93 protein-coding genes and 1 rRNA gene are annotated in these 96,983 nt (G+C 61.1%); 46 read left to right on the forward strand and 48 right to left on the reverse strand.

Translation table 11 applies throughout. From position 1 onward, the window contains the following. Positions 1 to 296 precede the first annotated feature (296 nt). Entirely contained in the window at positions 297 to 614 is a 318-nt protein-coding gene (locus tag AB5Y98_RS07820) for a hypothetical protein (RefSeq protein ID WP_005304873.1), read from the forward strand. A gap of 93 nt (positions 615 to 707) precedes the next feature. Here AB5Y98_RS07820 and AB5Y98_RS07825 read toward each other — a convergent pair whose 3' ends face one another. Both AB5Y98_RS07825 and AB5Y98_RS07830 read right to left on the reverse strand, forming a co-directional pair. Beyond that, complete coding sequence (locus tag AB5Y98_RS07825; RefSeq protein WP_005304871.1) at positions 708 to 1,184, reverse strand: Lrp/AsnC family transcriptional regulator; 477 nt, start codon at positions 1,182 to 1,184, stop codon at positions 708 to 710. A 307-nt stretch (positions 1,185 to 1,491) separates the two neighbouring features. Beyond that, positions 1,492 to 2,115 carry a helix-turn-helix transcriptional regulator gene (locus AB5Y98_RS07830; RefSeq protein ID WP_368231667.1) on the reverse strand — a complete coding sequence of 208 codons (624 nt, stop codon included), beginning with the start codon at positions 2,113 to 2,115 and terminating at the stop codon, positions 1,492 to 1,494. A 153-nt stretch (positions 2,116 to 2,268) separates the two neighbouring features. Between AB5Y98_RS07830 and AB5Y98_RS07835 the strand changes: the two genes are divergently transcribed. Next, positions 2,269 to 3,510 carry an MFS transporter gene (locus tag AB5Y98_RS07835; protein ID WP_054543474.1) on the forward strand — a complete coding sequence of 414 codons (1,242 nt, stop codon included), beginning with the start codon at positions 2,269 to 2,271 and terminating at the stop codon, positions 3,508 to 3,510. Positions 3,511 to 3,812: 302 nt separating this feature from the next. Then, a complete protein-coding gene (locus AB5Y98_RS07840; RefSeq protein ID WP_368231668.1) occupies positions 3,813 to 4,634 on the forward strand; it encodes a Cof-type HAD-IIB family hydrolase in 822 nt (273 codons plus the stop codon). 59 nt (positions 4,635 to 4,693) lie between these two features. Here AB5Y98_RS07840 and AB5Y98_RS07845 read toward each other — a convergent pair whose 3' ends face one another. After that, entirely contained in the window at positions 4,694 to 5,257 is a 564-nt protein-coding gene (locus AB5Y98_RS07845; RefSeq protein WP_010636208.1) for a DUF2799 domain-containing protein, read from the reverse strand. A 209-nt stretch (positions 5,258 to 5,466) separates the two neighbouring features. On the opposite strand from AB5Y98_RS07845, the gene AB5Y98_RS07850 reads away from it, so the two are divergent. Both AB5Y98_RS07850 and AB5Y98_RS07855 read left to right on the forward strand, forming a co-directional pair. Then, positions 5,467 to 6,306 (forward strand): isopenicillin N synthase family oxygenase, encoded by an 840-nt coding sequence (locus tag AB5Y98_RS07850; protein WP_010636209.1) that lies wholly within the window; start codon positions 5,467 to 5,469, stop codon positions 6,304 to 6,306. 214 nt (positions 6,307 to 6,520) lie between these two features. Further along, entirely contained in the window at positions 6,521 to 7,834 is a 1,314-nt protein-coding gene (locus AB5Y98_RS07855; protein WP_005304835.1) for a sodium-dependent transporter, read from the forward strand. Positions 7,835 to 7,839: 5 nt separating this feature from the next. On the opposite strand, the gene AB5Y98_RS07860 is transcribed toward AB5Y98_RS07855, so the two are convergent. After that, positions 7,840 to 8,559 carry an ABC transporter substrate-binding protein gene (locus AB5Y98_RS07860; RefSeq protein WP_005304833.1) on the reverse strand — a complete coding sequence of 240 codons (720 nt, stop codon included), beginning with the start codon at positions 8,557 to 8,559 and terminating at the stop codon, positions 7,840 to 7,842. Positions 8,560 to 8,990: 431 nt separating this feature from the next. On the opposite strand from AB5Y98_RS07860, the gene AB5Y98_RS07865 reads away from it, so the two are divergent. Then, on the forward strand, positions 8,991 to 10,304 hold the full coding sequence (locus AB5Y98_RS07865; protein ID WP_043171902.1) for a sodium-dependent transporter: 1,314 nt from the start codon (positions 8,991 to 8,993) through the stop codon (positions 10,302 to 10,304). A gap of 31 nt (positions 10,305 to 10,335) precedes the next feature. On the opposite strand, the gene AB5Y98_RS07870 is transcribed toward AB5Y98_RS07865, so the two are convergent. The 5 genes from AB5Y98_RS07870 to AB5Y98_RS07890 form a co-directional block, all read right to left on the reverse strand. Further along, positions 10,336 to 11,961, reverse strand: a complete 1,626-nt coding sequence (locus tag AB5Y98_RS07870) for a hypothetical protein (RefSeq protein ID WP_258118780.1) — start codon at positions 11,959 to 11,961, stop codon at positions 10,336 to 10,338. A 75-nt stretch (positions 11,962 to 12,036) separates the two neighbouring features. Then, entirely contained in the window at positions 12,037 to 12,816 is a 780-nt protein-coding gene (locus tag AB5Y98_RS07875; RefSeq protein WP_368231670.1) for a DUF3142 domain-containing protein, read from the reverse strand. After that, on the reverse strand, positions 12,786 to 14,852 hold the full coding sequence (locus AB5Y98_RS07880) for a hypothetical protein (protein WP_368231671.1): 2,067 nt from the start codon (positions 14,850 to 14,852) through the stop codon (positions 12,786 to 12,788). Before AB5Y98_RS07880 ends, AB5Y98_RS07875 begins: the two co-directional genes overlap by 31 nt. Positions 14,853 to 14,945: 93 nt before the next feature. Further along, on the reverse strand, positions 14,946 to 15,410 hold the full coding sequence (locus AB5Y98_RS07885) for a hypothetical protein (RefSeq protein ID WP_211030227.1): 465 nt from the start codon (positions 15,408 to 15,410) through the stop codon (positions 14,946 to 14,948). Between the two features lie 42 nt (positions 15,411 to 15,452). Then, positions 15,453 to 16,829, reverse strand: a complete 1,377-nt coding sequence (locus tag AB5Y98_RS07890; RefSeq protein WP_025201183.1) for a PLP-dependent aminotransferase family protein — start codon at positions 16,827 to 16,829, stop codon at positions 15,453 to 15,455. Positions 16,830 to 16,946: 117 nt separating this feature from the next. Here AB5Y98_RS07890 and AB5Y98_RS07895 point away from each other — a divergent pair, with 117 nt between their 5' ends. The 10 genes from AB5Y98_RS07895 (at position 16,947) to putP (ending at position 28,553) form a co-directional block, all read left to right on the forward strand. After that, positions 16,947 to 17,543 (forward strand): LysE family translocator, encoded by a 597-nt coding sequence (locus AB5Y98_RS07895; RefSeq protein WP_010636218.1) that lies wholly within the window; start codon positions 16,947 to 16,949, stop codon positions 17,541 to 17,543. Between the two features lie 124 nt (positions 17,544 to 17,667). After that, positions 17,668 to 18,258, forward strand: coding sequence for a LysE family translocator (locus AB5Y98_RS07900; protein WP_024941670.1), 591 nt, complete (start codon positions 17,668 to 17,670; stop codon positions 18,256 to 18,258). Between the two features lie 156 nt (positions 18,259 to 18,414). Beyond that, positions 18,415 to 19,107, forward strand: a complete 693-nt coding sequence (locus AB5Y98_RS07905) for an aspartate/glutamate racemase family protein (RefSeq protein ID WP_368231673.1) — start codon at positions 18,415 to 18,417, stop codon at positions 19,105 to 19,107. A 126-nt stretch (positions 19,108 to 19,233) separates the two neighbouring features. After that, positions 19,234 to 20,853 carry a multicopper oxidase CueO gene (gene cueO, locus AB5Y98_RS07910; protein ID WP_065018809.1) on the forward strand — a complete coding sequence of 540 codons (1,620 nt, stop codon included), beginning with the start codon at positions 19,234 to 19,236 and terminating at the stop codon, positions 20,851 to 20,853. Positions 20,854 to 21,008: 155 nt separating this feature from the next. Then, positions 21,009 to 22,115 (forward strand): 1-acyl-sn-glycerol-3-phosphate acyltransferase, encoded by a 1,107-nt coding sequence (locus AB5Y98_RS07915; RefSeq protein ID WP_005304801.1) that lies wholly within the window; start codon positions 21,009 to 21,011, stop codon positions 22,113 to 22,115. A gap of 309 nt (positions 22,116 to 22,424) precedes the next feature. Further along, positions 22,425 to 22,895 (forward strand): YhcH/YjgK/YiaL family protein, encoded by a 471-nt coding sequence (locus AB5Y98_RS07920; RefSeq protein WP_368231674.1) that lies wholly within the window; start codon positions 22,425 to 22,427, stop codon positions 22,893 to 22,895. 174 nt (positions 22,896 to 23,069) lie between these two features. Further along, positions 23,070 to 24,269 (forward strand): acetate kinase, encoded by a 1,200-nt coding sequence (locus tag AB5Y98_RS07925; RefSeq protein WP_268009627.1) that lies wholly within the window; start codon positions 23,070 to 23,072, stop codon positions 24,267 to 24,269. Between the two features lie 122 nt (positions 24,270 to 24,391). After that, positions 24,392 to 25,633, forward strand: coding sequence for a mechanosensitive ion channel family protein (locus AB5Y98_RS07930; protein ID WP_368231675.1), 1,242 nt, complete (start codon positions 24,392 to 24,394; stop codon positions 25,631 to 25,633). Between the two features lie 187 nt (positions 25,634 to 25,820). Continuing rightward, complete coding sequence (locus tag AB5Y98_RS07935; RefSeq protein WP_005304791.1) at positions 25,821 to 26,747, forward strand: L,D-transpeptidase family protein; 927 nt, start codon at positions 25,821 to 25,823, stop codon at positions 26,745 to 26,747. Between the two features lie 288 nt (positions 26,748 to 27,035). Next, positions 27,036 to 28,553, forward strand: coding sequence for a sodium/proline symporter PutP (putP, locus tag AB5Y98_RS07940; RefSeq protein WP_017785892.1), 1,518 nt, complete (start codon positions 27,036 to 27,038; stop codon positions 28,551 to 28,553). 909 nt (positions 28,554 to 29,462) lie between these two features. Here the strand turns inward: putP and AB5Y98_RS07945 are convergent. The 5 genes from AB5Y98_RS07945 to AB5Y98_RS07965 form a co-directional block, all read right to left on the reverse strand. After that, positions 29,463 to 30,371 carry a hypothetical protein gene (locus AB5Y98_RS07945; protein WP_368231676.1) on the reverse strand — a complete coding sequence of 303 codons (909 nt, stop codon included), beginning with the start codon at positions 30,369 to 30,371 and terminating at the stop codon, positions 29,463 to 29,465. Then, positions 30,368 to 32,167, reverse strand: a complete 1,800-nt coding sequence (locus AB5Y98_RS07950; protein ID WP_242762283.1) for a hypothetical protein — start codon at positions 32,165 to 32,167, stop codon at positions 30,368 to 30,370. The genes AB5Y98_RS07945 and AB5Y98_RS07950 overlap by 4 nt, the downstream gene beginning before the upstream one ends. Further along, a complete protein-coding gene (locus tag AB5Y98_RS07955; protein ID WP_242762285.1) occupies positions 32,164 to 33,336 on the reverse strand; it encodes a metallophosphoesterase in 1,173 nt (390 codons plus the stop codon). Before AB5Y98_RS07955 ends, AB5Y98_RS07950 begins: the two co-directional genes overlap by 4 nt. Positions 33,337 to 33,728: 392 nt before the next feature. Beyond that, positions 33,729 to 34,331 (reverse strand): MliC family protein, encoded by a 603-nt coding sequence (locus tag AB5Y98_RS07960; RefSeq protein WP_368231677.1) that lies wholly within the window; start codon positions 34,329 to 34,331, stop codon positions 33,729 to 33,731. Between the two features lie 99 nt (positions 34,332 to 34,430). After that, positions 34,431 to 34,793, reverse strand: a complete 363-nt coding sequence (locus AB5Y98_RS07965) for a DUF2061 domain-containing protein (protein WP_368231678.1) — start codon at positions 34,791 to 34,793, stop codon at positions 34,431 to 34,433. Between the two features lie 186 nt (positions 34,794 to 34,979). On the opposite strand from AB5Y98_RS07965, the gene AB5Y98_RS07970 reads away from it, so the two are divergent. After that, on the forward strand, positions 34,980 to 35,198 hold the full coding sequence (locus tag AB5Y98_RS07970) for a hypothetical protein (protein ID WP_019841112.1): 219 nt from the start codon (positions 34,980 to 34,982) through the stop codon (positions 35,196 to 35,198). Positions 35,199 to 35,276: 78 nt separating this feature from the next. Here the strand turns inward: AB5Y98_RS07970 and AB5Y98_RS07975 are convergent, their stop codons facing one another. Genes AB5Y98_RS07975 through AB5Y98_RS07985 form a run of 3 tightly spaced genes read right to left on the reverse strand, consistent with a single transcriptional unit; the run spans position 35,277 to position 38,489 of the window. Next, positions 35,277 to 36,131: a 23S rRNA (adenine(2030)-N(6))-methyltransferase RlmJ gene (locus AB5Y98_RS07975; protein WP_368231679.1), complete on the reverse strand. Its 855-nt coding sequence runs from the start codon at positions 36,129 to 36,131 to the stop codon at positions 35,277 to 35,279. After that, on the reverse strand, positions 36,125 to 36,586 hold the full coding sequence (locus AB5Y98_RS07980; RefSeq protein WP_368231680.1) for a DUF2390 domain-containing protein: 462 nt from the start codon (positions 36,584 to 36,586) through the stop codon (positions 36,125 to 36,127). Before AB5Y98_RS07980 ends, AB5Y98_RS07975 begins: the two co-directional genes overlap by 7 nt. Next, positions 36,579 to 38,489, reverse strand: a complete 1,911-nt coding sequence (locus AB5Y98_RS07985; RefSeq protein WP_054543459.1) for an ABC transporter ATP-binding protein — start codon at positions 38,487 to 38,489, stop codon at positions 36,579 to 36,581. Before AB5Y98_RS07985 ends, AB5Y98_RS07980 begins: the two co-directional genes overlap by 8 nt. 156 nt (positions 38,490 to 38,645) lie before the next feature. Here AB5Y98_RS07985 and AB5Y98_RS07990 point away from each other — a divergent pair, with 156 nt between their 5' ends. Then, positions 38,646 to 39,059: a CBS domain-containing protein gene (locus AB5Y98_RS07990; protein ID WP_005304756.1), complete on the forward strand. Its 414-nt coding sequence runs from the start codon at positions 38,646 to 38,648 to the stop codon at positions 39,057 to 39,059. An 80-nt stretch (positions 39,060 to 39,139) separates the two neighbouring features. Here the strand turns inward: AB5Y98_RS07990 and AB5Y98_RS07995 are convergent, their stop codons facing one another. Both AB5Y98_RS07995 and AB5Y98_RS08000 read right to left on the reverse strand, forming a co-directional pair. Continuing rightward, positions 39,140 to 39,595 carry an NfeD family protein gene (locus tag AB5Y98_RS07995; RefSeq protein WP_010636234.1) on the reverse strand — a complete coding sequence of 152 codons (456 nt, stop codon included), beginning with the start codon at positions 39,593 to 39,595 and terminating at the stop codon, positions 39,140 to 39,142. Further along, positions 39,592 to 40,512: an SPFH domain-containing protein gene (locus AB5Y98_RS08000; RefSeq protein ID WP_005304750.1), complete on the reverse strand. Its 921-nt coding sequence runs from the start codon at positions 40,510 to 40,512 to the stop codon at positions 39,592 to 39,594. Before AB5Y98_RS08000 ends, AB5Y98_RS07995 begins: the two co-directional genes overlap by 4 nt. A 187-nt stretch (positions 40,513 to 40,699) precedes the next feature. Between AB5Y98_RS08000 and cysG the strand changes: the two genes are divergently transcribed. The 5 genes from cysG to cysC all read left to right on the forward strand — a co-directional run bounded on the left by cysG (position 40,700) and on the right by cysC (position 47,054). Continuing rightward, positions 40,700 to 42,124 carry a siroheme synthase CysG gene (gene cysG / locus AB5Y98_RS08005; RefSeq protein WP_368231682.1) on the forward strand — a complete coding sequence of 475 codons (1,425 nt, stop codon included), beginning with the start codon at positions 40,700 to 40,702 and terminating at the stop codon, positions 42,122 to 42,124. A 103-nt stretch (positions 42,125 to 42,227) separates the two neighbouring features. Then, a complete protein-coding gene (cysD, locus tag AB5Y98_RS08010; protein ID WP_005304721.1) occupies positions 42,228 to 43,136 on the forward strand; it encodes a sulfate adenylyltransferase subunit CysD in 909 nt (302 codons plus the stop codon). A gap of 24 nt (positions 43,137 to 43,160) precedes the next feature. Then, entirely contained in the window at positions 43,161 to 44,588 is a 1,428-nt protein-coding gene (gene cysN / locus AB5Y98_RS08015) for a sulfate adenylyltransferase subunit CysN (protein WP_368231683.1), read from the forward strand. Positions 44,589 to 44,592: 4 nt separating this feature from the next. Next, positions 44,593 to 46,317, forward strand: coding sequence for an SLC13 family permease (locus tag AB5Y98_RS08020; protein ID WP_025201190.1), 1,725 nt, complete (start codon positions 44,593 to 44,595; stop codon positions 46,315 to 46,317). 146 nt (positions 46,318 to 46,463) lie between these two features. Then, positions 46,464 to 47,054, forward strand: a complete 591-nt coding sequence (gene cysC, locus AB5Y98_RS08025) for an adenylyl-sulfate kinase (protein WP_368231684.1) — start codon at positions 46,464 to 46,466, stop codon at positions 47,052 to 47,054. A gap of 260 nt (positions 47,055 to 47,314) precedes the next feature. Here the strand turns inward: cysC and AB5Y98_RS08030 are convergent, their stop codons facing one another. The 13 genes from AB5Y98_RS08030 to AB5Y98_RS08090 all read right to left on the reverse strand — a co-directional run bounded on the left by AB5Y98_RS08030 (position 47,315) and on the right by AB5Y98_RS08090 (position 59,505). After that, positions 47,315 to 48,211 carry a hypothetical protein gene (locus AB5Y98_RS08030; protein ID WP_368231685.1) on the reverse strand — a complete coding sequence of 299 codons (897 nt, stop codon included), beginning with the start codon at positions 48,209 to 48,211 and terminating at the stop codon, positions 47,315 to 47,317. A 120-nt stretch (positions 48,212 to 48,331) separates the two neighbouring features. Further along, positions 48,332 to 49,051 (reverse strand): hypothetical protein, encoded by a 720-nt coding sequence (locus AB5Y98_RS08035; RefSeq protein WP_368231686.1) that lies wholly within the window; start codon positions 49,049 to 49,051, stop codon positions 48,332 to 48,334. Positions 49,052 to 49,480: 429 nt separating this feature from the next. Further along, positions 49,481 to 50,353, reverse strand: a complete 873-nt coding sequence (locus AB5Y98_RS08040; RefSeq protein WP_368231687.1) for an alpha/beta hydrolase family protein — start codon at positions 50,351 to 50,353, stop codon at positions 49,481 to 49,483. A gap of 173 nt (positions 50,354 to 50,526) precedes the next feature. Next, positions 50,527 to 50,826: a hypothetical protein gene (locus AB5Y98_RS08045; protein WP_368231688.1), complete on the reverse strand. Its 300-nt coding sequence runs from the start codon at positions 50,824 to 50,826 to the stop codon at positions 50,527 to 50,529. A gap of 686 nt (positions 50,827 to 51,512) precedes the next feature. Next, positions 51,513 to 53,141: a PAS domain-containing methyl-accepting chemotaxis protein gene (locus AB5Y98_RS08050; RefSeq protein ID WP_368231689.1), complete on the reverse strand. Its 1,629-nt coding sequence runs from the start codon at positions 53,139 to 53,141 to the stop codon at positions 51,513 to 51,515. Between the two features lie 263 nt (positions 53,142 to 53,404). Continuing rightward, the gene (locus AB5Y98_RS08055; protein WP_017781524.1) at positions 53,405 to 54,271 is read right to left on the reverse strand and encodes a TIGR03899 family protein; all 867 of its coding nucleotides are present in this window, start codon (positions 54,269 to 54,271) and stop codon (positions 53,405 to 53,407) included. A 137-nt stretch (positions 54,272 to 54,408) separates the two neighbouring features. Continuing rightward, complete coding sequence (locus tag AB5Y98_RS08060; protein ID WP_017787621.1) at positions 54,409 to 54,888, reverse strand: DUF3299 domain-containing protein; 480 nt, start codon at positions 54,886 to 54,888, stop codon at positions 54,409 to 54,411. 30 nt (positions 54,889 to 54,918) lie between these two features. Then, positions 54,919 to 56,166: an ABC transporter permease gene (locus tag AB5Y98_RS08065; protein ID WP_005304686.1), complete on the reverse strand. Its 1,248-nt coding sequence runs from the start codon at positions 56,164 to 56,166 to the stop codon at positions 54,919 to 54,921. Then, the gene (locus AB5Y98_RS08070) at positions 56,160 to 56,849 is read right to left on the reverse strand and encodes an ABC transporter ATP-binding protein (protein ID WP_368231690.1); all 690 of its coding nucleotides are present in this window, start codon (positions 56,847 to 56,849) and stop codon (positions 56,160 to 56,162) included. The genes AB5Y98_RS08065 and AB5Y98_RS08070 overlap by 7 nt, the downstream gene beginning before the upstream one ends. A 4-nt stretch (positions 56,850 to 56,853) precedes the next feature. Continuing rightward, positions 56,854 to 57,456, reverse strand: coding sequence for a DUF2796 domain-containing protein (locus tag AB5Y98_RS08075; protein ID WP_042007052.1), 603 nt, complete (start codon positions 57,454 to 57,456; stop codon positions 56,854 to 56,856). Positions 57,457 to 57,491: 35 nt separating this feature from the next. Then, on the reverse strand, positions 57,492 to 57,782 hold the full coding sequence (locus tag AB5Y98_RS08080) for a hypothetical protein (RefSeq protein ID WP_103858018.1): 291 nt from the start codon (positions 57,780 to 57,782) through the stop codon (positions 57,492 to 57,494). Positions 57,783 to 57,826: 44 nt separating this feature from the next. Next, on the reverse strand, positions 57,827 to 58,369 hold the full coding sequence (locus AB5Y98_RS08085) for a YtfJ family protein (protein ID WP_368231691.1): 543 nt from the start codon (positions 58,367 to 58,369) through the stop codon (positions 57,827 to 57,829). Positions 58,370 to 58,626: 257 nt separating this feature from the next. Then, positions 58,627 to 59,505, reverse strand: a complete 879-nt coding sequence (locus tag AB5Y98_RS08090; protein ID WP_362818169.1) for a hypothetical protein — start codon at positions 59,503 to 59,505, stop codon at positions 58,627 to 58,629. A gap of 124 nt (positions 59,506 to 59,629) precedes the next feature. Between AB5Y98_RS08090 and AB5Y98_RS08095 the strand changes: the two genes are divergently transcribed. Then, positions 59,630 to 59,992, forward strand: coding sequence for a hypothetical protein (locus AB5Y98_RS08095; protein ID WP_017780517.1), 363 nt, complete (start codon positions 59,630 to 59,632; stop codon positions 59,990 to 59,992). A gap of 25 nt (positions 59,993 to 60,017) precedes the next feature. On the opposite strand, the gene ppa is transcribed toward AB5Y98_RS08095, so the two are convergent. Next, positions 60,018 to 60,548 carry an inorganic diphosphatase gene (gene ppa / locus AB5Y98_RS08100; RefSeq protein ID WP_368231692.1) on the reverse strand — a complete coding sequence of 177 codons (531 nt, stop codon included), beginning with the start codon at positions 60,546 to 60,548 and terminating at the stop codon, positions 60,018 to 60,020. 179 nt (positions 60,549 to 60,727) lie between these two features. On the opposite strand from ppa, the gene mpl reads away from it, so the two are divergent. Both mpl and AB5Y98_RS08110 read left to right on the forward strand, forming a co-directional pair. Continuing rightward, positions 60,728 to 62,098 carry a UDP-N-acetylmuramate:L-alanyl-gamma-D-glutamyl-meso-diaminopimelate ligase gene (mpl, locus tag AB5Y98_RS08105; RefSeq protein WP_368231693.1) on the forward strand — a complete coding sequence of 457 codons (1,371 nt, stop codon included), beginning with the start codon at positions 60,728 to 60,730 and terminating at the stop codon, positions 62,096 to 62,098. Continuing rightward, complete coding sequence (locus tag AB5Y98_RS08110; protein WP_368231694.1) at positions 62,095 to 62,706, forward strand: flavin prenyltransferase UbiX; 612 nt, start codon at positions 62,095 to 62,097, stop codon at positions 62,704 to 62,706. The genes mpl and AB5Y98_RS08110 overlap by 4 nt, the downstream gene beginning before the upstream one ends. Before the next feature lie 73 nt (positions 62,707 to 62,779). Here AB5Y98_RS08110 and AB5Y98_RS08115 read toward each other — a convergent pair whose 3' ends face one another. Continuing rightward, positions 62,780 to 63,394: a TetR/AcrR family transcriptional regulator gene (locus AB5Y98_RS08115; protein WP_005304640.1), complete on the reverse strand. Its 615-nt coding sequence runs from the start codon at positions 63,392 to 63,394 to the stop codon at positions 62,780 to 62,782. Positions 63,395 to 63,594: 200 nt separating this feature from the next. Between AB5Y98_RS08115 and hpt the strand changes: the two genes are divergently transcribed. The 6 genes from hpt to AB5Y98_RS08145 all read left to right on the forward strand — a co-directional run bounded on the left by hpt (position 63,595) and on the right by AB5Y98_RS08145 (position 68,354). Further along, a complete protein-coding gene (gene hpt, locus AB5Y98_RS08120) occupies positions 63,595 to 64,125 on the forward strand; it encodes a hypoxanthine phosphoribosyltransferase (RefSeq protein ID WP_005304637.1) in 531 nt (176 codons plus the stop codon). Between the two features lie 111 nt (positions 64,126 to 64,236). Then, positions 64,237 to 65,154, forward strand: a complete 918-nt coding sequence (locus AB5Y98_RS08125) for an ABC transporter ATP-binding protein (protein ID WP_005304633.1) — start codon at positions 64,237 to 64,239, stop codon at positions 65,152 to 65,154. After that, complete coding sequence (locus tag AB5Y98_RS08130) at positions 65,151 to 65,924, forward strand: ABC transporter permease (RefSeq protein WP_005304632.1); 774 nt, start codon at positions 65,151 to 65,153, stop codon at positions 65,922 to 65,924. Before AB5Y98_RS08125 ends, AB5Y98_RS08130 begins: the two co-directional genes overlap by 4 nt. Positions 65,925 to 66,156: 232 nt before the next feature. After that, entirely contained in the window at positions 66,157 to 67,308 is a 1,152-nt protein-coding gene (locus AB5Y98_RS08135; RefSeq protein WP_368231696.1) for a double-cubane-cluster-containing anaerobic reductase, read from the forward strand. 9 nt (positions 67,309 to 67,317) lie between these two features. After that, positions 67,318 to 68,100, forward strand: coding sequence for an acyl-CoA dehydratase activase (locus tag AB5Y98_RS08140; RefSeq protein WP_368231697.1), 783 nt, complete (start codon positions 67,318 to 67,320; stop codon positions 68,098 to 68,100). Then, on the forward strand, positions 68,097 to 68,354 hold the full coding sequence (locus AB5Y98_RS08145) for a DUF3343 domain-containing protein (RefSeq protein ID WP_368231698.1): 258 nt from the start codon (positions 68,097 to 68,099) through the stop codon (positions 68,352 to 68,354). The genes AB5Y98_RS08140 and AB5Y98_RS08145 overlap by 4 nt, the downstream gene beginning before the upstream one ends. 56 nt (positions 68,355 to 68,410) lie before the next feature. Here the strand turns inward: AB5Y98_RS08145 and AB5Y98_RS08150 are convergent, their stop codons facing one another. Continuing rightward, the gene (locus tag AB5Y98_RS08150) at positions 68,411 to 70,522 is read right to left on the reverse strand and encodes a hypothetical protein (RefSeq protein ID WP_368231699.1); all 2,112 of its coding nucleotides are present in this window, start codon (positions 70,520 to 70,522) and stop codon (positions 68,411 to 68,413) included. A gap of 246 nt (positions 70,523 to 70,768) precedes the next feature. On the opposite strand from AB5Y98_RS08150, the gene AB5Y98_RS08155 reads away from it, so the two are divergent. From AB5Y98_RS08155 to AB5Y98_RS08165, 3 genes are all read left to right on the forward strand, one after another. After that, positions 70,769 to 71,176: a hypothetical protein gene (locus AB5Y98_RS08155; protein ID WP_054543439.1), complete on the forward strand. Its 408-nt coding sequence runs from the start codon at positions 70,769 to 70,771 to the stop codon at positions 71,174 to 71,176. Between the two features lie 91 nt (positions 71,177 to 71,267). After that, the gene (locus tag AB5Y98_RS08160; RefSeq protein WP_368231700.1) at positions 71,268 to 71,717 is read left to right on the forward strand and encodes a MauE/DoxX family redox-associated membrane protein; all 450 of its coding nucleotides are present in this window, start codon (positions 71,268 to 71,270) and stop codon (positions 71,715 to 71,717) included. Position 71,718: 1 nt separating this feature from the next. Next, positions 71,719 to 72,246 carry a rhodanese-like domain-containing protein gene (locus AB5Y98_RS08165; protein ID WP_368231701.1) on the forward strand — a complete coding sequence of 176 codons (528 nt, stop codon included), beginning with the start codon at positions 71,719 to 71,721 and terminating at the stop codon, positions 72,244 to 72,246. Positions 72,247 to 72,310: 64 nt separating this feature from the next. Here the strand turns inward: AB5Y98_RS08165 and panC are convergent, their stop codons facing one another. The 8 genes from panC to thpR all read right to left on the reverse strand — a co-directional run bounded on the left by panC (position 72,311) and on the right by thpR (position 79,379). Further along, positions 72,311 to 73,168: a pantoate--beta-alanine ligase gene (gene panC / locus AB5Y98_RS08170; protein ID WP_368231702.1), complete on the reverse strand. Its 858-nt coding sequence runs from the start codon at positions 73,166 to 73,168 to the stop codon at positions 72,311 to 72,313. Positions 73,169 to 73,352: 184 nt separating this feature from the next. Beyond that, positions 73,353 to 74,147 (reverse strand): 3-methyl-2-oxobutanoate hydroxymethyltransferase, encoded by a 795-nt coding sequence (gene panB, locus AB5Y98_RS08175; protein WP_005304470.1) that lies wholly within the window; start codon positions 74,145 to 74,147, stop codon positions 73,353 to 73,355. Then, the gene (gene folK, locus AB5Y98_RS08180; RefSeq protein WP_017785860.1) at positions 74,144 to 74,653 is read right to left on the reverse strand and encodes a 2-amino-4-hydroxy-6-hydroxymethyldihydropteridine diphosphokinase; all 510 of its coding nucleotides are present in this window, start codon (positions 74,651 to 74,653) and stop codon (positions 74,144 to 74,146) included. Before folK ends, panB begins: the two co-directional genes overlap by 4 nt. Before the next feature lie 11 nt (positions 74,654 to 74,664). Further along, a complete protein-coding gene (gene pcnB, locus AB5Y98_RS08185; RefSeq protein WP_368231703.1) occupies positions 74,665 to 76,155 on the reverse strand; it encodes a polynucleotide adenylyltransferase PcnB in 1,491 nt (496 codons plus the stop codon). 319 nt (positions 76,156 to 76,474) lie between these two features. Then, the gene (gluQRS, locus tag AB5Y98_RS08190) at positions 76,475 to 77,383 is read right to left on the reverse strand and encodes a tRNA glutamyl-Q(34) synthetase GluQRS (protein ID WP_368231704.1); all 909 of its coding nucleotides are present in this window, start codon (positions 77,381 to 77,383) and stop codon (positions 76,475 to 76,477) included. Between the two features lie 113 nt (positions 77,384 to 77,496). Further along, positions 77,497 to 77,946: an RNA polymerase-binding protein DksA gene (gene dksA, locus AB5Y98_RS08195; protein WP_005304459.1), complete on the reverse strand. Its 450-nt coding sequence runs from the start codon at positions 77,944 to 77,946 to the stop codon at positions 77,497 to 77,499. Between the two features lie 119 nt (positions 77,947 to 78,065). Then, positions 78,066 to 78,809 carry a DNA/RNA nuclease SfsA gene (gene sfsA, locus AB5Y98_RS08200; RefSeq protein WP_368231705.1) on the reverse strand — a complete coding sequence of 248 codons (744 nt, stop codon included), beginning with the start codon at positions 78,807 to 78,809 and terminating at the stop codon, positions 78,066 to 78,068. A gap of 42 nt (positions 78,810 to 78,851) precedes the next feature. Beyond that, a complete protein-coding gene (thpR, locus tag AB5Y98_RS08205) occupies positions 78,852 to 79,379 on the reverse strand; it encodes an RNA 2',3'-cyclic phosphodiesterase (RefSeq protein ID WP_368231706.1) in 528 nt (175 codons plus the stop codon). 155 nt (positions 79,380 to 79,534) lie between these two features. Between thpR and hrpB the strand changes: the two genes are divergently transcribed. The 3 genes from hrpB to AB5Y98_RS08220 all read left to right on the forward strand — a co-directional run bounded on the left by hrpB (position 79,535) and on the right by AB5Y98_RS08220 (position 85,015). Next, positions 79,535 to 81,982 carry an ATP-dependent helicase HrpB gene (hrpB, locus tag AB5Y98_RS08210; RefSeq protein ID WP_368231707.1) on the forward strand — a complete coding sequence of 816 codons (2,448 nt, stop codon included), beginning with the start codon at positions 79,535 to 79,537 and terminating at the stop codon, positions 81,980 to 81,982. A 270-nt stretch (positions 81,983 to 82,252) separates the two neighbouring features. Further along, complete coding sequence (gene mrcB, locus AB5Y98_RS08215; RefSeq protein WP_019839295.1) at positions 82,253 to 84,574, forward strand: penicillin-binding protein 1B; 2,322 nt, start codon at positions 82,253 to 82,255, stop codon at positions 84,572 to 84,574. A 42-nt stretch (positions 84,575 to 84,616) separates the two neighbouring features. Continuing rightward, a complete protein-coding gene (locus tag AB5Y98_RS08220) occupies positions 84,617 to 85,015 on the forward strand; it encodes a VOC family protein (RefSeq protein ID WP_019839294.1) in 399 nt (132 codons plus the stop codon). Positions 85,016 to 85,104: 89 nt separating this feature from the next. Here the strand turns inward: AB5Y98_RS08220 and AB5Y98_RS08225 are convergent, their stop codons facing one another. Both AB5Y98_RS08225 and AB5Y98_RS08230 read right to left on the reverse strand, forming a co-directional pair. Then, a complete protein-coding gene (locus AB5Y98_RS08225) occupies positions 85,105 to 85,425 on the reverse strand; it encodes an SMR family transporter (RefSeq protein WP_017780532.1) in 321 nt (106 codons plus the stop codon). Continuing rightward, positions 85,413 to 85,811, reverse strand: coding sequence for an SMR family transporter (locus AB5Y98_RS08230; protein WP_005304437.1), 399 nt, complete (start codon positions 85,809 to 85,811; stop codon positions 85,413 to 85,415). Before AB5Y98_RS08230 ends, AB5Y98_RS08225 begins: the two co-directional genes overlap by 13 nt. 157 nt (positions 85,812 to 85,968) lie before the next feature. Here AB5Y98_RS08230 and AB5Y98_RS08235 point away from each other — a divergent pair, with 157 nt between their 5' ends. Next, positions 85,969 to 86,850 (forward strand): LysR family transcriptional regulator, encoded by an 882-nt coding sequence (locus AB5Y98_RS08235; RefSeq protein WP_005304434.1) that lies wholly within the window; start codon positions 85,969 to 85,971, stop codon positions 86,848 to 86,850. A gap of 111 nt (positions 86,851 to 86,961) precedes the next feature. Further along, the gene (locus AB5Y98_RS08240; RefSeq protein WP_017766313.1) at positions 86,962 to 88,542 is read left to right on the forward strand and encodes a response regulator; all 1,581 of its coding nucleotides are present in this window, start codon (positions 86,962 to 86,964) and stop codon (positions 88,540 to 88,542) included. Between the two features lie 65 nt (positions 88,543 to 88,607). Here AB5Y98_RS08240 and AB5Y98_RS08245 read toward each other — a convergent pair whose 3' ends face one another. Further along, the gene (locus AB5Y98_RS08245; protein ID WP_336290103.1) at positions 88,608 to 89,135 is read right to left on the reverse strand and encodes a DUF2937 family protein; all 528 of its coding nucleotides are present in this window, start codon (positions 89,133 to 89,135) and stop codon (positions 88,608 to 88,610) included. A gap of 211 nt (positions 89,136 to 89,346) precedes the next feature. On the opposite strand from AB5Y98_RS08245, the gene AB5Y98_RS08250 reads away from it, so the two are divergent. Both AB5Y98_RS08250 and AB5Y98_RS08255 read left to right on the forward strand, forming a co-directional pair. Next, positions 89,347 to 90,069, forward strand: coding sequence for a phosphatase PAP2 family protein (locus tag AB5Y98_RS08250; RefSeq protein WP_336290102.1), 723 nt, complete (start codon positions 89,347 to 89,349; stop codon positions 90,067 to 90,069). A gap of 256 nt (positions 90,070 to 90,325) precedes the next feature. Further along, positions 90,326 to 91,228, forward strand: coding sequence for a sulfite exporter TauE/SafE family protein (locus AB5Y98_RS08255; RefSeq protein WP_054543429.1), 903 nt, complete (start codon positions 90,326 to 90,328; stop codon positions 91,226 to 91,228). Positions 91,229 to 91,288: 60 nt separating this feature from the next. Here the strand turns inward: AB5Y98_RS08255 and AB5Y98_RS08260 are convergent, their stop codons facing one another. Together AB5Y98_RS08260 and hemL are read right to left on the reverse strand one after the other, a co-directional pair. Beyond that, complete coding sequence (locus AB5Y98_RS08260) at positions 91,289 to 92,092, reverse strand: hypothetical protein (protein ID WP_368231709.1); 804 nt, start codon at positions 92,090 to 92,092, stop codon at positions 91,289 to 91,291. A 200-nt stretch (positions 92,093 to 92,292) separates the two neighbouring features. Then, the gene (hemL, locus tag AB5Y98_RS08265; RefSeq protein ID WP_368231710.1) at positions 92,293 to 93,579 is read right to left on the reverse strand and encodes a glutamate-1-semialdehyde 2,1-aminomutase; all 1,287 of its coding nucleotides are present in this window, start codon (positions 93,577 to 93,579) and stop codon (positions 92,293 to 92,295) included. A 224-nt stretch (positions 93,580 to 93,803) separates the two neighbouring features. Between hemL and clcA the strand changes: the two genes are divergently transcribed. From clcA to AB5Y98_RS08285, 4 genes are all read left to right on the forward strand, one after another. Then, the gene (gene clcA / locus AB5Y98_RS08270; RefSeq protein WP_368231711.1) at positions 93,804 to 95,198 is read left to right on the forward strand and encodes a H(+)/Cl(-) exchange transporter ClcA; all 1,395 of its coding nucleotides are present in this window, start codon (positions 93,804 to 93,806) and stop codon (positions 95,196 to 95,198) included. Positions 95,199 to 95,284: 86 nt separating this feature from the next. Continuing rightward, positions 95,285 to 95,980 carry a DUF6776 family protein gene (locus AB5Y98_RS08275; protein ID WP_368231712.1) on the forward strand — a complete coding sequence of 232 codons (696 nt, stop codon included), beginning with the start codon at positions 95,285 to 95,287 and terminating at the stop codon, positions 95,978 to 95,980. Positions 95,981 to 96,070: 90 nt separating this feature from the next. Then, positions 96,071 to 96,421 (forward strand): iron-sulfur cluster insertion protein ErpA, encoded by a 351-nt coding sequence (gene erpA, locus AB5Y98_RS08280; protein WP_005304404.1) that lies wholly within the window; start codon positions 96,071 to 96,073, stop codon positions 96,419 to 96,421. Positions 96,422 to 96,901: 480 nt separating this feature from the next. Beyond that, positions 96,902 to 96,983 (forward strand): 16S ribosomal RNA (locus AB5Y98_RS08285); the annotation flags it as partial.

Genomic DNA, 96,983 nt, shown 5'->3' on the forward strand with positions numbered 1-96,983 from the left:
CGACGATGCCGATGCCTGGCAGGCGATCTGCAAGGACGGCACCCGGGTGCGGGCCGTGGTGGAGGAGGGGATCTGCGCGGATCATCGCGGTGTTGCCATGTGGACGAATAAGCCAAGGGCCGCACGGATGGCAGAGGAAGCCGCCAAATAGTGTGATCCAGACGCCATAAAATGACACGACCGGCCGATTGGCCGGTTTTTTTCGCGATCCCGTCGGCACTTTGCCACCTTGTTCATGGTGCGCTCAGTTTTCTCTTCCCATACTGGCCCTACAGTTCCAAAAGAGGAGAGACGAGATGCAATCATCGTTGGTTGGGCTCTCCATTCTGTGGGGGCTGGCCAGTTTTGGTGTTCAGGGGGATTTCATCGAGAGCCGTGATTCCGTTGCGCCATCCTGGCAAGCCGAGTCCAGAGTGGAGATGGAAGGTTATCTGATTGAGTCGCTGGGTGAGGATCGCTGGCTGTTCGACAACGGCAGCGAGAGCCTGCTGGTCTCCCTGCCCCAGGGGCAGTGGGTGCCAACCGGCGAGCGGCTGCGGGTCAGCGGCGAGCCCCAGCAGGAGCAGGCCGGCTGGCTCCTGCAGGTGCAGGATGTGAGCCAGGTGGCGGTCTGAGTACCCTGCCAGCACCAGCAGTTTGAACATGTAAAAAGAGGAGGCCCTTGGGCCTCCTCTTTTTTATCTCGCGCTGATCTGGGCGGCCGACGCTCAACCCAGGTGGTTGAGCGGCAACGCCGTCTTGTGCTTGATCCGGCGCAGCACGAAGCTGGATCGCACCCCGGTCACCCCCGGAATGTGAGTCAGCTTGTCCAGCAGGAAGTGCTGATAGTGCTCCATGTCCCGCACCACCACCTTGAGCTGGTAGTCGGCGTCGTTGCCGGTGATGAGGTCGCACTCCAGCACCTCCGGCAGTTCGCTGATGGCCCGATCGAAATTCTCGAACCGCTCCGGGGTGTGGCGGTCCATGGAGATATGAATGTAGGCGGTGAGGGTCAGCCCCAGCTGGCGAGCGTTGAGCAGGGTGACGTGGGTGTCGATGAGGCCAGCATCTTCCAGCGCCTTGACCCGGCGGGAGCAGGGGGAGGGGGAGAGCCCGACCAGCTCGGCCAGCTCCAGGTTGCTGATGCGGCCATTCTCCTGCATCAACTCCAGAATATGCCTGTCAATGCGATCAAGTTTCAGCATTCTCCGTTCCTCGTTGCAATTACTAATTCACTTTTCCTAGATTAAGGGTGAACTATTGCAAAAACAACTGAAAATACATGCTACTTCGCAACCACTCACCGTGCCGGCAGGGGTACCATGGTTACATCTTCCGGTGGCAAGACAGAAACCCAACCCGGTCTCTGTGGTGAAGGACCTTACCGGGTCAAGAGCCCCATCAGCCGTCCCACCTTATCGGGCTACGACGGGCTGGAACGAGGACATCCCCTCCCCGAAGGCAACAAAGCAGGCATCCCGGCGCCTGCTTTGTTGTTTTTGTGCGTGGCGTTCAGCCCTGCTGCGGCCGGATGCGGTAGAGGCAGCGGTGATCCCCCTCCAGCAGATACTGTTCCCGCTCCACCTCGGCCGGCGCCAGCAAGCGGCGAAACAGCGCCTGCTCGCTGCGACAAAAGCCCCGGCAGGCGCTCGCCGCCGCGCAGATGGGGCAGTGACTCTCCCACAGCAGCCAGCTGCCATCCTCCTCCTGACGCAAGTCAGCCATATAGCCTTCCCGGCAGCGCAGCTCCTTGAGCCTGGCCAGCCGGTCGGCCAGCGCCGGCTGGTTCAGCTCGGCCTGATAGCGGGCCAGCTGCTGCTGTTCCCGCTGGTCGATCAGCCGCTCCATGCCTACCGCGCCAAACAGCTGCTGGATGTTGTCGATAAGCTGCAGGGTCAGCTCGCTGTGGCTGTCGGGGAAACGCTGCCAGGCCTGCTCGGTGAGGTGCCACAGCCGCACCGGTCGACCGCGCCCGCGGGCCTCGTCGTTGAAACTCACCCAGCCGTCGGCCTCCATCGTCATCAGGTGCTGGCGGGCGCCCATGGAGGTCATCTGCAGCTGCTCTCCAAGCTCGGCGGCACTCTGGGGGCCTTTGGTCTTCAACAGGTGGAGTATCTTGTCGGTGCTGGCATTCATGGGGCGGCTCTCGTGATCGGCTGGCACGCCAGAGGGGTGGCGCTCAGGTACCCATTATGGGGAGAGGGATTTCTTTAATCAACAATTCGCTTTACTTAATCCCGTTCACTGGCCAACATAAATAAACCAATAACTTTATTTAATGAGGCGAAGATGGAGAGGAGCAAGGGACAGGCCAGCTTGTGGGTATTGGTGATGACGGTGACGCTGGCGGTGGCGGGCTTCAGCCTGCCATCCCCGGTGCTGGCGCCGCTGTTGCTGGATCCGGCCCAGGGCATGCTGACGCCGGAAGCGTCGGACTGGAGTCGCAAGGTGTGGTTGGGGATCATCATGGGGCTCTATCCGTTGTTCCAGCTGGTGGGTTCCCCCTGGCTGGGCAAGCTCTCCGATCGCCATGGCCGCAAGCCGGTGCTGACCCTCTGTCTGGTGGGGGTGCTGGTGGGCTATGCCCTGATGGCGCTGGGGATCGCCTGGCGTTCCTTGCCACTGTTGTTGCTGAGCCGGGTGGTGGAGGGCTTCTTTAACGGTGACATCGCCATCGTGCAGGCCATGGCGGCCGACATGAGCACCGCCAAGACCAAGGCGCGCAGCTTCGCCTGGATCAACATCGGCATGAACCTGGGCTGGGTGGTGGGCCCCATGATCGGCGGCTATGCGGCCGTGGTATCCGGTGATTACAGCCTGGCGGCCTGGCTGGCGGTGGCCATGACCCTGGTCAACCTGCTGCTGGTGCTCTGGCTGCTGCCCAATCGGCCGGCGGTGGCCCGCAGTGAGCAGCCGGCACCGGCCCTCTCTTCCCGTCAACTGTTGCTGCAGCCGGTGCTGCTACCCTACTTCGTGCTGACCCTGCTCAGCTACGGGGCGGTGCAGCTCTATTTCACCTACTTCAACGTCTGGCTGGTGGAGCGGTTGGCCTGGGATCCGGTGCAGCTGGCGCAGGCCGCCGTGCTGGTGAGCGTGCCCATGATCGCGGGATCCTGGCTGGGCTCCCGTCTGGCTCGCCATTGGCGCGGCAGCTCCCTCGGGATCGTCGGTCATCTGGTGATGGCGGCTGGCATGTTGCTCTTCATCCTGCCCAGCCACTGGTGGGGGCTGGCGCTCACCTTTATCCCGGTCGGCATCGGCATGAGCCTGGGGGAGCTGGCCACTTCGGTGGCCGTCTCCAACCGCAGCCACGCCGAGCAGCAGGGGCAGGCGATGGGGCTCTATCGCGGACTGGCGGTGGGCAGCGAGATCCTGGCGGTGGCGGTCGGCAGCCTGGTGCTGCTGGCGGGCACCGAGTGGCCCTTCTATCTGGCGGCGCTGTGTGGTCTGCTCTGCGCAGCCGGCTTCTATGGCCTGCGCCGGGCGGCGGATCGGCGGCAGCGGTTCGACGCCCAGGTCGAAGCCGGCTGACGGGATCACAGAACGAGACGGAGGGGGCTGCCGGCGCTTGCATCGTGGCGCCGACTCTGGGACGGTATGGCTCTTTGCTTCGCTTGCCCGATCGCCCGGTGCTCCCTTGCTTCATCTGTACCTTGCGATGCTCAGCCCTTGGCGGTGGCATGAATCGTTATCAGGCCTTGGCGTTGGAAGCGGGTAGATATGGCGCCGCATTCGTTTCGACACGCCTGGCGGTGATATGAGTTGTTATCAGGCCCTGGCGTTGGAAGCGGGTAGGTATGGCACCGCATTCGTTTCGACATTTTGGAGGTGATATGAGTCGTTTTCAGGCCATTGCACTGGATATGGATGGCACTCTGCTGACCCGGGATCACAAGATCTCGTCCGCCACCCGGGCCGCACTGGCCCAGGCCCGCGCCCACGGCATCAAGGTGCTGCTGGTGACGGGGCGCCACTTCATGACAGCCCGTCCCTTCCATCACGAGCTGGCCCTCGACACCCCCATCATCTGCAGCAACGGCGCCTACCTCTATGATCCGGTGCAGGAGAAGATCCTGAGCGGGGATCCGCTGGCGGTGTCCCCTCTCGGCCGGCTGCTGGCCGAGGTGCAGGCACATCAGATGGGGGCCCTGTTCCACCTCGATGAGGGGATCGGCTACCTCGGCTGTGAGGAGCATGTGACCCGGATGCGCCACTGGTCGGCGGCCCAGCCGGATCATCTCAAGATCTCCCTGCTGCCGGCGGAGGATCTGGCGAGCTGGCTCAGCCGGCCGGTCTGGAAGCTGGAGCTGTTCAACCAGGATCCCGCCCTGCTTCATCACTTCATGGCAGAGGTGGTCGCGCAGCTGCCCCTCACCTGCGACTGGGCGGCGCCCTATGCGGTGGAGCTGGTGCAGCCCGGCTGCAGCAAGGGCAACCGGCTGGCTCAGTGGGCTGCGAGTGAAGGGATCGCGATGGAGAACGTGGTGGCGTTTGGTGACAACAACAACGACATCAGCATGTTCGAGCAGGTGGGGCTGGCGGTGGCCATGGGCAACGCAGCGTCACAGATCCAGGCGCTGGCGGATCGGGTTACCGCCGATCACAACGAAGACGGCATCGCGCTGGCGCTGCAGCGCTGGGTTCTGCCCGCCTGAGGGGCAGAAACAGAGAGGGACAGAAACAGAAAGGGGCCCTGTCGGCCCCTTTTGGTTTGTCAGTTCCCGAAGGTGAACTGGATCACCCGATCCGGGAAGCGGATCCTGTTGTAGTCGCGGCGCAGCCCCTCGTAGTGACGGATGGCGCGCTCGCGCTGGGCGCGGTAGTAGTCGCGCTGCTTGCTGTCGTTCTCGTTGCGGATCTGGCGCTCCAGCGTCTCGATGTCGCGCTCGGTCCGCTCCATCTCGCTCTTGAGATCGCTCAGCTGCTTCTCCACCAGGTACTCCTTGCGGCCGCGATCGTACTGGGTCAGGAAGCTGGCATCGTTGGGGCAGACCCCCAGGTACTCGGCGCCGGACTTGCCCTTGCTGTAGGCGAGCTCGGGAATGCAGTAGAGCTCCAGCCCCTTGGCATAGCCCCGTTTCCACTCCGCCTCATCGACCTTGAGACCGTATTCACCGCAGGTCGAGACGTAGTCGCGGGTGGCGCTCGGGGTCTTGCCCTGCTCACCATCCTGATAACCCAGGTTGTACCAGCTCATGGTGCGGCACTCTTCTTCCGACAGCGAGCTGCAACCGGCGAGCAGGAAGGGCAGGGTCAGCAACAGGATCTTGGGGGACATGGACGACGGGCTCCGAGAGAGATGATGGGGGGCATTCTAGAGAGGATGCCGGGGCAGGACAAGGGATGAAAAGCGGCGTCGGCCGGCGCCGTTTTTTGAGCGGTTTGTCACTATTTGCGCAGGCTGGCGACGTGGCGGCCCGCGCCCTTTCCTTGTCGCCGGTCACGGGGTAAACTGCGCCATCTTTTAACTGGCGCGTAACAAAAACAATGAAAGTCCTGACCGTCGATTACCGCTCGCCCGACGCGGCGCAGCGCTTCACCGAATCCCTGCGGACCACCGGCTTCGGGGTGCTGACCAATCACCCCATCCCGAAAGAGCTGGTGCAGTCCATCTATGACAACTGGTATCGCTTCTTCATGAGCGAGCAGAAGCAGGATTTCCTGTTCAATCGCGAGACTCAGGACGGTTACTTCCCGCCGTCGGTGTCCGAAGTGGCCAAGGGCCACAGCCAGAAGGACATCAAGGAGTACTTCCACATCTACCCCTGGGGCCAGATGCCTGCCGAGCTGAAAGAGCAGGCGATGGAGTACTACCGCCTCGCCAACGACCTGGCGGCCGAGCTGCTGGGCTGGGTCGAGCAGTACACCCCGAGCGACATCGCCGCCCACTACAGCTGCCCGCTCTCCTCCATGATTGAAGAGAGCCAGAAAACCCTGCTGCGGGTGCTGCACTACCCGCCGTTCGACGGCACCGAAGAGCCGGGCGCCATCCGCGCCGCCGCCCACGAAGACATCAACCTGCTGACTATATTGCCCGCCGCCAACGAACCTGGCCTGCAGGTGAAGGGGTCCGACGGCGAGTGGATGGACGTGCCGTGCGATTTCGGCACTCTCATCATCAACATCGGCGACATGCTGCAGGAGGCCTCCCGCGGCTACTACCCCTCCACCACCCACCGCGTCATCAACCCGACCGGCGGCAGCGCCGCCAAGTCACGCATCTCCCTGCCGCTGTTCCTCCATCCGCGGCCGGACGTGGTGCTCTCCGAGCGTCATACCGCCCACAGCTACCTGATGGAGCGGCTGCGGGAGCTGGGGGTGATCTAGTCCCCGAACCGGGCTCACCACAGTGCCAAACCGGAGCAAAATTGCTCCGGTTTTTATTTGTTGGCAGGATTGTGCGCTAAATGGAATTTAATTAGTCAGTGCTGCCAATAACGTGCGTTTTATCCAGATAAGCGGCGTTGTGATTGCGCAGCCCCCCCCGTACTCTGAGCGTCATTTTGGGCCCCTTGTGGCGGGCCCCACGGTTGGAGTTCTTATGAAGCAGTCCCAATGGTCATCCCGGCTCGGTTATATCCTGGCCGCCGCCGGTTCCGCAGTCGGTCTCGGCGCTATCTGGAAGTTCCCCTATGTGACGGCCGCTAACGGCGGCGGCGCCTTCCTGCTGGTGTTTCTGCTGTTCAGTTTCACCCTGGGAGTGGCGGTGCTGATGGGAGAGACGCTGCTCGGCAGCCTGAGCCGGCGCGGGGTGGTGGGAGCCTTCGGTGAGCTGATGGGCAAGCGCTGGCGCTGGGTCGGCGCCATGGGGCTGCTCAGCAGCCTGCTCATCTACAGCTTCTACAGCGTGGTGGGCGGCTGGACCCTGGGCTACACCGGCATGGCGCTGGCGGGCAGCCTGCAGCACGGTGATGGCGCGGCCCTGACCGCCCGCTTCAACGACTATGTGGGGGATCCGCTCTGGCCGGTGCTTACCCACCTGCTGTTTGCCGGGCTCACCTGGTGGTTCGTGCAGGGGGGCGTGCAGAAGGGGGTGGAGCGCACCCTGCGCTGGATGATGCCGGCCCTCTTCATCATGATCCTGATGCTGGTGGCCTTTGGCCTCACCCTGCCCAATGCCATGGCCGGGGTACGCCACTTCCTGATGCCGGACTTCAGCAAGCTCGGCATGTCCGGCGTGCTCGATGCCATGGGGCTGGCGTTTTTCTCCCTCTCCATTGGTCTGGGCATCCACACCACCTATGGCGCCTATCTGCCCTCCAGCGAGGGGGTCGGCCGCTCCAGCCTCTGGGTGGTATTGCTGGCAAGCCTCATCGCCGTGCTGGCGGGCTTGATGATCTTCCCTGTGCTGGCGGCCACCGGCATCGATCCCGCCTCCGGCCCGGGTCTCACCTTCATGACCATGCCGGCGGTGTTCCAGCAGTTGCCGTTCGGCCAGGGGCTGGCGGTGGTGTTCTTCGCCCTGCTGGTGGTGGCGGCACTCTCGTCCGCCATCTCGCTGCTGGAGCACCTGCAGTGCTTCGTCAGCGAGAGTCTGGGCTGGTCACGACGGGCCGCCTGCAGCCTGATCACTGTGCTGGTGATGGCCAACGGCATTCCGGTCAGCCTGTCGTTCGGCCCCTGGGCGGACGTGACCCTGTTTGGCAAGAACATCTTCGAGCTGCTCGACTTCGTCACCTCCAACCTGATGATGCCGATGTTCGGGCTGGCGCTCACCCTGCTGCTGGGCTGGCGGCTCGGTCGCCAGGCGCTGCCCGCCGGCCTGGCCCTGCATTGGCACACCCTGCTGATGGGCTGCTGGCGCTGGCTGGCACCGCTGCTCATCGGCGGCATCCTGGTACGCGGGCTGGTATAACCGGTTCAGGGATGAAGGGGGGCCGGCGTCGCCTGCGGGTGGCGGGCCCGCACCTTGTCGACGGCGGCCTGCCAGCGGGCGATCACGGCGTCATCCTCGCTCTTCGAGAAGACGATGTAGAGCCAGTTCTCCTGCAGCAGCAACCCGGAGTTCACCACGCTGCGGGGGGAGAACTTCATCTTGGCCAGGATGGCCGGCATGATCTGATCCCCCATGGGGAAGGCGTCTATCTTGCCGAGCACCAGGAGCTCGATGGCATCTTCGATGGTCTGGCAGCGCACCAGGTTGGTGTAACCCTCTCGGGTGAGCAGTTCGTCATCGGCGTTGCCGAGCAGCACGCCGACCCGCGGCAGCTTGCGCAGCTGGGCCAGATCGGTCAGCGGCTTGCTGCCTCTGGTCTGGTAGATCACCACCCGGTTCGGAAACAGCGGCCCCACCCACTTGAACTGGGACTCCCGATGGGGCGTGCGCAGGATGACGAACAGGGCGAAGCCGGGTTCGACCCGGGTCAGGGCGAGCGCCCGCTTGAGGGGGTAGATCTTGATGGGGTAGTGAACCCCCATCTCCTGCTGGACTTCCTGCACCAGCTGCACCGCCAGCCCGCCGAGCTTGCCGTTACTGGTGTGGGTAAAGGGGGGCAGCTCGTGGCTGATGAGGGTCAGCGGGGGTTGCGGCGTGGCCAGCGCCAGGGCGGGCAGCAGTAGCCAGGGCAGCAGCCAGTTCATCCAGTATCCGGTCAGGTGCGTCACGTCGGTGCATCCATGTTGCGCAAGGGGGTCGCCACGGGCGGTCGCTGACCGGCCTGCCGAGGCTAACTCTATTATTGCTCAAGGGATTGGGCTGCCTGATGATCTTTGCCGGCCGCGGCAGAGAATCCCTTTTTGAAGGGGGGGATGAAAAAAAGTTGATCGCGTTGTGTCAATTTTTCTTTCCATGGTTTAGGCTGTGATCCCGTTTGGCATTCAGGCCCGCTTATTCATGTCACCCCACTGCGCACTGTTCGGTCGATTTTTTGGCTCGCAAGAGAGGTGACCTTGCACGCACAGCTTGTCTGAATGTTCATTGCAAAGGTCGCCACCAGGCGGCCTTTTTTGTTGCCCGCACCGTGCGGTTATCCATGGAGTATCGATGTGATGTTGTCTTGCCCGGAGGTTGTATGAGCCAGGTTCAGTGGTCTTCCCGTCTCGGTCATGTGCTGGCAGCCGCCGGTTCGGCGATCGGTCTTGGTGCCATCTGGAAGTTTCCCTATGTGACCGCCACCAACGGCGGCGGCGCCTTCCTGCTGGTGTTTCTGCTGTTCAGCTTCACCCTGGGGGTGGCGGTGCAGGTGGGGGAGACCCTGCTCGGCAGCCACAGCCAGCGCGGGGTGCTCGGTGCCTTCCGCAAGCTGGTGGGGCCGAACTGGCGCTGGATGGGTTACATGGGGATCCTGTGCGGCTTCTTCATCTACAGCTTCTACAGCGTGGTGGGGGGTTGGACCGTGGGATACGCGGCCCTGGCCATCGGTGGCGAGCTCAACCTGAGTGAGGCGAGCGCCCTCACCGCCCTCTTCACCGGTTACGTGAGCGATCCTCTCTGGCCGGCCATCACTCACCTCATCTTTGCCGGGCTCACCTGGTGGTTCGTGCAGGGGGGCCTGCAGAAGGGGGTGGAGCGGGCGCTGCGCTGGATGATGCCGGCCCTGTTCGTGATGATGCTGCTGCTGGTGGTGACCGGCCTCTCCATGCCCGGCGCCATGACCGGGGTACGCCAGTTCCTGCTGCCCGACTTCAGCCAGCTTACCGGCCAGGGAGTGCTGGATGCCCTGGGGCTCGCCTTCTTCTCCCTCTCCATTGGCCTGGGGGTACACACCACCTACGGCGCCTACCTGCCCAGCAGTGACGGCGTGCTGCGCTCCGGCGTCTGGGTGGTGACGCTGGCAAGCCTCATTTCGGTGCTGGCAGGGCTGATGATCTTCCCGGTGCTCGCCTCCACCGGCATCGATCCGACCGCCGGCCCCGGCCTCACCTTCATGACCATGCCGGCGGTGTTCAACCACCTGCCGTTCGGCCAGGGGCTGGCAGTGGTCTTCTTCCTGCTGCTCTTGGTGGCGGCGCTCTCCTCCTCCATCTCCATGCTGGAGCACCTGGTGCGCTTCACCACCGAGGAGTGGGGCTGGTCGCGCCGTGGCGCCTGCCGGGTGCTGACCCTGCTGATCATGGCCTGCGGCATTCCGGTGAGCCTGTCGTTCGGCCCCTGGGCCGAGTACACCCTGTTCGGCAAGACCATCTTCGATCTGCTGGACTACCTCACCTCCAACCTGATGATGCCGCTGTTCGGCCTGGTGCTGACCCTGCTGCTGGGCTGGCGACTGGGGGATCGCATGGTGCCGGCGGATCTCTCGCCAGTGTTGCGGTTCTGCCTGCTCTGGTGCTGGCGGCTGGTGGCCCCGCTGCTGATCGGCGGGATCCTGGTGCGGGGCTTGCTGTAAGAGCGGCCCGGTGCTGGCCGGGCCTGAGGGCCTAGTTGGGGGGCGTGGTGGGCAGGCGGGTATTGAGGTGTGAGCGGATCTGCAGCAGCGTCTTCTGGTACTCCTTGGCATGATGCTCCATGAAGGAGGCGCTGTGGTTGAGACGCCGCTCCAGCCGGTCTACCAGCAGCGCCACCCTGGGAGCTGCCATGCCGGCCGGCCAGCACAGTTGCAGCAGCTCCAGCAACTGCCAGGCATCGCCAGGCAGGGCCGGGAACTCCTCCTGCAGGGTCAGCGCATACTGCACAGCTAGCTGATGCTGGCCCGCCGCGCTGGCCCGCTGCCGCTCCTGGCGCAGATAGGTCAGCCGCAGCTCGCGCCGCTCCAGTTGTTTCGTCAAGTCGATGACGACCTGCTTGAACAACTGTTGCAGCAGCGGGGCCGGGGCGACCCTGGCCTGATACTGGCCGAGCTGGGTCAGGTAGCGTTTGGCGTGGTGGGGCAGGCCGCAGAACTGGCTGACGGCGAAGCCGAGCAGCTGGTTGAGGTGGTTGTCCCGCGCGCTCTCCGGCGGGTGCTTGGCCAGCAGCAGCAGGGCCTCGTCGAAGCGGTAGTCCAGACTCAGCATCAGCGCCTTGAGCAGGGCGTCCTCATGAGCTCGCAGGGTGACGGCCTGGTTGAGGTAGCGATACTCCTGCTGCAGTGAGCTGATCCTGGCGGCGCTCGGGTAGTGCCAGAGTACCGCCAGGCTGGCATTGAGGATGAAGTTCTCGATGGATACCCGCAGCTTGTGATCGGCAAAGAAGCGCAGGCTGAGGGCGTTGGCCTGCTCCAGCGCCTTGCCCTCATCCTTGATCAGCAGTGCCAGCAGAATGGCCGCCTGGCGCCACTCCGGTTGCCAGGCATTTTTTTGCAGCAGATGGCCGATCACGTCCCAGGCCGCCTCCCACTGCCCCTCGTGCAGCAGACAGGCCAGCGCCAGCTCCAGCTGCAGGGCCGGCGGCAGCCGTTCCCGGTTGCGGGCCAGATCCTTGCGCGCGCTCTCCAGCCTGCCGAGTCCCAGCAGGGCGTAGATCAATCCCTTGCGCGGCCACCAGGCGTCATATTCCGTGGTACAGACTGCGTAGTGCTGGGAGGCATGGAAGTGATCCTGCCATTGCAGCAGCATGTAGCCCTTGCTCCGGTCCAGCTGTTGTCCCAGCTCCCGATACTTCTGCTGTTCATAGAGCAGGTCCTCGCACAGGGCACAGCTCAGTTGCCACTCCCTGAGCCGCATCGGGGCCGGCAGGGCCCGGGTCAGCCCGGTCAGCTGTACCAGCTCGCGCAGGCGGGTGGTCAGTTGCTCCTGGGTAAAGGGGATGGTCAGCTGCAGGGAAAAGTAGAGATCCGAGGGGGGATAGTGGAGTAGCTCCGGGTCTGCATTGAGCAACAACAGCACGCAGCCCGGCTCCAGTAGCCCCAGATAGTGAGCCTCCTGCAGCATGCGTACTCCCTCCAGGTCCTGGTGATGGCTCTGGTGGCAGATGATGGCGTCGAACGACTGCTGGCGCAGCAGGGTTGGCAGGGTTGCCAGCTCCTTGCAGTGGGTCAGCTGGGTTGATGCTATGCCCTGCTGGCTCAGCCCCTGGGAGAGCGCCGTGCTGAGCATGGTGTCGTCTTCGATCAGGAGGATCTGCATCCTTGGCACTCCTTGGCCGGTTCAGGATCGGAACAAGTATGGCATGTGATGGAGTCAAAAAGAGCTATTACTCTGTTACAGAGGCGCCGTGCCGGTCAACCCCTCACCCGGGCTCACCAGATGGGGAGGGCGAGAGGGCGCCGGATTGACAAGAAACACCACCACGCCGCCATAGGCCGCCGAGTCGGCCAGCCTGCTTTCCCACGTTTGATCCCACTCGCCTCCCTGCACCAGCCCCACCTTGAAGGGGAGGGTCAGCCGCGTCAGCGCTTGCAGGTAGCGCGCGTAGCCGGGCTCGGTGCGGCGGCCGCGATAGGTCTGTACCACCAGCTCGTCGACCACGCCGGCAAGGGCGTTTAGTGTGGCGACGTCGCCGGTGCGGGTCCAGTCCAGCAGGCCGGTGATGCTGATGGCGCAGCCGGCGGGCAGCTGGCTGCGCAGTTTGCGCAGGAAGTCGCCATAGTCCGCCAGCCGGTGGGTGCGGGCATCAAAATCGATCTGGACGCCGCGCACCTCATTGCCTTTGCGCTGCCAGGCCGCCAGCTGGTTGGTCAGGCTCTTGAGCAGGGCCTCATCCCAGTCGAGCCGCTCCACCCGATAGGCGAGCCAGAGCTCCTTTACCGGCAGTTTGCTCGGCGCTATGCCCTGCCCCTGAAAACGCACGGGCTGGCGCGCATCGAGCGGGCCTATCTCCCCCTGATGCAGATAGAGCCGCTCGGCCTGCTGCAGCACCGGCTGGGGCCTGACCCCGGCCCACAGCCAGAACTGGCGGTAGTGGCTCGCCTCGACGGCGGCGCTGGCCTCGGCGCCCAGCAGCGCCAGCATCACCAGTAATATTTGAGCTGCTTGGCCCACTGGCTCGTTCCGTACTGGCGTTTGAGGGTGTTGAACCAGCCCTTGCGCTGGCTGAGGGGGATCTCTTGGCTGCCGCAGCTGTTGTTGCCGCTCGGGGCGTAACAGTTGATGGCGCGGTAGAGGGCGTAGGCCTTCTCCTCCTTGGCGGCCTTGGGGTTGGCGATTACCTGTTGATACCAGTCGAGCCGGCTGCGCTGCTGGCCGGCAAACAGATCCCGGCTGCCCGCCAGGGTGTCGGCTCCCGGCCGCTGCAGGAGCGGATCCCAGTCCAGCCCCTTGTTCAGGAAGAACTCGCCGAGGCAGTTGAGCGCCTTGGGGGATTTGGGGTTGTCCGCCAGGGTGGTGACCACCGCGGTGAGCGCCGGGCACTGATACTCCTGGCTCCCTTGCCAGTCGAACGGGGCGGCCAGCGGAGCAAGCGCCAGATCCTGCAGGAAGCCCCGGTAGTCGCCGTGGGTCAGCTGCTTGTAGCGCAGGGTGTGGCCGGCCCGCTGGCGCAGGGTGTCGGAAGCCTGCTCATCCTGCACCATGCGGCGCAGCAGCGGGGCCGGCGCCACGTACTCCAGCAGCGGAATGCGGTAGTGATCGCTCTGGATGGGGCTCTCCTTGGCAAACACCTGCTCCAGCCGGCCGGCCCGTTCCAGGGTCATGGCCAGCGCCAGTTGCAGCAGCTGATCCTGCAAGGGAGTGGGCTGGCTGGCGAGCAGGGCGCGCCACTGCTGCTCCGCCTCGGGCAACGCCTGGCTGGCCGCCAGCGCCATGCCCTTGAGCACCTGCTGGCTGAATGCCAGGTTGTCGAGTGGCCCCTTGCCAAGGGCGGGAGCGGCGGCGATGACGGCGGCATAATCCTTGGCCAGATAGTAGCGCTCGGCCTGTTGCAAATAGGCGAGCCAGGCCGGGTTGCTGGCAAACTGGGCGCTCTGCTGGGCGAGCTCGCCGCTTTGCAGCGGCAGCCACTCGTCCCAGCTCTCGTGCAGCCGCAGCCGGCGCAGATCCTGCACCAGGGTCAGCTGCGGCATGGCGGCTGAGCCGGTGAAACCGGGCTGCATCAACAGCTTGAGGTCTATTTCGGTGAGCAGCTCCGGGTTGCCCGGCTGGCGGCTCGCCTGCTGGAACAGGCCGGCCAGCGTCGCTTCGTCCCCCTTGAACCAGGCGAGCCGGCGCAGCAGCCCGTTGGCGGAGCCGAGATAGCGCCCCTCTGGGTAGCGGCTGCGATAGTCGGCGATGAACTGCTCGGCGCGCTGCACGGCAGCCTGGTCAATCTGGTTGCGATCCAGGGTGCCCCAGTCATCGAAGGCGCTTTGCTGGGACTGGTTGAGGGCGACCCGGATCCGCATGTAGTCCGCCGTCTCTTTCAGCCAGGGCTGATCCTGCCCGGCGAGGGCGGCAAATTGTGCATCGGCCTGCGCGAACTCCCCCTGATAGAAGAGTCGGCTGGCGGCCAGGTAGTCGGCAAAGCCCTGGCCGGCGGCCGACAGCGGTGCGGCCTTGTCCTCCGGCGCCGTGGCCGTTTCGGCCTGCTGGGCGCACTGGCCCAGCATGGCCAGCCGCTGGCGGGCCAGCTGGCTGCGCTCATCGGCGCCAAGGGCCGGGGTGTCGACCAGCGCCTGCAGGAAGGCTTCGGCCGCGACCGGGTTGTTGCTGATGCAGCGCCCCTCGCTCCAGCCGGCGGCCCGCTCCAGGGCGGCCTGGGTGGTGCTCTGTTCGATGCCAAGACCGGCGGCCAGCGCCAGCAGGGGATCCGGCCCGGCGGGGGCCGGCTCGGCCTGGGTCGGGTTGAGCCGGGCCGGGTTGAGCAGATCCTCGATGGCGAAGGGCAGCGGCAGCGGCGCCTTGGGCAGCGAGAAGGCCTGCTCATCGGCCAGCAGCAGCGCCAGGTTGGTGCGGGTGTCGTTGTCGGGGGAGAGGAACGGCAGCCCGTTCAGGTGGCACTGGGCGGCGGTCAGTTGCAGGGTGAGCGGCGTCTCGCAGCCATCCGGGCCGCAGGCCAGGACGGGCAGGCTGCACAGGGCCAGCCACAGGGGAGTCAGTTTCATGGGCGCTTCCAGCAGGAGTCGGGATGCTGGCACGCTACAAGATGCCTTCGCCCCTTTCAACTGACCATAGGGGCAGGTCGGCCGGCGGCGGGCCTACTGCAGGCCGGGCCCTTTGGCCGAAAAGGGGCAGTCGCGCTGCTGGATCAACTGCTCTCCCGAGCCCGCCGCCCCCTGCCAGTGCAGGGCGAGCTGGCCGAGGCGGCCCAGGTGGCGCAGCTCGAATTCGTAGCGCAGGCAGGGGTCGGTGAGGGGCAGGCTGGCCATGCCGGCCGGCAGCTGGTAGTCGTAGCGCAGCAGGGGACCGTCTGTCAGCGTGCTGCGGCTGGGCAGCAGCCCTTGTGCCGTGGGGACGGGAGCACTCAGCCTGCGGCGCAGGCTGAGGGGGGCATCGATCGCCTTCTGATAGTGCAGGCCGTTCATGGCCGCCAGCTCCTCTTCCAGCCGCTGCAACTCCCCCTCCAGCCCGCTCAGCGCCGCCCCCAGCTGTTGATGAGCGGGGGAGGCGCAGCCCCCCAGCAGCAGGGTGAGAAGCAAAAGCGGGGCGCGGGTCGGGTGCATGGGCTCTCCTTTGAGCCCACGGATGGGCTGGGCCGGGGCTGACTATAGCAGGGTATTGGTGGGCGGCGCGGTGCGCAGCAGGCCGGCAAGCCGCTCCAGCGCCTCGGCGACGCGGGCGTCGGTGGCCGGCTGGCTCAGGCTCAGCCGCACCCCTTGCGGCGCGGCGAACTGGCCGGCGGCGAAGTGTTCCCCGCTCGCCACCCCGACGTCAAGGGCGTTGGCGGCCTCGGCAAACTCCTGGCTGCGCCAGGGTTCCGGCAGCGGCAGCCAGGCGTGCATGGAGCCCGCCTGCCAGCAGGCCTCCGGCAACAGGTGACGCAGCAGCTCGCCGCGACGTGCCAGGATCTGCCGCTGCTGCTCTACAAGAGGCATGATCTGGCGCTGGCTCACCAGCTTGCAGGCCAGCTCGATGAGCAGCGGGCTCACCATCCAGCTCGACAGTCGCATCGCCTGGGCGAAGGCGCCGCGCAAGTGGGGCGGGGTCAGCACGAAGCCGACCCGCAGGCCACCGCAGGCGATCTTGGCCAGGCTGCCCAGATAGATGACCCGCTCCGGCGCCAGGTTGACCAGCGGCGTCACCGGTTGCTGGGGCAGCAGGCCGTTGACGTCATCCTCGATGATCAGCAGATCGTGACGGCGGGCGATGGCGATGATGGCCTCGCGCCGCGCCAGGCTCATGGTGGCGGTGGTGGGATTCTGCAGGGTGGGGGTGAGGTAGAGCAGCTTGGCGCGGCGGGTGCGGCAGGCCGCCTCCAGCGCGTCGGGCAGCAGCCCCTCCTCGTCCATCGCCAGCCCCACCACCTGATTCTTCAGCTGGCGGGCGTTGCCCAGCATGCCGGGGTAGCTGAGCCCTTCGCACAGCAGGGTCTCCCCCACGCAGCCGGTGGCCAGCAGGGAGAGCATGATGCCGTGCTGGGCGCCGTGGCTGAACAGCAGATGCTCCTCGCTGCCCACTACCCCTTGCTCGGTCAGCCAGTCGATAAAGAGCTGGCGCTGGCCGGGCTGGCCCGCCTCCTTGTCGTAACCGAGCAGGGCGTTGAGATCCCCGTCTGCCACTTCCGCCAGCATGGGCCGGATGATGGCGGCTCGATCCAGCTGCACTGGCAGGTTCTGCCACAACTCGATGCGGTGCCCCTCCTCCTTGCGGATCACCCAGGCGTTGGCCGGATCCTCATGCTCCCCCTTGACCCAGGTGCCATGGCCGACCCGGGCGGCCAGCAGCCCGCGCCGCTCCGCCTCGCCATAGGCGCGGGTGACGGTGCCGACGGTGACCCCCAGCCTGTCCGCCAGCGCCCTGTGGGTGGGCAGCCGGGTCTGGGGCGGCAGGGAGCCGTCCTGAATGGCCTGCTCGATGGCCTTCACCAGCTTGAGGTAGAGGGGGCCGGCGAAGGGGGTGAGGTCTGGGGTCCAGATTGTCATGGTGACAATAAATCCATTGATCGAAATGTATCGGCAATATAGCGTGATTTTGAACCCAATGACAATCAAAAACAGCACATTGTATCGATACAATGTGCGCAGTTCAGGAGTACAAAGATGACGATCGAATGGTATGCCACCCTGTTTGGCTTTGCGGTGCTCACCTGTGGCACGCCGGGCCCCAACAACCTCATGCTGACCGCCTCCGGCGCCAACTTCGGGGTGCGCCGCACCCTGCCCCATCTGATCGGGGTGGCGGTGGGCCAGCCGGTGCTGCAGATGGTGCTGGCGCTGGGGCTCTACCCCCTGTTCGAGCGCTGGCCGCTGCTGCGCCTTGGCTTACAGATCTTCGGCAGCCTTTATCTGCTGTGGCTGGCATGGCGCATCGCGGTGGCCGGCGCTCCCGGTGATCCGGCCCGGCGCGCCCGTCCGCTTACTCTGCTGGAGGGGCTGGGCTTTCAGTTCCTCAACCCCAAGGCCTGGATGATGGGGATCTCCGCCATCAGTCTGTTCAGCCTGCCCGGCGCCAGCTACTGGCCGAGCCAGTTCGCGGTGATGGCCATGTTCGTGCTGGTGGCGCTGCCGGTCTGCTTCGTCTGGGTGCTGTTCGGTCATCAGCTCAGCAACTGGATCTGCACGGATCGGGGCTGGCGCCGCCTCAACGGCAGCCTGGGGGCGCTGACTGCGCTCTGCGTGGTGATGCTCTGGTACTGAGCCTTGCCAGAGGCCGCATAAAGATGCGAAGAAAGTGCATTTGCGGCCTTGTCTGACGGGCACCGGCTCTGCATATTAGAAGGCTTGTCGCCGAGTCGGCGCCCTGCATCATCAAGAGGTTGAGATGGATCTGAACTGGTTGCTTCCCCTGGCGGGCTTTGCCCTCATCACTTGCGGCACGCCGGGCCCCAACAACATGCTGCTCACCAGCGCCGGTGCGGCCCAGGGCTTTCGCCGCAGTGTGCCCCTGCTGGTGGGGGTGGTGGGGGGGATCAACCTGATGATCCTGGCCACGGCGCTGGGGCTGGGGGTGATGTTCGAGCAGGTGCCGTTGCTGCACGACGGGCTCAAGCTCATCGGCTCGGCCTACCTGCTCTGGCTGGCCTGGAAGGTGGCGACCGCCAGCGGCCCGGCCGAGGGCAATCGGCCGCTGATCCCGGCCCATCAGGGGGCCATGCTGCAGCTGCTCAACCCCAAGGCGTGGATGATGGCGCTCTCCGCCATCAGCGGTTTCACCCTGGCGGGGGAGGCCTACTGGCCCTCCGCCATCTGGGTGCTCGCCATCTTCTTTATTACCGGCCTCTATACCGGGGCCTTCTGGGTGCTGTTCGGTGCCCAGGTGCGCCGCCTCATTCGCACCGCCAGAGGCTGGCGTCGTTTCAACCTCGGCATGGGGATCGCCACGGCGGCCTGCGTGCTGATGATCTGGATTTAGTTCGGGCCTGCGCCCGGGCCTTTACCGGCTGTCTTGTTGGCCCTGCGGGGCCTTTTTTATTCCTGGGCGGTGCGATGACGCGCGCCGCCCTCTGTCTGGTTTGCACGATCGGTTTACACGATCGGCTTACACGATCGGTTCACAGAAGGAGGTCCCATGAAATGTATCGGTCTGCTGGGTGGCATGAGCTGGGAGTCCACCGTCAGCTACTATCAGGCGCTCAACCGGGGCGTGCGAGCACGGCTCGGCGGCCTGCACTCGGCGCGGGTGCTGCTGAGCAGCGTCGACTTTGCCGAGATAGAGCGGCTGCAGCACGCCGGCGACTGGCCCGCTACCGCCCGCCTGCTGGCGGCCGAGGCGCGGGCCATCCAGGCCGGTGGCGCCGATTTTCTGCTGATCGGCACCAACACCATGCACAAGGTAGCGCCCGAGATTGAGGCCGCCATCGACATCCCGCTGCTCCATATCGCCGATGCCACCGCGCGTCAGCTGCAAGCGGACGGGATCCAGAGGGTCGGCCTGCTCGGCACCCGCTTCACCATGGAGCAGGACTTCTACAAGGGGCGCTTGCAGGAGAAGTTCGGGCTGGAGGTGCTGGTGCCGGGCGAGGCGCAGCGGGAGCGGGTGCACCGCATCATCTATGACGAGCTGTGCCTCGGCGACATTCGCGACGCCTCGCGGGCCGAGTACCTGGCCATCATCAGCGCGCTGGCCGACGCGGGCGCCCAGGCGGTGATCCTGGGCTGCACCGAGATAGCCCTGCTGGTGGGGGACGCCGAGGCAGCGGTGCCGCTCTACGACACCACTTCGATTCACGCCGAGGCGGCAGTCACTCTGGCGCTGGCTTGACGACCATGGCTCTGCTGGCAAGCGGATAAGCCAGAAACTGTCCGGCCGCCGGCTCGGCAGGGCTTGACCTTGCCGCAGGGTTGCTGCTTAGGCTGAAGGTCCGCTTTGGCCAACGAGGAGTGACTTATGCAGCGTCGCGATTTTCTCAAACTCTCCACCGCCGTCGGTGTCGCCGGTGCCCTGCCCTGGTGGGGGCGGGCGCTTGCCGCCGAGCGGCCAGCCCTGCCGATTCCTGCGCTGCTGGAGGCGGACGCCAGCGGTGTGTTTCAGCTCAGGGCCCAGCCGGGCCAGATGCAGTGGCGACGCCAGCCGACCCGCAGCTGGGGCTACAACGGCAACCTGCTTGGCCCCACATTGCGTGCCCGCCAGGGGCAGGCGGTGCGAGTCCGGGTCGCCAACCAGCTGGCGGAGACCACCACGGTGCACTGGCACGGGCTGGAGGTGCCGGGCACTGCCGATGGCGGCCCGCAGGCCAGCATCCCTTCCGGCAAAGAGTGGCAGGCGGCGTTTCGCATCGAGCAGCCGGCGGCCACCTGCTGGTATCACCCCCACACCCACGGACAGACCGGCCATCAGGTGGCCATGGGACTGGCCGGGCTCTTCATCCTCGACGACGAGGAGAGCCTGCGGCTGCCGCTGCCCCAGCGCTGGGGGGTGGACGACATCCCGCTGGTGCTGCAGGACAAGCGGCTCGATGGGCGGGATCAGGTGGACTACCAGCTGGATGTGATGAGCGCAGCGGTCGGCTGGTTTGGCGATCTGATGCTGACCAACGGCGCCGTCTATCCGACCCACGACGCCCCCCGCGGCTGGCTGCGGTTGCGGTTGCTCAACGGCTGCAATGCTCGCTCCCTCAGGCTGGCGACCAGCGATGGCCGCCCCTTGTATGTGATCGGCAGCGATGGCGGCCTGCTGGCGGAGCCGGTGGCGTTGAGCGAGCTGGCGCTGCTGCCGGGGGAGCGCTTCGAGGTGATGGTGGATGCCCGCAATGGCCAGGCGTTCGACCTGCTTACCCTGCCGGTGCGCCAGATGGGGATGACCCTGGCGCCGTTCGATGCGGCCCTGCCGCTGCTGCGGATCCGGCCCTCCCTGATCGAGGGCAAGGGACGCCTGCCGGACAGCCTGGCCCGGCTGCCTGCGCTGCCCGCAACTCAAGAGTTGCCGAGCCGCACCCTGACCCTGTCGATGGATCCCGAGCTGGACCGGCAGGGGATGCAGGCGCTGATGAGCCGCTACGGCCACGGCGCCATGGCGGGCATGAGCATGGAGCACGGCGATACGGGCAGCATGGCCGGGATGAAGATGGACGGTCAAGGCGACGGGATGGCCGGGATGTCGATGGCGGGGATGGATCACGGCGACATGGCCGACATGAAGCAAGCGGGCGGCGCGCTGGACTTGCACGGCGGCAACCGCATCAACGGCCAGGCCTTCGCCATGAACGACCCGCAGTTTGCGGTCAAGCGCGGCCGCACCGAGCGCTGGATCATCTCGGGGGAGGGGGACATGATGCTGCACCCCTTCCACATTCACGGCACCCGTTTCCGGATCCTGAGCGAGAACGGTCAGCCGGTGGCCCCCCATCGCGCCGGCTGGAAGGATATCGTCAAGGTGGAGGGCGGGCGCAGCGAGGTGCTGGTGCGCTTCGATCACACGGCGCCGAAGGAGCGGGCCTACATGGCTCACTGCCATCTGCTGGAGCATGAAGACACCGGCATGATGCTCTCGTTCACGGTGGAAGAGTGAAATGATGGCCCGTTCGGGGCCATTGTTTTTTACTGGTCAGATCTCACTATCTGGCTGCGCCGCATACCCCTCGGCATAAAAGCGTGTAAAATTGCGCCCTGAATTTTCCGGCCGGCGCACGCCGGCCGCGACTCCTTACACGCAAGGCTGACATTGTGACAGAAGTAGATAGATTCGCGGACATTCGCCCCTACCGCGATGAGGAAGTACCGGCAGCCATCGAGCGGCTGATCCGGGATGATGAATTCATCGGCGCCATCGCCAAGTATCGCTTCGGCTCCCTGATGAGCTGGCTGGGCTGGGCCATTCGCCCGCTGATCCGCCAGTTCCTGCGCTACAAGTGGTCCAAGGTGACCACCATCCATCAGGTGCAGATGGGGGTGACCCGCTACATGAGCCGGATGATCGCCACCTCCACCCAGGGGGTGACCTTCTCCGGGCTTGAGCATCTTAAAAAAGAGCAGGGCTACCTGTTCGTCTCCAACCACAGGGACATCGCCATGGATCCGGCGTTCGTCAACTGGGGTCTGCACACCCACGGTTTCGATACCGTGCGCATTGCCATCGGCGACAACCTGCTGCGCAAGCCTTGCGCCACCGAGCTGATGAAGCTCAACAAGAGCTTCATCGTCAAGCGCTCCGCCAAGGGGCCGCGGGAGATGATGAAGGCGCTCGGCGAGCTGTCGGCCTACATCGGCCAGTCGGTGCACGAAGGGCACTCCATCTGGATTGCCCAGAAGGAAGGGCGCGCCAAGAACGGCGATGACAAGACGGACCCGGCCATCCTCAAGATGTTCTACGTGGACGGCAAGAAGCAGAAGATCGAGTTCGTCGACTACATGCGCAGCCTCAATATCGTGCCGGTCAGCATCAGCTACGAGCTGGATCCCACCGACAAGGCCAAGGCGCGCGAGCTGTACGAGAAGTCGGTCAACGGCAGCTACGAGAAGGGCGAGTTCGAGGACATCGAGAGCATAGTCGCCGGCATCGTCGGCCAGAAGGGGCGGGTACACGTCTCCTTCGGCGCCCCCATCACCGAAGGCTTCAGCGATCCGGACGAACTGGCGGCGCTCATCGACAAGGCGATCTGGGGCAACTACCGCCTCTTCCCGGGCAACTACCTGGCTGCGGATGTGGCAGGCCACGCCAATACCATCGAGCAGGCCGCCTTCCTGAGCCGTCAGTCGGAGGTGCCGGAAGAGCACAAGGCCATCTGGCGTGCCATGTACGCCAAACCGGTGGAGAACGCCGCCAAGGCTTGAATGACACCGGTTTTGACCAGGTGATGCGAAAAAAACGGGAGCTGATGCTCCCGTTTTTGCGTCTGGTCAAAGTCGCCGGCAATGGAGTAGTGAATAATATTGTTTCAGCTGGTACGATCACCCGGCGAACGCGCTTGCCCCGCTTGGCAAGCCGAGGATGAGTGTGTAACAGTGCACTCACCACGCCGGAGAGAGCCATGGCTCCATCCCGGTCTGCACGGATAGCAGACGGTGTGACACAAGGACCTTCAACGGGTCCTTTTTCATTTTGCGGCTAAGATGTCGCCTGAATACACCTAAGGAAGCGCCATGATCACCGGCAGTCTGAATACCTTGCAGCGTATGCCGCTGCCCGCCCCGCTCGACCGCATCCTGGTCGAGGTGGTGCAAAGCGTCGACCGGTGGCGGCATGCCCCGCTCGGCAAGCAGGAGGTCGACGGCCTCAAGCTGTTCTGCCTGGTGAGCGAAGAGCTGACCGAGCCGGCGGCGGATCGCCGTGGCGAGTTCCATCAGCAGTACCTGGACATCCAGCTGCTGCTCGCCGGCGAGGAGTGGATCGGGGTCGGCCCGCACACCTACGCGAGCGAAGGGGCGGATCACCCCCATCCCGATCTCTGGTTCGTCGACGACGAACAGACCAGTTATCTGGCGTTGCAGCCCGGCGACTTCGCCATCTTCTGGCCGGGAGAACTGCATCGCCCCCTCTGCACCCCCAACCCGCCGGCCAAGGTGAAGAAGCTGGTGGTCAAGGTGCATCGGGAGCTGCTGGCCGGCCTGTAACCGCTGGCGCAGCCTGACTGAGACGAGTGGCCGGAATCATCCGGATTTGCACTTAACATATTGAAAAATTGGGCGCACTTTCCTGCGACCATAAGCCCCCGGCAGGGGAATCCCATCCATGTTGGATGACACGACACTGTCGGCATAAAGCCGAAGCACAGGAAGATGTAGAACATGAGCAAGTTGGTATTGATCCTTAACTGCGGTAGCTCTTCCCTGAAATTTGCCGTAATGGACGCCGAAACAGGTGAGGACATGCTGTCCGGCCTGGCCGAATGCTTCAATCTGGATGATGCACGTATCAAATGGAAACTCCACGGCGTCAAGGGCGAGGCCATGCTGGGCGCGGGTGCCGCGCACCAGGAAGCACTCGACCACATCGTGGGTCACATCCTGCCGCAGGATCCGACCCTGGCCGAGCAGCTGGTGGCCATCGGCCATCGCATCGTGCACGGCGGCGAGCAGTTCTCCCGTTCCGTTCGCATCGATGATGGCGTGATCGCCGGCATCGAGGCCGCCATTCCGTTCGCTCCCCTGCACAACCCGGCGCACCTCATCGGCATCCGTGCCGCCCTCAAGGTCTTCCCGGCGCTGGCAGAGAAGAACGTGGCCGTGTTCGACACCGCCTTCCACCAGACCCTGCCAGAGGAAGCCTACCTCTACGCGCTGCCCTACAAGCTCTACAAAGAGAACGGCATCCGTCGTTACGGCGCCCACGGCACCTCCCACCGCTTCATTGCAGAAGAGACCGCTAAGGCGCTGGGCAAGCCGCTCGAAGAGCTCAACATCATCAACTGCCACCTGGGTAACGGCGCCTCCGTCTGCGCCATCCGTGGCGGCGAATCCGTCGACACCTCCATGGGCCTGACCCCGCTGGAAGGGCTGGCGATGGGCACCCGCTCCGGCGACATCGACCCCGCTGTAGTCTTCTTCATGCACGACCAGCTCGGTTACAGCGTGGAGCAGATCAACCACACCCTGACCCGCGAGTCCGGTCTGCTGGGCATGACAGAGGCGAGCAGCGACTGCCGCTACGTCACTTCCAACTACGCCACCGACGCCGGTGCCAAGCGTGCGCTGGACGTGTTCACCTACCGGGTGGCCAAGTATGTCGGTGCCTATGCCGCCGCCATGGACGGTCGTCTGGACGCCCTGGTATTCACCGGCGGTATCGGTGAAAACGCCGCCATGGTGCGCGAGATGGTGCTGGATCGTCTGGCCCTGTTCGGCTTCAAGGTCGACAAGGAGGCCAACAACGCCGCCGTGCTGGGCGGCGAGGGCCCCATCACCGCCGAAGGCAGCCGCCTGGCGCTGGTGATGCCCACCAACGAAGAGCTGGTCATCGCCCGCGATGCCCTGAGCCTGGTCGGCTAACGCCCCTCGCTCCCAGACAACGCCCGGCCCCTGCCGGGCGTTGTCGTTTGTGGGCCGGTGCCCATTTGACATGGGGTGGCAGATACGTACCCTGACCGCAGTTTCACGCACAGGAGGATGGGATGAAGGAGACGATTTTTCGCTGGCTGGCCGGGCTAGGACTGGAGGTGACCGGCATGACGGGGCTGGTGATCGCCCTCGGCTTCATCGTGCTCACCTCGCTGGTGCTGCACATGCTGCTGCACCGGGTGTTGCTGGTGCGGCTGGTGGGCGTGCTCGGCAAGACCATGCAGGTGTGGTTGCCGCCCCAACTGCAGCAGCGGCTGTTCTACCGGCTCGCCTTCGTGCTGCAGGGGGCCGTGCTGCTGGGGCAGGCCGAGATCTGGCTGCCGCGCGACTCCGAAAGCCTGCAGCTCATCGAGACGGTGGCCCAGCTCTGGATCCTGCTGTTCCTGCTGCTGGCGCTGTTTGCCCTGCTCGACTGCCTGCTGTCGGTGAGCCGCTACACCCGGCTCGGGCGGGATCTGCCCCTGCGCGGCATCTTCCAGGGGGTGAAGCTGGTGGGCAGCACCCTGGTGGGCATCCTGATGATCGCCCTGCTGCTCGGCAAGTCGCCGCTGTTCCTGTTCAGCGGCCTGGGGGCCATGACCGCGGTGCTGATGCTGGTGTTCAAGGACCCCATCCTCGGCCTGGTGGCCGGCATCCAGCTCTCCGCCAACCGGATGCTGAGCGTCGGTGACTGGCTGCAGATGGACAAGTACGGCGCGGATGGCGAGGTGACCGACATCGGCCTCACCACGGTCAAGGTGTCGAACTGGGACAAGACCATCACCACCATCCCCACCTATGCCCTCATCTCCGACTCCTTCAAGAACTGGCAGGGGATGACAGAGTCGGGCGGGCGGCGCATCAAGCGCAGCGTCAACATCGACATGACCAGCGTGCGCTTCCTGACGGCGGACGAGCAGCTGCAGCTCAAGCAGGCCCAACTGCTGGCGCCCTATCTGAGCCGCAAGGAGCAGGAGCTGAGCGCCTACAACCAGCAGCTGAGCGACGCCATCAGCTGCCCCATCAACGGCCGCCACCTCACCAACCTCGGCACCCTGCGCGCCTATCTGGACGCCTACCTGCGCGCCCACCCCGGCATTCGCAAGGACATGACCCTGATGGTGCGCCAGCTGGCACCGACCACGGACGGCCTGCCGCTGGAGATCTACTGCTTCACGGCGACCACCGCCTGGGCCGATTACGAAGGGATCCAGGCCGACATTTTCGACCACATTTTTGCCATCATCGAGCAATTTCATCTGCGGTTGCACCAATCTCCCACAGGTTACGATATGCGCGCCTGGCAAAAGGGGTGAACGGCCATCAGACAAGGGCTGGCGGCGGATAAAAAAAGCGATATTAATCGCTGACCCGCCGCCACTTGTCAGTTGAAATTTGCCCGGCAGAGGAGAAAAATGGCGGCCTTCTCTTCGCCCCCCGGATCGCCCGCCGCTCCCGGGTCAGCCCAGAGTCTTGAACCACGTCATCCATTACAGGAAAGTTATGAAGCTCCTCCACACTACTGCGGCCGCGCTGTGCTGCAGCCTCCTCTTGGGCGCCGCGCCTGCGCTCGCTGTTGAATACGCCCTGCCTGCGGCCAACAGCCGCCTGGTGGGTGAAAATCTGGAATACGTGGTCCCGGCCGAAGAAAACGGCCAGCCGCTGGAGGCCGCCGCCGCCAAATTCCAGCTGGGGCTGACCAACATGCTGGAGGCCAACCCCAAGGCGGATCCCCTGCTGCTGCAGACCGGCGAGAAGCTGATCGTGCCGCACCAGCTGATCCTGCCGGATGCACCCCGTGAAGGGATCGTGCTGAACGTGGCCGAGATGCGCCTCTACTACTACCCGAAAGGCAAGAAGGTTGTGGAAGTGCTGCCCATCGGGATCGGTCAGCTTGGCACCGACACCCCGGAAAACTGGGTGACCAGCGTGCAGCGCAAGAAGGCGGGCCCGACCTGGACCCCGACCGCCAAGATGCATGCCGAATATGCCGCCCGTGGCGAGACCCTGCCGGCAGTATGGCCGGCCGGCCCGGACAACCCCATGGGGCTGTTCGCGCTCTACATCGGCAAGATGTACGCCATCCACGGCACCAACGCCCAGTTCGGCATCGGCCTGCGGGTGAGCCACGGTTGCGTGCGCCTGCGCAACGACGACATCGAGTACCTGTTCAAGAAGGTGCCGGTCGGTACCCGCGTGCAGTTCGTCAACCAGCCCATCAAGGCCAGTGTCGAGCCGGATGGCCGCCGCTACCTGGAAGTGCATCAGCCGCTCTCCCGCAATCAGGAGGAGTTCAACTCCAGCCTGCCTGCGCCGCTGCCGATGACCCCGGCGGTGACCCGCTTCATCGCCCACGCCGACAGCGACTCCCAGCTGGTCAAGCAGGCGCTGGAGCAGCGCAGCGGCATGCCGATCGCGATCAATCGCTGATTGGCACCTGCCGAGATGGCCCCGACTTCTGGTCGGGGCTTTTTTTTGCCGCCGTGGCGGGATAGAACCCCTGAACATGCCCGGTGGATAAGCAGTTGCTGCGTCAGGATAAAATCTGGTGGAACGGGGCAAAGCTGGTCTGTTGGTTAAAGATGAAACGTTTATATTGTGTTTTCTGTTTGTTAAAAAAGGTTGAGGTCATGGGATCTGCTGATTAAGCTAGGGCGGTTTTTTTAAGGAAGAGTCCGTCGTCAGAACGGGCACACACGTCACATAACGGAGTTTTGAATGACAGCCAGCACACCCATGCTTATCACCTTTCTGGTGTATATCCTCGGGATGGTCCTGATCGGCTTTATCGCCTATCGCGCCACCCGCAACTTTGACGACTACATTCTCGGCGGCCGCCGGATGGGGAGCTGGGTGACCGCCCTCTCCGCCGGTGCCTCCGACATGAGCGGCTGGCTCCTGATGGGCCTGCCGGGCGCCGTCTTTATCGGCGGCATCTCCGAGAGCTGGATCGCCATCGGTCTGACCCTGGGCGCCTACCTCAACTGGCGCTGGGTCGCCGGCCGGCTGCGGGTGCATACCGAGAAGAACCGCAACGCCCTGACCCTGCCGGACTACTTCACCTACCGCTTCGAAGACAAGAGCCGGGTGCTGCGCATCCTCTCCGCCCTAGTGATCCTGCTGTTCTTCACCATCTACTGCGCCTCCGGCGTGGTGGCCGGAGCCCGCCTGTTCGAGAGCACCTTCGGCATGAGCTATGACACCGCCCTCTGGGTCGGTGCCGCGGCCACCATCACCTACACCTTCTTCGGCGGCTTCCTCGCGGTGAGCTGGACCGATACCGTGCAGGCCACCCTGATGATCTTCGCCCTGATCCTTACCCCGGTGTTCGTCATCATCGCGGTGGGCGGCATCGACACCGCCATGGTGCAGGTGGCGGCGCAGAACGCCGGCAACCTCGACATGTTCAAGAACCTGGACTTCATCGCCATCATCTCGCTGATGGCCTGGGGCCTGGGCTACTTCGGCCAGCCCCACATCCTGGCGCGCTTCATGGCGGCGGACTCCCACCACTCCATGACCAATGCCCGTCGCATCAGCATGACCTGGATGGTGCTGTGCCTGGGCGGCGCCGTGGCCATCGGCTTCTTCGGCCTCTCCTACTTCTCCACCTTCACCGAGCAGGCTGGCGGCGTGACTGCCAACCCGGAGCGGGTCTTTATCGAGCTCTCCAAGATCCTGTTCAACCCCTGGATCGCCGGCGTGCTGCTCTCCGCCATCCTGGCGGCGGTGATGAGTACCCTCAGTTGCCAGCTGCTGGTCTGCTCCAGCGCCATCACCGAGGATCTCTACAAGCCGTTCCTGCGCAAGAACGCCTCCCAGCAGGAGCTGGTGTGGGTCGGCCGCGCCATGGTGCTGGTGATCGCACTCATCGCCATCGCCGTCGCCATGAATCCGGAAAACCGGGTGCTGGGGCTGGTGAGCTACGCCTGGGCCGGCTTTGGTGCCGCTTTCGGCCCCGTGGTGCTGCTCTCCGTGCTCTGGTCACGGATGACCCGCAACGGCGCCCTGGCGGGCATGCTGGTGGGCGCCCTGACCGTCATCGTCTGGAAGCAGTTTGGCTGGCTGGGGCTCTATGAAATCATCCCGGGCTTCCTCTTCTCCGGACTCGCCATCCTGGTGTTCAGCCTGCTGGACAAGGCCCCCTCCAAGGCCATGCTGGAGCGCTTCGACGACGCCGAGCGCGAGTTCCAGACCCCGCCGGATGCGCTGGGTCAGCCGGTTACGGTCAACTGAGTCGGCCACTGCCGATAACAAAAAGCCCCGCATCGCGGGGCTTTTTTATGGCAGCCTGGCTGGTTCGGCCTGCACCCAGCGCGGCTGGAGTGCAGATGATCCTGATTGGGCGTGAACGTATCCCTGCTTATCTCTGCGTGGTGAGCCAGCGTTGCAGATGCTGCACAAACAGCGCGGGCTGCTCGATGGCCTGTGTGTGGCACCAGCAGGCGTGTGCTAGCGGGAATAGTGTTGCCAACCGCCTCGCAGACCAGCGCAAACCGTGCTCTGGTATCTGTGCCCTATATGTGCCTTGAAACCCAGCTTTTCAAACAGGACGATAGAGCGGAGGTTATCTGCATCTATATCTGCGGTGAGGCAGGTTACTCCCAGCGTGCCGGCGTGGGCGAACAGCTATCGTAGCGCTTCTGACATAAACCCCTTGCGCCAATAACCCGCATAGAGTAGGCAACCCCCTCGCAGCAGTGGCCCGCCTCACTGAAACTGTGCAGGCCGCAGGAGCATATCAGCTTGCTGCTCTCCCGCTCGACAATCGCCCACTAAAGGGACTCACCCGTATGCTTCGGCCTCAACACGCTTGCCATCATCTGCGCCACTATAGCAGGGGAGGTAAAGCAGGGATCAGAGGCAAACCCCATAGTCAGTGGATTGCCATAAATCTCGAACAGATCGGCAGCATCCTGCGGGCAAATAATGCGCAGCACAATCCGTCTGCTGGTTAAATCAGGTTTAATAAATCTCCTTTGGGAGTGCTATGTCAAATTGCGCTCAGAAATGACACCAGAGAAAATATTAGTGAAGTAAGATGTTTATATTAGAATTATGCCAGTTTTAAAATATAATCATACATGTTGATATCTCTTGTTTCATCTATATGGTTGATTCTTAGCATTAATTAATAATTTCTTGTTATATCTCTAAAGATAATAGGATTTGATTCCCTGATGGTGGTCTATCTTGTGGGGTTTCATTATGTTCTGATGATGCTCTCCATACGGGGAGTTTTGGTGATAATTCATAGCCAATAATGACTGAAATGGCAGATAATATTTTGGGGCCCAATGGGATCAATAATGGCCTAGAATAATCACTAAGGGATAATACCATATGTTTTAAATCTAGATATGTCGTATAAGGTGATTCAACACTATAATAAAAAACTCTATTATTTCCAATGGATTCAATTAAAAACTGATTATTTTTGTACACATACTCTTCAAATCGTATTTCTGAGCTTTTTGGAGAAAACAAAAAAGTATGTTGTACATCTAAATAATTGCATAAACCAAGAGCTTTATCTTTTTCATAACCTAGTCCAAGTATGAGTGATGTTGGTAATGATAGGTCGCCAAGATAACTACCTAAATAATGAGATATATCATCAATGATTTTAATGGGGGATGTTTGTTCTGATGGTGGTATGAACTCTGACGGTGAATAAGAGATGGTTATTTTTGACTTGTTTGGCAATTCTTTAATTAGCATTAAAATAATTGTGGCAAGTCTATGGCGGCTCATTACCGTGATATCCACAAAGACATTTATGGGAGAATTTCCCACGAGAGAGATAACTTTATTCTTGCAGAAGTTGAAAACATCAATATCATCACCTTCACAAATATTTAAGGCATCATGCTCATATAAAGCTTTGTTCTGATTGTAATAAAAGACATCGGTGTGCTTGTTATAGCCAATGACAATAATGTCTTTAAATAATTCTTTTTGCTTTATATATGCCTGAGTGGCTCTGCTTTCATACCCTAACCCTATAATTGCAAGGTCAAAGTTTAATATATATGGTTCTTTACTTACGATCATAATATAAGTTCCATCTGATGTGTGTAAGAGGTAAAAGGCTCTATGACACTAATCTCGTCAGTAGAGTTTAATATGCTCATTAAGTCCTTTTCTTTTTGCTTTATCATCAACAGGCCAAAGTGGTGTGCAAACAAAAATGATAGTCGACATTTTGTCTTCTCGATGTTTATAACATCATGGAATGCGCCTATATCATTTTTCTCTGCGATTAGTGCACCAGCATTGAGGGCATATCCAATTGCCTCTTTATACGATAATATATGAGTGCCTTTCTTAAAATTAATTGATCCACATGGATTTGGTTTGAAATTTGGTCCATAAATTTCATTATGAAACGCTTTGGCAATAACCTCAATCAAATCATAAATAGTATTGTATGCACTATTGTTTGATTTTATAGCAATAGTGCTGAGTAGTGATTGAAATGACTGATAATAATTGTTGAGATATGATAGTTGAGTTGATATAGATATAATTCCTTCTGACTTTGCGATTGGTATGAAGGTATTCATGATTCCAATCAGCATTCTTGGATTATATTCCATAGCCTTACATATATTAATGAAGCCAGCGTAATAATCTGCTGGTCGCCTACGACTCTTTCTATGTCCTTTATATTTTAATGAATAATTTCTAAGCTGTACAATAAACTGGATTTTTCTTATTTGGGCTTTAGTTGTATCGTCATGTGCACTTAAGTTTTTAATGTTAATAGATTTTTTGTCTATGAAGTTTTTAAACGATTCATCTTTATCGTAAAGCTCTTTGAAATCAAGTTCTACATTAGTTTTTTGAGGGTTTTCGAAGTAGCTATCTATATTATTTTTAAGTCCATTCCTTACAAATAAATTACTGCATAGCTCTATAGCAAAGTTTTCAGATTCTTTTTTATTTACTCCGGTTAGATTAATAAATGTTAAATCTTGATCTTTCATTGTACTAGTTGGTGCGTCTGTTATAGATACACCTTTGTGATAAGGTGATAATGCTAGTTTAAAAATAATATTGTCTGGTCCCCCTCTCATCGCGTCAATTAAGGGTTGTATTAATTTGTCTGGGGCTAATTCTAACTCATCAAAAAGAAAGGCCCATTTATCATCACGACAGTTTAAATAAATATTTATGGTTTTTATTGATGTATCTAAAATTCTTATTAAATCACTGTCGATGTATCGAGGAAGGGGAGGTAGTGAAAGTTCTTTTGCTGTTGCTTTAGATATATAATCTGACAGCTCTTGTTTCTTTTCAATAATAGAAATTGTTAAGCCTCTTAGTGATTTTATGCGAACATCAGTTTGCCATAAAGATGATAGGTCCTCTACCATTGCAGACTCTGTATTCTTATCTATCTCGATATGTTTGAAATGGTTCTTACGCTTAACGCTTTTGCTTGCTCTATATGTAATGGTTGAGGCAAGTTTTTCTAAAATATGATATATAAAAATGGATTCAAGAATTTTTTGTAAAGCATTGTTATCTTCAACCATTGTTAATAATTTATCATATTGTGTTTTCCAAAAACGATCTGTAGGAATGAAAACACCAGAGAAATCTATTTTTCTTCTAAATTCATTAGAGATTTCTTTATCCCATAAGTCAAGGGCCTCTACCTCAAGCATTCTTAATAACGTTGTTTTACCACTGCCTCTTGGACCTATCATAATAACATTGTTAGGTGAGCATAGTCGTTCAAAATAGATATTGCTGATAAATGTGTTACAAAGCTCTTGAGTATTGGTTGTCCTCGCATTAAAGGATTCACCAATACTAAGCATATTCTCATATGTAATGATCATTTCCCAATCTCCATAAGTATGTTATCTTCAAAATGAACCGTAAACCCTTGGTTTTGAAGCTTTTTAATTATTGATTTAAAATCAATTGGAGGTAAATGATTTATGGATTTTTGAATTGTGGACAGATCATTGCTATCGAGAAACTTACCTTTTTGGCTGTCAAATAACTCTATGATTTTTTTCGCTATCATAGCTGGAGTATCTTGGCATCCAAATCCTCCTTTTGCAGGAAGATGCTCTGATTTTGATGGTTTCCATCCTGAATCCATAGTCCATTCAAAAGTATTTATAGTGCCAATTAATCTACCATTATTTCTTGTTTCGACAGAGTCAATATCAATAATATAGAACTGATTAGAGGTTCTATGTTCTATTTCTGGATAGAGTCTTGCGGATAGGCTGCCTGCAGATAGAATAACTGGGTGGCAAGTTCCTTTGGATGATGCGTAACTGAGACTTGCAAAGTGTTTATGGCCATGAATTATTAACCAAGGTCCTTTATCTATTTCCTGGAGGCGGTCTATTAATAATTTTCCTCCCTCCATCTCTTCATGATCATAAGAGTTATCAACAAATTCCATTTTTTCTGGATGATGGTGACACAACAATAAATTGAAGTCCTTTTCAATTACTGTGTTGCTGGATAAATGATCTTTAATCTGACTTGCGACTTCAATTGCAACCCTTCCATGGTTATGTTCATCACCAAAACCGTGATATGCGCTAGTGTTTAGTAGGATGGCATGAAAGCTATCTTGTTCAATATGACACCAATTCCACGCCCAGAAATGAGTGTTTTTATCATGGCACTCGAATGGAAAAATTGGGTTTTGAAACTGTAAATTATGCTTTGGTGAGTATTGGGTCTTTAATCTAGAATCGTGATCATGATTTCCTGGAACTGTCAGTAATGTAGGGATTTTTAAGTCATTTCTTATCTTGTTGATGTAATTCCATCCGACATTAAAAGAGTCCTTGCATGCTTTATTTGAGATGTCTCCTGCACATACTAAAACATCAGGCTGTATATCAAGAGACTTCATGTAGCTAATTGCTGCCTCACCATATTCTGACTTGTTTTTATTAAACTCTAGTCTGGAATCATGGCTAAAAGCACTATCTATCACAGCGTGTAAATCAGATATGATAAGTAATCTTAAATTTGACATATTTAATTTTCTTGAAGAGGAATTATCAAAACACCGACCAGCATTATTTAGATAGGCTACCGCCCCTGAATTACAGCCTTCAGTCTGCTGCTCTTAACCTTCGAGTGGGGATGGCATGGCTCATGGGTGACTCCAATGAGATATAGGTTGCCAATTAGGTATGTTAACTACTATGGCCTTAAGAGGAAGGGCTGTATGAGAAATTCCTGAGCAAGATCAACAAATTAATTTTTAAGACTGTTTGATCGCCAGTTGGTGGGATGCGAGAGCACTTGCGTGCGCAGGTGAAGAGGTGGTGGGAATCGGTGTAGAGGGCGCGGCTTGTGTTGCCCGCCGCTGGTTGGCTTTCTGATTTCGAAGATACGGAGCGGCCGTGCCGCTCCGTATCAGACTCAACCCTTGGTCGGATTTTCCATGCAGGAGAGAGTTGGCTGGCCGACACGCTCCAGCCTGGCTTCGCCCCCCTTGGTAAAGAGGGTGAGGTTTTGCCCTTCATAACGGGTACCGCTGGCGCTGGGGGTTTCATAGGCGAGCACCTGCAGCGGGTCAGTACCCTCACCCTCGTCCAGGTTGATCACCGCGGCGGGCCGCTTGGCCTCGTTGTAGAAGTAGGTGGAGAGGGTGATATTATTGTCACACTGGTAGTCCACCGGGCTTGGCACCATCAGCTGGCCGCCCTTGATCTGCAGTTCGGTGATCCGCAGCTGGTAGCTATCTTCCACGCACTGGCGCAGATCGCTCGCCTTCCAGCACTCGTTGCGCCCCTTGATCCAGCCGCGCTGGATGGCGCGCTCGGTTTTCTGCTGCTCGGGTGAGAACGCGGCAATTGCCTTGGGGTAGAGGGCCACCAGCTCGTTGTCCAGCGCCGCCAGCGCGGCATCCTTGCAGAGCAGGGTTTCGGCGGCGCCTTTCGCCTTGGCGCAATCGAAGGAGGGGGTGGCAGCGGTGGCCAATAAAGGGGCAAACAGCAGAGTGGCAAGCAAGGTCTTGTTCATTGAGGGGCTCCAGCAAGGGGGACCCGGCTACTAAAGCACAATGGCGCTGGGCCGCCGAGCATTTTTTGCGCCGGGCGGCCCCAGACAAGGGGAGGGAGATCAGGCCAGCGCCAGGGACTGGCGGGCGCGCCACAGCCGCTCGTGGAAGAAGAACACGACGGTGTTGATGGCAGGCTCGATCATCGCCATCACGCCGCCGGTGAGCAGCTCGCCGCTCAGCAGGTAGGCGACGCCGAAGGCTACCGAGAAGTGCACCAGGGCGAAGCTGCTGGTCTTGGCCTGCAGGCTGTGGTGGGGCTTGAGCTTGTGCCAGCCGAGATCGTGGAAGTAGAAGGCGACCGTGTTGACGGCGGGTTCGATCAGGGCGATCAGGCTGGCGGTGAACAGTTCACCGGTCAGCAGGTAAGCCACGGTGAAGGCCACAGTGAAGTGCAAAACGGCAAAGCTGATGGTCTTTTTCATGATGGCGGCTCCCTCTGGTGATGAGCAGAGTATCCCCCGAAATTGCATTAAATGAAAACCATTCTCATCTAATGATTGGATAGGGAGGGCCTATCAAGTGAGAGCACCCTCACCGGATTGGGAGTTGCCTGGGGCCACAGCGGCGCTAGAGTGAGCCTTTGCCATGAAAAAGGAGCTTTCATGCATATGAATATTAACGCCACCCTGATGGGGCAGTTCATCTTGTTGCTGATGATCATCGTGGGCGTCGTGGCCTGGCGACTGGCCCGCCGCAAGAGCAAGCATCCGGCGCTGATCACAGTGCTGTGCATGCTGCTCAGCCTGGCCCCGCCTTTCGCCCTGCTGGCGCTGCTTATTCTGGCGCTCTGGCGGGATCTCCCCGCAGAGGTTGGCACCCGGCAATAGCAGTCCCTTTAGCCACAACTGCCGCAGTAATAGAAAAGCCCCTCGCGGGGCTTTGTCGTTTTTGTGGCGGATGAACGGTCAGGCCTCGGCCTTGTTCAGCCACTCCACCTTGTACTGGGCGCCGGCGCCTTGGGCCAGCTTGGCGCACAGGGGTTTCAAGAAGGCTTCGATCTGCTCGTCCAGCATCCAGGGAGGGCTCACTATCAGCATGCCTGAGCCGTTCATACCCCAGTCGGCAGTCTGACCAGCCACTTCCAGCTCGGCCACCAGCACGTTGCCGAAGTTTTCCCGCTTGATGGCGCGCAGCATGTCGCGGGACTTGTCCGCCTCTTGCCCGAGGATCGGATACCAGAGGGCGTAGATGCCGGTGGCCCAGCGTTTTTGCGCTTTTTTAAGGGTATCGACTACCGCGAAGTAGTCTTCTTTGAGCTCATAGGGCGGGTCGATCAGTACCAGGCCGCGGCGCGGAGTGGGTGGCAGCAGGGCCACCAGCCCCTCGAAGCCGTCCCTATGGTGCACGGCGACGCGGGGGTCGTATCCCATGTTGGCGCGCAGGTCCTCCACCTCGTTGTTGTGCAGCTCCATCAGTGCCAGCTTGTCCTGCTCGCGGGCGAGGCGGCGGGACAGCTCCGGCGAGCCGGGGTAGTAGCGCAACTGACCATCGCTGTTCATCTCCTCGATGACGCCCAGATAGGGGGCCATGGCAGACCACTGGGCCCGCTCATCCCACAGCCGGCCAATGCCGTCGGCATATTCCGCCTTCTTCTGCGACCAGTCGCCGCGCAGGTCGTAGAGACCGCCGCCGGCATGGGTGTCCAGCACGATGAAGGGTTTCTCCTTCTTCTTGAGGGACTCGATGATCAGGGCCTGAACGGCGTGTTTCAGCACGTCGGCGTGGTTGCCGGCGTGAAAGGCGTGGCGATAACTCAGCATATTAGGTCTCTGAGGGGGCCCTGCTGGGCCCCCAGTAACGATAGATAGTTCAACAGGTTGCGGCTGTCGCCGCGCACTAGGGTGAGGCTGCGCAGGGTCTGCAGCAGCACCCCTTGTTGCAGGCGCTCCAGCTCCAGCTCGTGGGCCAGCATGGCCTGATACTCCTGCTCGCCGAGCCGCGCCTTGGCGCTCGCTCGCAGGGTGCGCCAGGGGCCGAGCACCGCCTCGGTCTGCACCAGCGCCGGTTGCAGGTCGGTGAGATCCACCGGGATGCTGCTCTGATCCAGCCGGTGCAGCAACAGGGCCAGGTTGACGTTGCCCCCCAGCGCCTGCACGCTGAGCCAGTCCTGGCTGCGCGCGCCGTAAACCTCGCCGCTCCAGTGCCAGAAGTCGAGCGGGCCCGGCAGTTCGTGGGCGTCGATCCGCTCGCTCGTTATCAGCTGTTCGTCACGCAAGGAAGGCCTGCTCCATGGTTTCCAGCTCCTCAGAGAGGCTCATCCACTCCAGCTCCACCCCTTCCAGCTCCTCCTTGATGGGGCCCTGGGACTTGAGCAGTTCGGAGAGCTTCTGCTTGGCGCTCTCTTCATAGATGGCGGGGTCGGCCAGCTGCTCTTCCACCGCGGCCAGCTTGGCCTGCAGCTTCTCCATGCTGGTTTCGAGCTTCTCCAGCTTCTGGCGTAGCGGCCGGGTCGCTTGCCGGAACTCCGCCTCGCGCCGCTTCTGATCCTTGCGCGCCACCGCCGAGTTGGCGGAGACGACGCCGTCGTCCTGTTTGGCGTTGGCCTCTTTCTCCTGCTCGCCGAGCCACTTGTGGTAGTCGTCCAGATCGCCGTCGAAGGCCTCGACCCGGCCACCGTGCACCAGATAGAAGTCATCTGTGGTGGTACGCAGCAGGTGGCGGTCGTGAGAGACCACCACCATGGCGCCCTCGAACCCTTGCAGCGCCATGGTCAGGGCGTGGCGCATCTCCAGATCCAGGTGGTTGGTCGGTTCATCCAGCAGCAAGAGGTTGGGTTTTTGCCAGGTGATGAGGGCCAGCACCAGCCGCGCCTTCTCGCCACCGGAGAAGGGGGCCACCTTGTCCAGCGCCTTGTCACCGTGAAAACCAAAGCTGCCCAGATAGTTGCGCAGCTCCTGCTCGGTCTTGTCCGGCGCGAGGCGTACCAGATGATCGAGGGGGGAGTCGTCCAGGCGCAGGGTCTCCAGCTGATGCTGGGCGAAGTAGCCGATGCTCACCCCGGCGCTCACTTCCAGCTTGCCGGAGAGCGGCGGGTTGGAGCCGGCCAGCATCTTGATGAAGGTGGATTTGCCGGCGCCGTTGCGACCGAGCAGGCCGATGCGCGAACCCGGTACCAGGTTGAGTTTGATCTTCTCCAGGATCACCTTGTCGCCGTAACCGGCGCTGAGGTTCTCCATGGCAATCAGCGGGGTCGGCAGGGCCGACGGCTCGCGAAACTCGAAGCTGAACTCGGAGTCGGCGTGGGCGGGCAGGATCTTCTCCATCCGCTCCATGGCCTTCAATCGGCTCTGGGCCTGACGGGCCTTGGAGGCCTTGTAGCGGAAGCGGTCCACATAGGATTGCATGTGGGCCATCTCCCGCTGCTGCTTCTCGTACATGGACTGCTGCTGGGCCAGGTGTTCGGCGCGCTGCAGTTCGAAGTCGGAGTAGCCGCCGCTGTATTCGTTGAGCTTGCCGTTCTCGATATGGATGATGCGAGTCACCACAGAGTCGAGGAAGTCGCGGTCGTGAGAAATCAAGACGAGCGTGCCCTGATAGCCCTTGAGCCACTTCTCCAGCCAGATGACGGCGTCGAGATCCAGGTGGTTGGTCGGTTCATCGAGTAGCAGCAGATCGGAGCGGCAGAGCAGCGCCTGGGCCAGGTTCAGGCGCATGCGCCAGCCACCAGAGAAGCTGCGCACCGGCGAGCCAAGCTGCTCGTCGCCAAAGCCGAGGCCGTGCAACAGCTCGGCGGCGCGGGCGCGGATGCTGTAGGCACCTATGGTGTCGAGCTTGCCGTGCAGCTCGGCCACCAGCAGACCGTTGTCATCCCGCTCGGCCTGGGCCAGCTCGGCCTCCAGCGCGCGGAACTCCTTGTCGCCGTCGATCACGTAGTCGAGGGCGGAGCAGTCCAGCGCCGGGGTCTCCTGTGCCACCCCGGCAATCTGCCAGCCGGCGGGCAGGCTGAAGCTGCCGCTGTCGATGGCCAGCTCGCCCCGTACCAGTGCAAAAAAGGTGGACTTGCCACAGCCGTTCTTGCCCACCAGACCCACTTTGTGGCCGGGGTGAATGGTGGCGGATGCGTTGTCCAGCAGCTTGCGGCCGCCGCGGATCAGTTCGATTTGACTGGCAACTATCATGGATTGGTCTGCTTGGCTCAAATGAAGGAGAAAAACTGGCGCGGATCTTACGTGAAATGGCGCCGGTTTGCACTTTAGGTACGGGCCTGCTACTGGCTGGCACCACAAAAACATGTCATAACAGAACTATCAAACAGTATGACGGTGGAGGCTAGCATGCTGCATATCAGGGACATCATGACGACCCGGGTCGCCACCGTATCCATGGACGACAGGTTGAGCGTCATCAAGGAGATCTTCGAGCAGGCCCACTTTCGCCATCTGCTGGTGCTGGAAGAGGAGGAGCTGGTAGGGGTCATCTCCGATCGCGACCTGTTTCGCGCCATCAGCCCCTATCTCGACTCCGAGGCCGAGATGAGCCGCGACACCGAGACCCTCAACCGGCGCGCTCACCAGATCATGAGCCGCCACCCCATCACCATCGCTCCCCAGCTTACGGTGCGGGAAGGGGTCAAGCTGATGCTGGAGAAGAACGTCTCCTGCCTGCCGGTGCTGGAAAATGGCGCCCTGGTCGGCATCATCAGCTGGAAGGATCTGCTGCGCGCCGCCCTCGACAGCGACGCCTTCTAATCCGCCGGCACGGATTGCAAGAGAATGAAAAAGGGCTCCGCGGAGCCCTTTGTTGTTGGTCACAGGCGCCAGCCCTCGTGTCAGGGCAGCGGCTCCACCAGCAGGATATGGGAGTCATGCCCCGTTACCCGCACCTTGCTGCCGGCGAGCAGTGGCTGGCTGCAGCGCACCGTCCAGGCGGTGTCGTCCAGGTGTACCCGGCTCATCCCCTGAGTCACGTCATCCAGCAGCACCAGCTCGCGCCCCAGATACCCCTGCATCCGCTCGTTGATGGGGGCGGCGGCATCTTGATCGGAGCGATCCCGGCGGTGCTGCCAGCGCCACCAGGCCCAGGTGGTGAGCAGGGATTGGAGGGCGAACAGCAGCAGCTGGGCCTGCCAGCCGAAGGGCCAGACCAGCAGCAGCAGGCCCACCTCCAGCGCGGCGATGCCGGTCCAGAGCAGAAAGCCCACCGAGCCCAGCACCTCGATGGCCAGCAGCACGAAGCCGAGCCCCAGCCAGTGCCAGTGGGTCAGTCCCTCGAACAGGGCTGTCATGACTTGCCGCCCTTGCCATCCTTGAACAGCTCGGCCATGCCGGCCACGGCGCCGATCAGGCTGCCCGCCTCCAGCGGCATCATCACCACCTTGCTGTTGGGGCCTTCACCGATGCGGGCCAGCGCCTCTGTGTATTTCTGGGCCACGAAGTAGTTGATGGCCTGCAGATCCCCTTCGGCGATGGCTTTTGACACCATGTGGGTCGCCTTGGCTTCCGCTTCGGCGGCCCGCTCCCGCGCCTCGGCGGCGAGGAAGGCGGCCTGACGCTCACCCTCGGCTTTGAGGATCTGGGACTGCTTCTCCCCCTCCGCTTTCAGGATCTTGGACTGGCGCACCCCTTCGGCTTCCAGCACCTCGGCCCGTTTCTGACGCTCGGCCTTCATCTGGGCGTTCATGGCTTCGACCAGGGCCAGCGGCGGACGTACATCCTTGATCTCGATCCGGGTTACCTTGATGCCCCAGGGGGCGGTGGCCGCATCCATGGTGCGCAGCAGTTTCTCGTTGATGGTGTCGCGCTGGGAGAGCATCTCGTCCAGCTCCATGGCGCCCAGCACGGTCCGCATATTGGTCATGGTCAGGTTGCGGATGGCGCTGGTGAGATCGTTGACCTCGTAGCCTGCCTTGCGGGCATCCACCACCTGCACGAAGCTGATGGCGTCTATGGTGACGTTGGCGTTGTCGCGGGAGATCACCTCTTGCGCCGGGATGTCCAGCACCTGTTCCATCATGATGATCTTGTGGCCGATGCGATCTATGTAGGGGATCAGCAGGTTGAGGCCGGGGGAGAGGGTGCGGGTGTAGCGGCCGAAGCGCTCCACGGTCCAGTTGTAACCCTGCGGCACTATCTTGATGCCGGCGCTCAGGGTGAGAAGTACCAGAAACACAAAGATCCCCAGCACAATCAATGACTCATTCATCATTTAGCTCCTTATGAAACACTTTCACTAGCCTATGGCCTTGCGTGCGGCACCACAAGCGCCTTTGTCATCATACGGCTTTGTTAATTACTAAAATGCATTAAAAAGCATTTTTTATTATTTTGAGGGATAAGCAGCCCTGCCTATAGTCGCCCCATATTAGTCGTGTTCCGAGGGATGGGCCGAAATGGATTATTTGCCGATGTTTGCCAAGTTGGACGGTCGCCCGGTGCTGTTGGTGGGTGGGGGCGAAGTGGCCCTGCGCAAGGCGCGCCTGCTGCTGGCGGCCGGTGCCAGGCTGACCCTGGTCTCCCCCGAGCTGGAACCCGACTTCCATGAATTTGCCGGTCGCTTCACCCATCTGGCGGAACGCTTCACCCCGGCCCATCTGGCGGGCCAGATCCTGGTGGTGGCCGCTACCGACGACCTCGAGGTGAACGCTCTGGTCTATCAGAGCGCCAACCAGCTCGGCCTGTTCGTCAACGTGGTGGACGACCCCAAGCGCTCCAGCTTTATCTTCCCCTCCATCATCGATCGCAGCCCCATCATGGTGGCGGTCTCCAGCGGCGGCAAGGCGCCTGTGCTGGTGCGCCTGTTGCGCGAGCGGCTGGAGAGCCTGCTGCCCCGCCACCTCGGCGGCCTGGCCGAGCTCTCGGGTCGGGTACGCGACCGGGCCAAGCGGGTGCTCTCTTCCATTTCCGACCGTCGCCGCTTCTGGGAGCGCGCCTTTGCCTCCAACACCCTGGCTGGTCTGATTGAGAAAGCCGATTGGCAAGGGGCCGAGCAGTGGCTGAACGAGGGGCTGGACAAGGCCAAGACCGAGGTGGGCGAGGTAGTGTTGGTTGGAGCGGGCCCCGGCGATCCGGGCCTGCTGACCCTCAAGGCGCTGCAACAAATTCAACAGGCCGAGGTGGTGCTCTATGACCAGCTGGTCTCCGCCGAGATCCTCGATCTGGTGCGCCGCGATGCCACCCTGGTGTCGGTCGGCAAGAAGGCCGGCGCCCACAGCGTACCGCAGGAGGAGACCAATCGCCTGCTGGTGGAATACGCCAGGGCGGGCAACCGGGTGGTGCGGCTCAAGGGGGGCGATCCCTTCATGTTCGGCCGTGGTGGCGAGGAGCTGGAAGTGCTGGCAGAGGAAGGCATTCCCTTCTCCGTGGTGCCCGGCATCACGGCCGCCGCCGGTGCCACCGCCTATGCGGGCATTCCGCTCACTCACCGCGACCATGCCCAGAGCGCCGTCTTTATCACGGGCCACTGCCAGAAGGAGGGCAAGGAGCCCGACTGGCAGCAGCTCGCCGCTACCAGCCAGACCCTGGTCATCTACATGGGGCTGATGCGCTCCGAGCACATCCAGCTGCAGCTTGTGGATCACGGCCGCAGTACTTCAACCCCCATCGCCATCATAGAGCGCGGCACCACGGCGCGGCAGCGAGTGCTGACCGGCACCTTGGCTGAGCTGGCCGAACTGGCCGCCCAGGCGGTGAGCCCCTCCCTTATCGTCATCGGTGAAGTGGTTGCCCTGCGCAAACAACTCGCCTGGTTTGGCGAGACGGCGCAGGGGCAGGGGGCCAACAGCGGCCACGAGCTCAAACTGGTGAGCCTGGCCTGAGGCCGAGACCCGAATCGATTTGACGGTGCGGCCATGGCGGCACCGACCTGAACCAACACCGTGCCCTGACCAGGCGCGTTAGCAATGAACCGAGGACCCAGACATGGACCGTGAAAGACTGACCCACTTGCAGCAGCTGGAAGCCGAGAGCATCCACATCATCCGCGAGGTGGCTGCCGAATTTGAAAACCCGGTGATGATGTACTCCATCGGCAAGGACTCCTCCGTCATGTTGCACCTGGCCCGCAAGGCCTTCTATCCGGGCAAGATCCCCTTCCCCTTGCTGCACGTCGACACCGACTGGAAGTTCAAGGAGATGATCAAGTTCCGTGACGAGACCGCCAAAAAGTACGGGCTGGATCTGATCGTTCACAAGAACCCGGACGGCCTCGCCATGGGCATCAACCCCTTCGTGCACGGCAGCGGCAAGCACACCGACATCATGAAGACCGAGGGGCTCAAGCAGGCGCTCAACAAATACGGCTTCGACGCCGCCTTCGGTGGGGCCCGCCGCGACGAGGAGAAGTCTCGTGCCAAGGAGCGGGTCTACTCCTTCCGTGACAAGTCCCACCGCTGGGATCCGAAGAACCAGCGCCCGGAGCTGTGGCGCGTCTACAACAGTCAGGTCAACAAGGGTGAGAGCATCCGGGTCTTCCCGCTCTCCAACTGGACCGAGCTGGATATCTGGCAATACATCTATCTCGAGAACATCGACATAGTCCCGCTCTACTTCGCCGCTCATCGCCCTGTGGTGGAGCGTAATGGCATCAAGATCATGGTGGATGACGAGCGCATGCCCATCGGCCCGGAAGATGAAGTGAAGCAGGAGCTGGTGCGCTTTCGTACCCTCGGCTGCTACCCGCTGACCGGGGCCATCGAATCCAATGCCACCACCTTGCCGGAGATCATCGAAGAGATGCTGATCACCACCTCGAGCGAGCGGCAAGGGCGGCTCATCGACCACGATCAGGCCGGCTCCATGGAGCAGAAGAAGCGTCAGGGCTATTTCTAAAAAAATGTTCTAAGGAATCGCAACATGAACAACCACATTCAGACCGCCATCAGCGAACAGGGCATTGAAGCCTACCTGCACGCCCAGCAACACAAGAGCCTGCTGCGCTTTCTCACCTGCGGCAGCGTGGACGACGGCAAGAGCACCCTCATCGGCCGCCTGCTGCACGACTCCCAGCAGATCTATGAAGATCAGCTCAAAGCGCTGGAGTCCGACAGCCAGAAGCTTGGCACCACCGGCGAGAAGCTGGATCTGGCGCTGTTGGTGGACGGCCTGCAGGCGGAGCGCGAGCAGGGCATCACCATCGACGTGGCCTACCGCTATTTCTCCACCGCCAAGCGCAAATTTATCATCTCGGATACCCCGGGCCATGAGCAGTACACCCGCAACATGGCCACCGGCGCCTCCACCTGCGATCTGGCCATCATATTGATCGACGCCCGCAAGGGAGTGCTGGATCAGACCCGTCGCCACAGCTTTATCGCCAGTTTGCTGGGGATAAAACAGTTTGTGGTGGCGGTCAACAAGATGGACCTGGTGGAGTTCAGTCAGGAGGTGTTCGAGCGCATCAGCTTGGAGTACCGCGAGTTCGCCAAGAAGCTCAGCGTCGACACCATCCATATCGTGCCGGTCTCGGCGCTGGACGGTGACAACGTGGTCAACCCAAGCGACAAACTGGCCTGGTACGAAGGCGAGACCCTGCTCTCCCTACTGGAGAGCGCGGAAGTGGAGCGCGAGCTGGAGCGTCACCCGGTGCGCCTGCCGGTGCAGTACGTCAACCGCCCGAACCTCGATTTTCGCGGCTTCGCAGGCACTTTGGCCTCCGGCATCCTGCGGGTGGGCGACCGGCTTGCTGTGCTGCCGTCCGGCAAAGAGAGCACTGTGACCCGCATCGTCACCTTCGACGGGGATCTGGAGTACGCCCTGCCGGGTCAGGCCATCACGGTCACCTTCGCGGACGAGATCGACATCAGCCGCGGCGACCTGCTGGTGGACGCGGCGAAAAAGCCCCAGGTGACCCAGAACGTGCTGGCCCACATCGTCTGGATGGGGGAAGAGTCCCTGCAACCGGGCCGGGTCTATGACGTCAAGCTGGCCACCAAGAAGAGCCGCGGCCAGGTGGAGGCCATCCGCCACCGCATCGAGATCAACAAGCTCGACGAGCTGCCCGCCTCCGAGCTCAAGCTCAACGAGATCGGCCTGTGCGAATTCAGCCTGACCGACCCGGTGGCGTTCGACCCCTACCAGGAGATCCGCGACACCGGCAGCTTCATCCTGATCGACCGGCTGACCAACGTCACCGTCGGTGCCGGCATGATAGTGGAAGGGCTGGCGGCCAAGGTTGTGGCAGGGCAATACAGCGAGTTCGAAGTGGAGCTCAACGCCCTGGTGCGCAAGCACTTCCCCCACTGGCAGGCGCTGACCATCAGCAACGATTCCGGCAAGGAGTAAGCCCATGACCTGGCAACAATCCCTGGTGCTGGGTCTGCTGGCTGCCCTCGTCGCCCTGCTGATCCAGGGCAAACTCCGGCCGGCGCTGCTCTTCTCGGGCGCCGTGCTCATCACCTACCTGAGCGGCCTGGCGGACATCAACGCCGTGGTGGCGGGCTACACCAACAGCGCCCTGCTGACCCTGGTGCTGCTGCTGCTGGTCTCCCTGGCGGTGGAAAAGACCCGGGTCATGAGCTGGTTCGCCAACCTGGTGGGCACAGGCTCGTTCAACAAGGTGCTGGTGAAGGTGTGGTTCTCCACCGCCTTCCTGTCGGCGTTCGTCAACAACACCGCCGTGGTGGCCTCCATGCTGGGGGCGGTCAAACGCAACCCCAACCATGCGCCCTCCCGGTTGCTGTTGCCCATGTGCTTCGCGGCGACTTTTGGCGGCGTGCTGACCCTGATCGGCACCTCCACCAACCTCATCGTCAACAGCTTCCTCATCAAGATGGGGGCCAAGCCGCTCGGCATGTTCGACTTCTTCATGGTGGGGGCGGGGACCCTGCTGACTGGCCTCATCGCCGTGTTGCTGTTTGCCCGCCACCTGCCGGAGCAGGACACCGAGATGAGCCGGGAATCCGGCTACTTTCTCGAAGCCAAGGTGGGCCCCGGTTCCCCCATGGCCGGGCGCAGCGTCAAGGAGAACGGCCTGCGCAGCCTGAAAAGCCTCTATCTTGCCGAGATCATCCGGGGCAACCAGGTGATCTGCCCGGTGCAGCCGGAGCACGAGTTGCACGAGGGGGACATGCTGCTGTTTTGCGGCGACGTGGAGAGCGTCGGCGTGTTGCAGGAGCTAAAGGGGCTGGATCTCTACGGCCAGCACCGCCTCAACGGTCAGCACCTGGTGGAGGTGATCGTCAGCCACAGCTCGCGGCTGGTGGGGCAGACCATCAAGGACGCCGAGTTTCGCACCCACTTCGATGCGGTGGTGCTGGCGGTGCGCCGGGGTGAAACCCAGCTCACCGGCGGCCTCGGCCAGATTGAACTGCACGCAGGGGACACCTTGCTGCTGGCCCCCGGCCCCAAGTTTGCGGGCAACAAGTCCCTCTCCCGCGAGTTCGTGGTGGTGAGCGGGCTGGAGGCCTCCACCCGGCTCGATGCCAAACGCAGCGCCGCCGTGGTGGCGGGGTTCCTTGGGGTGCTGACCCTGTCGGTGCTCGATCTGGTGCCGCTGTTCAAGGGGCTGCTGGTGATGCTGGTGGTGCTGCTGTTCTCCCGCATCCTGACGCTGGATGAGATCCGCCGCCGCTTTCCGTTGGATATCTGGCTGGTGGTGGGCGGGGCGCTCGCCATCGCCGATCAGCTGGAGAAGAGCGGGCTGGCCAAGCTCATCGCCGACTGGCTGATGGGGGAGTTCAACGGCGCCAGCCCCATCATCGCCTTTATCGGCATCTACCTGTTTACCTTGGTGTTGACCGAGCTGATGAGCAACAACGCCGCGGCTGCGCTGGCCTTCCCCATGGGTTACCAGCTGGCGCTCAGCATGGATGTCTCCACCATGCCGTTCATTCTGGCGGTGCTGTTCGGGGCGAGCTCCAGCTTTATCCTGCCCTACGGCTACCAGACCAACCTGATGGTCTATGCGGCGGGCAACTACAAGATGCCGGATTATCTCAAGCTGGCCCTGCCGGTCTCCCTGGCCTACAGCATCGGGGTGATCGTCATGGTGCCCCTGCTGTTTCCGTTTTAAGGCGGCGCAACTGGGGGCCTGGTGTCTTGCAGGGAATATACATACACGACGACCATGGCCCCGTCAGTGGCGAGTGGCCGGAGGCTGAGCTCAAGGAGCCAGACCGTTTCAGCATTGAGGCGCGAGCGCCAAGCAAGGAGTTTTGGATGAGCAATATCGTGTGGCATGCCCATGCCGTGGGCAAAGAGTGTAGGGCCGAGCAGAAGGGACAGAAGCCGCTGGTGATCTGGTTTACCGGGCTCTCCGGGGCGGGCAAGTCCACCCTGGCGGGAGCCTTGGAGCAGGCGTTGGCGGCCGAGGGCAAGCACACCTATCTGCTGGATGGGGACAATGTGCGCCACGGCCTCTGTGGCGATCTCGGCTTCGATGATGCCGCCCGTCAGGAGAATATCCGCCGGGTCGGCGAGGTGGCAAAACTCATGGTGGATGCAGGGCTGATCGTACTCACCGCCTTTATCTCGCCATTCCGTGCCGAGCGGGAGCTGGTGCGCCATCTCGTGGGTGAAGGGGAGTTTGTCGAAGTGTTTGTCGATGCGCCCCTTAGCGTGTGTGAAGAGCGAGACCCCAAGGGGCTCTATAAAAAGGCGCGAGCAGGGGAGATCACGAATTTCACCGGTATCGACTCCGCCTACGAGGCACCAGAAAATCCGGAGATCCATCTGCTCAACGCCGGCAAGCCGGTGGAAGCGCTGGTGGATGAACTGCTGACCGCCCTGCGGCAGGGGAACTACCTGTAGTTGGATCGGAAGAACCTATAACAAGCGCCCGGCAGCCGGCCAGTTGGCCATCACAGGCGCTGATGGGCTGGCGGCAGCCACTATAAGAAAAAGTTGGGTCATTATCGGAAAACCCATAAATCCAGCTTATAGTGGCACCGGCGAGCCTTGAGCCGCCCCAAAGTGGTCGATAGCAGCCCCGCAAAAGGCTCTTCCGATCCTTGCTTATATCGCGGCGGGGAGGCTACAAAGAGAGCTGCACCTGATTTTTAATCGCCTTGTTAGCCATTTTTATACACAGATGATCTTAAGGCTTTGGACAATGATGAAGATAACTTTTTATGCCCAAAACTATGTTTAGTAAAGGGTACATAAGAGAACCTATTTATAAAAACTGGAAAGCCATTTTCCTTTCTGAAGAAGGGTACTTTATAATGAAATATTATTCCTATGCAAGCAGGCGTTTCATCTTCGTATAAAGATCGTAGATTATAACTGAAGTCATTAGCAAATATAGCCATGTTTTTTTGGATTTTTTCTATATCCCCGTAACACTCTTGTCCCAGATCTTTTTGGATTTTCCATATCAGCTTTGAAATTGAAATGGCAATTAACCCAAAAGTATTGTTTTCAACAGAACATCTTTTTTTAATCTGTTCAAAAGCCTTTGAAATGAGATTTTCCATATTGCTTTCGCTATTTATTCTTTTGCATTCAACTAATATGCCAGCATCTTCAAATATAAAGTTAATATCTGCATCAGTTACAAATTCAGCTGCAATCCCCGCCCTGATAAATCTAGCAGCTGTATAGAGTTCGAAGGTGAAATTTCGTCCATGAATGGTACCCCCATCATTCTTTTCATCAGAAAGAAGGTAAGGGCCAGAATTCACGTGTTTAAGAGCAGACTTGATTTGATTTTTATCCGCGCTCTCTAAGAATTGATATATTTCCAAAATGTCATGCAATTCAGCCAATGCCCAAAGGACATCTATATCAGTGAGCCCTCTAAATTTATCGCTTAAATACTTGTTAGCTATTATTTTTTTGTATTTTTGGAACCGAGCAGAGGTCACGTTAAGGCCAAATGACTCAAGCCATGATTTAGCTTCTTCAAATTTTTGAAGCATGCGTTGTATATCTTGTATAACCACACCATGTGAGTCAATATTATGCATAAGTTTACACTCCACATTACTAATGTGAGCAGTGCAATAAAAACCTGCATACCACATTAATAACTTAAAGAACGCATGGTAAAAAATAACATGCGTTGCGAATCCATCTTGAATAGTTTCTTAGATATTATCTTGCAACTCTTTGATTGGCTTTAATCTCTGGGCATGATACTTAATTTTTTCAGAAACCCGTCTGACAGCTTCAGGGGTTGTCAGCCAATTAGCACCGCAAGTTCGACCTGACTGATTCATCAGATTTTCAAAGTTAGTAAGCTCAACGCTGTTTGGTGTATGGCCAAAATACATTGTTGCAAGTTCAATTTTGGAACCGCTGTAGCCACCCCACGCGATCAAGGAACTTAATGGAAGCATGTCGACATTAATAACAACCTCTTTCTGTTCATCACCATATCTTCCTAGCCCATGATGATATGAATCGATGCTGTTTTTATGCTTGTCTAAGTATTCACAAAACCCAGCATCATTGAATAAAGCACTAATATTGACAATGACCTCATAATTATTGTTATCTTTTAGTTCTAAAATTATCCCTTGATACTCTGAATCTTTTGGGGGGACTCCACCTTTAAATGACTTTGCAACCTCAAGAGATGTTGTCCACGACGATATACTTTCATTAAGTTGATATTCTGTACCAATAGTCCAAACTGCTCCATGGTTAAGAGCAATTTGTCTATAGCAATTTCCTTTAAAAACTTTGAACACGTCTGGTAAGTTCTGACAAGCTTTTTTTAAAGCATTCGCCCGTTTTAATTTTTGCTCAGGGCTGCCACCTCTTTGCCAATCTGATATAGCTTGTAACAATTCAATACTGTACATATTTACCTCTAATACCTTACATCTATCTCCGCTTCGCCCTGATACAGAGTATGAGAAATGATATTTAAAACCTATGACTTACATGCCGATATTTGATGCTGTTTGCTCTCGTTTGGCTCCCTGTTTTGTGCAACAATTTCCACTATTTAGAAAGAATCTGAAGGCATTGGCCATGGTGAGCGCTATCTCGTATGTTGGGCTAAAAATAGTAGGTTGGTGCTGAACGAAGTAAAGCCCAACGTTTACCGCGAAACGTATCTGCAAATTTGTTTTACCGAACGACCCAATCCATGTTTATCCCGCTCTGGTTTATTTGATCATGCTCGTCCGTTGGACTTCGCTCTGCGCTAACCTACAACAACCACGTGACAGTCCCTGAGTTTCAGTCTCCAGCCTGCTTATCCCCACTTCAATCAATTGACACAGGGTTTATTGGTTTGGGTTATCTAGCTTGGACTTTAACCAAATATTTATATCGCTGACGACCTCATTGCGCAGGTTTTCCCCATCACTGTTTTTCAATCCATGGTCAAGCGCTTCGTAACGCCGATACTCAATATTACTTTTCCCGAGGTCCTTAAGGCGCTGCAACAATTCATCTGTTTTCTGAGGTGATACCGAAGTATCCATTCCCCCCTGCATGATCAGCAAAGGAGACTTTACTTTTTTAAGGGTATCAAGTTGATCGATGGAGAGCATCTGCTGCCACCAATGATAGCCATGTCCGCTCACCTCAAGATCAAATGGTTTGCTGTTAAGAACATGCTGGGCAAACCCTTTAAAACCGTCGATCTCTTTTCTCGCCTCTTCGGGGTTGTTATGTTTTACAGCGATACTGTGTGAGACGTCATCGATAAACCAGCGGCCACCGCCATTAAAGGCGACGGTGGCATCGATATAGTCAACTGCTGCGGTCACCAGGTTGGCGATAACGGCCCCTTCACTGCCGCCCAAGAGAATTAATGTCTTGTATTGCCCATTTTTTCGAACAGTATCGAGCACAGCCTTGATATCCGCGACCCGCTGTGCAGGGCTGTCCTTTTCAAGGTACTGAGCAGGGCAATCCTTGCGTGCCGGATCGGTACTGTATTTTAATTTGCTATCAATGCCATATTTTTCGATTAACAACAGGTCAGCTTCTGGCCAAACATCTTTATAGTCGGAAAGTATCGAATTTATATTAAGCACACTGTTGCAATCAGAGCCTTGCAGAATCAACAGCAAGGTATCTGTATCATGGGTATGTTGGACCAAGTAATAGGGGATGGGCGAGCCATCATCCCTGCTGGCAGTGCGAGTCATGACCTCTTGGGCGCTTGTCGAGCATGTCAAAAAGAGCAAAAGTAAATATATTGTTCGCACTCTCATTTTACCCTTGGCGATCAGAACAAGGCGCAACCATGCAGAGCGCAGAAATCCTGCCGAGTCCATAAAATGCAAGTGGGTCAGGTTGCCATGGTATTATGGTAATGATACTAGCCCCAGCTGTTATTGGTTTTTGCATAACGAACGACCTGATATATCGCTATGTTTTCAGTTGCCAGCAGCCGGATTATTTCTGGTATGCATTGAATGGGGAGCTCCATTTCATAGCCATGGGCCAAGGTTACTATTTTTTCAGCCCGTGCGGGGCCCAGAAAACCAGAGATGATTTCCTTGGCCATACCATCATGATCACGAATCTCGAAATAGACGTGGTACATGTCAGATGTGTAATCCAGTGGTGTGCCTATTTCCTTAGTCTCATATGGCGGTACTGCGTCTGTGTTGTTCATGTTGCCTCTGAACTATTTCATTTGTTAAATGCGCCAAGGAGATATTACACATTGGCGTATCATGTCTGAAGGGAAATGCTGCCTTTTATGGCGAAGCGTTTCCAGTGAAATTAGTAGCCTGGCTGGGTGTGGCGTTTTTTAGTGCTATCACCTGGGCAGTGAAATAATGGTGCCAACAAAATCAGGGCTGTCATCCTTGTTAATAACGCGCAGCCGGTCGCCACCCGCGTGGCTATTCCTCAAGCAAGGCTACCGCCCCTGAATTCCAGCCTCCAGTCTGCTGCGCTTTCCCTGCGATGTGGCTCTGGTCTGGTACATGGCTGCTTCGACGAGAGGTGATCCTGATGGCCATGTTACCGAACGGAGCTGGTTAGGGAAGGGGGAGTGAGTGATTTCTCGGGCAAGATCAATAAATTGAGCTGCCATGGGGGGGGCGGGCGATAGGGGTATCTCAACGCCCTTGCTTGCTCAATGCTCGCTGCGTATTTGGGCGGGGGGAATGAACTGCGGGATGCCACTTTGTGGAATGAGTTGCAGAGCAGATGCCAAGGTAATGACATCAAGGCCGGGCCAGTGATGGCATGGGCATCCCGGCCCAGTCAGATCTGCGTTTCCCACCAGAGATAAATGGGCCCGCTGTCGGTGACGACAGGGGCCTTTTTTGTTGTTAGCGCACGGTCTCGGGATCAGCGGGCCAGCACCACCTGGCCGGCAGGGCTGGGATTGGCGAGTTGTGGAGAGGCGGGTTGTTGCTGGAACTGGCGAACCAGTCGATCCAGGTCGCTCAGTTGCCGCACCAGCTGGTTGATGCCGTGGACGGCATGCTGGCTGCCGACGCTGGAGTCATCGGCCAGGGTCTTGATGCTGAGCACGTTGCGATCGATGTCGGCAGTGACCTGGGACTGCTCCTGCACGGCATGGGCTATCTGGCTGCTGCCGGAGGCGACCTGCTGCAACATGCTGTTGATCTGCTGCAGTATGGTGCCGGTGGCGGAGGCCTTCTGCTGGCAACTGGCGGAGAGATCCCCCCCCTTTTCCATCGCCTGCTCGGCGTTGGCCGCGCTGGTTTGCAGCAGGTTGATCATCTTCTGGATCTCGCCGGTGGAGGCCTGGGTCTTGATGGCCAGGGATCTGATCTCGTCCGCCACCACCGAGAAACCGCGGCCCGCCTCGCCGGCCCGGGCCGCCTCGATGGCCGCATTGAGGGCCAGCAGGTTGGTCTGGTTGGCGATGCTGTTGATGACATCGAGGATGCCGTCGATATCCCGGCATTGGGTCGCCAGGGCGTGGATCACCGTCTTGGAGGTGGCGATCTCGCCGTGCATCCCCTCGACCGCCCCTATGGTCTCCTGCACGCTGCGGTTGCCTTCCCGGAACAGGTCGGCGGTTTCATCCAGCAGGTCGGATGCGGCGGTGGAGCTGTGGGACACCTCGCGGATCGACTCGGCCATCTGGGTGATGGCGGTGGCGACCTGATTGGTCTCGGCCTGTTGTTGCTGCAGGTTGCTGGTGATGGATTCGGCATTGCGCAGATCGCCTTCGGCCGAGTGCAGGATCCGGCTGCAGGTCTGCTGGGTGCGCGCCAGCACGGCGTTGAACTCGGCCTGGTTCATCAGCATGGCGAGCTCGATGGCGGCGATGTTGTCGACCTTGTTGGTGTAGAGCAGCTGCATCAGCGGGTTGTCGAAGCGGCTGCGGGCCAGCTTGTCGAGCTTGCCGAGGCGACGGTTCAGGGCCTGGGTGATCATGGCCGCCAGCAGCAAAGGCAGCACGGCCAGGGCCAGCAGCCAGCCGGAGGCCTGCTCATAGCCCAGCGCCATCATGGCCACCAGGCTCGGCAGCAGGCAGAGGGTGATTGCCAGCGTGTGGGAGAAGGCCGGCAGCCTGAGCGCCAGCGGCGCCTTGTCGGCGCGCAGCCCGGCATAGATGCGCTCGGCCCGCTGCTTGATCTCCTCGCTGGGGGCGGTACGCACCGATTGATACTCCACCACCTTGCCGCTGGCATCCTTGATCGGCGTGACGAAGGCGCTGACCCAGTAGTGATCGCCGTTCTTGCAGCGATTCTTCACCGGCCCCATCCAGCTCTTGCCGGCCCGGATATGGTGCCAGAGGTCGGCGAAGGCCTGCTTGGGCATGTCCGGGTGGCGCACCAGGTTGTGGTGCTCCCCCTGCAGCTCCTCCAGCGTGAAGCCGGCAATCTGGCAGAACTCCTCGTTGGCATAGGTGATGCGGCTCTCCAGATCCGTGGTGGAGATGAGGTGCTGGTGTTCGGGATAGCGACGCTCATGCTGGGTGACAGGCTGATTGACTCTCATGGTGTGCTCCGAAACCGGGTTGTGGGGAAGGCGTCATCACCAATGCAAGGGCTGCACCAGAGGGGGCGAAAATCGTCGATCATGCGGCACTCATGCGGTACGGCGGGGGGCGATGGCCGGTGGCGAGCGGATCTGCGGGCGTGGGGCTGGCGCGTCAGAGAGGGCGGATTTGCATTTCAGGAACCGTTTTGGCAACGGCGGCGCCATTTCGCGAGCGGCGGCGGGAGGCGCAAAACAGCGGAGCCCTGACGGGCTCCGGAGGATCAGGGGGTCGGTTCGGCCGGGGCCGGCTCAGGCCCGGCGGGCGGGGTCAGCATCATGGTCTCGATCTGCAGCCCCTGCACCAGCACGGTTTTCAGATCCTGCAGGTACTCCTCCAGCGGCGGCTCCTGCAGCAGCTGGGCGAGCTCGTTGCCGACCGGGGTCAACCGGTAGTAGAGCAGAGTGATGTTGGTCTGCTTGCGCTGCAGGCGCCAGCGCTGATCGCCGAACTCCAGCTCCACCCCGTCGGCGGGCAGCGGGCCGGACTCCAGCTCTCCCCGGTGCAGCAGGCCGAGTTCGAACAGCTGCAGCAGGGCGTTGTAGGGGATGCGGTACTTGCCAAGGCCGAGCCGAGTCACCCGGGCGCGACTGAGCAGGCTGGCCCCCTTGTGCAACCCCAGCAGCAGCCGTTGCTCGTCGCTGCCCACGTAGTGGCAGGAGAGGGAGCAGATGCGCTGGAACAGCTGGGCCTCGCGCTGGGTCATCTCCTTGAGGGTGGTGAGGGCGCGGATGGAGAAGCGGCCCGGGGTGGCGATCTCGATGGCGAAGATGCGGCCCCACAACTGCTGCATGGGCACCATGCTGATGTCTTCCGCCAGTTGCAGGAAGTGGGTCAGCCAGTCGCTGTCCATCTCGCCGCCGGCGGCGGTCTCCTCGCAGTGGCGGGAGGCCATCACCATGATGGATTCCAGGTTGCGCTGGCGGGCGGCCTGATCCGCCAGCTGGCGAAAGGCGGCGCGCTGCTCGAAGGTGCTGTCGCTGTTGCGGGTGAGCATGCCGTCGATGCCGCGGCTGCGGGCCAGGCGCAGGGTCTGCTCCTGGCTGCTCAGGATGGAACTCTCTTTCTTGGGCGGGGGCAGGTCAGCCATGCTGGCTCCGTGATCGCAAGGTCTAGCCTTGAATGTTACTCCAACCGGGATGGCGGGCAATCCCTCAGGCAGGGGCTGGTCGGGTTCTTGCCATAGCGGATAACAAAACGGCCTCCCGCGGGAGGCCGTGTGCCTGGTTACTGCTCTTCGTAGACGCTGACCTCGACCGCTTCCAGCGAATAGGAGGCGGTGGCCATCTCGTGACTGGAGCTGACCGTACGCATCTTGCCCTTCACCCAGATGGCGTCCCACAGGTCGTCCACCGGCGCTCCCTTGGGGTAGCTCACATAGACCACCTGGTTGGTGGGCGGGGGCGGCACATGGATGCAGGCGCCGAAGTAGGGCACCAGCAGGAAGGCGGTGATCTTCTTGGCATCCCCCTCCAGCGGTACCACGAAGCCCGGGATGCGCACCTCTTGGTTGTCCAGCTTCTTGTTGACCCCGCCCACCGGCTGCGGCACTGAGGCAAGATTGCCATCGTGGCTCACCTGGGGTGGGGGCAGCAGCTTTTCACCTTCCGGAATGAGCACATCCCAGTCGATGGTCTTGTAGTCGGCGGCCATGGCCGGCAGCGTCAGCAGGGCGGCCAGCAGCGCCACGATTTTCCACTTCATCATCTGTCCTTCTCGTTTTTTATGGGCGCCAGGCTAGACGCGAATGCTCATGCCATCGCTCAGGCTGTAGCGATAGGCGCGGGCGGCGGGCAACAGGCCTATCACCATGCCGGCCAGCCAGACCAGCCCCAGCAGTTGCCACTCGTGGGCGCTTGGCAGCCCCAGGCTCAATTGCAGGCCATAGTGACCGAGCAGCCAGGGGGTGGCAAGGGCTTGGCCCAGGTAGAGCGCGGCCACCCCGAGCGCAATGCCGGCGGTGGTGAGGGCCATCGCCTCCAGCGCCAGCAGCAGGAACAGGTGGGAGGGGCCGGCGCCGAGGGAGCGCAAGATGGCGAGCTCCCGGCGCCGCTCGTTGAGGCCGGCCAGCAGGGTGGTCAGCATGCCGATGAGGCCTGCCACCACCACGAAGCCGGCGATCACCGACAGCGCCGTCTCCGCCACGCTCATCAGGCTCCATAGCTCCTGCAGAGCGGCCCCCGGCAGGATCGCCATCAGCGGCTCGCCCCGGTAGGTGTTGACGCTGCGCTGCAGCTGGAACGCCAGGATCCGGTTGCTGAGCCCCACCATGAAGGCGGTGATGGTCTTGGGGGTGAGATCCTGTGCCAGTGCCTGCTCGGCGGTCACGTTCTTGCTGTGACGGCCGGTGTCCCAGCCCAGGTGGATCGCTTCGATACCGGCCAGCGGCACATGGATGGTGCGATCGATGGGGGTGCCGGTCGGTGCCAGGATCCCCACCACCTTGAACGGCAGGTTGTCGTGCTGGCTGAACGAGGTGTTGCCGGCGCCGTGGGCGATGACGATGGACTGCCCCAGGTGATAGCCGAGCTTCTCGGCCACCTGGGCGCCGAGCACCGCCTCAAACGGCGTGTCGAATGCTCGCCCTTCACGCATGACCAGTGCCTGCTGCTGGCCATATTTGAGGTGGGTGAAGTAGTCGCCATTGGTGCCGAGCACTCGAAACCCCTTGTGGGAGTCACCAAGGGAAAGCGGGATGGTCCAGGCGATGCCGGGTTGTTGCTTGATGGCCTGATAGGCATCCCAGCCCACGTTGTTGGTGGGATTGCCGATGCGAAACACCGAGTAGAGCAACAGGTTCACCTGGCCGGAGCGGGCGCCGACGATGAGGTCCGTACCCGACACCGTATTGGCGAAGCTCTCGCGCGCCTGGTTGCGCACTCGCTCCACCCCGAGCAGCAGGGTGACACTGATGGCGACCGCCAGCAGGGTGAGCCCGGCGGTGAGACGGCGGGCCCAGAGGCTTTGCAGGGCGAGTTTCAGCATGTTGCCCTCCTGTTCAGTTGTTGCAGGTTTTCCACCCGCGGAAAGAGCGGTTCGAGGTAGGGGTCGTGGCTGACGAAGATCAGGGTCGAGCCCTGCTTGTCGCACTCCTCGAACAGCAGCTTGATGAAGGCGGCCCGGTTGTCGGTATCGAGCGCCGAGGTGGGCTCGTCGGCGATCACCAGCGGCGGTGAGCCGATCAGCGCGCGGGCGGCGGCCACCCGCTGCTGCTGGCCGATGCTGAGGGCATGGACGGGTCTGTGCAGCGCCTCCTCGGGCAGTTGCAATTCCCGCAGCAGACGGCGCGCCTCCTCGGCCGGGCTGCCCTGCAGCCGGGCCCGCTTCTCGGGGGAGAAGGTGAGGGCGCTGGTGACGTTGTCCTGCACGGATAAAAACGGCAGCAGGTTGAACTGCTGGAAGATGTAACCCAGATTGGCCGCCCGGAAGTGGTCACGGGCACGGCCGGATAGCCGGGCCAGCGGTTGGTCCAGCACCTCCAGGGTGCCGTGGTTGGCGGTCTGGATCCCGGCCAGCAGGCCGAGCAGGGTCGACTTGCCCGAACCGGACGGTCCCTTGATGAACACCCGCTCCCCCTCGCCGATGGTGAGGGCGGGCAGATCGAGTACAACCTCGTGACCCGGCCAGGCAAAGGCCAGATCGCGGATCTCAACCACGGCGTTTTTCATGGCGTTACCAGCTCAGTTTGTTGGCGGAGGGGGTCAGCTCGGCCGCGGTCTGGCCGCTGGGCAGGATGCCCTGCACGCTCAGCTTCTCCAGGCTCGGATAGACGCTGAACAGGGTGGCTTCCAGCCCGGTCAGTTTGGCTGGCTCCGCGCAGGTGTAGGTGTACATGGCACCCATGTCGGCGTGACCGGCATCGTCGTGCTGGTGTTCGTCGTGCTTGCCGTCAGACTTCTGGTGGTCATGGTCATGGTCATGGTCATGGTCATGGTCGTGGTCATGGTCGTGATCTTCCTTGGCGGCCTGCAACGCCTGCTGGGTCAGCGTGCAGCCGGCGGCCGGGTCGAAGCGCAGCAGGGCATCGGGTTGCTTGAGCTGGGCCACGGCCTTGGCGTATTGCGCTTTCTCGTCATCGCTCTTGGCGGCGTGCTCGAAGCCCACCAGATCGGCGGCGGGGGCCTGCAGCTCGATCATCAGCTGGTTGCCGTCGAGCACCAGGTTGAGGTGGCCGTGGCCGTGTTCGTGGGCACCGTGGCCGTGACTGTCGTGTTCATCGTGGTTTGCCTGCACGCCAAATGCGGCGGCCGCCAATAACAGGGTGACTGCTTTCATCGTTAATCCTTTGAAAAGTTTATTGAAAAATGGATTTAGCCGGATAAGCGATGAAGTGGTGGCGGTGCGCGAATGCGGCACTGGCCTGAGGGGGTGGCATGAGGTTTGGGCAAGGCGGCATCAAGGAGCTTGCCGATGACGACCTGTGAAGAGGGGATGACCGGGGTCGGGGTGAGTGCCAGCTTGCCATCCAGATGCAGGGCGCAGAGGACGCAGGCGTGGTTGTGGCCGGGCAGGTCGGCTTCCAGCGGATGTTGTGCCAGCACGGGTTGCAACCACAACCAGCCCAGCAGCAGCAACCAGATTTTCAGCTTGGTACGACCCATAGACCCCTATCAAAGGGGCGCCATCAGCGCCCCTTTTCTCTGGCTTAGAGATGGGACTGGATGAGCCCCATCACGGTAGCGATATTGTTGGCATCGAGCTGTCCGTCCTTGACGAACAGCACCTTGCCCTCTTTGTCCAGCAGGATGATGGCCGAGCTTTCCGGCGCCAGATCCCAGGCGTTGCGGGCCATGCCCTTGGCATCCAGCACCATGGCGGACCAGGGGAATTCCTTCTTGCTGTCTTCGGCACTGCTCTTCACGAAGCCGGAGGTGCCCCAGATGGCGTCATTGCTGTTGATGATGGTGACGGTCTGGTACTTGTCGTGGGGCAGCTTGGCCACCTTGATCGCTTCGATCATGGGGGCGTTGAGCTCCTTGGCGCTGGAGCGACCGGCGATGTGCTGGATCAGAAAGACTTTGCCGGTCAGTACCTTGCTTTGCCAGGGCTGATAGCCGATCTCTTTCTCTTTTAGTACCAGCTCACCCTTGTCGCCGATGTTGACCAGCGGCACCTGGGCCGACTCCTTGATGTTGTGAGCCAGGGCCAGGGTTGGCAGCAGCGCCAGAGTAAGTACGAGATGTTTCATCCTGATGACACTCCTTTTGTTATGTTATAACGATTTTTGCATTGAGGGAATGGGGCCGAACTCATCCTAAACTGATCGGATCTGTTTAAAAAGTGTTAAATAAAAGCCGGCGTTGAGGCGTTTGACTGCCGCCAGCACGGGGGCTGGTGGACAAAGGCGGCTAGGATGGCATGCAGTCGATAAAAATCAATTGCTTATCAACTGGTTTGAGGAGTCTGGCCGCGCTCTGCAGCCAGACTTGAGGAAGGGGATAGGCCTCAGTAGAGCGGTTCGCTCACCAGCGGGATCTTGGCCATGGTCATCTGCTGGGCCAGCAGGGGAGAGCCGGTCAGCAGTATGTGGCGCTGGTTGCCGATCACCACTGTATCCCCTTTCAAACCGCTGTCGGCGGTGATGGCCAGCCAGGCTGGCGAGACGCTGCCAATGCTGATGTTCGGATAGATGATGCTGAGCATGTACTGGGGGGCTAGCTCGGCCAAGAGGCTTGCCATCAGCAGCGCCTTCTCGTCGCTGTCCGCCTTGTTGTTCTGCAAGGCCTGCAGCGGCGGAGCGAAGTGGTCCATCTGTTCGGGCGGAGTGGGAATGCCGCTCAGCCACTCCTGCAGCAGGCCGACGCTGGTGGTGAGATCCTTGGCCAGGAACTGTTTCGCCAGGGGCCTCAGGTCGCCCTTGAACTGGTAGAACAGCTGGGAATAGTTGGGGCGCACGCAGGGTAGCTTGCGGTTGGCGGGGTGAACGCAGGGCACCACCCGCATCTGATAGAAGGCGTCGTCCTGATATTGCTGATAGGCCTGCCAGAACAGGGTCGACTCCATGCTGTCGTCGTGCAGGGTGAAGGCCTGCTCCAGATTGCGAAACTTGGTGGCGGTCTCAGGGCTGGTCTGGTTGATGAGGTTGATGCTGTTGTAGAGCCGCGGGCTGATGTAGGAGTAGAGGGTCTCCAGCGGATAGTTGAGGGAGGCATCGAGCAGGGTCATCTCGTGGCGGCTGGCGGCGATGACCCGTTCGTCCGCGTTCAGCTGCAGGTGCTTCTGCTGACCGTCGCTCGATTGCCATTGCCAGCTCAGGGTGACCTCGTTGGCCCCGGCCATGGACGCGAACACTAGACTCAACAACAGACCTTGTGCCAGTTTCATGATGTGCATCCTGCTCGGGGTGATAATAAACAACTAGGTGAGCTGGCCGATTTTGGATGAGTCTGGCATTTGTGATTTTGATAACAGATTGATCGGGCTTTTAATTTAATTCTGGAAATAAGTCATGCAGGAAACCGTCATGAAGCGAATCACACCCTTGTTGCTGCTGTTGGCCACGCTGCCGGCCGCGGCGGGGCCGGTCATCGTCAACCAGGGAATGTCCAGCGCGGATACCTTTGCCCTGCGCGACAAGCTGGCGAAGGAACATGAGTGGCAGGAGTGGCTGCGCTTTCAGCAGGCCATCAAGTGGCTGGAGGTGCTGCCGGTGAACTGCGAGCTGATGAGCGATGCTGGCGGCAGTTATCGCTGCGGAGGGAATTACTACCGGCCCTATCAGCAGGATGGACGCGACATCTATATACAGGGGGATCCCAGCGGTGTGACGCCGGGTCAGCCCCAGCAACAGCCCACGAAAAAGGCGCCCTGAGGCGCCTTTTTCACGAAGGTTACGCTTACTTGGCAGCGTAACGCTCGGCAGAGTTCTTGATCTCTGCTTCGGCAGCGGCCTTGTCGCCCCAGCCTTCAACCTTGACCCACTTGCCAGCTTCCAGCTCTTTGTAGCGCTCGAAGAAGTGCTGGATCTGGGCGCGCAGCAGCTCAGGCAGATCGTTCACATCCTGGATGTGGTCGTACTGCTTGGTCAGCTTGGAGTGCGGAACGGCCACGATCTTGGCGTCTTCGCCAGATTCGTCGGTCATCTTCAGCACGCCAACCGGGCGGCAGCGAATGACGGAGCCGGCCAGCAGCGGGTAGGGAGTCGGAACCAGCACGTCAACCGGATCACCATCCAGAGACAGGGTGGCGTTCACGTAGCCGTAGTTGCACGGATAGAACATCGGGGTAGACATGAAGCGATCAACGAAGATGGCACCGCTGTCCTTGTCGACTTCGTATTTGATCGGGTCGGCGTTCTGCGGGATTTCGATGATGACGTAGATGTCGTCGGGCAGGCTCTTGCCAGCCGGTACCAGATTCAGGCTCATGACGTTTCCTTTGAGTGTTGGAGTCAAGTTTGCAGGCCGATATTATAGCGATGTCGCGTCAAATGACCATATTTCAGGGCCACTGCGACAGAGTTGGTGGATACCGTGCAGCTTGGGTCTGCCAAATTGCCGTCACCTTGTTAGAATGCGCACTTCCCTTTACTGCGAAAGGAAGCGGTATGCATATTCACATTCTCGGGATCTGCGGCACCTTCATGGGTGGTCTGGCGGTGTTGGCAAAACAGCTTGGTTATCGGGTCACCGGCTCTGACGCCAACGTCTATCCCCCCATGAGTACCCAGCTCGAGCAACAGGGCATCGAACTGACCGAAGGCTACGATCCTTCCCAGCTCGATCCGGCGCCGGATCTGGTGGTGGTCGGCAACGCCATGAGCCGCGGCAACCCCTGTGTGGAGTATGTGCTGGATCGCAATCTGCCCTACATCTCCGGCCCCCAGTGGCTGCTGGAACACGTGCTGCAGGATCGCTGGGTGCTGGCCGTCGCCGGCACCCACGGCAAGACCACCACCGCCAGCATGCTGGCCTGGGTACTGGAATACGCCAAGCTGGAGCCCGGTTTCCTCATCGGCGGCGTGCCCGGCAACTTCCCGGTCTCCGCCCGTCTGGGCTCGGCTCCCTTCTTTGTCATCGAGGCGGACGAGTATGACTGCGCCTTCTTCGACAAGCGCTCCAAGTTCGTTCACTACCACCCGCGTACCCTGGTGATGAACAACCTGGAGTTCGACCACGCGGATATCTTCCCGGATCTCGCCGCCATCCAGCGTCAGTTCCACCACCTGATGCGCACCGTGCCGAGCAACGGTCGAGTGCTCTTCCCCAAGGGGGACGAGAACCTGGCCGCCGTGCGCAAGATGGGCTGCTGGAGCGAGGTGGAGCTGGTGGGTCAGGACGATGCCAAGTGGAAGGCGGTCAAGCTGGCCGACGATGGCTCTGCCTTCGAGGTATGGCTGGACGGTGTGAAACAGGGCGAGGTGCACTGGGAGTGCATCGGCGAGCACAACGTCAACAACGGCCTGATGGCCATCGCCGCCGCCCGCCATGCCGGTGTCATGGTGGGGCACGGCATTGCGGCCCTCTGCCAGTTCAAGTCTCCCAAGCGGCGGATGGAGCTCAAGGGGGAAGTGGCCGGCATCAGCATCTATGACGACTTCGCCCACCACCCCACCGCCATCGAGACCACCCTCGGCGGCCTGCGCGCCAAGGTGGGCAAGGCCCGTATCCTGGCGGTGCTGGAGCCCCGCTCCAACACCATGAAGCTGGGAGTGCACAAGGAAGAGCTGGCAGGCTGCTTCGACGGCGCCGACGAGGTGTTCTTCTTCCAGCCGCCCAACATCGGCTGGGATCTCGGCGAGGTGACCGCCCACATGACCCGACCGGCCAAGGTGTTCAACGATCTGGAGACCCTGATCAACCGGCTGGTGGCCGAGTGCCGCGATGGCGATCATATTCTGATCATGAGCAATGGCGGCTTCGGCGGCATTCATGACAAGCTGATCGCCCGCCTCAAGGACTATCACGGCCAGCTATGAACAAAGCGATCACCCTGGCGCTGACCGGTGCCTCCGGCGCCCCCTATGCCCTGCGCCTGCTGGAATGCCTGGTGCAGGTGGACTATCGGGTTTATCTGCTCGCCTCCTCGGCGGCTCGTGTGGTGCTCAAGACTGAGCAGCAGCAGGAGTGGCCGGGCTCGCCAAAAGAGCTCTCTGCCTACCTCTGTCGCCAATATGGCGCCAAGGAGGGGCAGATCGTCGCCTGTGGCAAGGAGGAGTGGTTCTCGCCGGTGGCTTCGGGCTCGGCAGCGCCCAAGCAGATGGTGGTCTGCCCCTGCTCCATGGGCACCGTCTCGGCCATTGCCAACGGCACCTCCGACAACCTGCTGGAGCGGGCGGCGGACGTGGTGATCAAGGAGCGCGGCCAGCTGATCCTGGTGCCCCGCGAGAGCCCTTTCTCGGCGATCCACCTGGAGAACATGCTGAAACTGGCCCGCCTTGGGGTGACCATCATGCCGGCGGCGCCGGGCTTTTATCATGAGCCGAAAAGCATCGCGGATCTGGTGGACTTCATGGTGGCGCGGATCCTCGATCATCTGGGGATCGAGCACGCACTGACCCGCCGCTGGGGCTACGACAAAGGGTGAGATGAGCGGATAGCGGACAAACAAAAGCGGCGCCGACCTGAACAGTTCGGCGCCGCTTTTTTGCTGGAGCGGATTAGGCTGCCTGGATGGGGGCGGTTACGTACTTGAACAGAAAATCGGTCACCTCTTCCCGGCTCGGGCGTTGTGGCTGATTGATCATCTGCATCATGACGTAGCCGAAGCCGGTCAGGGAGCGGGCCAGATCCTGCGCCGACAGCACACTCTGGATCTCGCCGGCATCCATGGCGCGTTGCAGGTGAGGTGCAATGCGTTCCAGAGCCTTGTCCAGCAGCTTGGCGTAACGGGGCCAGACCTCTTCCCGCACCGATGAGCTCCACTCCAGCCAGATGCTGGCGTGGTCAGGCTGATCGTAGGCGGCGTCAACAAACAGCTTCACGTGGCGGCGAATGCTGTCGCTGACCGGGCCCTGGCCGGAGTAGGCCTGTTCCAGCATTTGATGCACGAAACGTTCGATCTCGGCCAACACTTCATCCACCAGCTCTTCACGGGTGTTGAAATAGTTGAACACGGTAGCAACTGAGACCTTGGCCTGTTCTGCGATTTCGGCGTGACCCGCACGGCCGATGCCGCGACGGGAGAACACCTCGATGGCACATTCCATCAATTGATTGCGTCGGGCCTCCGGCGAAAGCCGGGTTCGACGTCTAATTTCTGCGCGTGGTTCCATAGTTTTTTCATCTAATAGTTATTGATTATGGTGTTTATAGTATTGTCACCGATAATGCCCGAGGGCCTGCTAACTCTATCAATTAAAATAAGCCGATAAAAGCATCACGTATGCCTGACGCCCTTCGGCTTGAATGGTAGAATCATCGGTTTTGACGTTAATGAACGGCCAAATTTGCTTTGGCCATTATGGAGTAAGTGATGAAACACACTGTCGAGGTGATGATCTCCGAGGCTGAAGTCGCCGCCCGGATCGCCAAATTGGGTGAAGAGATCACCGCCCGTTACCAGGGCTCTGATGAAGTGGTCATGATCGGCCTGCTGCGCGGCTCCTGCGTCTTCCTGGCCGACCTGTGCCGCCAGACCCAGCTGCCCATCACCCTGGATTTTATGACCGCCTCCAGCTATGGCTCCGGCATGCACAGCACCCGTGATGTGCGCATCCTGAAAGACCTGGATGACGACATCAAAGGGAAGGACGTGGTGATCGTCGAAGACATCATCGACACCGGCTACACCCTCAACAAGGTGCGCGAGATCCTCTCTCTGCGCGAGCCGAAATCCCTGGCCATCTGCACCCTGCTGGACAAGCCGTCCCGCCGTGAAGTACAGGTGCCGGTGGACTGGATCGGTTTCTCCATTCCCGATGAATTCGTGGTGGGCTGCGGCATCGATTATGCCCAGAAGTACCGCAATCTGCCGTTCATCGGCAAGGTAATACCGCAAGAGTAAGCAAGGTTCAGGAATATGACGGGCAAGGTGGCAGAGCGCCATTTTCTGTCTGCAGGCGGCCTTGGCCGCCTTTTCTGTCTCGAGATGGGATGAGCCATCACAGGGGTTGCAATGAACGCACTGGAAATCAGCGGCCTGAAGAAGACCTATCAGGGGGGCGTCGAAGCCCTTAAAGGCATTGATCTCACTGTCAAACAGGGGGATTTCTTCGCCCTGCTCGGCCCCAACGGGGCGGGCAAGTCCACCACCATCGGCATCATCAGCTCGCTGGTGAACAAGAGTGCCGGCAAGGTGAAGGTGTTCGGCTATGACATCGACACCCACCTGGAAGAGGCCAAGGCCCAGCTCGGGCTGGTGCCGCAGGAGTTCAACTTCAGCCAGTTCGAGAAGGTGATCCAGATCGTCACCCATCAGGCCGGCTTCTATGGCGTGCCGCGAGCCGAGGCCAAGATCCGTGCCGAGAAGTACCTGCGCCAGCTCGACCTGTGGGACAAGCGCGACATGCCGGCTCGCACCCTCTCCGGCGGCATGAAGCGCCGGCTGATGATCGCCCGCGCCCTGATGCATGAGCCCAAGCTGCTGATCCTGGACGAGCCGACCGCCGGGGTGGATATCGAGATCCGTCGCTCCATGTGGAATTTCCTCAAGGATCTCAATGAGCAGGGTGTCACCATCATACTCACCACCCACTATCTGGAAGAGGCGGAGATGCTGTGTCGCAACATCGGCATCATCGACAAGGGCCGCCTCATCGAGAACACCAGCATGAAGAAGCTGCTGGGCAAGCTGGGCCGCGAGACCTTCATGCTGGATCTGGCGCCGGGCTCCGCCGTGCCGAACCTGCCCGAGTTCAACGGCCGCATGCAGGACGAGCGCACCCTGGAGGTGGATCTGGACAAGAGCCAGTCCCTCAACAGCCTGTTCGATCAGCTGTCGAGCCAGCAGGTGCAGGTACTGAGCATGCGCAACAAGGCCAACCGGCTGGAAGAGCTGTTCGTCAGCCTGGTCGAGGAGGGGAGAAAAGCATGAACCTGACCACTTACTACATCGCCTTCAAGAGCATTCTGGCCAAGGAGATCAGCCGCTTCACCCGGATCTGGATCCAGACCCTGGTGCCGCCCGCCATCACCATGAGCCTCTACTTCGTCATCTTCGGCAACCTCATCGGCGGCCGCATCGGTGACATGGGGGGCTTCAGCTACATGGAGTTCATCGTGCCCGGCCTCATCATGATGTCGGTCATCACCAACTCCTACTCCAACGTCGCCTCCTCCTTCTTCAGCGCCAAGTTCCAGCGCAACGTGGAGGAGCTGCTGGTGGCGCCTGTGCCCAACTACGTCATCATCGCCGGTTACGTCGGCGGTGGCGTGGCGCGCGGCCTCTGTGTCGGCCTCATCGTCACCCTGGTGTCGCTGTTCTTTGTGCCGCTGCAGATCCACCACCTGTTCAGCGTCTGCTTCACCGTGCTGCTGACCGCCATCCTCTTCTCGCTGGGCGGCCTCATCAATGCGGTGTTTGCCAAGACCTTCGACGACATCAGCATCATCCCCACCTTCGTGCTGACGCCGCTCACCTACCTGGGCGGGGTCTTCTACTCCATCAGCCTGCTGCCACCCTTCTGGCAGGGGGTCTCCCAGGTGAACCCGATCATCTACATGGTGAACGCATTCCGTTACGGCTTTCTCGGGATTTCCGACGTGCCGCTCGGCACCGCCTACCTCATCATCATCGGCTTCATTGTGGCTCTCTACGGTCTGGCCTGGTGGCTCATCTCACGCGGCACCGGGCTGCGCCACTGATGCAATGCAACGGGCACCTTTCGGTGCCCGTTTCTTTGTTGCCTCTTTTACCTCTCCTGCGCTGGCCCCATCTCGAACAGGGCCAATAACCACCCTCATATCAAGGTTTTATCCGGCACCTTGTGATCCACCGCAATTTTCAGATTACCCCCAAAGGTATAATTCCCGCGGTTGGAAGGTCTGCAAAATGGGCCCTCCGTCTCTTCTTTTTCTCACCAGGGCAGGATCGCCTATGTCACTGATCACCGAGTTGCCAGCCATTTTCGACAGTTTTTCAGATGCCCGCCGGCAGGGCTTTCTGGCCGTGATGGCACTCAAGGAGCGACAGATCCCCCTGGTCGGCACCTACTGCACCTTCATGCCGCAAGAGGTGGCGATGGCCGCCGGTGCCGTGGTGGTCTCGCTCTGCTCCACCAGCGACGAGACCATCGAGGAGGCCGAGAAAGATCTGCCCCGCAACCTCTGCCCGCTGATCAAGAGCAGCTACGGGTTCGGCAAGACCGACAAGTGCCCCTACTTCTACTTCTCCGATCTGGTGGTGGGGGAAACCACCTGCGACGGCAAGAAGAAGATGTACGAGTACATGGCCGAGTTCAAACCGGTGCACGTGATGCAGCTGCCCAACCGCGCCGATGACGAGGCCTCCCGCACCCTGTGGCGCAGCGAAATCGTCCGCTTCAAGGCGTTGCTGGAGCAGCAGTTTGGCCAGCCCATCGGCGAGCAGGCGCTGCGAGAGGCCATCGTGCTGAAGAACCGCGAGCGCCGCGCGCTGGCCGACTTCTACCGGCTGGGTCAGCTCAATCCGCCGGCGCTGAGCGGCACCGACATCCTCAAGGTGGTCTATGGCGCCACCTTCCGCTTCGACAAGGAGCAGCTCATCAGCGAGCTGCAGGAGATGACTCGCCGCATCAAGGCCGAGTACGCCGACGGCAAACGGCTCGATGCCCGCCCGCGCATCCTCATCACCGGCTGCCCCATCGGCGGCGCCGCCGACAAGGTGGTGCGCCTCATCGAGGAGCACGGCGGCTGGGTGGTGGGTTACGAGAACTGCACCGGCGCCAAGGCGACCGAGCAGTGCGTCAGCGAGGAGGGCGATCCGTTCGATGCGCTGACCGACAAGTATCTGGCCATCGGCTGCTCCTGCATCTCCCCGAACCACCAGCGCATGAATCTGCTGAGCCAGATGGTGGAGGAGTATCAGGCGGACGGGGTGATCGACGTCATCCTGCAGGCCTGTCACACCTATGCGGTGGAGTCGCTCGCCATCAAGCGCCACGTGCGTGATCGCCACGGCATCCCCTACATGGCGGTGGAGACCGACTACTCCGGCGCCGACAAGGGACAGCTGGCCACCCGGCTGGCGGCCTTTATCGAGATGCTGTGAGGAGGCGCCGTGTCACTCACCATCGGGATTGACTCCGGCTCCACCGCGACCAAGGGGATCCTGTTCGACCACAAGGATGGCGGGCGCATCGTCCGCCGCTTTCTGGTGCCGACCCCCTTTCGTCCGCTGGCCGCCATCGAGCAAGGCTGGGAGACGCTCTCGGCCGGGCTGCCAGAGCGCCCCCATCTGACCCTGACCGGTTATGGCCGCGACCTGGCGTCGTTCGCCGATCGGCGGGTCACCGAGATCTCCTGCCACGGGCTGGGGGCGCGCCTGCTCTGCCCGTCGGTACACACCGTCATCGACATCGGCGGCCAGGACAGCAAGGTGATCCAGCTCGATGGCGAGGGCAACCTCACCGACTTTCTGATGAACGACAAGTGCGCCGCCGGTACCGGCCGCTTTCTCGAGGTGATCACCCGCACCCTGGGGACGCGGGTCGAACAGCTCGACGAGCTGCTGCAAGGGGCCGAGCCCCACGACATCAGCAGCATGTGCACCGTGTTTGCCGAGTCGGAGGCGATCAGCCTGCGTTCGGCGGGCATTCCCGCCGAGTCGATCCTGGCCGGCATCGTCCGCGCCATGGCCCGGCGCAGTGCCAACTTCATCGGCCGCCTTGGTGCCAGACCCACAGTGCTCTTCACTGGCGGCGTCAGCCACTGCGCCACCTTCCGCCACTATCTGGCGCAAGGATTGGGCTGCGACGTGGCCACCCACCCGGACGCCCAGTTTGCCGGTGCGCTGGGGGCGGCCCTGTTCGGTGCGCGTGCCCGCACGGGAGGCAAGTCATGAACGCAGAGTTCCTCTACCTGTTCCACTCCACCCTCGGCACGGTCAGGCTGCGCAAGCGGCTGGAGCAGCAGCCCCACGCCTTTCGGGTCTGCGACGTACCGCGTCGGCTCAGCGCCGGCTGCGGCCTCGCCATCCGCCTGCACTGCCCGCCCGAGGAGTGGCAGCAGTGGTGCCAGAGTGGTGAAACCGCCGCCGTTTTTCGCTGTGACGAAGACGGTGAGTATTGCGAACTGGCCCGCTATCCCATCACCTGAAGAGCAGAGGGGCTCCCGTGCGGTAACCCCTCTTGTTCATTGTCATTAGCGGACCGTTATACCTTGATGGCATGCTCCTTGAGCAACCGGGCGGTGAGCTCAAGTTTCTCATTGCGCTCAATTGCCCGCTCCGGCACGGTGACGATCCCATGCTCATCGACCAGCTCAAGCCCGAAGGTGTCATCGATGGCCTGGGCCATGGCGCTGCGGCCTGCGGCGATATCGGGATCGATAAGGCTCTCCTGCATCCTGATCCGGTTTGCACTGGTTGCCAGTTGCAACTCGTCAAGCTGTGACGTGAGTGTATCGATCCGGCTTTCGACTCGCTGAGCCAGCTCGAAGAGGCGGTGGTCGTTGCCGGAAGCCATCGCCAGCCCCTCAAGCATCTCCCCTTTGCGCTGATCAAAGGCATTCACCGCGCGGGCCGCCAGCTCCAGTGCATAGGCTTTGGTCGCCATGGCGTTGACGCTGCCTTCCCAGCCCACATCAGATCCTATCCCCAGCGTCACGCCGAGGGAGGTATGGAGTTTAGCCCCCTGAGGTCCGATTGCCGCGGTAGCTCCGGCCGATGCCCCGACGCCAACATTGGCTGATGCTCGCACCTTGGCCGAGAGACTATAGGCATCAGCATACTGGCTCTTGAGCAGATTGAGCTGGGCACTGCCTTCCGCCTTGAGGCCGGCAAAAGCCGAAGCATTGGCTGTGGCGCTCAGGATCGGGCCCGCCGGCGTCATAATTGCCGCCGCTCCCGCCTCCAGCTTGGCATTGATCCCAGCCTCGGCAGTACCTGCCAACTTGAGGTTGAGCAGATTGCCCACTGTCCAGCTGGCTTCGGCCGAGAGACCCAGCTTGCTTACCAGCTCGGCACTGGCGCCGATGCGTAGCAGGTTCACATCATGAGGGCCAGGCTTGTAGCGATCACCGTCGGTTTCACTCAGGATGCGGGTGGCTGGGTTGAATGCCAACGAACCTTCCGCCTTGCCCACCACCAGCTCGGCCTTAGCACTCGCCTTGTTCTCCTGGGTCAGTGCTACCTTGCCGCTAAATTCGCCCACAGGGGTATCACGGCTACCTTCCCACTTGCCGATCTCGATTTTGGCGAAGGCTTCGACCAGTGCACTGGCGCTTACCAGACCAAGCCCGCTGAAGGCTTTCTGGCTTATTGGCTCGCCCGGTTTAAGCTCCTTGCCAGCAGTCTCTAGCGGGCTCTTGATCTCGGCTCGCCCACCGGTCTGGTAGTGCTTTTCTGACTTACCCTCTCTCTGCCAGAGTGCTTTATCCTGAGCCTCGCGTTCAAGCCAGGGCTCATCCAGGCCATCGACCAATGCCGTCAGCAGCTCGGTTCGAAGCAGGCCTATCTCTCCCTGTTGACTCACTTTCTGCTCCATACTGAGGGCCAACACCTCCTTGAGGTGGGTCAGCTCCAGCAACTGGCTGTGAGTCAGCAGGATATCGCGACCATTTTCCTCGGCGGTGGCCTGCGGCTTGAGCGTCAGCTCGTCAGGGAAGCGCTCCCGCAAGAGGCCGCAGAAGCACTTCCACTCATGGCTGTCGACGACCTCTTCCCGAGTGGGAGCCCGCTCCAGCCGCCGTGCCGTCATGGTCTCGCTCACTCCGTACATCAGGTCGAGCCCCCTTTGCAGCTCGTGATGGAACAGATCGTGTGCCCCCTCCTTTTGCAGGCCGGCGAGTTCACTGCACCACTGGCGGATCTTCTGGTTGCTTTCAATGGGTTGATTGACCAATCCCTGTGCGTTACAGAGCCAGGACAGTTGGAACGCAGGGGCGTTTCCTGTTTGTCCCAACGCCTGCCGACGGGCGGCAATGTCGGCCACCAGTTGTTTCAGCACGGGATCCTGCTGGCGGGAGCGGTTTTTGCCTGAATCGATCCAGAACTGTAGCGCCTGCTCGATCTTGGTCAGCCCGGCCAACGAAGGTGTCTTTCCATTCTGGTACTGGCGTACGGCTTGTTTGACCGCTTTGAGTTCATTGCTCTGCATGTGGCCGATCCCGCGACGGATACCACGTTCGAACTCACGGTTGCCGGCATCCAGCAGTCGCAATCGTACGTTGCCAAGGTGTGCCGTTGCCGGCTGGGCTGGTTCGTCCCCGTTGGGCAGAGTGCGAGCAGCATTCAAATCCTGTGGTGCAATTCTCATCTCGGGCATGGCAGTGATCCTGACTTGGAAAGGGGGATATCTTCAGCCTACGCCTGCCCGACATTCTCCCCTGTCACTCTCGGCCCCCCTTTTTTAGGATTCGGACAGCCCCTTTAAAGATGCCTGCCAGCTCACAATTCCGGCATATCTTGCCCCTCAGCCGACACTAACCTAAAAAAAGCTGGCCTTAGGTGATAAGCAGCAACTGGCCGACCACATAGGGTGTCCTTCTCTCCCCTAATCTGAGATTCATTCATGTATCACGCTCTCATCTCCGCCCTCTTTACCGAACTGGGTTTGCCCTTGCCTGCCAGCGGCCAGTCCGTCACCACCCTCGCCATCAACGAAGAGTTGGTATTGACGCTGGCAGAGGATGAGGGACACTTGGTGATCTATCTGTTGTTGCCGGGCCACGCCATGCCCAATGCTCCCCTGCTCAATCATCTTGGTGACGAACCGGCTTTTCTACTGGACCAGACCAAACAGGGTGAAACCCTTATATGGACCCGCGAGTGGCTCGATCACCTGACTTTGGAGCGCCTGCTGATATTGCTGGAGCGTGCCGTTGAGCTTGCTGCCGAGCTGCTGGCCCACCAGTACGATCGGGGGCAGTCTCAGGAGGATGAACCAGCAGCCAGGCAAGCTGGCAGCATACGGGTGTAACCACTGCCTTACCGGTTCGAAGTCAGCAACAATCGGATTTGTCGTAGTTCCTGAGCCAGGTCATTGCGACCCCATCTGTGGTTGATAGAATATGCGCCTATCCATAAAGAGGTGGTCTGTGGCCGTTTGTCTGTGGGGGCTGGCCAGGTTGGCGCTGGGGGGATTCTTCGTCGTCTCCGCCGGGTTCAAGCTGGCGGCACCGGACCTGTTCACCGCGCAGATCGGTGCCTTCGGCCTGCTCTGGTCGCCGTTCATTCCCCTTGCCGTCTGGGGGCTTATCGGGCTGGAGCTCTGCGCAGGCGTGGCGGTCATCGCCAACCGGCGCTGGGGACTGTGGCTGGTGATCGGGCTGCTCGCCCTGTTTATTCCGGTGTTGGGCTATGGCATCGCCATCGGGCTCGACATCTCTTGCGGCTGTCTTGGCAGGGCTGATCTCGGCTCGCTGCCACAGGCCCTCTTGCGGGATCTGCTGCTGTTGACGCTTGCGGGCGCCTTGCTGCGTCACTCCCGCCCCGTTTTTACCGTTTCAAAGGAGCAGTGACATGATGAGATTGCAATCCCGCACCCTGATGGCCTCGCTGATTGCGGCCAGCTTTGCCCTCGGTGGCTGTGGCGACAACCAGTTCGAGCAGGAGACCAAGCTGGAGCAGGCGGCGGTACAGCTCTCCCAGGAGACCCAACAGGGTGGCTATCAGCTGCTGACAGTGGCCGAGCTGAAAACCCGGATGGATAAAGGCGAGGCGCTGGTGATCATCGACACCATGCCGTTCGAGGACTCCTACAAGAAGGAGCACATTCCGGGGGCCAGGAATTTTGCCTTCGTGAAGGAGGCCAAATCAGGTGATGACTGGAGCCAGATCGTCGAGGGGAGCGGTACGCCCGAGCCGCTGCTGGCCCTGCTGGGAGACGACAAGACCCGGCCCGTGGTGTTCTACTGCGGCTTCGTCAAGTGTGGCCGCAGCCACAACGGGGCAGCCTGGGCGGTCACCCAGGGCTATCAGCAGGTCTATCGGGTGCCGGGCGGCATCTTCGCCTGGAAAGGGGCGGGTTACCCGGTCAGCGCCGAGTAGGCCGGAAACGCCCAGATACAACAAAGCCCGCGCATGCGGGCTTTGTTGTCAGTGGTGCAGCTGCTCAGGGGCGGGCCAGCGTCACCACCCGGTTGTCGATGAGGCGGGCCTTGCCGAGATACGCCGCCATCAGGATCACCAGCTGCTCGCTCTCGTCGGTGGCCGCTTCCAGGGTGGCGGCATCGATGATGTCGATGGCGTCGGTCCGAAAACCGGCCTTGTCGAGGCGCTGGCTGGCCTGGGCCACCAGGGAGGGCAGGTGATGGTCACCCGCTTCAATCTGCTCGGCGATCCAGTTCATGGTGCGCGCCAGCTCAGGGGCCAGGGCCCGTTCGGCGGCGGTCAGGTAGCCGTTGCGCGAGGAGAGTGCCAGCCCGTCTTCGGCCCGCACCGTGGGCACGCCGACGATCTCGATGGGCATTGCCATGTCGGCCACCATCTTGCGAATGAGCGCCAGCTGCTGGTAATCCTTCTGGCCGAAGCAGGCCACGTCAGGCTGCACCAGATTGAACAGCTTGGTGACCACGGTGCTGACGCCGCGGAAGTGACCCGGACGCAGCGCCCCTTCCAGCAGCGTGGAGAGGCCCGGTACCTCGACGAAGGTCTGGCTGGCCAGCCCCTGCGGATACATGATCTCCGGGGTCGGCGTGAACACCATATCGACACCGGCCGCCTCCAGCGCAGCGCAATCCTGCTCCAGGGTGCGCGGGTAGTTGGCGAGATCCTCGGCCTTGTCGAACTGCATCGGGTTGACGAAGATGCTGACCACCACCTTCTCGGCGTGGCTGTGCGCCTCCTTCACCAGGGTAAGGTGGCCCTGGTGCAGGTTGCCCATGGTGGGCACGAATGCGATGGCGCGCCCTTCACGGCGCCATTGGCCGATCTGTTCACGCAGAGCGGCGGGATTGTTAACGACCAACATCAACTGTTCACCTTCGAAAAGATCAAAGAGAGGCGGGCAGGAGCCCGTGCGGATAAGCGCGAAGTGTCAACGCGCGGCATCATCATCGGCGGTTACCTTGGGATGAATCATCAAAAGAGGGGGCTCACTCTGCCCCGGAGGGAGAAACGGGGGCGCAGGCCCCCGCTCTCGTCACGGCATCACATCAGTTGAAGCAGTGCTCCGGGCCCGGGAAGGTCCCTTCGCTCACCTGTTTCACATAGAGCCGGATGGCGGCGCGCATGTCGCCGGTCTCGGCCAGGAAGTTCTTGGTGAACTTGGGCACATAGCCGGAGGTGATGCCGAAGGCGTCGTGCATCACCAGGATCTGGCCGTCGGTGGCCGGGCCGGCACCTATGCCGATCACCGGAATGCGCAGCGCCTTGCTGATGCGCTCGGCCAGCGAAGTGGGCACGCACTCGAGCACCAGCAGCTGGATGCCGGCGGCCTGCAGCTCGAGGGCCTGACGGTAGATCTCCTGGGCCTGGAACTCGTCGCGCCCCTGCACCTTGAAGCCGCCAAACACGTGGACGGATTGCGGGGTGAGGCCGAGGTGGCCGCACACCGGCACGCCGTTGCGGGTCAGATGGCGGATGGAGTCGCACAGCCAGTCGCCCCCTTCCATCTTCACCATGCGGGCGCCGGCTGCCATCAGCCGGGCGGCGTTCTGATAGGTCTGCTCGGGGGTGGCATAGCTCATGAACGGCATATCGCTCACCACCAGGGCATTGGTCGTGCCGCGCACCACGCAACGGGTGTGATAGACCATCTCGTCCATATTGACCGCCAGGGTGTCCTGGCCACCCTGCAGCACCATGCCCAGCGAATCGCCGATGAGCAGCACGTGGGCGCCCTCGTCGTCGAACAGCTTGGCAAAGGTGGCATCATAGGCGGTGATGGCGGTGATTCGTTGGCCTTCCTGCTTCATCTTCAGCAGGTTGGTAGTGGTGATCTTGCTCATAGAGGCTCCTGTTCGTCTGCACTCGGCGCAATGATGGCAAGACCATTGCGCGGGCAGCGGGCAACCAGTTGTGCGAGCGGCGTGCCGCAGGGCAGCACCAGAGCGGGCGCGATTTCGGCCAGGGGCAGCAGCACGAACTCCCGCTCCTGCATGCCGTAATGGGGAACGATGAGGCGCTCAGTGTTGATCACCTGATCGCCATAGAGCAGCAGATCGAGATCCAGGGTTCTCGGCCCCCACCGCTCATCCTTGCGCACACGTCCTTGTTCCAGCTCGATTTTTTGCAGTTGATCCAGCAGCGCCAGCGGCGCCAGCCGGGTGTTGAGCCGGGCCACGGCATTGACGTAGTCCGGTTGATCAGCAGGCCCCATGGGGCGGCTGCTGTAAAGCGACGAGGCCTGCACCAGCACGGAATCCGGCAAGGTCGCCAGCGCGGCGATGGCGCGGCGAGCCTGGCCGACGGGGTCGGCCAGGTTGGAGCCGATGGCGACGAAGACCTCGGTCATCACGTCTGTTATCACTCTGCCGCTTTCGGTTTGCGACGACGGGGGCGACGACGGTTGCGGCTGTTGCTGCTGCGTTTCTCGCCATCGTTGCTGCGGGCCGCACCGCGCTCACCGCTGGCCGGGCGGCGAGTCGCCTCCCGTTGCAATTGCGGGCGCACGTCCGGGTTGGACTCCACGTAGCGTTCCCACCAGCTGGCCAGCTCGCCGAGGCCGCGTTCGACCCGGTTGCGCAGCAGCAGGAAGTCGAACGCCGCGCGGAACTTGGGGTGCTCCATGGCACGCTCGGGGTGGCGGCCCTGACGGCGGGTCAGCCGCTGCTGCAGGGCCCAGATGTCGCGCACATCTGTGGTGAAACGGCGCGGGACGGCGATGATCCGCACCTGGTTGTCCAGCACCTCGTTGATCGCCAGCATGAAGGCGTCGTACCAGGGCAGGCCGCTCTCGTTCTCCAGCACCCGGCCACGGGCCTCGACGCAGCCCCACAACAGGGTGGCGTAGAGGAAGGCGGGGGTGACGCGCTTCTCTTCACGAACGCGAGTGTCGGTATCGATCAGCGCCTGCTCGATGAACTGCTCGTAGGGCGAGTTGCCGTGCGGAGTGAACAGCGCGGCTACCTGCGGGAACAGCTGCTGGAACAGACCGTACTCGCGCAGCAGCTTGTAAGTGGTCAGGGCATCGCCGGCCAGGAACAGCTTGAGGGTCTCCTCAAACAGGCGGGCCGCCGGAATATCCTGCAGCAGCGGTGCCAGCTCCTTGATGGGGGCGGCGGTGCGCGGGCTGATGGTCATGTCCAGCTTGGCGGCGAAGCGCACGGCGCGCAGCATCCGCACCGGATCTTCCCGGTAGCGGGTCTCGGGGTCGCCGATGAGTTCCAGCTTGCGCTCGGCCAGGTCTTCCAGCCCGCCCTCGAAATCGTGCAGGGTGAAATCCTTGGCGCTGTAGTAGAGGGCGTTGACGGTAAAGTCGCGGCGCTCGGCATCCTCTTCGATGGTGCCGTAGACGTTGTCGCGCAGCAGCATCCCTTCATCGGACTGGGCCGACACATGTTTGCTGGTATTGACCTGATGGTGGTGACCGCGGAAGGTGGCCACTTCGATCACGTCACGACCAAAGACGATGTGGGCCAGCCGGAAACGGCGGCCGATCAGGCGGCAGTTGCTGAACAGTGACTTGATCTGCTCCGGCGTCGCATCGGTGGCGATGTCGAAATCCTTGGGCGTCTTCCCGAGCAGCAGATCCCGTACCCCGCCGCCGACCAGGTAGGCTTCGTAGCCACCCTTGTTCAGGCGATAGAGCACCTTGAGTGCATTCTCGCTGATCTCTTTGCGCGAAATCGGGTGCTGGTCACGGCTTAAGGTACGACGTTGCCCGGCGACACGGGCCGGAATGGGGGACTCCACCGACTGCTCGCCGTCTTCCTTGCCGAGCACCTTGCGGCAAAAGTTTGCGATCTGGGAAAAAATGGTACACCTCGTTATGACTTCAAATTGACGGGAGGCCAAAAAAATAGCGGCCTATCATAGCTCACGCCTCACCAAATGAAAAACCGTGCTGGCAATTGATCTCGTTTGAATCAGTGTTGCCGCAAAAAATAGCGGTCTATTCAATAGCTCACGCCTAACCAAATGAAAAACCGTGCTGGCAATTGATCCCGTTTGAATCAGGATTGCCGCAAAAAATAGCGGTCTATTCAATAGCTCACGTCTAACCAAATGAAAAACCGTGCTGGCAATTGATCCCGTTTGAAACTGATTGTCCCGGTAAAATCACGACCAACCTCGGGCGATTCACGTCCAATCAGACAAACACGGCCGGTTCGGCTCAGCCGTCAGCCAGCGGGATCTTCTCGCTGGCGGGCACCTTGGCCAGTTGCCAGTGGCTTATGCCCCAGTCGATGATCTCGTCCACCCGGCTCGCCATCAGCTCGGGGGGCGGGCACTGGCCGAGAAAGTGCAGCGCCTGCCACAGGGCTGGGCGCACCTCGTCCTGTGCCAGCGCGGGTGCGTGATTTTGCTTGGAGAGCTTGTTGCCGTCGGCCTGCACCGCCAGCGGCAGATGCACCCAGGCGGGCACCGGTGCTCCCAGGGTCTGGTAGAGGGCAATCTGGCGCACAGTCGGCTCCAGCAGGTCGGCGCCGCGCACTATCTCGGTGATGCCGCAGTCCATATCGTCCACCACCACCGCCAGGTTGTAGGCATAGAGGCCATCGCGCCGGCGCACGATGAAATCCTCCTCGGCCAGCGCCGCCGGCACCGCGATATGACCCTGCAGGCTATCCTCGAAATCGTAGACCGGGTGATGCTGGCGCAGGCGGGCGGCGCAGCCCTCTGCGCTCAGTCCGAGGGTGCGGCAGTGGCCGTTGTAAAAGCCGCCGCTCGCCATGATTTCGCGCCGGGTACAGCGGCACCAGTAGAGATCGCCGGCCCGGTAGAGCTGCTCGATGATCTCGTCGTAGCGGGCGTGACGCCGGCTCTGGTACATCACCTCGCCATCCCACTGTAGGCCATGGGCCTCAAGGGTCTTGAGGATAAGGTCGGCGGCCCCTGCCATCTCCCGCGGCGGATCGATATCTTCGATGCGCACCAGCCAGCGCCCCTGTTGTGCCCTGGCCTGCAAAAAGCTGCCGAGCGCCGCAATCAGGGAGCCGAAGTGGAGCGGACCCGAAGGGGAGGGGGCAAAGCGGCCTATATAAGGGAGGGGGGGGGATGACGGGGTGGCATTCACGGACATGGTCATTCGGATAAAAAAGGCATTGAGGCAGCATTCTGGGACGACCCGGCCAAAAGCTCAATAAAAAAGGGAGCCCGCGAGCTCCCTTTTTTGTGTCATGCCAGAGGTCGGTATCAACCGGCCATCTGTTTTTCCTTGATCTCGGCCAGTGTCTTGCAGTCAACGCAGAGGTCGGCGGTCGGACGGGCTTCCAGACGGCGGATGCCGATCTCGATGCCGCAGTGTTCGCAGTAACCGAAGTCGTCGTCTTCGAGCAGCAGCAAGGTCTTCTCGATCTTCTTGATCAGCTTGCGCTCGCGGTCGCGGGTACGCAGTTCCAGCGCGAACTCTTCTTCCTGCGCGGCGCGATCCACTGGATCCGGAAAGTTGGCAGCCTCATCCTTCATGTGGTCAACGGTGCGGTCAACTTCCTGCATCAGTTGGTTGCGCCAGGCTCCCAGGATCTTGCGAAAATGTGCCTTTTGTTGGTCATTCATGTACTCCTCACCCGGTTTTTCCTGGTAAGGCGCCACACCCGCAATGGCCAGGGGGCCCAGAGATTTCCTGTTTTCGCCTGTTGGCATGCCCTGTCTCCTAATTCAGCACGCTACCCGTGCCATCCATAAATTGAGGGCGACATCTATAGCAGAAGGGTAACTTGGAGGCAAACAAGCCGTACCAATAATGTTACCCACTCCAACATTTATTCGTTGCCCTCGGGTAGCAGGTGACAAGATTCAAACGGGATAAAATCTTGCGCCACCATGCTCTGCACCCCAACATGGGGTCGATAGCATAAAATTTCAACCCCTGCCGCAATTGCTTGCTCAATAAGCAGACTATAGTGCGGATCTATATGCGCTGCCGGGCGCATTCTCACGATTCCGGAGTGCAAAACCATAAATAACAGCACGGCTCTGTGCCCTGCCGCCTTCATGGCCATTAATTCACGCAAGTGCTTGGCGCCACGGGTGGTCACCGCATCGGGGAAGTAGCCCATGCCGGCTTGCTTCCGCTCGTCGAGTAGGGTCACCGATTTCACCTCGATATAACAGGCAGGTAGGTGATCATCTTCCAGCAGCAGATCGATGCGACTGTTCTCTTCGCCGTATTTCACCTCGGTGCGCAGCCGGGCATAGCCGCGCAGCGGGGCGAGGGCATCCTGTTCGATCAGCTCCCGGGCCAGCTGGTTGGCGCGCGCCGTGTTGACGCAGATGAAGTGACCGGCCGGGCTCTCGGCGATCTCCCAGCTGTGGGACAGCTTGCGCTTGGGGTTGCTTGATGTGGAGTACCAGACCCGGGTACCCGGCTCGGCGCAGCCGGTCATGGCGCCGGTATTGGCGCAGTGGATGGTGATCACCTCGCCGTTGTCGAGCCGCACGTCGGTCAGGAAGCGCTTGTAGCGGGCGACCAGCTGCCCGGATTGCAGGGGGGGATCGAAGATCATGGTATGGCTCTCTTAATCGATGAGTCTGGGCATGGCAGCCGGTCAGGATGCCATCTTCTCTCTGGCCCGCAGTGGCCAGCAGGCGAGGGGCTCGTAGCGCACCCCGTCCAGGGTCGAGAGGGATTGATAGAGGCAGAAGCGGTCGGCCCGCAGCACAAAGTCGGGGGCGGGCAGCAGCGCCGGCGGTTTGCTCGCCTTGCGTGACAGGGTGACGTGGGGGCGATAGCCCTGCTCGCCGTTGCCAAGCCCCAGCTTCTCGCCGTGGCGACGCAGCGCCCTGGCCAGCACGGTGAGCTCGTTGGGCCACTCTCTCGGGCCAATCCAGGCGGCCTTGGCACGGCCGAACCAGCCGGTTTCATTGAGCGCTATGGTGAGCGGCGGACAGTGTTGACGCTCGACAGCAGCCATCAGCTGAGCGGTGGTGGCCTCGTCCGCTTCGCCGAGGAAGGCCAGTGTCAGGTGGAGGTTGGCGGCGGGGACCGGCTGGCCCGGCCAGGGCAGTTGATCGCGCCAGGCGACGATATCGGCGGCCAGCGCCTCGGCGGGCAGGGCAAAGAAGAGTTTGGCCATTCGGGTGAGGGTGCCTCTTTGATGCGGACGGGTGGCCCATTCTATGGCAGCCGTCCGCTCCTGTCTCGCCGGCCGACATCCACTCACGGTGGCCGGGCAGGCTGTGGCAGAATAGGCGCCGTTTTACGGCTTGCAACAAGAAGGTGCTGATCCCTTTGTCTTCTCTCCCCATAGTGTCGGTGCTGCCCGCACTCTTTGCCGCCATCGACAACCATGCCAGCGTGATCCTGCAGGCGCCCCCCGGCGCGGGCAAATCGACCCTGCTGCCGCTGGAGCTGGTGCGCCAGAACCGGCTGCCCGGTCGCATCATCATGCTGGAACCCAGACGTCTGGCGGCGCGCAATATCGCGGGCTTTCTGGCGCGCCAGCTCGGGGAGAGGGTGGGCGAACGCATTGGCCTGCGGGTACGCGGCGAGAGCCGCACCAGCAGCCAGACCCGGCTCGAGATCGTTACCGAGGGGGTGCTGACCCGGATGTTGCAGCAGGATCCCGAGCTCACCGGCGTCTCCCTGGTCATCTTCGATGAGTTCCACGAGCGCAGCCTGCACGCCGATACCGCGCTGGCCTTCGCCATCGAGAGCCAGCAGGGGCTGCGCGATGACCTCAAGCTCTTGGTGATGTCTGCCACCCTGGACGGTATGGCGCTCGAGGCGCTGCTGCCGGAGGCCCCGGTGGTGCGCTCCGAGGGGCGCGGCTTTCCCATCGACTACCACTACCGCCCCGCCAATCGCCAGCAGTGGCTGGAGCCCCAGGTCGGCGCCGTGGTGCTGGAGGCTCTGGCCGCCCACCCCGGCAGCCTGCTGGTGTTCCTGCCGGGCCAGGGAGAGATCGAGCGGCTGGCGCAGTGGCTGGAAGGACGGCTGCCGGACGAGGTGACCCTCGCCCCCCTCTACGGCCGCCTCGACATGGCGGCCCAGCAGGCGGCCATCGAGCCGGCGCCTGCTGGGCGTCGTAAGCTGGTGCTCACCACCAATGTGGCGGAGACCTCCCTCACCATCGAGGGGATCTCGGTGGTGGTCGACAGCGGGCTGGAGCGGCGCGCCTCCTTCGACATCAAGAGCGGCGTCACCCGGCTGGAGACCCGCCCCATCGCCAAAGCCTCCGCCACCCAGCGGGCGGGTCGTGCCGGGCGTCTCGGCCCCGGTGTCTGCTACCGGCTCTGGAGCAGCGAGGTGCAGGAGCGCCTCGCCGAGCAGAGCCCGCCCGACATCCTCACCCAGGAGCTGACCGGCCTGCTGCTGGACGCCGCCCAGTGGGGGGCCAAGGTCGAAGATCTGCCGCTGCTGGACATGCCGCCGGCCGCCGCCGTGGCCAGCGCCCAGCGACTGCTGGTGAGCCTCGGCGCCATGAAGCCGGAGGGTGAGCAACAACTTACCCCGGCCGGCCGCGCCATGGCGGCCTTCGGTACCCATCCCCGGCTTGCCCGCATGCTGCTGCGTGCCCGCGAGCTGGAGGCCGAGGGTCTGACAGGGATTGTCGCCGATGCGGCTTTCCTGGTGGCGCTGCTGGAAGAAGATCTGCGAGGATCGGAGCGCCTCTCTGTGCTGTTCCACCGCCGCCAGGGGGCCCTGCGCCAGAGTGCGGCCCGCTGGTTCGAGCGGCTCGGCACTCGCCCCGCCAGTGCCCAGGGGCAATGGCTGGGGCTGTTGTGTGCCCTCGCTTGGCCCGATCGCATCGGCAAGCTGCGCAGCGGCAGCCGCTATCAGCTCAGTGGCGGGGTGAGCTGCGATCTGGTAGAAGGTCACCCCTGTCAGGGGCAGGGGGCGCTCATTGCCATCGAAATGGGCCAGAACGAGCGCGGCAGCCGCATCTTCATCGCCGAGCCGGTGGAGCTGGATGAGCTGGTGCGCCAGCTGCCCGAGCTGGTCGGCGAGCGCCAGTGGTTCGACTGGGACGAGCGCGAGGAGCGGGTGCGGGCCGAACGCCAGCAGGTGCTCGGCGAGCTGGTGCTGAGCCAGCGGCCGCTGACGGATCTCTCCGATGAACAGAAGGGGCGCTGCCTGCTGCAGGGGATCCGGCGCAAGGGGCTGCATGTGCTGCCTTGGGATGACGCCAGCGAGGGGCTGCTGGCCCGATTGCGCTGCGCCCGCGACTGGTTGCCCGACGAAGGGTGGCCAGCCATGGACGAGGCGAGCCTGCTTGCCACGCTCGAACAGTGGCTGCTGCCGGCGGTGAGTGGCATGACCCGGCTGGAGCAGTTGAAAAAGCTCGACCTAGCCGACATCCTGCGCCAGTCTCTGCCCTGGCCATTGCCAAGACGGCTGGACGAGGCGCTGCCCGGCCACTTCACCGCGCCGACCGGCAGCCGGGTGCGGATCCGCTATCAGCCGGGTCAGGCGCCGGTGATCCCGGTGCGCATCCAGGAGATGTTCGGCCAAGCTGCGACCCCGTGCGTGGCTGACGGCCGGGTGGCGCTGGTGGTGGAGCTGCTCTCTCCGGCCCAGCGGCCGCTGCAGATCACCGCCGATCTGGCCGCCTTCTGGGCTGGCTCCTACGAGCTGGTGAAAAAAGAGATGAAGGGACGCTATCCCCGCCACTACTGGCCGGACAACCCGCTGGAGGCGATGCCGACCAGAGTCACCAAGAAGAAGATGGGGTTGTAGATTGCGGCCGGGCATGGCGAAGCCCAACGCCAGCAGATGCCCCTCACCCTGACTCGCTCCCAGAGAGAGGGAACCGATCGAGCTGGGTGTTTGCGCCCTTTTCCTCTGCTTTTTTCAACGAGATGGGAGAAGGGTTGGGAATGCGGGGGCAGCCATTGGTCTGGCGAGTGTCTGGCGAAATGAAACTCAGGATCCCGGTTCGATTGGTCAGGCCCGATCGGACGTTCGCGAATGCGACAACATAAGTAGAAAGAGAAGCAAAGAGGATTTATGGCAACGCAACGACGCAAGCGCACTCCCAAGAAGGCGGCGCCCAAACGCACCATCTGGCGCACGCTGTTCTGGCTGGGCTTCAAGCTCTCCCTGGTGGGAGCGGCCTTCATGGTGGTGTTTGGCATCTACCTGGATACCAAGGTGCGTGAACGTTTCGACGGCGAGAAGTGGCAGTTGCCAGTGATGGTCTACAGCCGGCCGCTGGAGCTCTATCCCAGCCAGCGTCTCTCCCAGACCCAGATGCTGCGCGAGCTCAACATGCTGAGCTACAAGCAGGTGCGCCAGCCCCACTCCCCGGGCGAGTATGCGGTGAGCGGCAACCGCATCGAGCTTGTTCGCCGGCCGTTTGCCTTCCATGACGGGGCCGATGCCGCCCGCGGCCTGCGCCTCACCTTCAACGGTGCGCGGCTGGAGGGGATCCAGTCGCTGGAGAACCAGCGTCAGCTCGGTTACGCCCAGATGGACCCGGTGCTGCTCGATCGCCTCAACACCGAGGATCGGGAGGATCGCCTGCTGGTGCGCCTCGCCGAGGTGCCGGACAGCCTGCTGGTGACCTTGCTCACCACCGAGGATCGGGACTTCTACCAGCACGGCGGCGTCTCGCCGGTGGCCATCATGCGCGCCATGGCGGCCAACCTGCTGGCGGGGCGCACCGTGCAGGGCGGCAGTACCCTGACCCAGCAGCTGGCCAAGAACTTCTTCCTGACCCGGGAACGCAGCCTGTGGCGCAAGGCGCAGGAAGCCTACATGGCGGTGCTCATCGACTATCGCTACAGCAAGGACGAGATCCTGGAAGCCTACCTCAACGAGGTCTATCTGGGGCAGAACTTCTCCCAGGGGGTCTATGGCTTCGGGCTTGCCTCCTACTTCTACTTCGGTATTCCGGTCAACGAGCTGGACATCGATCAGGTGGCCCTGCTGGTAGGCATGGTGAAGGGCCCCTCCTATTACGATCCCTGGCGCTTCCCGGAGCGGGCCAAGGCGCGCCGTGATCTGGTGCTCAAGCTGCTGATGGATCACGGTAGTCTGACCCAGGCTGAATACACCCTGGCCAGCAAGCAGCCGCTCGGCATCATTACCCGCGGCCAGATGAGTTATGGCCGTACCCCGGCCTTCATGGGGCTGCTCAAGCGGGAGATCCAGAGCCGCTTCGGCCCTGATCTGCTCAAACAGTCCGGCCTCAAGATCTTCACCAGTCTGGATCCCATCGCCCAGCACGCCGCCGAGCAGGCAGTTGAGTCGGGTCTGGCCACCATCGAGAAGCAGCGTGGCAAGAAGAAGCTGGAGGCGGCCATGGTGGTCTCCGACTGGCACAAGGGCGAGGTGGTGGCCATGGTGGGTGGCCGGGATCCGCGCTACGCCGGTTTCAACCGGGCGCTGGATGCCCGCCGCCAGATAGGCTCCCTGGTCAAGCCGGCGGTCTACCTGACCGGCCTCTCCAACGGCCTGACTCTGGGCACGCCGCTTAAAGATCAGCCGATCCGCATTCGCGGCAAGGATGGCCAGATCTGGACCCCGCAAAACTACGACCGCAAGTTCCGTCAGAGCGTGCCGCTGATGGATGCACTGGCCAGCTCCCTCAATGTGCCGACCGTCAACCTGGGGCTGCAGGTGGGGCTGGACAAGGTGGTGGACACCCTGCACAAGCTGGGGGTGGAGCAGGAGATCCAGCCCTATCCGTCCCTGGTGCTGGGGGCGGTGGCCCTCTCGCCGATGGAGGTGAACCAGATGTACCTGCCCATCGCCAACCAGGGGTTGACCCAGCCGCTGTCGGCGATCCGGGCTGTGGTCAACAGCGACGGCAGCAAGCTCTATCAGCATGACGAAGCGGCCAAGCGGGTGACCGACGAGCAGGCCAGCTGGCTGACCCTGTTCGCCATGACCAAGACGGTAAGCCAGGGCACGGCGCGGGCGCTCGGTGCCAAGTTCCCTGGCGCCACCATGGCGGCCAAGACGGGCACTACCAACGAGCTGCGCGACTCCTGGTTTACCGGGCTCGACAACAACGAGCTGGTCAGCATCTGGGTCGGTCGCGACGACAACACCCCGGCCGGCCTGACAGGCGCCAGCGGTGCCCTGCAGCTGTTCAGTGGCTACATGAGCCAGCGCGGGGTCAACAGCCTGGCCATGAACATGCCGCAGGGGGTGAGCTGGGCCAGCTTCTCTCGCACCAGCGGCGCCCGGGTTGCCAGCGACTGCCCCGGCAGTCTGCAGGTGCCGGCCAAGCTGGCCGGGCTGGCCGAGCCCATGAGCTGTGCCACTCCGGTGTCCAGCCCGGTCAATGCGCTGGACAACTGGTTCAACGGTTTCTTCAACTGACCGCGGCGGGCAGCCCTGGCTGCCCGTCTGCCCGGAGTGCTCATGAGCCTTCCCCTGTTCGATGCCATCCACCACGTGGCCATCATCGCCAGCGACTATGCGCGCTCGCGCCACTTCTACCACCAGGTGCTGGGGCTGCCCATCATCGCCGAGACGCTGCGGGCCGAGCGCCAGTCGTGGAAGCTGGATCTGGCACTGCCGGACGGCAGCCAGCTGGAGCTGTTCAGCTTCCCGGCGCCGCCCCCGCGCCCCTCCCGGCCGGAGGCGTGCGGTTTGCGCCACCTGGCCTTTCGGGTCTCGGATCTCGACCGGGTCATCGCCCATCTGCAGGGTCATGGCGTCGAGGTGGAGCCGGTGCGGGTGGACGAGCTGACCGGCCGCCGTTTTACCTTCTTCGCCGACCCCGACGGCCTGCCGCTGGAGCTGTACGAAGCCTGGTGACGAGGCGCTCGCCGTCATGAAATCATGCCCAACAACAAGCAGCCGCCCGGTGTACCTGGCGGCTGCTTTTCATGGATGCATTCTCGGGATCAGGCGGTGGTGAGCAGGGTGACCGCGACGGCCATCACCAGCATGCCGATCCAGCCGATGGGCTTGAGTCGCTCGCCAAACAGCAGCAGGCCGCCGAGGGCGGTGCCCAGGATGCCGATGGCGCCCCAGGTGGCGTAGGCCACGGCCAGATCGATCTTGCCGGTGCTGACCGCTTCCGACAGCAGGGTGAAGGCACACAGCACCAGCAGGATGCCGAGGAATCCCCACCCCTTGTGACGAAAACCGACCGAACGGTTGATCGCCATGTTGGCGCCGATATCCAGCAAGGCCGCGCCCAGCACTATCATCAGCGGGTGCATACGGCCTCCTCGTTGGCACGGGGTGTGCGAGCGGCCGGTTCATCGTGGCGCTCGCCCATCGTCACCAGAACAATCCCCACTATGGCCAGCGCCAGTCCGATCAACTCCTGAGCATTCAGCTGGTAGTCGAGGAACAGCACGGAGACGACGGTGATCAGCGCGATCCCCAGCCCCTCCCAGAGCGCGAAGGCAATGCCAATGGAGATTGTTTTGGCGGCTTTGGCCAACAACAGGTAGGAGAAGGAGATGAGCAGCCACATGGGCAGGTAGTTGAGCCAGCCGGCTTCGTTCTCCGGGATCATGGCCATGCTGGAGGTGCCGGCGACCTCGGTCAGGATGGCGCCCGTCAGGAAGATGCGGGCCAGGAGCATGCGATTGAATAACATAAAATGTCCTTTTGTTGCTGCGACGGGGGCCATGATAGCCGCCACCCAGCAGGAGGCTGGAATCGCTGAGCGTCGACAATTCAGACGCTGACAGTTTGCCTTGGCAGAAGCGGGCGAGGTAAGGTGAATATCGGATACCCAGCTCTCGACCCGGATCATGAAGCTCTACCAGATACAACTCTTTGTGGAATCAGCCAGTAGCGGCTCCATCGCCAACACGGCGCGCCGGCTTGGCAAGAGTCGCAGCGCGGTCAGTACGGCGATAGCGGCACTGGAGGTGGAGCTTGGCGTCGAACTTTTTGAACGAGGGGCCAACCAGAGTCGGTTGACCGAGATCGGCGAGCAGGTGCTGGACGACTGCAAGCGGCTGCTGCAGGCGGCCAACAGTCTCAAGCTCAAGTGCGAACATTACGCCTCCGGCGCCGAGGTGGCGCTGCGGGTGGCGCGGGATGACGCCATTCCCGAGGCGGTGTGGCGGGAGATGCTGGGCCAGCTGCGCCACCGGTTTCCCGGCACCAGCATCTCGCTGGTGCTGGCCTCGCCGCCCGAGCTGCCCGCCCTGGTGGAGGAGGGGTTTGTCGACGCCGCTTTCGGCCTCATCACCGAGGAGCAGGAGCGCAGCGGCCTCAACATCGAGGTGCTCAACCCGATCCGCACCCTGATGGTGGTGGCGCCGAGTCATCCGCTGGCCAGCCTGAAGCGGGTACTGCAGCAGGATCTGACCGGCCACACCCAGGTCACCCTCTCCTACGTGGATGAATTCTCGGTCAAGAGCCTGCTGCCCATCGGCGGCCACCACATCGGGCTGTCGAGTTTCGAGCTGATGCGCGATGCGGTGCTCGACGGCCTCGGCTGGGCCGTGCTGCCGTCGCCGCTGATCCAGAGTCAGCTGCGCCAAGGCTCCCTGCTCACGCTCAAGCACAAGTTCAGCCTGCAGTGGCGGGACTACGGCGTCTATCTGTCGGAAAATGCCTATCACGGCAGGGTGCTGGCCTGGCTGCGCAAGGCGATCCAGGCCTATCTCGAACCGTTCGAGTGAGTCATCTGTTCATGGATGGTGGCAGGCGGATCGCGCGGGGCTTGTGATCCATCGCGGCCTGATGGTACATACTGTCTGTACCCTCATGCAGCGCCTGGAGGCGTGAACGATATGAGCAGTGCCCAAGACAAGGACGAGATCTGGCTGGATGACGACATCATCGAGCTGGATGACGATGAGGCCGTGGTGACCAGGATGGCCAATCCCTGGCAGGTGCTGATCGTCGATGACGAACCGGACATTCATCATGCCACCCGGCTGGCACTCTCCAACATTCAGTACAAATCCCGCCCGCTAGCCCTGCTCAACGCCTACAGCGGTGCCGAGGCTGCCCGCATGCTGCAGGCCAACCCGCGCATCGCCCTGATCCTGCTCGACGTGGTGATGGAGACCGAGGACGCCGGCCTGCGGTTGGTGCACCAGATCCGCAACGAGATGAAGAACGGCCTGGTCCGCATCGTGCTGCGCACCGGCCAGCCCGGGCAGGCCCCCGAGCAGCGGGTGATCCTCGACTACGACATCAACGACTACAAGACCAAGACCGAGCTGACGGTGCAGAAGCTTTACACCACCGTCATCGCCTCCCTGCGCTCCTACGAGACTCTCTGCGCCATCGACAAGAGCCGGCAGGGGCTCGGCAAGATACTGGAGGGGGCGGGGGATCTCTATCACCTGCATTCGCTGCGGGAATTTGCCTCCGGGGTGCTCAAGCAGATCAGCGCCATTCTCGATGTGGGCACCGAGGGGGCCATCTGCGCCGAGCGCCGGCCCGGCTCGCAGGAGCTGGAGATCCTGGCCGCTACCGGCGACTATGAATCCCTGCTGAGCGACGTGCCGCTAACCACCTTCCCGGCCCTGCATGACTCTGTGATGAGTGCGCTGGCCAATCGCTGCAACCGCTTCGAGCATCCCCAGGATGCGCTCTACATCGCGGCCCAGAACGGGCGCGAGTTCGTGCTCAACTTCACCCCCACCCAGCCGCTCGACCCGCTCGAGTGCGATCTGCTGGACGTGTTCTGTCAGCGCATCTCGGCGGCATACGACAACCTCTATCTCTACAACCAGCTGCTGCGCGCCCAGGAGGCAACCGTGGTGGCGCTGGCGGCGCTGGCGGAGTTTCGCGATTCGGATACCGGCGATCACGTGCTGCGGGTGCAGAAGCTCTCCGATGCCATCGTGGCCGAGCTGCAACAGGCGGGGGCCTATCCCGACGAGCTGACCCCCGGCTTCGTCGACATGATCGGCATGGCCAGCATACTGCATGACGTGGGCAAGGTGGGCACGCCGGACCACATCCTGCACAAGCCGGGGCGGTTCGAGCCGGACGAGCGGGCCATCATGGAGCAGCATGCGGACATCGGCGCCAGCATATTGCACAAGGCGGGGGAGATGGTGGAGGGGACCAGTTATCTGTCGCTGGGGGCCGAGATCGCCCGTGGCCACCATGAGCACTTCGATGGCAAGGGTTACCCGGAGCAGCTGGCCGGCGAGCAGATCCCGCTGTCGGCCCGTATCGTGGCGGTGGTCGACGTGTTCGACGCCCTGCTCAGCAAGCGCCCCTACAAGGAGCCCTGGTCGCTGGCCCAGACCATGGAGTACATCATGTCGCGCTCAGGCAGCCAGTTCGATCCCGAGGTGGTGAAGGCGCTCAACCGGCTGGTCAGCGAATCGCGCTTGCCCTACGAGCTGTAGGGGAGAGCAAGAGACGACAAGGGGGCCGCGGGCCCCCTTGTTGTTGGCGGGGACTGGCTGAGGGATCAGCGCTGGCCGTAGCGTACCCTGGGCTGGTGCTGGCGAAACGGCAGCAGCAGAAGGCCGAGCAGCAGATCGCCGACAAGGGCCGCGAGTAAGCCCGCCGCCATGCCGCAGACGATGGCGGCCTGCTTGAGCGGTACCACATAGCTGTAGTTTTGCAGGGTATCTTGCCAGAGCTGGGGCTCGGCACGCAGCAGCAGGTGGGAGAGCTGCCGGTACCAGGGGGCGTTCTTGTAGATGCTCTCCTGCTGCAGGGTCTGACGCTGGCTGACCAGCAGTTGCAGGCTGGCCGCATCCTTGGCGAAGACCGGATCCGGGTTGGTGCGGTAGTGGTTGACCAGGGCTGTCAGATCGCCGTCGAAGTGCTGATCCGCCGTCTCCTGAAAGGGGGCAAGGCTGAGGCTGGCCTGTTGCAGACGGGCGTCCAGCCGCTGGTAGTAGAGGTCGATCAGACCCGGGATCTGCACGCCGGCCAGCAGGCCAAGGGCAAACAGCATCATCCTGAGGTAGCTGCGCATATTGCTGTTCATCTCGCGAAAGGGAAGAGCTCCATACTAGCCGCAAGGTCAGGGACGGCCAAGTCCGCCATCAGGATCGGAGCATTCCAAGAAGGGCTTAAACGGAACCTGTTTTGCCGCACTGTTTTCCCCATGAACTTTGCTTCCCCCCTCATTTGTGTGATTCACGTCACGCTTCTTATGTTCTAAAATACGACCCCATTTTTCGGGGAGGAGAGTCCGTATGCGCAAATTTATACCCTGTTATCTGTTGGGTGGTCTCATCGCTGTCAGCTGGGCCGCTCTGCCCGATCACGGCCCCTGGGATCGGTGGGATCTCGTCGTCTTCCATCTGGTCAATGGCTGGCTGGGCCAGGCCCAATGGTGGGCCGATCTGGTGGCGGTGACCAACAACCGGTTGTTCGATCTGGCGGTGCTCTCCTGCATGGGGCTTATCCTCTCCCGCTGCTTCTGGCGTGCGGACGAGCAGGGGCGTCGCCGGCTGGTGGCCATGGGGTGTGTCATGCTGCTGGGGGCCCTGGTGATCAACCAGTTTGGCCATCTGCTGCCGGTCAGCCGGCCCAGCCCGACCCTGATGGTGGCGGATGCACTGCGGGTCACCCAGCTCAGCGGGATCCCGACCAAGGATTCGTCCAGCGACAGCTTCCCCGGCGATCACGCCCTGTTCCTGATGATCTTCGCCGGTTTTGCCCTGCGCTATCTGCCACGCTGGGCCGGGGTGACGGCGCTGCTGATGGTGCCGCTGTTCTCGGCGCCCCGCATCCTCTCTGGTGCCCACTGGCTGACGGATGTCTATGTCGGCGCCCTCTCCTTGACCCTGCTCTGTCTGCCTCTGTTGCTGTCGACCGGTCTGTCGGATGCGCTGATCGGCTGGATCGCCCAGCGGCTGCCACGCCTGCCGGGCTGGCAGTGGCTGGCGGGCAAAACATCGGCGAGTCAGCAATAAAAAAGAAGGTCGGTGCATACCGGCCTTCTTTTTGTCTACTTCCCGCCGGTGACTGTGGTCGTCGCGAAATGACCATGACTACCACCGGCGGCCCCAGGCCTGCTGGCCCTCATAGAGAAGTATTAGCAGATTCGTTCGGGCGTGCCTAACAAGAGTTTCTCCAAGGAATCGTTTGCAAGGGATGAATGCTTGATCAGGGCCAAGATTTTTTATTTTTGCTGCCTTAGAATCGCCGCCCGTTGCTGGAGAACTCTGTATGTTAATTAATCTTTTGCGCCTGATATTCATCATCTGTGCGCTGGCGTTCATCTTCATGCTGGTACGGGCCTGGTGGCACAAGCGGCAACAGGGTGCGCTGGAGTCGACCCCCTTCTGGCCGGTGGCGGCCATCGGTTTTGTCGCCAATTTTCTCGATACCCTGGGGGTTGGCAGCTTCGCGGTGAAGACCGCCTGCTACAAGCAGTTCAAGCTGATCGACGACCGGCTGCTGCCGGGCACCCTCAACGGCCAGTGCGTGTTGCCGACGGTCACCCAGTCCCTGATTTTTATCGGCGCCGTGCAGGTGGAGCCGCTCACCCTCATTGGCATGATGGTGGCCGCTGCTGCCGGCGCGGCCTGGGGGGCGCGCCACGTCGCCTCGTTCGATCGCCAGACCATCCGGCTGGTGATGGCGGTCTCCCTGCTGGTGGTGGCTGGCCTCATCTTCGCGGGCCTGCTGGGGTTGTTCCCCCTCGGTGGCGATGCCATGGGGCTGACCGGTTACAAGCTCGGGATAGCGCTCGCCGGCAACTTCCTCTTTGGCGTGCTGATGAACGTGGGCATAGGCCTGTTCGCCCCCTGCATGACCCTAGTCTATCTGCTCGGCATGAACCCGCTGGCTGCCTTCCCCATCATGATGGGCTCCACCGCCGTGCTCAGCGTCTTCTCGGCGGGCACCTTCATCCGCAAGGGGGCCTTCGACGCCAAGGCGGTGCTGGCGGTGGCCATCTTCGGCCCTGTCGGCGTGGTGCTGGCGGCCATGCTGGTCAAATCCATGGACATGGCGATGCTCAAATGGCTGGTGGCCTTCATCGTCATCTATACCTCCTGGACCATGTACGCCTCCTGGCGGGCGGCGCGGCGGGCGCCACAACCCCGGCTGGCAGGCGTCACTGGTTAGCCAGTGCGGCGCGTGCCGGTGCTGGCCGCGGAGTATTGAAGTGGTTGCAGGCCTTTGGCGTTATCTATACCTCCTGGGCCAAGTACGCTTTTTGGCTGGCGCCACAACCCCGGCTGGCAGAGGTCGCAGGCTGGCCTGCACCAGCGCCGCTTCGGCCCTGGCTCCCAGAAACACATAGAGCCCGAGGGCCAGCAGCAGTCCCACGGCGCACCCCATCACCCCCACCGCCGGCCAGAGCAGTTCGACCTGGCCGAGAGAGCCCTTGAACAGCAGCAACAGCCCCTCGATGGAGACCGCGATCAGAATGGCGGCGATGAAACGGGTAATGGTGCGGCGAATGGCGCTGTGGCGAAAGATGTCTTTATGTAGCAGCACCTCCTCTTCCAGAATGGTCTTGCCCAAGTCGAATACCGCTAGCGCCAGGGTCAGAAAGATGATGGCGCTGAAGGCCCCCAGCCGGTTCTGCTGCGCTCCGCACAGCAGCAGATAGAGCTGCTCCAGCCCGTGCCAGATGAGCGTCGCGACGATCAGAAACAGCGCCAGACTCAGCACCACATAAACCCCCTTGAACCAGGGCATGGCCCGGCGCCGCTCCCTGTCCCCCATCAGCCAGGCGATAAGCTGGTTCAGGCAGAGGGTCAGTTCACGGCCATGACCTCTCACTATCAGATGCAAACGGGCTTGCGGCGCAGGCACTGGCGGCAGGATCCCGAGCGGTTCCCGGCTGAGGGCCTGATGCAGGATAAAGGGGTAATCCTTGAGTGAATCGGGTGGCGCCGTCAGCAGCCCCAGCAGCAGGGGGGCCAGTTCGGCTTCGTACTCCTGATAGCGTCGCAGCACATCGATGGGGCTCATTTCCGCCATACCTACCTCGCTCACAAAGGATGGGTCTTGCTGACGGCTGCAAATTGTGGGCCTGCTTTATGACAACGACTGTGGTGGGGGTTGCACCGTTTGGTGACAAATCACGGTTGCCGACGGGCGGATTGCACCGGCAGCGGGCATGGCGAGGGGAGAATGAAAAAGGGCCCGTGAAGGGCCCTTGTGTGGCAGATGGCGACGGCTTAGCCGGCCAGCTTGGCGAAGCTGCGCTCGGCGGCGGCCAGGGTGTGTTCGATCTCCTTGTCGCCGTGGGCCAGCGACAGGAAACCCGCCTCGTAGGCGCTCGGCGCCAGATAGACGCCCTCTTCCAGCATCAGGTGATAGAAGCGCTTGAAGCGCTCCATGTCGCAACGGGTCACCTGCTCATAGCGGGTGATCTCGGTCTCGTCGGTAAAGAAGAAGCCGAACATGCCGCCCACGTAGTTGATGGCGAGCGGGATACCGTGTTTGGCGGCGGCGGCTTTGAGCCCTTCGGCAACTCGGGCGGTCTTGTCGCTCAGCTGTTCATAGAGGCCCGGCTCCAGCAGCAGATCCAGCATGGTGAGGCCGGCAGCCATGGCCACCGGGTTGCCGGAGAGAGTGCCTGCCTGATAGACGGGGCCGGTCGGAGCGATGTGCTGCATCACCTTCTTCTTGCCGCCGAAGGCGCCGACCGGCATGCCGGCACCGATGATCTTGCCGAGGGTGGTGAGATCCGGGTCGATGTTGTAGTGGCCCTGGGCGCCGCGCAGGGAGACGCGAAAGCCTGTCATCACCTCGTCCAGGATCAGCAGGGCGCCGAACTCGTCACAGATGGTGCGCAGCCCTTCCAGGAAACCGGGCACCGGCGGGATGCAGTTCATGTTGCCGGCCACCGGCTCGACGATGATGCAGGCGATCTCGCTGCCGTACTGGCTGAAGGCCTCGCGCACCGAGTCCAGATCGTTGAACACGCAGGTGAGGGTGTGCTTGGCAAAGTCGGCAGGCACGCCCGGACTGTTGGGCTGACCCAGGGTCAGCGCGCCGGAGCCGGCCTTGACCAGCAGGGAGTCGGCGTGGCCGTGGTAGCAGCCTTCGAATTTGACGATCTTGTCGCGACCGGTGTAGCCGCGGGCCAGCCGTATGGCGCTCATGGTGGCCTCGGTGCCGGAGTTGACCATCCGCACCTGCTCCATGGAGGGGACGATCTGGCGTACCTTCTCGGCCATCAGCACTTCGATCTCGGTGGGGGCGCCGTAGCTCAGCCCTTTCTCGACGGCCTTGATGACGGCGGCCTTGATGGCCGGGTGGTTGTGACCCAGCAGCATGGGGCCCCAGGAACCGATGTAATCCACGTAGGCCTGGCCGTCCACGTCATAGAGGTAGGCGCCATCGGCGTGATCGATGAAGCGGGGTGTGCCGCCGACCCCATTGAAGGCGCGGACCGGTGAGTTGACGCCGCCCGGAATGGTCTGGCGGGCCTGTTCAAACAGCTGATCTGATTTTGACATGGATCATCCTTAATGGGATTTTGGTCGTCACACAGGTGCAGGTGGCCGATTGCGGCTCGGCAGTCGGGGGGAGCTGGAGTATGCTTGCGCTCTTGACTCCCTGGCCAAGGACTGCCCCGTGTTAAATGAAACGGGCCGACTATAGCAGAAAGGCCCGGTGCTGGGCAGCCGGGCAGCAGGCTGGATGTCGTCACCTCCGTCAGCAAACGAATGTGGTTTTTTTCATGTCGCAACAAGCTTTCTCTTCTGCTGAACCGCTCTCGCCTCCCCGTGGCCCCGTCCTGCGGCGGATCATTCATCAAGACAAGATGCCCCTGCTGGTGCTGCTGTTGGCGGCACTGGTCGGTACCCTGGCCGGGCTGGTCTGTGGACTGTTCGAGTCCGGCGTTCACTGGCTGGCGCAGCAGCGCATTGATCTGCTGGCCGATCGCCCCTGGTGGCAGCTCGGTCTGCTTGGCTTCGGTTTCAGCGCCCTGCTGGGGATGATCGGCTATTTCCTGACCCACACCTTTGCGGCGGAGGCCGGGGGCTCCGGCATTCCCGAGATCGAGGGGGCCATGGACGAACTGCGGCCGGTGCGCTGGTGGCGGGTGTTGCCGGTCAAGTTCTTCGGCGGTATCTGCACCCTGAGCTCCGGCATGGTGCTGGGGCGGGAGGGGCCCTCGGTGCAGATCGGCGGCAACCTCGGCAAGATGGTGGCGGATATCTTCCGGCTGCCGAAGGAGCACGGCCATGCCCTGTTGGCGGCCGGTGCGGCCGGCGGTCTGGCCGCCGCCTTCAATGCGCCGCTGGCGGGGATCCTGTTCGTGATGGAGGAGATGCGACCGCAGTTTCGCTACTCCTTTCTGGCCATCAAGGCGGTGGGCATCTCCGCCATCATGGCGACCTTGATGCTGCAGAACATGAAGGGGCAGGGGGCCGTGATCAGCTTGCCTCACTACGATGCACCGGCTCTCAAGGCGCTCTGGTTGTTCCTCTTCATGGGGGCCGCTTTCGGGGTGCTGGGGTTCGTCTTCAACAAGCTGGTGCTGGCCTGTCAGGATGGTTATCTGGCACTGCATCAAAACAAGCGCCATCGCTTCGTGGCCATCGGCATGCTGGTGGCGGGCACCTTCGGCGTGCTGTCGCTGTTCGCCCCGGCGGTGACCGGTGGCGGCACCGAGCTTATCCCTCACCTGATGGGCGGGGAGTATGCAATGGCCACCCTGTTCCTCATCTTCTCCATCCGGTTGGTGGCCACTCTGGTCTGTTTCTGCTCCGGTGCGCCGGGCGGGGTGTTTGCGCCGACGCTGGCCCTTGGCACCCTGTTCGGGGTGGTGTTTGGTCACCTGTTCCACTCGGCCTTCCCCGAACTTGGCATCGAACCGGGCGCCTTTGCCATCGCCGGTATGGGGGCGCTGTTTGCTGCCACCGTGCGTGCGCCCATCACCGGCATAGTGCTGGTGACCGAGATGACCGACAACTATCAGCTGATCCTGCCCATGATGATCACCACGGTCGGTGCGACCCTGGTGGCCCAGTGGTTGGGGGGCCGCCCCATCTATTCCCAGATCCTGGAGCGAACTTTACGGCTCGCGGCGCGTCAAAAGCGGGGAGAAAGCGGCGCCAGTGCCGGTTAACTTTTTGTCTGCCGGCCTGAATCTGCTTGTGTCGCGTATAGTGAAGGGAGCGTGGCCGCAGTATGCGCAGTAACAAAAGAGGCCTTATGTCCCAGATAATGAAGTGGTTGGCAGTGCTGATGGTGGGGGCGCTCATCGGCTATTTTGTCGGTAATCGCCAGGAGCTGGCTCAGAGCAGCCTGTTGACGGTTCAGCAGGAGACGCTGGAACGCCAGGCCAAGGCCATTGGCCAGCTCAAGGGCGAGCTCGGCATCAAGGAGACCCTGCTGGCTACCCAAAAGGCAGCATTCGAGCAGTTGCAACAGGCGCTCAAGGATCAGGAAGCCCAGGTGCAGGAGCAGAAGCGCCAGCTGGCTTTCTTCGAGCGGATCATGCGTCCCACCGGCGAGCAGGTGGGGGTGGTGATCGACAACCTCACCCTGCAGGAGACCAGTATCCCTGGCCGTTATCACTATCGGCTGGCGCTGACCCAGCCCGCCAAGAAGCGCGAGCTGTTCCGCGGTCAGGTACAGATAAAGGTGGAAGGAAGCCAGGGTGACAAGCCCAGAACCCTCGGCAGCCGTGAGCTGGGCATGAAGGTAGGAGAGGGGCGCTATGCACTGCGTTACTTCCAGCTGCTGGAAGGCAACTGGCAGTTGCCGGAAGGCTTTGTACCGGACCGGGTGCGGGTCACCATCAGCAAGGATGGTCGGCAACCGGCCCAGGAGCTACTGGCTGAATGGGGCGAGGTGATCAAGCCGCTGGTGGCCGCTCCACCGGCACCTGTGCCGGCCGCACAGTAAGAAGCTTGGTGAATACTTGAACTGAATGGTCGGGTATTGGATAATTTCGCGGTTTCCATGTTTGTGGATTTAACGGTTGTGAGGTCAGTAATGAGTGCAGTAGCAGAAGCCCCGTTGCCCATCCAGATGACGGATGCGGCAGCCAACAAGGTGAAGACCCTGATCACCGAAGAAGAAAATCCCGAGCTCAAGCTGCGGGTGTACATCACGGGCGGTGGCTGCTCCGGTTTCCAGTATGGTTTCACCTTCGATGAGAAGATCAACGAAGGGGATACCGTGGTCGAGAAGAGCGGGGTCACCATGGTGATCGATCCCATGAGCCTGCAGTATCTGGTTGGCGGCAGTGTGGATTACACCGAAGGTCTGGAAGGCTCCCGCTTCACCGTGACCAACCCCAATGCCACTACCACCTGTGGCTGTGGTTCCAGCTTCTCTATCTGATATATAGAGATACCGCGTGATATCGAAGGGCCCCAAGGGGCCCTTTTCGTTTTGGCACCCATTCTTATAGTCGGACGCTCTGGACCAGCAACTAATGCTCAAGAGACCTTGATGGGCTTCCTTTGGGTTGCTGTTGGGGCGCTTTTTATCCTGATTGGTGGTTAGTTAAACACTTTAACGTCTTTTTCAAAAAAACACGGAGTTTTCGCTTGTCAGCGAGAATCATATCCCTATAATGCGCCTCCATCAGCACGGCGCAGTGCGCGTCTGGTCTGGCTTGCAAAGCAACCCAGTGAGGGTTATAGTTGTCGACCCTGCTCTTTAACAATTTGAATCAAGCAATCTGTGTGGGCACTCACAGCATCGAGCATCAAAAACAATTTTTGATTTTCAATGTCTGATGAAGTGACCAAAGCAACTTTTAAGTTGCAGCAGTTAATTCAGCAATTCATTGAGCCGCCTTTATAGGCAACCAAACTTAAATTGAAGAGTTTGATCATGGCTCAGATTGAACGCTGGCGGCAGGCCTAACACATGCAAGTCGAGCGGCAGCGGGAAAGTA

Source organism: Aeromonas sp. s3, assembly GCF_040907805.1.
Classification (GTDB): Bacteria; Pseudomonadota; Gammaproteobacteria; order Enterobacterales; family Aeromonadaceae; genus Aeromonas; species Aeromonas dhakensis.

Bases quoted from the DNA above. Each gene is read 5' to 3' on its own strand.
- AB5Y98_RS07885 (WP_211030227.1), bottom strand. From the start codon at position 15,410: ATGCACCCGACCCGCGCCCCGCTTTTGCTTCTCACCCTGCTGCTGGGG.
- hpt (WP_005304637.1), top strand. From the start codon at position 63,595: ATGAAACACACTGTCGAGGTGATGATCTCCGAGGCTGAAGTCGCCGCC.
- AB5Y98_RS08245 (WP_336290103.1), bottom strand. From the start codon at position 89,135: ATGAACAGCAATATGCGCAGCTACCTCAGGATGATGCTGTTTGCCCTT.
- dksA (WP_005304459.1), bottom strand. From the start codon at position 77,946: ATGCCAACAGGCGAAAACAGGAAATCTCTGGGCCCCCTGGCCATTGCG.
- AB5Y98_RS08000 (WP_005304750.1), bottom strand. From the start codon at position 40,512: ATGAATGAGTCATTGATTGTGCTGGGGATCTTTGTGTTTCTGGTACTT.
- AB5Y98_RS07960 (WP_368231677.1), bottom strand. From the start codon at position 34,331: ATGAACAAGACCTTGCTTGCCACTCTGCTGTTTGCCCCTTTATTGGCC.
- thpR (WP_368231706.1), bottom strand. From the start codon at position 79,379: ATGGCCAAACTCTTCTTTGCCCTGCCCGCCGAGGCGCTGGCCGCCGAT.
- AB5Y98_RS08035 (WP_368231686.1), bottom strand. From the start codon at position 49,051: ATGTACAGTATTGAATTGTTACAAGCTATATCAGATTGGCAAAGAGGT.
- AB5Y98_RS08060 (WP_017787621.1), bottom strand. From the start codon at position 54,888: ATGATGAAGTGGAAAATCGTGGCGCTGCTGGCCGCCCTGCTGACGCTG.
- mrcB (WP_019839295.1), top strand. From the start codon at position 82,253: ATGGCAACGCAACGACGCAAGCGCACTCCCAAGAAGGCGGCGCCCAAA.
- AB5Y98_RS08040 (WP_368231687.1), bottom strand. From the start codon at position 50,353: ATGACTCGCACTGCCAGCAGGGATGATGGCTCGCCCATCCCCTATTAC.
- AB5Y98_RS07925 (WP_268009627.1), top strand. From the start codon at position 23,070: ATGAGCAAGTTGGTATTGATCCTTAACTGCGGTAGCTCTTCCCTGAAA.
- gluQRS (WP_368231704.1), bottom strand. From the start codon at position 77,383: ATGTCCGTGAATGCCACCCCGTCATCCCCCCCCCTCCCTTATATAGGC.
- hemL (WP_368231710.1), bottom strand. From the start codon at position 93,579: ATGTCAAAATCAGATCAGCTGTTTGAACAGGCCCGCCAGACCATTCCG.
- erpA (WP_005304404.1), top strand. From the start codon at position 96,071: ATGAGTGCAGTAGCAGAAGCCCCGTTGCCCATCCAGATGACGGATGCG.
- AB5Y98_RS08080 (WP_103858018.1), bottom strand. From the start codon at position 57,782: ATGGGTCGTACCAAGCTGAAAATCTGGTTGCTGCTGCTGGGCTGGTTG.
- AB5Y98_RS08110 (WP_368231694.1), top strand. From the start codon at position 62,095: ATGAACAAAGCGATCACCCTGGCGCTGACCGGTGCCTCCGGCGCCCCC.
- AB5Y98_RS07890 (WP_025201183.1), bottom strand. From the start codon at position 16,829: ATGACAATCTGGACCCCAGACCTCACCCCCTTCGCCGGCCCCCTCTAC.
- AB5Y98_RS07970 (WP_019841112.1), top strand. From the start codon at position 34,980: ATGAATATTAACGCCACCCTGATGGGGCAGTTCATCTTGTTGCTGATG.
- AB5Y98_RS07930 (WP_368231675.1), top strand. From the start codon at position 24,392: ATGAAGGAGACGATTTTTCGCTGGCTGGCCGGGCTAGGACTGGAGGTG.
- panB (WP_005304470.1), bottom strand. From the start codon at position 74,147: ATGAGCAAGATCACCACTACCAACCTGCTGAAGATGAAGCAGGAAGGC.
- AB5Y98_RS07825 (WP_005304871.1), bottom strand. From the start codon at position 1,184: ATGCTGAAACTTGATCGCATTGACAGGCATATTCTGGAGTTGATGCAG.
- AB5Y98_RS07975 (WP_368231679.1), bottom strand. From the start codon at position 36,131: ATGCTGAGTTATCGCCACGCCTTTCACGCCGGCAACCACGCCGACGTG.
- mpl (WP_368231693.1), top strand. From the start codon at position 60,728: ATGCATATTCACATTCTCGGGATCTGCGGCACCTTCATGGGTGGTCTG.
- AB5Y98_RS08230 (WP_005304437.1), bottom strand. From the start codon at position 85,811: ATGTTATTCAATCGCATGCTCCTGGCCCGCATCTTCCTGACGGGCGCC.
- AB5Y98_RS07955 (WP_242762285.1), bottom strand. From the start codon at position 33,336: ATGTCAAATTTAAGATTACTTATCATATCTGATTTACACGCTGTGATA.
- AB5Y98_RS07920 (WP_368231674.1), top strand. From the start codon at position 22,425: ATGATCACCGGCAGTCTGAATACCTTGCAGCGTATGCCGCTGCCCGCC.
- cysD (WP_005304721.1), top strand. From the start codon at position 42,228: ATGGACCGTGAAAGACTGACCCACTTGCAGCAGCTGGAAGCCGAGAGC.
- AB5Y98_RS08145 (WP_368231698.1), top strand. From the start codon at position 68,097: ATGAACGCAGAGTTCCTCTACCTGTTCCACTCCACCCTCGGCACGGTC.
- AB5Y98_RS08220 (WP_019839294.1), top strand. From the start codon at position 84,617: ATGAGCCTTCCCCTGTTCGATGCCATCCACCACGTGGCCATCATCGCC.
- folK (WP_017785860.1), bottom strand. From the start codon at position 74,653: ATGACCGAGGTCTTCGTCGCCATCGGCTCCAACCTGGCCGACCCCGTC.
- AB5Y98_RS07895 (WP_010636218.1), top strand. From the start codon at position 16,947: ATGACGATCGAATGGTATGCCACCCTGTTTGGCTTTGCGGTGCTCACC.
- AB5Y98_RS08065 (WP_005304686.1), bottom strand. From the start codon at position 56,166: ATGCTGAAACTCGCCCTGCAAAGCCTCTGGGCCCGCCGTCTCACCGCC.
- AB5Y98_RS07860 (WP_005304833.1), bottom strand. From the start codon at position 8,559: ATGAACTGGCTGCTGCCCTGGCTACTGCTGCCCGCCCTGGCGCTGGCC.
- AB5Y98_RS08130 (WP_005304632.1), top strand. From the start codon at position 65,151: ATGAACCTGACCACTTACTACATCGCCTTCAAGAGCATTCTGGCCAAG.
- AB5Y98_RS08115 (WP_005304640.1), bottom strand. From the start codon at position 63,394: ATGGAACCACGCGCAGAAATTAGACGTCGAACCCGGCTTTCGCCGGAG.
- AB5Y98_RS08055 (WP_017781524.1), bottom strand. From the start codon at position 54,271: ATGGCTGACCTGCCCCCGCCCAAGAAAGAGAGTTCCATCCTGAGCAGC.
- AB5Y98_RS08030 (WP_368231685.1), bottom strand. From the start codon at position 48,211: ATGCATAATATTGACTCACATGGTGTGGTTATACAAGATATACAACGC.
- AB5Y98_RS08155 (WP_054543439.1), top strand. From the start codon at position 70,769: ATGTATCACGCTCTCATCTCCGCCCTCTTTACCGAACTGGGTTTGCCC.
- AB5Y98_RS07865 (WP_043171902.1), top strand. From the start codon at position 8,991: ATGAGCCAGGTTCAGTGGTCTTCCCGTCTCGGTCATGTGCTGGCAGCC.
- AB5Y98_RS07880 (WP_368231671.1), bottom strand. From the start codon at position 14,852: ATGAAACTGACTCCCCTGTGGCTGGCCCTGTGCAGCCTGCCCGTCCTG.
- AB5Y98_RS07985 (WP_054543459.1), bottom strand. From the start codon at position 38,489: ATGATAGTTGCCAGTCAAATCGAACTGATCCGCGGCGGCCGCAAGCTG.
- AB5Y98_RS07840 (WP_368231668.1), top strand. From the start codon at position 3,813: ATGAGTCGTTTTCAGGCCATTGCACTGGATATGGATGGCACTCTGCTG.
- AB5Y98_RS08260 (WP_368231709.1), bottom strand. From the start codon at position 92,092: ATGGCGGAAATGAGCCCCATCGATGTGCTGCGACGCTATCAGGAGTAC.
- AB5Y98_RS07935 (WP_005304791.1), top strand. From the start codon at position 25,821: ATGAAGCTCCTCCACACTACTGCGGCCGCGCTGTGCTGCAGCCTCCTC.
- AB5Y98_RS07850 (WP_010636209.1), top strand. From the start codon at position 5,467: ATGAAAGTCCTGACCGTCGATTACCGCTCGCCCGACGCGGCGCAGCGC.
- AB5Y98_RS08020 (WP_025201190.1), top strand. From the start codon at position 44,593: ATGACCTGGCAACAATCCCTGGTGCTGGGTCTGCTGGCTGCCCTCGTC.
- panC (WP_368231702.1), bottom strand. From the start codon at position 73,168: ATGTTGGTCGTTAACAATCCCGCCGCTCTGCGTGAACAGATCGGCCAA.
- AB5Y98_RS07990 (WP_005304756.1), top strand. From the start codon at position 38,646: ATGCTGCATATCAGGGACATCATGACGACCCGGGTCGCCACCGTATCC.
- AB5Y98_RS08250 (WP_336290102.1), top strand. From the start codon at position 89,347: ATGCGCAAATTTATACCCTGTTATCTGTTGGGTGGTCTCATCGCTGTC.
- AB5Y98_RS08255 (WP_054543429.1), top strand. From the start codon at position 90,326: ATGTTAATTAATCTTTTGCGCCTGATATTCATCATCTGTGCGCTGGCG.
- AB5Y98_RS08235 (WP_005304434.1), top strand. From the start codon at position 85,969: ATGAAGCTCTACCAGATACAACTCTTTGTGGAATCAGCCAGTAGCGGC.
- AB5Y98_RS07905 (WP_368231673.1), top strand. From the start codon at position 18,415: ATGAAATGTATCGGTCTGCTGGGTGGCATGAGCTGGGAGTCCACCGTC.
- AB5Y98_RS08050 (WP_368231689.1), bottom strand. From the start codon at position 53,141: ATGAGAGTCAATCAGCCTGTCACCCAGCATGAGCGTCGCTATCCCGAA.
- ppa (WP_368231692.1), bottom strand. From the start codon at position 60,548: ATGAGCCTGAATCTGGTACCGGCTGGCAAGAGCCTGCCCGACGACATC.
- AB5Y98_RS07835 (WP_054543474.1), top strand. From the start codon at position 2,269: ATGGAGAGGAGCAAGGGACAGGCCAGCTTGTGGGTATTGGTGATGACG.
- AB5Y98_RS08135 (WP_368231696.1), top strand. From the start codon at position 66,157: ATGTCACTGATCACCGAGTTGCCAGCCATTTTCGACAGTTTTTCAGAT.
- cysC (WP_368231684.1), top strand. From the start codon at position 46,464: ATGAGCAATATCGTGTGGCATGCCCATGCCGTGGGCAAAGAGTGTAGG.
- cueO (WP_065018809.1), top strand. From the start codon at position 19,234: ATGCAGCGTCGCGATTTTCTCAAACTCTCCACCGCCGTCGGTGTCGCC.
- AB5Y98_RS07870 (WP_258118780.1), bottom strand. From the start codon at position 11,961: ATGCAGATCCTCCTGATCGAAGACGACACCATGCTCAGCACGGCGCTC.
- AB5Y98_RS08070 (WP_368231690.1), bottom strand. From the start codon at position 56,849: ATGAAAAACGCCGTGGTTGAGATCCGCGATCTGGCCTTTGCCTGGCCG.
- cysG (WP_368231682.1), top strand. From the start codon at position 40,700: ATGGATTATTTGCCGATGTTTGCCAAGTTGGACGGTCGCCCGGTGCTG.
- AB5Y98_RS07845 (WP_010636208.1), bottom strand. From the start codon at position 5,257: ATGTCCCCCAAGATCCTGTTGCTGACCCTGCCCTTCCTGCTCGCCGGT.
- AB5Y98_RS07950 (WP_242762283.1), bottom strand. From the start codon at position 32,167: ATGATCATTACATATGAGAATATGCTTAGTATTGGTGAATCCTTTAAT.
- AB5Y98_RS08085 (WP_368231691.1), bottom strand. From the start codon at position 58,369: ATGAAACATCTCGTACTTACTCTGGCGCTGCTGCCAACCCTGGCCCTG.
- AB5Y98_RS08275 (WP_368231712.1), top strand. From the start codon at position 95,285: ATGTCCCAGATAATGAAGTGGTTGGCAGTGCTGATGGTGGGGGCGCTC.
- putP (WP_017785892.1), top strand. From the start codon at position 27,036: ATGACAGCCAGCACACCCATGCTTATCACCTTTCTGGTGTATATCCTC.
- clcA (WP_368231711.1), top strand. From the start codon at position 93,804: ATGTCGCAACAAGCTTTCTCTTCTGCTGAACCGCTCTCGCCTCCCCGT.
- AB5Y98_RS08240 (WP_017766313.1), top strand. From the start codon at position 86,962: ATGAGCAGTGCCCAAGACAAGGACGAGATCTGGCTGGATGACGACATC.
- sfsA (WP_368231705.1), bottom strand. From the start codon at position 78,809: ATGATCTTCGATCCCCCCCTGCAATCCGGGCAGCTGGTCGCCCGCTAC.
- AB5Y98_RS07830 (WP_368231667.1), bottom strand. From the start codon at position 2,115: ATGAATGCCAGCACCGACAAGATACTCCACCTGTTGAAGACCAAAGGC.
- AB5Y98_RS08160 (WP_368231700.1), top strand. From the start codon at position 71,268: ATGCGCCTATCCATAAAGAGGTGGTCTGTGGCCGTTTGTCTGTGGGGG.
- AB5Y98_RS07945 (WP_368231676.1), bottom strand. From the start codon at position 30,371: ATGATCGTAAGTAAAGAACCATATATATTAAACTTTGACCTTGCAATT.
- AB5Y98_RS07820 (WP_005304873.1), top strand. From the start codon at position 297: ATGCAATCATCGTTGGTTGGGCTCTCCATTCTGTGGGGGCTGGCCAGT.
- AB5Y98_RS07900 (WP_024941670.1), top strand. From the start codon at position 17,668: ATGGATCTGAACTGGTTGCTTCCCCTGGCGGGCTTTGCCCTCATCACT.
- AB5Y98_RS08090 (WP_362818169.1), bottom strand. From the start codon at position 59,505: ATGAAACTGGCACAAGGTCTGTTGTTGAGTCTAGTGTTCGCGTCCATG.
- AB5Y98_RS07965 (WP_368231678.1), bottom strand. From the start codon at position 34,793: ATGAAAAAGACCATCAGCTTTGCCGTTTTGCACTTCACTGTGGCCTTC.
- AB5Y98_RS08075 (WP_042007052.1), bottom strand. From the start codon at position 57,456: ATGAAAGCAGTCACCCTGTTATTGGCGGCCGCCGCATTTGGCGTGCAG.
- AB5Y98_RS08125 (WP_005304633.1), top strand. From the start codon at position 64,237: ATGAACGCACTGGAAATCAGCGGCCTGAAGAAGACCTATCAGGGGGGC.
- AB5Y98_RS08150 (WP_368231699.1), bottom strand. From the start codon at position 70,522: ATGCCCGAGATGAGAATTGCACCACAGGATTTGAATGCTGCTCGCACT.
- AB5Y98_RS08095 (WP_017780517.1), top strand. From the start codon at position 59,630: ATGCAGGAAACCGTCATGAAGCGAATCACACCCTTGTTGCTGCTGTTG.
- AB5Y98_RS08225 (WP_017780532.1), bottom strand. From the start codon at position 85,425: ATGCACCCGCTGATGATAGTGCTGGGCGCGGCCTTGCTGGATATCGGC.
- AB5Y98_RS08045 (WP_368231688.1), bottom strand. From the start codon at position 50,826: ATGAACAACACAGACGCAGTACCGCCATATGAGACTAAGGAAATAGGC.
- AB5Y98_RS08165 (WP_368231701.1), top strand. From the start codon at position 71,719: ATGATGAGATTGCAATCCCGCACCCTGATGGCCTCGCTGATTGCGGCC.
- AB5Y98_RS07855 (WP_005304835.1), top strand. From the start codon at position 6,521: ATGAAGCAGTCCCAATGGTCATCCCGGCTCGGTTATATCCTGGCCGCC.
- AB5Y98_RS07995 (WP_010636234.1), bottom strand. From the start codon at position 39,595: ATGACAGCCCTGTTCGAGGGACTGACCCACTGGCACTGGCTGGGGCTC.
- cysN (WP_368231683.1), top strand. From the start codon at position 43,161: ATGAACAACCACATTCAGACCGCCATCAGCGAACAGGGCATTGAAGCC.